General features: G+C 35.5%; 74 protein-coding genes and 5 tRNA genes (1 of these 79 running past the window's edge). 30 read left to right on the forward strand and 49 right to left on the reverse strand.

Annotation, left to right across the window (positions count from 1 at the left end):
- The 18 genes from V4538_10005 to V4538_10090 form a co-directional block, all read right to left on the reverse strand.
- Nucleotides 1–1,090 (reverse strand): DNA-directed RNA polymerase subunit beta' (locus tag V4538_10005; GenBank protein ID MES2381366.1); only part of this gene is annotated, 1,090 nt, incomplete at its 3' end.
- Between the two features lie 95 nt (nt 1,091–1,185).
- Nucleotides 1,186–5,004: a DNA-directed RNA polymerase subunit beta gene (gene rpoB, locus V4538_10010; GenBank protein ID MES2381367.1), complete on the reverse strand. Its 3,819-nt coding sequence runs from the start codon at nt 5,002–5,004 to the stop codon at nt 1,186–1,188.
- 208 nt (nt 5,005–5,212) lie between these two features.
- A complete protein-coding gene (rplL, locus tag V4538_10015) occupies nt 5,213–5,587 on the reverse strand; it encodes a 50S ribosomal protein L7/L12 (protein MES2381368.1) in 375 nt (124 codons plus the stop codon).
- Between the two features lie 51 nt (nt 5,588–5,638).
- Nucleotides 5,639–6,163, reverse strand: a complete 525-nt coding sequence (gene rplJ, locus V4538_10020; GenBank protein ID MES2381369.1) for a 50S ribosomal protein L10 — start codon at nt 6,161–6,163, stop codon at nt 5,639–5,641.
- A gap of 18 nt (nt 6,164–6,181) precedes the next feature.
- A complete protein-coding gene (gene rplA / locus V4538_10025) occupies nt 6,182–6,880 on the reverse strand; it encodes a 50S ribosomal protein L1 (protein MES2381370.1) in 699 nt (232 codons plus the stop codon).
- Nucleotides 6,881–6,898: 18 nt separating this feature from the next.
- On the reverse strand, nt 6,899–7,342 hold the full coding sequence (gene rplK / locus V4538_10030) for a 50S ribosomal protein L11 (protein MES2381371.1): 444 nt from the start codon (nt 7,340–7,342) through the stop codon (nt 6,899–6,901).
- 93 nt (nt 7,343–7,435) lie between these two features.
- On the reverse strand, nt 7,436–7,984 hold the full coding sequence (nusG, locus tag V4538_10035) for a transcription termination/antitermination protein NusG (protein ID MES2381372.1): 549 nt from the start codon (nt 7,982–7,984) through the stop codon (nt 7,436–7,438).
- Nucleotides 7,985–8,001: 17 nt separating this feature from the next.
- Complete coding sequence (gene secE, locus V4538_10040; protein ID MES2381373.1) at nt 8,002–8,196, reverse strand: preprotein translocase subunit SecE; 195 nt, start codon at nt 8,194–8,196, stop codon at nt 8,002–8,004.
- Between the two features lie 48 nt (nt 8,197–8,244).
- Nucleotides 8,245–8,315 (reverse strand) — tRNA-Trp (locus V4538_10045).
- Nucleotides 8,316–8,383: 68 nt separating this feature from the next.
- Entirely contained in the window at nt 8,384–9,571 is a 1,188-nt protein-coding gene (tuf, locus tag V4538_10050; protein ID MES2381374.1) for an elongation factor Tu, read from the reverse strand.
- Nucleotides 9,572–9,642: 71 nt separating this feature from the next.
- Nucleotides 9,643–9,714 (reverse strand) — tRNA-Thr (locus V4538_10055).
- A gap of 160 nt (nt 9,715–9,874) precedes the next feature.
- A tRNA-Gly gene (locus V4538_10060) sits at nt 9,875–9,947 on the reverse strand.
- A 12-nt stretch (nt 9,948–9,959) separates the two neighbouring features.
- A tRNA-Tyr gene (locus V4538_10065) sits at nt 9,960–10,040 on the reverse strand.
- Nucleotides 10,041–10,063: 23 nt separating this feature from the next.
- Nucleotides 10,064–10,136 (reverse strand) — tRNA-Thr (locus tag V4538_10070).
- Nucleotides 10,137–10,476: 340 nt separating this feature from the next.
- Nucleotides 10,477–10,779, reverse strand: a complete 303-nt coding sequence (gene raiA / locus V4538_10075; GenBank protein ID MES2381375.1) for a ribosome-associated translation inhibitor RaiA — start codon at nt 10,777–10,779, stop codon at nt 10,477–10,479.
- A 46-nt stretch (nt 10,780–10,825) separates the two neighbouring features.
- Nucleotides 10,826–11,785: a tyrosine-type recombinase/integrase gene (locus V4538_10080; GenBank protein MES2381376.1), complete on the reverse strand. Its 960-nt coding sequence runs from the start codon at nt 11,783–11,785 to the stop codon at nt 10,826–10,828.
- A gap of 100 nt (nt 11,786–11,885) precedes the next feature.
- On the reverse strand, nt 11,886–13,517 hold the full coding sequence (locus tag V4538_10085) for a tetratricopeptide repeat protein (protein MES2381377.1): 1,632 nt from the start codon (nt 13,515–13,517) through the stop codon (nt 11,886–11,888).
- Between the two features lie 150 nt (nt 13,518–13,667).
- Nucleotides 13,668–14,666 (reverse strand): amidohydrolase family protein, encoded by a 999-nt coding sequence (locus V4538_10090; protein ID MES2381378.1) that lies wholly within the window; start codon nt 14,664–14,666, stop codon nt 13,668–13,670.
- 157 nt (nt 14,667–14,823) lie between these two features.
- Between V4538_10090 and V4538_10095 the strand changes: the two genes are divergently transcribed.
- From V4538_10095 to V4538_10105, 3 genes are all read left to right on the forward strand, one after another.
- Nucleotides 14,824–15,675 (forward strand): T9SS type A sorting domain-containing protein, encoded by an 852-nt coding sequence (locus V4538_10095; GenBank protein ID MES2381379.1) that lies wholly within the window; start codon nt 14,824–14,826, stop codon nt 15,673–15,675.
- Between the two features lie 166 nt (nt 15,676–15,841).
- Complete coding sequence (gene hutU / locus V4538_10100) at nt 15,842–17,527, forward strand: urocanate hydratase (protein MES2381380.1); 1,686 nt, start codon at nt 15,842–15,844, stop codon at nt 17,525–17,527.
- 67 nt (nt 17,528–17,594) lie between these two features.
- Entirely contained in the window at nt 17,595–18,122 is a 528-nt protein-coding gene (locus V4538_10105; GenBank protein MES2381381.1) for an outer membrane beta-barrel protein, read from the forward strand.
- Between the two features lie 78 nt (nt 18,123–18,200).
- Here the strand turns inward: V4538_10105 and V4538_10110 are convergent, their stop codons facing one another.
- The 5 genes from V4538_10110 to V4538_10130 form a co-directional block, all read right to left on the reverse strand.
- Complete coding sequence (locus tag V4538_10110) at nt 18,201–19,073, reverse strand: T9SS type A sorting domain-containing protein (protein ID MES2381382.1); 873 nt, start codon at nt 19,071–19,073, stop codon at nt 18,201–18,203.
- 159 nt (nt 19,074–19,232) lie between these two features.
- The gene (locus V4538_10115; protein MES2381383.1) at nt 19,233–37,778 is read right to left on the reverse strand and encodes a right-handed parallel beta-helix repeat-containing protein; all 18,546 of its coding nucleotides are present in this window, start codon (nt 37,776–37,778) and stop codon (nt 19,233–19,235) included.
- Between the two features lie 440 nt (nt 37,779–38,218).
- Nucleotides 38,219–38,653 (reverse strand): PaaI family thioesterase, encoded by a 435-nt coding sequence (locus tag V4538_10120; protein ID MES2381384.1) that lies wholly within the window; start codon nt 38,651–38,653, stop codon nt 38,219–38,221.
- A 6-nt stretch (nt 38,654–38,659) separates the two neighbouring features.
- Complete coding sequence (locus V4538_10125; GenBank protein ID MES2381385.1) at nt 38,660–39,535, reverse strand: phosphatase; 876 nt, start codon at nt 39,533–39,535, stop codon at nt 38,660–38,662.
- A gap of 38 nt (nt 39,536–39,573) precedes the next feature.
- A complete protein-coding gene (locus V4538_10130) occupies nt 39,574–40,356 on the reverse strand; it encodes an enoyl-CoA hydratase-related protein (protein MES2381386.1) in 783 nt (260 codons plus the stop codon).
- 246 nt (nt 40,357–40,602) lie between these two features.
- On the opposite strand from V4538_10130, the gene V4538_10135 reads away from it, so the two are divergent.
- Nucleotides 40,603–41,847 carry an OmpA family protein gene (locus V4538_10135; protein MES2381387.1) on the forward strand — a complete coding sequence of 415 codons (1,245 nt, stop codon included), beginning with the start codon at nt 40,603–40,605 and terminating at the stop codon, nt 41,845–41,847.
- A 9-nt stretch (nt 41,848–41,856) separates the two neighbouring features.
- Here V4538_10135 and rlmD read toward each other — a convergent pair whose 3' ends face one another.
- From rlmD to V4538_10150, 3 genes are all read right to left on the reverse strand, one after another.
- The gene (gene rlmD, locus V4538_10140; GenBank protein ID MES2381388.1) at nt 41,857–43,266 is read right to left on the reverse strand and encodes a 23S rRNA (uracil(1939)-C(5))-methyltransferase RlmD; all 1,410 of its coding nucleotides are present in this window, start codon (nt 43,264–43,266) and stop codon (nt 41,857–41,859) included.
- A gap of 140 nt (nt 43,267–43,406) precedes the next feature.
- Complete coding sequence (locus V4538_10145; GenBank protein ID MES2381389.1) at nt 43,407–44,378, reverse strand: electron transfer flavoprotein subunit alpha/FixB family protein; 972 nt, start codon at nt 44,376–44,378, stop codon at nt 43,407–43,409.
- 110 nt (nt 44,379–44,488) lie between these two features.
- Complete coding sequence (locus tag V4538_10150; protein MES2381390.1) at nt 44,489–45,226, reverse strand: electron transfer flavoprotein subunit beta/FixA family protein; 738 nt, start codon at nt 45,224–45,226, stop codon at nt 44,489–44,491.
- Nucleotides 45,227–45,288: 62 nt separating this feature from the next.
- Between V4538_10150 and V4538_10155 the strand changes: the two genes are divergently transcribed.
- Both V4538_10155 and V4538_10160 read left to right on the forward strand, forming a co-directional pair.
- A complete protein-coding gene (locus V4538_10155; GenBank protein MES2381391.1) occupies nt 45,289–45,606 on the forward strand; it encodes a hypothetical protein in 318 nt (105 codons plus the stop codon).
- Nucleotides 45,607–45,608: 2 nt separating this feature from the next.
- Nucleotides 45,609–46,208, forward strand: a complete 600-nt coding sequence (locus V4538_10160; GenBank protein ID MES2381392.1) for a ribonuclease HII — start codon at nt 45,609–45,611, stop codon at nt 46,206–46,208.
- A 6-nt stretch (nt 46,209–46,214) separates the two neighbouring features.
- Here V4538_10160 and V4538_10165 read toward each other — a convergent pair whose 3' ends face one another.
- Nucleotides 46,215–46,613, reverse strand: coding sequence for a response regulator (locus V4538_10165; GenBank protein ID MES2381393.1), 399 nt, complete (start codon nt 46,611–46,613; stop codon nt 46,215–46,217).
- Nucleotides 46,600–47,688 carry a PAS domain-containing sensor histidine kinase gene (locus tag V4538_10170; protein ID MES2381394.1) on the reverse strand — a complete coding sequence of 363 codons (1,089 nt, stop codon included), beginning with the start codon at nt 47,686–47,688 and terminating at the stop codon, nt 46,600–46,602. The genes V4538_10165 and V4538_10170 overlap by 14 nt, the downstream gene beginning before the upstream one ends.
- Nucleotides 47,689–48,208: 520 nt before the next feature.
- Here V4538_10170 and V4538_10175 point away from each other — a divergent pair.
- From V4538_10175 to V4538_10185, 3 genes are read left to right on the forward strand one after another with little or no spacing between them, the layout of a single operon-like run.
- Entirely contained in the window at nt 48,209–49,894 is a 1,686-nt protein-coding gene (locus V4538_10175) for a DUF6029 family protein (protein MES2381395.1), read from the forward strand.
- A 10-nt stretch (nt 49,895–49,904) separates the two neighbouring features.
- Nucleotides 49,905–50,840, forward strand: a complete 936-nt coding sequence (locus V4538_10180) for an Omp28-related outer membrane protein (protein ID MES2381396.1) — start codon at nt 49,905–49,907, stop codon at nt 50,838–50,840.
- A gap of 20 nt (nt 50,841–50,860) precedes the next feature.
- A complete protein-coding gene (locus tag V4538_10185; protein ID MES2381397.1) occupies nt 50,861–51,454 on the forward strand; it encodes a DUF1684 domain-containing protein in 594 nt (197 codons plus the stop codon).
- A gap of 2 nt (nt 51,455–51,456) precedes the next feature.
- Here V4538_10185 and V4538_10190 read toward each other — a convergent pair whose 3' ends face one another.
- The 8 genes from V4538_10190 to V4538_10225 all read right to left on the reverse strand — a co-directional run bounded on the left by V4538_10190 (nt 51,457) and on the right by V4538_10225 (nt 57,507).
- On the reverse strand, nt 51,457–52,038 hold the full coding sequence (locus V4538_10190; protein MES2381398.1) for an NAD(P)H-dependent oxidoreductase: 582 nt from the start codon (nt 52,036–52,038) through the stop codon (nt 51,457–51,459).
- A gap of 12 nt (nt 52,039–52,050) precedes the next feature.
- Nucleotides 52,051–52,950 (reverse strand): methylmalonyl Co-A mutase-associated GTPase MeaB, encoded by a 900-nt coding sequence (meaB, locus tag V4538_10195; protein MES2381399.1) that lies wholly within the window; start codon nt 52,948–52,950, stop codon nt 52,051–52,053.
- Nucleotides 52,951–52,961: 11 nt separating this feature from the next.
- Nucleotides 52,962–53,669: a UMP kinase gene (pyrH, locus tag V4538_10200; protein MES2381400.1), complete on the reverse strand. Its 708-nt coding sequence runs from the start codon at nt 53,667–53,669 to the stop codon at nt 52,962–52,964.
- 88 nt (nt 53,670–53,757) lie between these two features.
- Nucleotides 53,758–54,588 carry a translation elongation factor Ts gene (gene tsf, locus V4538_10205; protein MES2381401.1) on the reverse strand — a complete coding sequence of 277 codons (831 nt, stop codon included), beginning with the start codon at nt 54,586–54,588 and terminating at the stop codon, nt 53,758–53,760.
- 134 nt (nt 54,589–54,722) lie between these two features.
- On the reverse strand, nt 54,723–55,478 hold the full coding sequence (rpsB, locus tag V4538_10210; protein MES2381402.1) for a 30S ribosomal protein S2: 756 nt from the start codon (nt 55,476–55,478) through the stop codon (nt 54,723–54,725).
- An 18-nt stretch (nt 55,479–55,496) separates the two neighbouring features.
- The gene (gene rpsI, locus V4538_10215; protein ID MES2381403.1) at nt 55,497–55,883 is read right to left on the reverse strand and encodes a 30S ribosomal protein S9; all 387 of its coding nucleotides are present in this window, start codon (nt 55,881–55,883) and stop codon (nt 55,497–55,499) included.
- Between the two features lie 2 nt (nt 55,884–55,885).
- Nucleotides 55,886–56,329, reverse strand: a complete 444-nt coding sequence (gene rplM, locus V4538_10220; protein MES2381404.1) for a 50S ribosomal protein L13 — start codon at nt 56,327–56,329, stop codon at nt 55,886–55,888.
- Nucleotides 56,330–56,532: 203 nt separating this feature from the next.
- Nucleotides 56,533–57,507: a hypothetical protein gene (locus tag V4538_10225; GenBank protein MES2381405.1), complete on the reverse strand. Its 975-nt coding sequence runs from the start codon at nt 57,505–57,507 to the stop codon at nt 56,533–56,535.
- Nucleotides 57,508–57,646: 139 nt separating this feature from the next.
- Between V4538_10225 and V4538_10230 the strand changes: the two genes are divergently transcribed.
- The 3 genes from V4538_10230 to V4538_10240 all read left to right on the forward strand — a co-directional run bounded on the left by V4538_10230 (nt 57,647) and on the right by V4538_10240 (nt 61,440).
- Nucleotides 57,647–58,297, forward strand: coding sequence for a response regulator transcription factor (locus V4538_10230; protein MES2381406.1), 651 nt, complete (start codon nt 57,647–57,649; stop codon nt 58,295–58,297).
- 106 nt (nt 58,298–58,403) lie between these two features.
- On the forward strand, nt 58,404–59,432 hold the full coding sequence (locus V4538_10235) for a hypothetical protein (GenBank protein ID MES2381407.1): 1,029 nt from the start codon (nt 58,404–58,406) through the stop codon (nt 59,430–59,432).
- Between the two features lie 61 nt (nt 59,433–59,493).
- A complete protein-coding gene (locus V4538_10240; protein MES2381408.1) occupies nt 59,494–61,440 on the forward strand; it encodes a sensor histidine kinase in 1,947 nt (648 codons plus the stop codon).
- Nucleotides 61,441–61,513: 73 nt separating this feature from the next.
- Here the strand turns inward: V4538_10240 and V4538_10245 are convergent, their stop codons facing one another.
- Nucleotides 61,514–63,652 (reverse strand): prolyl oligopeptidase family serine peptidase, encoded by a 2,139-nt coding sequence (locus tag V4538_10245; GenBank protein MES2381409.1) that lies wholly within the window; start codon nt 63,650–63,652, stop codon nt 61,514–61,516.
- 403 nt (nt 63,653–64,055) lie between these two features.
- On the opposite strand from V4538_10245, the gene V4538_10250 reads away from it, so the two are divergent.
- Together V4538_10250 and V4538_10255 are read left to right on the forward strand one after the other, a co-directional pair.
- Entirely contained in the window at nt 64,056–65,012 is a 957-nt protein-coding gene (locus V4538_10250; protein ID MES2381410.1) for a hypothetical protein, read from the forward strand.
- Nucleotides 65,013–65,610: 598 nt separating this feature from the next.
- On the forward strand, nt 65,611–76,272 hold the full coding sequence (locus tag V4538_10255; GenBank protein ID MES2381411.1) for a T9SS type A sorting domain-containing protein: 10,662 nt from the start codon (nt 65,611–65,613) through the stop codon (nt 76,270–76,272).
- 90 nt (nt 76,273–76,362) lie between these two features.
- On the opposite strand, the gene V4538_10260 is transcribed toward V4538_10255, so the two are convergent.
- Both V4538_10260 and V4538_10265 read right to left on the reverse strand, forming a co-directional pair.
- Nucleotides 76,363–76,875, reverse strand: coding sequence for a hypothetical protein (locus V4538_10260; protein ID MES2381412.1), 513 nt, complete (start codon nt 76,873–76,875; stop codon nt 76,363–76,365).
- A 344-nt stretch (nt 76,876–77,219) separates the two neighbouring features.
- The gene (locus V4538_10265; protein MES2381413.1) at nt 77,220–77,840 is read right to left on the reverse strand and encodes a histidine phosphatase family protein; all 621 of its coding nucleotides are present in this window, start codon (nt 77,838–77,840) and stop codon (nt 77,220–77,222) included.
- A gap of 75 nt (nt 77,841–77,915) precedes the next feature.
- Here V4538_10265 and V4538_10270 point away from each other — a divergent pair, with 75 nt between their 5' ends.
- From V4538_10270 to V4538_10290, 5 genes are all read left to right on the forward strand, one after another.
- Nucleotides 77,916–81,740, forward strand: a complete 3,825-nt coding sequence (locus V4538_10270) for a response regulator (protein MES2381414.1) — start codon at nt 77,916–77,918, stop codon at nt 81,738–81,740.
- A 76-nt stretch (nt 81,741–81,816) separates the two neighbouring features.
- Nucleotides 81,817–82,659: an ATP-binding protein gene (locus V4538_10275; GenBank protein MES2381415.1), complete on the forward strand. Its 843-nt coding sequence runs from the start codon at nt 81,817–81,819 to the stop codon at nt 82,657–82,659.
- A gap of 12 nt (nt 82,660–82,671) precedes the next feature.
- Entirely contained in the window at nt 82,672–83,157 is a 486-nt protein-coding gene (locus V4538_10280) for a Kazal-type serine protease inhibitor domain-containing protein (GenBank protein MES2381416.1), read from the forward strand.
- Nucleotides 83,158–83,241: 84 nt separating this feature from the next.
- Complete coding sequence (locus V4538_10285) at nt 83,242–84,663, forward strand: choice-of-anchor B family protein (GenBank protein MES2381417.1); 1,422 nt, start codon at nt 83,242–83,244, stop codon at nt 84,661–84,663.
- A 25-nt stretch (nt 84,664–84,688) separates the two neighbouring features.
- A complete protein-coding gene (locus V4538_10290; protein MES2381418.1) occupies nt 84,689–86,083 on the forward strand; it encodes a choice-of-anchor B family protein in 1,395 nt (464 codons plus the stop codon).
- Nucleotides 86,084–86,098: 15 nt separating this feature from the next.
- Here the strand turns inward: V4538_10290 and V4538_10295 are convergent, their stop codons facing one another.
- The gene (locus V4538_10295; protein ID MES2381419.1) at nt 86,099–87,334 is read right to left on the reverse strand and encodes a DEAD/DEAH box helicase; all 1,236 of its coding nucleotides are present in this window, start codon (nt 87,332–87,334) and stop codon (nt 86,099–86,101) included.
- Between the two features lie 131 nt (nt 87,335–87,465).
- Here V4538_10295 and V4538_10300 point away from each other — a divergent pair, with 131 nt between their 5' ends.
- The 4 genes from V4538_10300 to V4538_10315 all read left to right on the forward strand — a co-directional run bounded on the left by V4538_10300 (nt 87,466) and on the right by V4538_10315 (nt 97,204).
- A complete protein-coding gene (locus tag V4538_10300; GenBank protein MES2381420.1) occupies nt 87,466–88,527 on the forward strand; it encodes a hypothetical protein in 1,062 nt (353 codons plus the stop codon).
- Between the two features lie 184 nt (nt 88,528–88,711).
- Nucleotides 88,712–90,601 (forward strand): putative porin, encoded by a 1,890-nt coding sequence (locus tag V4538_10305; protein MES2381421.1) that lies wholly within the window; start codon nt 88,712–88,714, stop codon nt 90,599–90,601.
- A 91-nt stretch (nt 90,602–90,692) separates the two neighbouring features.
- The gene (locus tag V4538_10310; GenBank protein MES2381422.1) at nt 90,693–92,714 is read left to right on the forward strand and encodes a carboxy terminal-processing peptidase; all 2,022 of its coding nucleotides are present in this window, start codon (nt 90,693–90,695) and stop codon (nt 92,712–92,714) included.
- Between the two features lie 206 nt (nt 92,715–92,920).
- The gene (locus V4538_10315) at nt 92,921–97,204 is read left to right on the forward strand and encodes a BNR-repeat neuraminidase N-terminal domain-containing protein (GenBank protein MES2381423.1); all 4,284 of its coding nucleotides are present in this window, start codon (nt 92,921–92,923) and stop codon (nt 97,202–97,204) included.
- A 297-nt stretch (nt 97,205–97,501) separates the two neighbouring features.
- Here the strand turns inward: V4538_10315 and V4538_10320 are convergent, their stop codons facing one another.
- The 4 genes from V4538_10320 to V4538_10335 form a co-directional block, all read right to left on the reverse strand.
- Entirely contained in the window at nt 97,502–98,800 is a 1,299-nt protein-coding gene (locus V4538_10320; protein ID MES2381424.1) for a T9SS type A sorting domain-containing protein, read from the reverse strand.
- A gap of 130 nt (nt 98,801–98,930) precedes the next feature.
- Complete coding sequence (ispG, locus tag V4538_10325) at nt 98,931–100,856, reverse strand: (E)-4-hydroxy-3-methylbut-2-enyl-diphosphate synthase (GenBank protein MES2381425.1); 1,926 nt, start codon at nt 100,854–100,856, stop codon at nt 98,931–98,933.
- Between the two features lie 29 nt (nt 100,857–100,885).
- Nucleotides 100,886–101,671, reverse strand: coding sequence for a diaminopimelate epimerase (gene dapF / locus V4538_10330; GenBank protein MES2381426.1), 786 nt, complete (start codon nt 101,669–101,671; stop codon nt 100,886–100,888).
- Nucleotides 101,661–102,596, reverse strand: coding sequence for a hypothetical protein (locus tag V4538_10335; GenBank protein MES2381427.1), 936 nt, complete (start codon nt 102,594–102,596; stop codon nt 101,661–101,663). The genes dapF and V4538_10335 overlap by 11 nt, the downstream gene beginning before the upstream one ends.
- 195 nt (nt 102,597–102,791) lie before the next feature.
- On the opposite strand from V4538_10335, the gene V4538_10340 reads away from it, so the two are divergent.
- Both V4538_10340 and V4538_10345 read left to right on the forward strand, forming a co-directional pair.
- Nucleotides 102,792–104,252 carry a Do family serine endopeptidase gene (locus V4538_10340; protein MES2381428.1) on the forward strand — a complete coding sequence of 487 codons (1,461 nt, stop codon included), beginning with the start codon at nt 102,792–102,794 and terminating at the stop codon, nt 104,250–104,252.
- 93 nt (nt 104,253–104,345) lie between these two features.
- Entirely contained in the window at nt 104,346–105,293 is a 948-nt protein-coding gene (locus tag V4538_10345) for a Smr/MutS family protein (protein MES2381429.1), read from the forward strand.
- A 3-nt stretch (nt 105,294–105,296) separates the two neighbouring features.
- Here V4538_10345 and V4538_10350 read toward each other — a convergent pair whose 3' ends face one another.
- The 3 genes from V4538_10350 to V4538_10360 are packed head-to-tail and all read right to left on the reverse strand — an operon-like array spanning nt 105,297 to nt 109,098.
- A complete protein-coding gene (locus V4538_10350; protein ID MES2381430.1) occupies nt 105,297–107,831 on the reverse strand; it encodes a DUF5686 family protein in 2,535 nt (844 codons plus the stop codon).
- Between the two features lie 40 nt (nt 107,832–107,871).
- Complete coding sequence (locus V4538_10355) at nt 107,872–108,732, reverse strand: peptidylprolyl isomerase (protein MES2381431.1); 861 nt, start codon at nt 108,730–108,732, stop codon at nt 107,872–107,874.
- Nucleotides 108,733–108,738: 6 nt separating this feature from the next.
- The gene (locus V4538_10360; protein MES2381432.1) at nt 108,739–109,098 is read right to left on the reverse strand and encodes a hypothetical protein; all 360 of its coding nucleotides are present in this window, start codon (nt 109,096–109,098) and stop codon (nt 108,739–108,741) included.
- A 194-nt stretch (nt 109,099–109,292) separates the two neighbouring features.
- Between V4538_10360 and yihA the strand changes: the two genes are divergently transcribed.
- Both yihA and V4538_10370 read left to right on the forward strand, forming a co-directional pair.
- A complete protein-coding gene (gene yihA / locus V4538_10365) occupies nt 109,293–109,892 on the forward strand; it encodes a ribosome biogenesis GTP-binding protein YihA/YsxC (protein ID MES2381433.1) in 600 nt (199 codons plus the stop codon).
- A gap of 13 nt (nt 109,893–109,905) precedes the next feature.
- On the forward strand, nt 109,906–110,667 hold the full coding sequence (locus V4538_10370) for a shikimate dehydrogenase (GenBank protein MES2381434.1): 762 nt from the start codon (nt 109,906–109,908) through the stop codon (nt 110,665–110,667).
- A 20-nt stretch (nt 110,668–110,687) separates the two neighbouring features.
- On the opposite strand, the gene V4538_10375 is transcribed toward V4538_10370, so the two are convergent.
- Both V4538_10375 and V4538_10380 read right to left on the reverse strand, forming a co-directional pair.
- On the reverse strand, nt 110,688–111,044 hold the full coding sequence (locus tag V4538_10375; protein ID MES2381435.1) for a group III truncated hemoglobin: 357 nt from the start codon (nt 111,042–111,044) through the stop codon (nt 110,688–110,690).
- A gap of 61 nt (nt 111,045–111,105) precedes the next feature.
- The gene (locus tag V4538_10380; GenBank protein MES2381436.1) at nt 111,106–112,248 is read right to left on the reverse strand and encodes a DUF6588 family protein; all 1,143 of its coding nucleotides are present in this window, start codon (nt 112,246–112,248) and stop codon (nt 111,106–111,108) included.
- A gap of 143 nt (nt 112,249–112,391) precedes the next feature.
- Here V4538_10380 and map point away from each other — a divergent pair, with 143 nt between their 5' ends.
- The 3 genes in view from map to V4538_10395 are tightly spaced (at most 51 nt apart) and all read left to right on the forward strand, a layout consistent with a single transcriptional unit that may run on beyond the window.
- Nucleotides 112,392–113,183: a type I methionyl aminopeptidase gene (gene map, locus V4538_10385; protein ID MES2381437.1), complete on the forward strand. Its 792-nt coding sequence runs from the start codon at nt 112,392–112,394 to the stop codon at nt 113,181–113,183.
- An 18-nt stretch (nt 113,184–113,201) separates the two neighbouring features.
- A complete protein-coding gene (gene speB, locus V4538_10390; GenBank protein MES2381438.1) occupies nt 113,202–114,092 on the forward strand; it encodes an agmatinase in 891 nt (296 codons plus the stop codon).
- Nucleotides 114,093–114,143: 51 nt separating this feature from the next.
- Nucleotides 114,144–115,343, forward strand: partial view of a prolipoprotein diacylglyceryl transferase family protein gene (locus V4538_10395; GenBank protein ID MES2381439.1) — the 5' portion only. It continues 90 nt past the right edge of the window; 1,200 of the gene's 1,290 nt are visible here — the first part of the coding sequence; its start codon is at nt 114,144–114,146; its stop codon lies off the right edge, out of view.

The raw sequence follows: 115,343 nt of genomic DNA on the forward strand, positions 1-115,343 counted from the left end.
AATAATCCACACGTTTACCTAATAAGTTTTGACGGAAACGACCTTGTTTACCTTTTAGCATATCGCTTAAAGATTTTAAAGGACGGTTACCTTCTGTTTTAACAGCACTTACTCTTCTTGTATTATCAAATAATGAATCTACCGCTTCTTGTAACATACGTTTTTCATTACGTAAAATCACTTCAGGAGCTTTTATTTCCATTAATCGTTTCAAACGGTTGTTACGGATAATAACACGTCTGTATAAATCATTTAAATCAGAAGTTGCAAATCTTCCACCTTCCAATGGAACTAAAGGACGTAATTCTGGTGGAATAACTGGTAATATTTTTACCACCATCCACTCAGGGCGATTTTCACCGTTTTCTTGAGCAGAACGGAATCCTTCAATAACTTTTAAGCGTTTCAAAGCTTCTGCTTTACGTTGTTGACTAGTTTCGTTGCTAGCTTTATTACGTAAACCAAAACTCAATGAATCTAAATCAACTCTGCTTAATAAGAACCAAAGTGCATCACCACCCATTTTAGCGATGAATTTGTTTGGATCGTTATCGTCTAAATATTGATTATCTTTTGGTAACGAATCAAGAATATCTAAATACTCTTCTTCCGTTAACAAATCGTTCATTTGAACACCATCGTTTGATTTAAGACCCGGTTGGCAAACTACGTAACGCTCGTAATAAACAACCATGTCTAATTTTTTAGTAGGCATACCCAATACATAACCTATTTTATTAGGTAATGAACGGAAATACCAAATATGTGCAACAGGAACCACTAAATTAATGTGTCCCATGCGCTCACGTCTAACTTTCTTTTCAGTTACTTCTACCCCACAACGGTCACAAACAATACCTTTGTAACGGATACGTTTGTATTTACCACAATGGCATTCGTAATCTTTTATTGGCCCGAAAATACGTTCACAAAACAAACCACCCATTTCTGGTTTAAACGAGCGATAGTTTATGGTTTCAGGCTTTGTTACTTCACCATGCGATCTTTGTAAAATTGATTCAGGCGAGGCCAAACCAATTCTGATTTTGGTGAAATTGCTTTTTAATTTTTGATCTTTTTTGAAAGACATATATTTTGATTGATACGCGTTTATTTATTGAAAACTAGTTATTAAATATTGATTGGTTGTAAGAAATAAATCTTACAACCAATTTTAATAACTTCTTATTCTAAGGTTACATCTAAGCACAATCCTCTTAACTCGTGCAACAATACATTGAACGATTCAGGAATACCTGGTTGTGGTAAGTTATCACCTTTTACAATTGCCTCGTAAGCTTTAGCTCTACCAATTATATCATCCGATTTAATGGTTAAGATTTCTTGTAAGATATTTGATGCACCATAAGCCTCCAAAGCCCATACCTCCATCTCACCAAAACGCTGACCTCCAAATTGAGCTTTACCACCCAATGGTTGTTGTGTAATTAATGAGTATGGTCCGATAGAACGAGCATGCATCTTATCATCCACCATGTGACCTAATTTAATCATATAAATTACACCCACTGTAGTTGGCTGATCAAAACGCTCACCTGTTAAACCATCGTACAAATATGTTTTACCCCAATCAGGAATACCTGCTTTGCGGGTATATTCTAATACATCATCATCATTAGCTCCATCAAAAATTGGTGTAGCAAATTTTAAACCTAATTCAATACCTGCCCATCCTAAAACAGTTTCGTAAATCTGTCCTAAGTTCATACGAGAAGGTACACCTAAAGGATTTAAAACAATATCAACCGGTCTTCCATCTTCTTGGAAAGGTAAATCCTCGTCACGTACAATACGCGCAACGATACCTTTATTTCCATGGCGACCCGCCATTTTATCACCTACTTTTAATTTACGTTTTTGAGCAATGTAAACTTTAGCTAATTTTAAAATACCATTCGGTAATTCATCACCAACACTAATAGCATACTCTTTACGTCTGTATTCAGCTAACTCTTGGTTTACTCTGTTTTTGTAGTTAGATAAAATTTGTTTGATTAAATCATTTTTATCTGAATCAGTACTCCAGTTGTTTGCGTTTACATTGGTAAAATCAACTTCACCTAAGTTTTTCATAGTGAATTTAGTTCCTTTAGGAATCATTTCTTCACCATAAACATTCATTACACCTTGGCTTGTTTTACCTGATAATATGCTGAATAATTTTTCAACTAATACTGACTTAATACCTGCAGCATTTTTCTCATGCTCTTCAGTTAATTTAGCAATTTTAGTTTTATCGTCAGCCTTGTTGTTTTTATCTTTTTTAGCGCGTGCAAATAATTTTTTCTCTATTACCACACCTGCAGTTGAAGGAGATGCTTTTAAAGATGCATCTTTTACATCACCAGCTTTATCACCAAAAATAGCACGTAATAATTTCTCTTCTGGCGAAGGTTCAGTTTCTCCTTTTGGAGTAATTTTACCTATTAAAATATCACCATCAAATACTTCACATCCAACTCTTATTAAACCATTCTCATCCAAGTTACGTGTTGCATCTTCGCTTACGTTTGGAATATCATTGGTTAATTCTTCTTCACCACGTTTAGTATCACGAACTTCTAATTCATATTCAGTAACATGAATTGAAGTGAAAATATCTTCTTTTACAACTCTTTCGCTAATTACAATCGCATCCTCAAAGTTGTTTCCTTGCCAAGGCATGAAAGCTACTTTTAAGTTTCTACCAATTGCAAGCTCGCCACCTTGAGTAGCATAACCTTCACATAATACAGTGCCTTTAGTAACTTTTTGACCTTTTTTAACAATTGGTTTTAAGTTGATACAAGTATTTTGATTGGTACGTAAGAATTTAGTTAATTTATAAATTTTAGTATCTGTTCCGAAGCTAACCAATTTATCAGTTTCAGTTTGTTCGTAACGAATACGTACTTCATTACCGTCAACATACTCCACAACACCGTTACCTTCAGCTACTATTAAATTACGACTATCACGTGCAATTTTTCCTTCTAATCCTGTTCCAACAACCGGAGCTTCAGGACGTAATAAAGGAACTGCCTGACGTTGCATGTTCGATCCCATCAACGCACGATTCGCATCATTATGTTCCAAGAAAGGAATCATACTTGCAGCAATCGATACAATTTGATTAGGAGCAATATCCATAAATTGCAGTTTCTCTGGCTCCACCATTGGGAAATCACCTTCGTAACGTGCTTTTACTTTTAAATCTTGAAACTCACCTGATACTTCATTGTATTTAGCATCAGACTGAGCAATAACCATTCCTTCTTCATCCTCAGCACTTAAGTAAGTTACCGGTTGACCAACCGATACTTTACCGTTTTCAACTTTTAAGTAAGGAGTTTCAATAAAGCCCATGCTATTAATTTTTGCATGAACACATAGAGATGAAATCAATCCGATATTTGGTCCCTCAGGAGTTTCAATAGTACACAAACGACCGTAGTGAGTGTAATGTACGTCACGAACCTCGAAACCAGCTCTTTCACGAGAAAGACCACCTGGCCCTAGGGCAGACATTCTTCTTTTGTGCGTAATCTCAGCCAATGGATTGGTTTGATCCATGAATTGAGATAACTGATTGGTACCGAAAAATGAATTAATTACTGAAGATAATGTTTTAGCATTAATCAAATCTTGTGGCGTAAAAACTTCGTTATCGCGAATGTTCATACGCTCACGGATTGTTCTGCTCATACGAGCTAAACCAACACCAAATTGAGAATATAATTGCTCACCTACTGTTCTTACACGTCTGTTACTTAAATGGTCAATATCATCCACATCTGCACGTGAATTCGATAACTCAATTAAGTATTTTATAATTGAAACGATATCATCTTTTGATAATACACGATTATCCAATGACTCGTTTTTGTTTAATTTACGGTTGATACGGTAACGACCTACTTCACCTAAATCATAACGTTTGTCAGAGAAGAATAATTTTTCAATTACCCCACGTGCTGTTTCTTCATCAGGTGGATCTGCGTTACGTAACTGGCGATAGATATGCTCATGAGCTTCTTTAGCACTATTTGAAGTATCTTTTTGTAAAGTATTTAAAATAGTAGCAAACTCATTGTGGTTTGATTCATTTTTGTGAAGAATAATGGTTTTAACATCTGCTTCTAATATTAAATCAACGTGGCTATCTTCAATAGTCGTATCGCGCTCAATGATTACTTCATTACGCTCAATTGAAACTACTTCACCGGTATCTTCATCCACAAAATCCTCTACCCATGTTCTTAAAACACGTGCAGCTAATTTGCGGCCTAATACTTTTTTCAAACCTGCTTTGCTTACTTTAATTTCTTCAGCTAAGTCAAACAAGTTTAATATATCTTTATCAGATTCGAATCCAATAGCACGTAATAACGTAGTTACCGGAAACTTTTTCTTTCTATCAATGTAAGCATACATTACGTTGTTTACATCTGTTGCAAATTCAATCCAACTTCCTTTAAAAGGAATTACCCTTGCAGAGTAAAGTTTTGTTCCATTGGTGTGGTACGATTGACCAAAAAACACACCTGGCGAACGGTGTAATTGAGAAACAATTACGCGCTCCGCTCCATTGATACAGAAAGTACCGCTTGGAGTCATATATGGAATTGTTCCTAAGTAAACATCTTGAACAATGGTTTGGAAATCCTCATGTTCAGGATCGTTACAGCTCAGTTTTAATTTAGCCTTTAAAGGAACACTATAAGTTAAACCACGCTCAATACACTCTTCAATTGAGTAACGAGGGGGATCAACAAAATAATCTAAAAATTCTAACGTAAATATGTTTCTGGTATCGCTAATAGGAAAATTTTCCTGAAACACTTTGAAAAGCCCTTCGTTAGCTCTACTTTCCGAAGTAGTATCTAACTGAAAAAACTCTCTAAAAGATTCTAATTGAACATCCAAAAAATCTGGATAATCAATGACTGGTTTTACCGATGCGAAGGAGATTCTTCCCTCTGGTGTTATAGTTCTGTTAGTCAATGTAATAATTTTTTTTAAATTGAAAATACCTCAATTTACTAGTAATTCATTTTAATTAAGAATGGTTGAATAAAACCAAAAAACTCATAAACAATTATTTATTGCTAAATTCCTGTTTAGTAGAAAAACATTTTAGTGCTTTTTTTAAATGCAGAATTGACCCGCGGCAATTTGCCGGGGTCAAGCCTGCTTATTTTGCTAAAAGCAATTATTTTACTTCAACTTCAGCACCTGCTTCTTCAAGCTTAGCTTTTAAGCTTTCAGCTTCAGTTTTGTCAACACCTTCTTTGATAGGTTTTGGAGCACCATCAACTAATTCTTTAGCTTCTTTCAAACCTAAACCTGTTAAGTCTTTTACAACTTTAACTACGTTTAATTTTGCTGCACCAGCACTTTTCAATATTACGTTGAAAGATGTTTGTTCAGCAGCAGCTTCACCAGCTGCAGCAGGAGCAGCAGCAACAGCAACAGCTGCAGCAGCAGGCTCTATGCCGTACTCATCTTTTAAAATTTTTGCTAATTCGTTAACGTCTTTTACTGAAAGGTTAACTAATTGTTCTGCGAACGCTTTTAAATCTGCCATGATTGTATTGTTTTTTTTTGTTTTTAATTAATAAATGTGATTTTATCTGAATTATTCAGGACGCTCAGATAACGTTTTTACTAAGCCTGCAATTTTACCTCCACCTGAAGCTTGTAATGCACTAATAACATTTTGAGCTGGGCTTTGTAATAAACCGATAATTTCACCGATAAGCTCATTTTTCGTTTTAAGAGCCATTAATGCATCTAATTGATCATCTCCGATAAAAATATCGACATCAATACATGCACCTTTTAAGCGAGGTATTTGTGTTTTTTTACGAAATGCTTTGATAACCTTAGCAGGTTCCTTCATTTCGTGGCTAAACATAAGCGCAGTATTTCCTACTAATGTTTCTGATAACTGACCAAAATCTCTGCCACTACGTTCCATTGCTTTTTCAACCAAAGTATTTTTAGCCACTTGCATGGTAATACCTGCTTTGAATAACTCTCTACGTAATTGGCTAGTTTGTTGAGCATTTAAACTGGCCACATCAGTTACATAAATATTCTTGTACTCGTTTAATAAACCAGCCAAGCTATCTATCACTTCGTTTTTTTCGTGTTTTGTCATAACTGTTGCTTAAAATTATTAAATGCCCGGAACCGATTTTGTATCTACAGAAATGCCCGGACTCATTGTACTACTTATACTAATGCCTTTAAGGTAAGTTCCTTTAGCAGCAGAAGGTTTAAGTTTGTTTATTGTTTGGATAAGCTCCACTGCATTTTCAAATAATTTTTGAGGCTCCATAGAAACTTTTCCGATTGATGTATGGATTGCTCCTTCTTTATCAACTTTAAAGTCAATTTTACCTGCTTTTACTTCTTTTACAGTTTTACCAATTTCCATTGTAACGGTTCCTGATTTAGGATTTGGCATTAAGTTACGAGGGCCTAATATTTTACCCAATTTACCTAATTTAGCCATTACCGCAGGCATTGTTACAATGATATCAATGTCAACCCATCCTTGCTCAATCTTTTGGATAAATTCATCCAAACCTACGTGGTCTGCACCTGCTTCACGAGCTTCAGCTTCCTTATCAGGAGTAACTAAAGCTAAAACGCGAACGTCTTTGCCGGTACCATGTGGTAAACTAACCACACCACGAACCATTTGATTGGCTTTTTTAGGGTCAACTCCCAATCGTACATCAATATCTACCGATGAATCAAATTTAGTGTAAGAAATTTCTTTCACTAATTTAGATGCGTCAGACAAAGTGTAGTTTTTGCTTGCCTCAATTTTCTTGAGTACTTCTTTTCTTTTTTTGCTGATCCTTGCCATTGTTTTACAATCTAAAAATTAATTTTGAAATGGACTATCACCCGTAACAGTAATACCCATAGAGCGAGCTGAACCTGCTACCATTTTCATGGCTGATTCTACTTTAAAGCAGTTCATATCTTGCATTTTATCAGCCGCAATTGCTCTCACCTGATCCCAAGTTACTGTTCCAACTTTTTTACGGTTAGATTCAGCAGAACCAGCTTTGATTTTTGCAGCTTCCAGCAGTTGAGAGGCTACTGGTGGTGTTTTAATAATAAAGTCGAAAGACTTATCACTATATACCGAAATTACTACCGGTAAAATTTTACCAGCTTTATCCTGAGTTCTAGCATTAAATTGCTTACAAAACTCCATGATATTTATACCTTTTGAACCTAAAGCCGGTCCAATTGGTGGTGCAGGGTTAGCGGCTCCGCCTTTTACCTGCAATTTTACAAATCCTGTTAATTCTTTTGCCATTTTATTTATTTATTAATAGCCGTTTTTGGCGTTCTATATTTAATCAGTGGAAAGCAGCATTAAATATAAATAACCAATTGTTGGCTTTCAATTCTATTTTTCTTTTTCTACCTGAACAAAGTTTAACTCTAAAGGAGTTCTTCTTCCAAATATTTTTACCATTACTTTTAGCTTTTTCTTTTCTTCACTCACCTCTTCTATCAACCCATCAAATCCGCTAAAAGGACCATCTATAACTTTTACTGTTTCGCCAACAATAAAAGGCTCTGACATTACTTCTCCTTGTTCACCAATAGCATCAACGTTACCTAAAATACGGGCAACTTCTGATTGACGCAAAGGAACCGGAGTTGATTTGCCACCTAAAAATCCAACTACTCCGTTTACAGAATTAATAATGTGGCCAACTTCGCCCACTATTTCCGCCTGTATTAAAATATAACCTGGTAAATACGCTTTTTCTTTAGCTATTTTTTTACCATTTTTTACGGTGTATACTTTTTCCGTAGGAATTAAAATTTGGGGTACAAAAGCGCTTAAGCCAGCTCTTTCAAGCTCAACTTCTATTTGTGCCTTTACCTTTTTTTCTTGTCCGGTAATTGCTCTGGCTACATACCACTTAAATTGTTGTTCCTGTGTCATTATAATACTCAAATTTTTTACTTAAATATTTGGTAAAAAAATCCTAATCCACCATTGCTTATTAAATCCATTATAAAAATAACGAAGGCAATTAATAAGGTAGCTATCATTACTATAATAGTGCTTTCTTGTAATTCACCCCAAGTAGGCCAAGTTACTTTATTTAGCAATTCATCGTATGATAATTTAACGTACTCTTTAATTTTATTCATATCAACTTTGAGAGGTAAGCTTAATTGCTTTTTACTCTTATATTTTAGCAGGAGTGGAGAGATTCGAACTCCCATCAACGGTTTTGGAGACCGCTATTCTACCCTTGAACTACACTCCTAAATTAGACACTAAATGTTGGCTAAGCGAACTTAACCAACATTCGGTATCTAATGGTATTTGTTTAAATTATTTTATAATTTCAGTAACCTGACCAGCACCTACTGTACGACCACCTTCACGAATAGCAAAACGTAAGTTTTTTTCCATTGCGATTGGGTTGATTAATTTTACAGTAATAGTTACGTTATCACCAGGCATAACCATTTCCATTCCTTCAGGTAATACTACTTCACCTGTAACGTCTGTTGTACGGAAGTAGAATTGAGGACGGTATTTGTTAAAGAATGGAGTGTGACGTCCACCTTCGTCTTTTGATAAAACGTAGATTTCTGCTTTGAATTCAACGTGAGGCATTACTGAACCTGGTTTGCAAATAACCATACCTCTACGGATTGATTCTTTGTCAACACCACGTAATAATAAACCTACGTTATCACCAGCTTCACCTCTGTCTAATATTTTACGGAACATTTCAACACCTGTAACTGTAGAAGTTAATTTCTCAGCACCTAAACCAATAATTTCTACTGGATCATTTGAGTTGATAACACCACGCTCGATACGACCTGTAGCAACTGTACCACGACCAGTAATTGAGAATACGTCTTCAACCGGCATTAAGAAAGGTAACTCAGTTAAACGTGGAGGAACCGGGATATAAGAATCTACAGCATCCATTAATTCCATGATTTTAGCAACCCATTTAGCATCTCCGTTTAATCCACCTAAAGCAGATCCTTGGATAACTGGAATTTCATCACCAGGGAATTCATATTTGTTTAATAATTCACGGATTTCCATTTCAACGATTTCTAATAACTCAGAATCGTCAACCATATCAACCTTGTTCATGAATACAACAATACGAGGTACACCTACCTGACGAGCTAAAAGGATATGCTCGCGAGTTTGAGGCATAGGACCATCTGTAGATGCAACCACTAGGATAGCACCATCCATTTGTGCAGCACCCGTAACCATGTTTTTAACATAATCCGCGTGACCTGGACAATCTACGTGAGCGTAGTGACGGTTAGCTGTAGCATACTCAACGTGTGCTGTGTTAATTGTAATACCTCTTTCTTTTTCTTCTGGAGCTGAGTCGATAGAGTCAAAAGAACGAGCTTCTGATAAACCTGCATCCGATAATACTTTAGTAATCGCTGCAGTTAAAGTTGTTTTACCGTGATCTACGTGACCAATTGTACCAATGTTAACATGTGGTTTACTGCGGTCAAATTTTTCTTTAGCCATGATGTTTTATTTTTTTATTTTATTGTTTTTTAAATGCACCAAAAGCCCCCTAGGGAGCTATTATTTTTTTGAGCTGTTGAAGAGAATTGAACTCTCGACCTCTTCCTTACCAAGGAAGTGCTCTACCCCTGAGCTACAACAGCTTGTTTTTTTTATATTATGTTGTAGTTCTTTATAAATTTAACACTTCGTTAAATTGAACTTCTAAACGCTTTATTTACAAAATCAAACAAACACTTGCAAATGCTTGCTTAATTCAAATTGTTTTATTCTTCGATACACTCTATAAAACAATTTTACTAGAGCGAGAGACGAGGCTCGAACCCGCGACCTACAGCTTGGAAGGCTGTCGCTCTACCAACTGAGCTACTCTCGCTTATTATGTTTGTGGGGAGAGAAGGATTCGAACCTTCGTAGATTTCTCAACGGATTTACAGTCCGTCCCATTTGGCCGCTCTGGTATCTCCCCTATTATTACTTACGTAATAAATGAGCCACTTGCCGGAATCGAACCAGCGACCTACTGATTACAAATCAGTTGCTCTACCAGCTGAGCTAAAGTGGCTTTTACTTGTGTTTTGTTTATTAATTAAGAGCAGGTAAGTTAATAATTAACTTGATTGGCATCGTTTCTTTCGAAATAATACAAATCAATTAGATAGTAAAAATATAAGTGGTAGTTATATTTTCCGTGATTTAACACTAGTTTACTAATAAAAGAACTGCCCTTTCTTTGATTTTGGGACTGCAAATGTAGGAGTTTAAAGCAATTTTCAAATACCTTTTCAAAAAAAATTTAAAGTTTTTTCATAAATATAGTATTCCGGAGCGATTATCTATTTATAAAAATAAAAAAGCCAGCTACTTATGTGGCTGACTTTTCTACAATTTATTTTTCTGTTTTTTTAAATTTTTGCTTGAAGCTTTTCTTTGTACTTCCTCACCTGAGCATTTACTTTGTCTAACACTAAATCGGTAGCGGCTTCAAATGTACTGCTGTGTTCTTTTGCAAAAACTTCATAGCCACCTGCATTTAACTTTACTTCTACCGTTTTATTTTCTCCCTGGGCGTCTTTTTCAAGCCTTAAATATACCATTGCTTTATCTATGCCTTCATAAAATGTTTGTGTTTTCTCTACTTTCTTGGTAATAAAATCAAGCAGTTTCTTATCTGCGTCAAAATGAATAGATTGAATGTCGACTTTCATACTTTTAATTTATTTTTAGGTTGAATAATTTAATTTAACTAATTGATTAATTTCTAGGGTGTTTATCTTTATATACTTCTTTGAGTCTTTCTATACTGTTGTGGGTATAAACTTGTGTGGCAGCTAAACTTGCATGGCCTAATAGTTCTTTTATTGCATTCAAATCAGCTCCTTTGTTTAACAAATGGGTTGCATAGGTGTGCCTTAACACGTGTGGGCTTCTTTTAGTAATGGAGGTTACCTGACTTAAATAAAGCTTTACGGTATTGTAAATGAACTTGGGATACAGTTTTTCGCCTGTATTGGTTACAAGCAGATAATCGTTTTGAGTAAAGCCTTCCATTACTTTAGCCGTGTTATATTCTACTATTTGTGTAATTAAGTCGTTAGTAATAGGAATAATGCGTTCTTTATTACGTTTTCCCAAAACTTTTATTTGGCGTTTATACTGATCTATATTGCTATTTACAAGATTTTGTAACTCTGATAACCTAATACCCGTTGTATAAAACAAATTCATCATTAGTTTATCTCTTTGCCCTTTAAAATCTTTAGTAAACAACTCTTTAGATTTACTGGTTAATGAATCTTTTTCATTTAATAAGCTATCCATTCCGTGTTGCTCAACAAACTCCGGTAATCTTTTTTCAATTTTTGGCGCTTGCACCTTACTGATTGGATTGTAGCTTATGAGTTGTTCCTTCTGTAAGAATTTATAAAATGATCTTAGCGTAGATAGTTTTCGTACAACGGACCTGTTTTTTAGTTCTTCGTTCATCATGTGTACCAACCAGCTTCTGATATGCTGGTGGTTGATGGCTTCTACATTATTTATCTGATAAGTAATTTGAAGAAATGTTTCGAACTGCAATAAGTCGGTTTGGTAACTTGTGAGGGTGTGGATTGATTGCTTTTTCTCAAACTCAACATATTGTAAAAACTGTTGTATGGCTGCCCCCAAAATCATATTAACGAATGTAGCATAATTGATATGAATATCAAACAAATTATGTTATTTATTTTTGACGGTAATTTATTGTTTTAAACTAAAAGAGCTTCGAGGTTAAAACCCCGAAGCTCTTTGTAATTAGGAATTGATTGGTATGTTACTTCAATTGTTTTAAAACTTCAATTGCATTTTTATTATTAGGGTCATATTCTAATGCTTTTCTGTACATAGCTTTACATTCATTTTTCATGTCTTTTTGCAAGAAATAAAAACCTAAATAATCATAAGCGGAAGCAATACTTTTTGATAATGCTACTTTTTGTTTGTTGAAGTTAGCTGTATCGGCTAATGTTAATTCAATGTACTTTTCGTATAGTGTTTTAGCAATAGTTGTTTTTAACAGGGTATCGATAGCAGCATTTGCATTGGCTCTTTGTAAATATGCATCAGCATAGTCTGGTTTTGCTTCGTTTACTTTTGCAAAAGCTGAATCTGCCTTAACAAACATTTTAGCATTGTAATAATATTTACCTATTGTATAATTATCTAACAGGGTAACTTTTTTAGCTAAGCCTGTATATGTTTCATAAGCTGTTACTGCCTCGGTATATTTACGTTGTTTAAAATAAATTTTAGCCAGTTCTTGGTATAACTCTATTTTGTTAGGGTCCATAGTAACGGCTTTGTTTATATTCACTATTCCTATACTATCTTTTCCGGGTATTTTTGATTGTAATTTACCTAAGTATTCGTAATCGGTAGCACTTACTTTTTCGGGTGCAATATTAGCTAACAATGTTTCTAATGCACTTAATCCTTTTTTAAATGTTTCCTGATCGTTTTTTAAATTACCTGCTTCGTAGCTTGAGTAGGCTAATAATCGGTTCAAATAAATATTATTTGATTTATCACTTTTAATGGCTTCTTGCACGTAAATTAAGGCTTCTGCATATTCTTTTGATTTGTATAAAATTTGTGCATAACGTAATTGATTGGCTGAACTTACTTCTGAGTTTAACAAATAGTTTTTATACGACTCTTTTGCTTTATCGAATTTACGTAACAATGAATAATACTCTGCTTGGTTTTTAAAGGCTGTAGCATAGTTAGGGTCTTTAGCAAAAGCTGTATCTAAAGCTTCTTTGGCTACCGCTAAATTTCTTACTCTTATCCATATTAGAGCAATTTTTGCAAATGCTTTAGGGTTGTTTGGATTTAATACGGTGGCTCTATTATAAAAAGTGGCTGCTTTACTTCCATCTTGCATTTCTAAAAACACATCACCGGCAGTGGTTAATACATCATAATCGGTTTTAGTCACTTTATAGGCTTCTTCCATTAAAGCGGAAGCTTGTGCTAACATTTTATTTTCACCTGTTATCATAGCACTTGCTACGGCAATCATTCCTTTTGCATTTACATAATCTCCCTGTTTGTTTCTACAAAGTGCTAATGCTTTGTCGAATTGTGCCTGAGCTTCCATTACTTTATTATCTTCTAATAACAACTCTCCAACACCAGCATATAAACCGGGGTAATTAGGTGCATTTTGTAAGCCTTTTTTATAACTAATTAAAGCTGAATCGGGCTTATATAAATTATTGTATGATTGGCCTAATAAATAATAATTTTCGCCATTGGCCGGTTCTTTTTCTGTTAATGCTAAAAATATGTTTCGTGCATGTTCATATTTTTCAAAATCAATTGCTTTTAAACCCTCACTTAATGATTGTGCTTGGATTGAAAATGCTACTAACAATAGCTGTGCAAATAATACTAATCTTTTCATGTATCTGTTTTTATTGTTTTGATAGATTGGCTCTTTTGAAGCTAAATCTTAAATCTATTTATTTTGTTTTCAAATTAAATGCCAAATGCCTCAATTAACTAAATTTTGTTATTATGTAACCTTAATTTAACATTTGTATTGAACTTAATGTTATAAACCCAACCACTCTTTGGCCGTTTTATTTAGTACTTGTTCTTTTTGTGCAGGTGTTAAATCTTTCATTTGTTCAATAAATTTCCCATGTTCTAAATCACCCAAAGGGAAAGGAAAATCGCTGCCTAAGGCAATTTTATTGGCACCAAATAATTGAACTAAAAATTTAAAGGTATCATCATCGTGTACTAAGCTATCTATATAAAATTTATCTAAATACGTTCTGGGGTCACTTATTTTATGTACGTTACACAAATCAGGTCGGGCATGGTAAGCATGACTTATTCGCCCTAATGTTTGAGGAAAGCATCCTCCCCCATGTGCAAATAAAACTCTTAATTTAGGATACTTATCGAATATACCACCAAATATAAAACTACAAATAGCTAATGATGTTTCGGCAGGCATACCAACTAACCAAGGTAAAAAGTATTTTGGCATTCGGTCTTGTCCCATCATATCCCAAGGATGAACGAATATGGCCATTCCTTCTCTTTCTGCTGCTTCGTAAAACGGATAATAGTATTCATCATCTAAATTACGGTGTTCTATATGAGTTCCTATTTCTACTCCTTTTAAACCTAGTTCGTTTTTACAACGTATTAATTCTTGCACCGCTAATTCAATATCTTGCATAGGTAAAGTAGCTAAACCTAATAATCTATCGGGGTACTTTTGTTGAATTTCGGATAGGTAATTATTATAGTATTGTGCCCACTCTAAAGTATGCTTAGGCTCTGCCCAATAATAAAACAATACAGGTATGGGCGAAAGTGCCATTATTTGCACTTCATGTTGATCCATGTGTTCAATTATTTTTTCCGGGTTCCAACATAATTCGTCAATGGTTCTGAAAAAAGTACCATCGGCTTTCATCATATGGGCTTTGCCTTCTTCAAAATGATCTAAGTAAATAAATTCATCGCCATATCCATATTTAGTTTTTAAATTGGGCATAAACTGTGGCAAAATATGGGCGTGAACGTCTATTTTCATGATTAATATGGCAATAAATAATCCCGCAATAATATCAATTTATAATTAAAGTTTTAATAACAAACTGGAACCGCTCATAATATTTTTGTAAAATTAACGTGGTAACTTTTCTTATTATTTTTAAATAAACTATTATCGCAAACACTTAAAAATATATATGAAAAAAATAATTACAATTATTGCGGGTATTGCAATCACTTTATCGGCTAACGCACAGGTTATTCCAAATGGCGATTTTGAAAATTGGACTCAAACTGGTTCAGGCTTTTCTTTAAACAATTGGCAAATATTTACTGCAGGTGTTACTAGGATTGCTTCTCCAATTAGTGGGTCGTACATGTTGCAAATAGGAACTGCTGGTTTACCAACTCAATTAGGAACTGCTTTTGCTTCAACAAACCGTCCTACTTCAATTCGTTTTGTTTCTGGTTTTGCTAAACAATTGTCAACTGATTTTGCTGTTATTTTAGTTACTATGACTAAATGGAACTCAACTACAAGTACCAGAGATACTATTTTAAGTAATCCTATTATAATTAACGTAAATACTGCAACTGGTAGTTCTGTTGCTCTTGCTGACCAATCTATTAACTTAACTTACCGTACTAATACAACTGACAATCCTGATAGTGCAAGAATAACTATTATAAATGCTTTACCTTCTTCGGGTTCATCGGTTGGACAAAACACTACTTTAATTATTGATAATATCCGTTTCAGCGAGTGGGGAACTTCTGTTCAACCTGTACCTGTTGGAACTATTGATATTGGAAGTGTTAAGGTATTCCCTAATCCTGCTAAATCAATTGTTAACTTTACAACTGAAAATGTATTGGCCAGAACAATTGCTATTTATGACATTACAGGACGTTTAATTGAAAACATAAACTTACAAAACAAGGAAGCTAAATTAAATGTAGAAGACTATAGCAATGGTATTTACATTTACAGCATTTGCAACGAAAACGGCCAAGCTGTTTCTTCTGGTAAATTCAGTGTAAGCAAGTAATATCTTATTTAAAACCTATTCATTAAAACTGCTTTACGTAAATGTAAAGCAGTTTTTTTATGCCCTAAAATGGGTAAAATATAAAAATCATGTGGTGATGTATTTTTTTGATAGGTGAAATCAATACTTTTGAAAACTACTTGAACTATAAAATTACTCAGTATAAATGACTAAACATACAGATTTACATGCAGCAACCGGCAATACATTAAGTTGTAAAGGTTGGGTACAGGAGGCTGCATTGCGCATGCTTCATAATAATTTGGATCCAGATGTAGCTGAAAGGCCTGACGATTTGGTGGTATATGGCGGAATAGGCAAAGCGGCCCGTAATTGGGAAAGTTTTGATTTAATAGTTAAGGCTTTACAGGATTTGGAAGAGGATGAAACGCTTTTAATTCAAAGTGGTAAACCTGTTGGTATTTTACCTACGCATAAGGATGCTCCGCGTGTTTTAATTTCAAATTCTATGTTGGTTCCTAAGTGGGCTAACTGGGAAACTTTTCATGAGCTGGATAAAAAAGGACTGATGATGTACGGCCAAATGACTGCGGGAAGTTGGATTTATATCGGCTCGCAAGGTATAGTGCAGGGAACTTATGAAACTTTTGCTGAAGCTGCCCGCCAACACTTTAACGGTACTTTAAAAGGAACGTTAACGGTAACTGCCGGTTTAGGTGGTATGGGTGGTGCTCAACCACTTTCGGTTACTATGTGCGATGGTGTTTGCCTAGCTGCTGAAATGGTGGAATGGCGAATTAAAAAACGTATTGAAACACGTTACCTGGATGTAATGAGCCGTGATATTGACCAGGCTATTGATATGGCTTTAAAGGCCAAAGCGGAAGGTAAGCGTTTATCAATTGGCGTGCTTTGTAATGTTATTGATTTATTGGAACGTTTAATTGAACGTAATATAACACCTGATTTATTAACGGATCAAACTTCAGCTCACGACCCTTTAAACGGATATTATCCAGAAGGCATAGCTGAAGAGGTGGCTGACCATATGCGTAAAACGGAGCCTGAAAAGTATACTGAAAAATCGTTGGATACCATGGCTCACCATGTAAAATTGATGTTGGAACTGCAAAAGCGTGGTGCTATTACTTTTGATTATGGTAATAACTTGCGTGGACAAGCAAAAGACCAACGTGGTGTGCAAAACGCATTTGATTTCCCGGGTTTTGTACCTGCTTATATTCGCCCTTTATTTTGCGAAGGTAAAGGTCCTTTCCGTTGGGTAGCTTTAAGTGGCGACCCTAATGATATTTATGTAACGGATCAGGTAATGAAGGATTTGTTTCCTGAAAATGAATCGTTACACCGTTGGTTGGATATGGCCCAAGAGCGTATTGCTTTTCAAGGATTGCCTGCACGTATTTGCTGGATAGGCCAGGGCGATAGGGAAAAAGCAGCTTTGGCTTTTAATGAACTGGTAAAAACAGGTAAAGTAAAAGGCCCTATTGTAATTGGTCGTGACCACTTGGATACGGGTTCTGTAGCTAGTCCAAACCGTGAAACGGAAGCGATGAAGGATGGCAGTGATGCGGTAGCTGATTGGCCTATACTGAATTCATTGATTAATACGGCTGGTGGTGCCAGCTGGGTTTCTATTCACCATGGTGGTGGCGTTGGTATGGGTTATAGTATTCATGCAGGAATGGTTATAGTAGCTGATGGTACTGAAGATGCTGCACGCAGGTTAAAACGTGTATTGCATAACGACCCCGCTATGGGTGTTATTCGTCATGCTGATGCGGGTTATGATATAGCTATTGATACGGCCAGAAAACACCGTTTGGATATTAAGGAAAGATTGAAGGACAAAGTGGATAAACCTGGTTATTAATAAATGTCAAAAAACTTGACAAAAAATAATAATTTAATACTTTCGTATTTCTTATGAAAAAAAATATATGAAAAAAATTATTACAACAGTAGCTTTGACCGTAGCATTAATGTTTGGAGCTAAAGCACAACAAGGAGAAATTTTAGGAGGTGTTAATTTAGGCTACTTGTTACCAATGGGTAAATTTGGTGATGCCGTAGATGGTGGTTTAGGTTATGGTATTTCGGGTAAATACTTCTTAACTGACAACTTATCTGCAGGTATTAATGCCAATTATTTTTCACTAGCCTTGAAATCGGCCTCTTCTTATTCGGTTAGTTCAACTCAATTCCATTTAAGTGGAGACTACTTTTTCATGACTGATGAAGTTAGACCCTATGCAGGAATTGATTTTGGTATGACTCAATATACATTTGATTTTTTTGGTGGTGAGGTTAAAGAAAATTACTTGAGTTATGGTCTTGGAGCAGGTTTAATGTACTTCTTTAACGATAATTTCGCTGGAAATGGTATGGTTAGATTTAATTCAATTAATGCAGAAGAAGCATCTAACTATCTTTCTATAGGTTTAGGAGTTACTTATAAACTTCATTAATCAGTAGAAATACTCTTATCTTTTTAACAAAAAATCCCGTTCAAAATTGAACGGGATTTTTTTATGGATTTTATTGTATTAATGTACAATCTGAATTTTCTGTTTGTGTAATATTGTTCCTTCCTGGTTTTTAAATGATACAATGTATAAACCTTCTTTCCATTCTGCTGTACTGATGGTATTGTTAGCTATGACTTGTATAGCTACTTCTTTCCCTGTCATATCAGTTACAGTTACTTGTTTTATTGCTGTGTTGCCTGTAACTACTATACTATTATTGGCAGGATTTGGATATACGGTGTATGTTTCTTCTTTTACTTCGGGTACCGCATTGGCATTAGCGGTGTATTTGTAATCAAACTCAAAATATACATTATCATTACCTCCGCTTGGCGGACCTGCAGGTATTTGTACTTTGGTACACTTTAACATAACGTATAGATTGCTTTGTCTTATTCTGCCAATATATACTTCGTCTGTTTTCACCTCGGCAATGGCTAAGGTAGCTCTAGTTGAATTATATTTACTGCTTATATCGGTATTGGCAGTGGCTGCATTGTATATGGTTAATCCATTATCTAGTTTATGCCATTTTGTAGTGCTATTGCCTTTAATGGAACCGCCCCATATGGTACTTATACCTGAAGTAAAACCTAAATAAAAAGAAGCACCACTGGTTCCAAATGGGCCATTGTGTTCTACCATGTCTATATTATTTTCTTCAGCATTGGCATAAGCGCCAAATGTATTTTGATCGAAGCTCCAATAGTATTGGTTACTTACAAAATTGTATCCTGATTTTGAACCATTGGCACCATTTCCAAAGGGTGTACCTGTCATGTCTGAACTATGGTGTTCGTAAAAACGTAATCCTTTTACTTCTTTAACGGTTTGTGATTGAATACTGGTAGTGTAAATAAGGCAAGCTAATACTGTAATTTTTTTTATCATATATGTGTTGTTAAAATTTATGTACTGATATTGCTTTCACCTGTGTGGTTGCATAAATCAATGTCATATTTAGTATAAGCTACACTATCAGCATTCTAAAAGAAAAGCCCGCTTTCATTCATTGAAAGCGGGCTTTTACTTTGTTATGGTTTAATTAACTTATTCTGCTTTTACTACTTTTCTAGCGGTTAGTTTATTACCATGTAATACATGTATTAAATAAACGCCTGATTTCATATCGCTTAAATCAATTACCTGACCATCTATTCTATCGGCTTTGCCTAGAACTATTTGTGTTATTTGTTTACCTGACATATCGTAAACTGAAACAACTGTTTCATCGCTATTGGTAAACTTCGCTGTTAATTGTACTGAACTTGAAGTTGGATTTGGAGCCAACTGAACGAAGTCATTAGCAACAACATCTTTGATACCTAAACTTGTTACAGCAAACACATCGGATGTATTTTGACAACCGAGGCTATCAACTGTTACTATATAGTTTCCTGTTTGTTTTGCTTTGTGCTTGTTATTGGTAGCACCAGGAATTTCTATATTGTTTACATACCATTGGAATGTGCTTGTTGTAGCAGCAGTCATTAAGCTATCGCCTACTCTGGTAATTATTGGTTTAGCCGGAAGGCGTTTAATCAATAATGCTGCAGTGGCGGTATCTTTTGGTTTGGTTGTACAATTAGCGGTGCTGGTCAATATACATTTAATTTCATCACCGTAATTTACCGGTGTGGTATATTTAATGCTATCTGACCCAACTACTGTTCCATTTTTCAACCAAATGTGAGATGGTGTTGTTCCTCCATTGGCATCGGTTGCTGTAAATACAATTGTTGTACCACTACAAACGTTATTAGCTGATTGTGTTACTGTAACTGCCGGTGTTACTGTTGGCAAAATAAATACTCTGATTTTATTTGAAGTAACAACAGTTGGTGCAGCACAAGCTGCTGATGATGTCATTTGAACGCTTATTGAATCGTTATCGGTTAATGATGTTGAAGTGAATACTCCATTATTGGTACCTATATCTAATCCATTGCGTTTCCATTGGTATTGAGGAGTTGTTCCACCATTAACAGGAGTTGCTGTAAACTCCATTAACGCACCAACACAAGCAGTATTAACACTTACTGTAATGTTTACTGTTGGTATTACGTTTGGCGATACAGTCATAACCACTTTATTTGATACTACTGTAGCCGGTGAAGCACAAGCTGCTGACGAAATCATTTGTACACTAATTGAATCGTTATTGGCAATTAATGATGTAGTAAGTACTGCATTATTGGTACCTACATTCAATCCATTACGTTTCCATTGGTATTGTACGCCTGTTCCTCCGTTGGTAGGAGTTGCTGTAAATGTAACTGGCGAGTTAACACAAACTGAAGTAGCGCTTGCAGTAATACTTACTGTTGGTGTTACTGTTGGTGTTACTGTCATACGTATTTTGTTTGATACTACTACTGCAGGTGAAGCACAAGCTGCTGACGAAGTCATTTGTACACTGATTGAATCGTTATCAGTAAGTGATGATGTAACAAATGAAGCATTGTCAGTACCCACATCTACTCCATTACGTTTCCATTGGTACTGTACACCTGTTCCACCATTTAATGAACTGGCAGTAAATGTAACTGACGCACCTGAACAAATTGAACTATTGCTTGCTGCAATACTTACAACCGGAACAACGGTAGTTGTTACATTCATAACTGTTTTATTTGATACTATGTTGTTAGCACTTAAACAACCTGCGTTGCTTGTAAGTACTACATAAATGGTATCGTTATTAGCCAATGTAGTGCTTGCAAATGCTACTGAATCTGTACCAACGGTCACGCCATTTTTCTTCCATACATAATGTGGTGTGGTACCTCCATTGGTTATACTTGTATTAAACACAACGTTGGTTCCACTACAAATAGTGGTTTGGCTGGCAGTAACTGCTACTGTAGCAGTAAGAATCGGATTGATAATTAGCTTAACGCTTGCTGATGTATCTAACTGTCTGCTGATACATGTTGCATTTGAAGTTAATATAACTGTTATGCTGTCACCATCTGCAAAGGTACTTGATGTGTACTTAGCACTATCTGTACCGGCAGCTACTCCATTTTTATACCATTGGTAATGTGGTGTAGCTCCTCCGTTTACAGGAGTTGCAGTAAATTGTATTGAGGTACCTGCACAAACATTGTTTACACTAGCCGCTATAGTTACATCTGGTGCTACTATAGGGTTTACTGTAATTACTTTTTTGTTTGATACGATTGATGTTGGTACTGCACATGTTGCATTTGAAGTGTACTCTACATAAACGGTATCGTTGTTTGTAAGTGCTGATGTAATAACGCTATCTACATTGGTAGCTATTGTTACTCCATTTTTCTTCCACAACAAGTTTGGCGTTGTTCCTCCGTTGGTAGTAGCTACGTTAAACTGAATAGCATCGCCTGCACAGATGGTTGTAGTTGCTGAAGTAACTACTGCTGTTGGCACTACTGATGGTATAACGGTAACTCCTATTTTGTTAGAGGTAGCTGTAGTTGGTGATGGACAAACTGCGTTACTTGTAATTACTACATAAACTGAATCGTTATCTGACAAATTAGAAACAATTAATTTATCGCTATTGGTACCAATGTTTATACCTGCATTTTTCTTCCATTGGAAACTTGGTGCGGTACCTGCATTCACCGGAATTGCTGTAAAGGTATCAACTGTGCTTGCACAGAATGTTGTAGCAAAAGCGGTGATGCTTACTGATGGTGTAATAAGCGGATTAACTGTCATCTTAATTGAGTTTGATGTATCCTTACTAGGAATAGCACAACCTAAACTTGATGTTAACACTACTGTGAATGAATCGTTATGGCTGATAGTTGCAGGTGTAAATACATTGGTATCGGTACCTACATTTACGCCATTTTGTTTCCACTGATAGCTTGGTGTTAATCCACCATTTACCGGTGTAGCTGTGAATGAAACTAAGTTACCTGCGCATATTGTTGTAGCAGTTGTAGCAATGTTTACATCCGGTACTATTGATATACCAACATTCATTTTAACATGGTTTGAAACCACGTTGACTACTGTTGCACACAATGCAGATGAACTTAAAATACAAATAACTGAATCGCCATGTGCCAGTGTAGTGCTGGTAAATGTATTGCTATTGCTTCCTACGGTAAGTCCATTGATACGCCATTGGTATGTTGGTGTTAAACCTCCGTTGGTAGCAGTTGCAGTGAAGGTAACTGACATGCCTGAACAAATACTCGAATTGGTAGCAACCATACTTATTGTTGGTGTTACCGAACCTGTTACATTGATAGTTGAATTGGCAGTATCGTTGTTGGCATTGATATCGGTAGTTGAATTTGGCGATGCTGAGAATGCACTAATAGCAAATGTACCACCAGTAGTAAAGTTATAATTACCCAATACTATCTGTGCACTGGTATTACCTGATGTTAATGTGCCTGTCCAAGAATATGTTGGTTGACTAACACCATTAATGGTCCAATAAATAACAGCATTGTTTACGGTTTGATTACCATAGTTTTTCAATTTTACCACTATGTTTTTAGTTGTACCACAGAAATTGGTTGTTGGTGAATCAACACTTAACACACCAATATCCATAGATGAGAAGTATTCATCAGCTCCAATATCTGGAGGTGAAAGACGTGTTTCTCCATCTATATCTGTAGTAACTGCTGGTATAGCTATTCCTTTACTTGTGCTGTTAGTTAAATGTAAATCTTTTGTAGACGTAAACGGAATGCTTACGTTGTATGAGTTAGCATTGTAACCTCCTCCTCCTACATAGGTACCAGTAGTGTAAGTTGTTCCATTCAGGTTAATTAAGTTAGCAGCAGCTCCGTTATAGAAGTTATTGTAATTAAATGTTGCAATGGTTGCTGTTCCTCCTAAATAGAATGGAATACCTGTTCCTGTTGTAGCGGTGTAGTTAAAGATATTATTTCTGATATCTAAAGTCAAGTTAGTGTAATAGTACAAACTAGCTGCAGCGTATTGTGCATTGTTAGTTGCAAAATCTAAGTTCACTGTGTTATTGAAGATATTCCAGAAATCGCTGTACTGCCAGTATAAACCTGATGCAGCTGTGCTTCTGAATCCGCCTCCGATCATATTGTTTACAAAACGGCTACGATTAGCTGATGATGTGCCACTGGCAAAATATAAATATGCTCCATACTGACCAGCTCCTGATATTCTGTTGTTACTAATATCGTGGAAGTTGATGCCTGTATTGTAGCAATTGTTCAAACTTAAACCTGATGAACCAGTTGTTCCGTTTATTCTTACATTAACTGTATTATTCAAAAATTTAAATCCTTCTGCATAGTAAGCATATACGGCTGTGTAATATGAACTGTCTATGCTATTCAGTCTGAATTTATTATTTTGTGAATAAGGAGTTGAAGTACGACCGTAATAGTAAACTGAATAGTAACCTGAATAAATTCTGTTACTGTCAATTTCTATATTACTAATACTAGTTCCATTTTGTGTTAAGTTGGTTAAATCACTGCTACCATTAATCAATAACGGAATAAAGTATTGCGAAGTTCCATTGGCTCCTGTTCCGTTTATTCTGATATTACAGTTTTTAATTTTAACAACATTACTTGCTCCTAATAAATGAACAGCTACACCATAAGTTGTACCTGCAGTTTGGATGGTCATATTGTAGAAGTTAATGTATGGAGAAGAGTTTAATCTAAGTGTATGTGCATTGGTAGTTGTAGTTGCGTTATAGGTTAATACAACTCCAGTTCTAGATTGTCCTATAAAGGTTACGGTAGTACTATCGTTTACACCATTGATAGCGTTGATATTTACCTGCTCATTATAGGTACCATCAGCAACTGTAAATGTAACCGGTGCAACTATTCCTCCACACTGTAATGCACTTGCAGCTGCAGTAAATGAAGTAAAGTTACTTGCACCACTACCAGCAGCATCAATAGTATAGCTACCTGCCATAGCCGGACAAAGCGGTCCTACTGTTAATGTATCGTCTAAGTTGTTTCCATCGGTTGTTCCATTTGGCAACGAAGTGTACGCTTTAACTGTATAAGCTGTTCCTATTGCAATGTTAAAGGTTGTAGTAAATGTTACCAATGTAGTATCGCAAGGGTTTAACGTACCTGACCAACTTTGTGTTACCGGTATATCACCGTTTACGCTGTAGTTAATATCGGCACTTGTTACAATGGTATTTCCTAAATTAGAAATAATAACTGAAACGGTTTGTGCTCCTGCTGTAATTGGAGATAATGGTGATAACATAGCGGCAACACCAATATTGTTGTTAACACCTCCTGTTACTTCATCGGCTCCCATATCTGGCGGATTGTTTCTTACGTTACCGTCTATATCTGTCGTAACGGTAGCTATTGCAATACCATTGTTACAACCATTGCCTACATGTAAATCTCTTTTCGAGGTAAACAATGGATCTCTGTTAATAGAGTTGGCATTATAACCACCACCACCTACAAATGTTGCAGGGCTGTAATTTGAACCAATAGTAATTAGGGTTGAAGGACTACCTGCTTTGTAGTAATTATTATAGTTTACTGTTGCTACGTTTGTTGCAGTAGGCACATTTAAAGCAATGGCTTGCGAAGCAGCGTCAGTAATGCTAAATATATTATTACGAACATTGATAGCTGATGAATTGGTTATGTTTAACAATCCGGTAGCTGCTGATATGGCTGTATCTGAATTTATTGAGTTATGATCAATATTCAAATAATTACCATAGTCTAAATAAATACCATTGTGTGAAGATGTATTTCTAAATCCACCACCTATCATATTATTGTTTATACGTGAAGGATTACTAAACGAACCGTATACAAAGTAGTTATAAATTCCATACTGGCCCATATCATATATTTTATTGCCGGTAACTTCATGTAACATACTACCTGAAGTAAGACAGAAATACAAGTAGATACCAGTAGATGTATTTGGACCTAATGGCCACATGTTAATGATATTGTTTTGTACTTTAACTTCTGTATTGTTATAAATATAGATACCATAATTGGTCGGATTGTTTAAAGTATTACCTCTAAATCTATTAGCGGTACCATTGTTATTATAATCCCAGATTGAAGCATAACTTCCATTGATTACGCTACTGTCTATTTCAATACTATCAACCAAGGTGTTTGATGTAGATGAATTTAATGCACCTGAAACAACCACATTGATATAATTAGCTGAATTTGATGTAGCACCCACTCCAGTAACTTCTATAATAGAATTTTTAATTTTTATATTGTTACTGTTTCCATAAATATGGACTGGCCAAGCATATGTTGCATTTGTATTGCGAACGGTCAAGTTTCTAAACTGTATAAATGAAGTATTATCAAATCTTACAGTATGACGTGAGTTGGCAGTAGTAGTACCGTTTACTAATATCCTGGTTGCAGCATTTCCTATACCACCATCAAATACAACGGTGTTGGTAACAGAAGCTCCCGGAATGGTTGGTATAACTATTTGCTCGTTATAAGTAGCTGCAGCCACATCAAATGTAACCGGACCGCTTATTCCACCACATAATAAAGCTGTTATAGCATTACCAAATGAAGTATAGTTAGTTGCACCACTTCCTGTAGGATTAATAGTATAAGCACCAGCCATTCCCACACAAATTGGAGGTATTACTAAAGTGTCGTTTACGTTATATACATCAGGATTACCATTTGGTGTTTCTGTGTATACTTTAATACCGTATGTGCTTCCGCCAACAAAATTAAATTGGTTTGCGCCTGTAAATGTAACGGTATCAAAACCACAAGGTAAAATAGTATCTGGGAAAGTTACACTAACTGGAGCACCATTATTAATTGAATATTTAACGGTTCCACCTATTACGGTATTTGAGCCATAATTTTTAACTATTACTATAATGTCTGATAAACCTGAAACAATAGGTATACTAGGTTGTAACATAGCTTTTACACCTATATCATCAACACCTGAAGGTAATTCATCAGCTCCTATATCGGCAAAACTAGCACGTACGTGACCGTCAATATCCATTGTTACACCAAGACTATCTCCGTTGTAGCAACCATCTACTATATGTAAGTTTCTGGCTCCTAAAAATAACGGATTTCTAGAAATAGAGCTGTTATTATAAGATCCGCTTGTAAAGTTGGTTAAGTTGTAGTTACCTGCTAAATACAATAATGTATTGGTACCTGTTAAACCTGCTTTATAGTAGTTGTTGTAGTTAATTGAACCTGCTCCTGCAACGTAAGTGGTACTTGGTATATACATTGGTAAACCTGTTCCGCTTGTTGCAGTGTATGCTAATACATTATTCTTAATAGCATTGTTACTACCTGAATTTATGAATAAGGCTGCATACTGTGCATTGTTAGTTGAAGCATCTAAGCTTACTGAGTTTTGGAAAATATCCCAAGTATTTCCTGATAAGAATATACCGTAACTGTTAGATGAAGTAAAGCCTCCGCCTACCATGTTGTTCCAAATACGTGAACGGCTGCTTGATGAGCTTGAGTTATTAATATAAATACCAGACTGTGTAGCATCGGTAATTTTGTTACCATTAATTTCATGGAAATTAGTAGTGGTGGCAATACAGTTATTAATGTATAAACCGTTACCGTTTTGCGAAGCATTTACACCAGTTCTGTTAACTACAGTATTATTGTTTAAAACAAATCCATCCTGGCTATATAAATACACGCCATAGTAGTATGCTCCGTTAACGTTGTTACCTCTTACCAATGTTCCAGTGCTTTGTGTAGTACTGTTACCATATAACATAATACCGTAATATCCATTGTTAATGGTATTAGAATCTATTACGACATTCTGCAATAATAATTGTGTTGTTTCGTTTGTTGCAGAACCGCTTCCAACTATACCAATAAATGTGTTATTAGTACTACTTGCAGCATTAACGCCTGCAATATCAACAATACAATTTTTAACGCTATTGTTATGTGCTGCACCGAAGTAATGAACACCCCAACCGTATGATGCACCTGTTGTTTGAATAGTTAAGTTTCTGAAGTTAACATACTGACAAGCGTTGAATCTTACTGTGTGACGCAAGTTGTTAATAGATGCGCCATAAGTTAAAATACGTGTTGCAGCATTGTTTGTTCCTCCATCAAACGTAATGGTATTAATAGCGCTTGTACCTGTTATATTGGTAATATCCAATTGCTCGGTATAAGTACCTGCTGCTACGTTAAAGGTAACAGGGCCCGTAATACCTGCACAAACCATACTGCTTAATGCTGCACCAAATGATGTAAAGTTACTAGCACCACTTCCTGTTGCATTAATAGTATACACACCATTTAAAGGACCACATAAGCTTGGGTTAATGGTATCGTTTCCTTTAAAGTTATCGCTTACTCCGTTTGGTAACGATGTATAAACAATAGCATTGGTAACTCCACCAAAATTAAATTGTTGTGCTCCTGTAAACGTAACTGTTTGTGTGCTACAAGGCAACAATGTTATACCTGTTAAGGCTTGTGTTACCGGACCTAAGCCGTTAATATTATAAGTTACATTTAACGAAGTAATAGTATTTGTACCAAAGTTTTTAACCACTACTGTTATGTTTTGTAAACCTGGAGTAATTGGTTGTGTTGGTGCCGTTAAAGCTACTACACCTGCATCGTTAGTTAATGCTTCGTCCGCTCCAATATCTGGTGGTGTATTTCTTGTATCACCATCAATATCAGTAGGAACACCAGCTATAGCAACACCTTTCATACAACCACCAGTTCTTAAGTTAAATTTACTTGCAAACTGTGGATTTACATTTAATGAATTGGCATTCATACTACCTCCACCTACAAAGGTTGATGTAGTATAGGTTGCAGAATTATAATACAACAAATTGTTTGTTGCTGCATTGAAATAGTTATTGTAGTTTAATGCAACAGCACTGTTACTTAAATAGAAAGGTAAACCTGTTCCTGTAGCTGCACTATAAACAAAATGATTATTTCTGATATCAAGTGTTGAGTAATTGGCACTGAACGCTGACAGGGTATTAGATGTTGTTGCAAAATCTAAATTAACACTGTTGTTCCAAACATCCCAATAGTCGCCATAGTATAAATATAAACCGGTAGAACTTGGCGATCTGAATCCGCCACCAATCATATTATTTACAATTTTACCTCTTGAACCTGTTACGTTATTACTAAAGTAAATATACATTCCATACTGGCCTGCATTGATTACTTTATTATTAGATATTTCATGGAAGTTACTACCTGTACTGTTACTTACGTATAAATAAACACCTGTTGAGTTAACTGATCCGTTTACACGAATATTAATGGTGTTGTTTTTAACTTTAACCCCATCTTGGTAGTAAGCATAGAATCCATAGTAATAAGAGCTATCTATTTTATTAAATCTATAGTTGTTATTAGATGAAAGCGGAGTATTTGAAGCACCAAACACTAGTATTCCGTAGTAACCGTAACTAATTTTATTACTGTCTATTTCTAATCCGGTAATATAGTTTCCGTTAGTTGTAGGTGATTGTACGTTGTTAAATCCATTTACCAATATACCTATATAAGCACTTCCTGTACTTGTTTGTCCGGCACTACCAAAAGTAATAATACAATTTTTTACTTTACTTGAGTTACTTCCGCCAAACACATGAACCGGATTACCAAATGTAGCACCATTTGATATAATGGTTAAGTTTAATATGCTTACAAATGGTGAGCTGTTTAACTGAATAGTATGAGCTGATGTATTAACAGTTGGTGTAAATGTTACTGTTCTTGTTGCTGCACTACCTCCGTCAAACACAACTGTGTTAACAGCGCTTGCTCCCGCTATGCTATTAATAGTAACTTGTTCGTTGTAAGTACCCGGAGCAATATTAAATACTACCGGTCCTACTACGCCACCACATGAAATAGCATTGGCTGCTGCACTGATTGAAGTAAAGTTACTTGCACCACTTCCACTTGGGTTAATGGTATAAACACCACTAAATGCAGTACAGAAAGTTGATGTAGTAGTATCGTTTACTCTATTAGCATCAGTAACACTATTAGGTTGCTCTGAATATGCTTTTAAAACATATGAAGTACCAAAAGCAAAAGTAAACTGGTTGCTTCCTGTAAATACTATCGATGTAGTATCGCATGGAGCTAATGAACCTGTCCAGTTAATTGTTTTTAATGAGCCTCCGTTTACTGTATATTTTATGTTAGCTGATGTAATGGTGTTAGCACCAAAATTATTCAGTCTTACACGTACATCTTGTGTACCGGCAGTAAATGGTAATTGAGGAGCCATTATAAATGATACACCTATGTCATTGTTAATTGAACCAATATATTCATCGGCTCCTATATCTGGAGGAGTACTTCTAAAGTGTCCGTCAATATCAGTTGTTACACTGGCTAATGCCGTTCCGTTTATACAACCTGAGCCAATATGTAAATCGGTAGTTGAGGTAAATCCAGGATTTTGATTACGTGACCCTGCATTGTATCCACCTCCGCCTATAAAGTTACTCGATGTATAAGTTGTTGTTCCAACTGTTACTAAGTTACTGCTTGCATTGTTAACGTAATTGTTAAAATCAAGTGTAGTTAATACAGAACCGGCTGAAGCATTGAAAGCCATTCCAGCTCCTGAAGCAGCCGAATATACAAGCATGTTATTTCTTATATCGTGTGTACCACCTGCTTGTACATACATAGCTGATGAAGTAGCTGTAGTAGTAGGGTAATCAAGATTTACTGAGTTATTGAAAATATCCCAATAGTTTAAGTTACTGCAATACAAACCAACAGCAGAAGCATTTCTAAATGTACCACCAATCATATTATTAGCACATAAAGAACGGTAAGCTGAACTTGATGAATAGGTATAATATAAATACATACCATATTGTCCTGCATTGCTAATTTTATTGTTTGTTACTGTAAATGCATTGGTTCCTTGTCCAAAGTTAAAGTATAAATATACTCCTTGTGAATTAGCCGAACCATTGATACGCATATTTACAGTATTGTTATGGAAAGTTAATCCGTTGTTGTAATAAGTGTAAATACCATAATAATAAGCACTATCAATAGTATTTTTTCTCATTAACGTATTGGTTAAATAAGGGCTACCTGTATTACTGCTTAATACTATACCATAGTATCCGTTTACTAAACGATTACTGTCTATTTCAAGTCCACTTGCTTGCGAACCTGAAGCTGTTATGTTATTACCATCAGCATTGTTGTTTACAACAATTGGTGCATAAGAACCCGAAGCTGAAGTAGCAGCAGCACCTGTAATCTGAACAATACAGTTTTTAATTTTAATATTGCTGGCAGCACCCATTATATGGACACCACTACCGTAGCTTGTACCATTATTCTGAATATTTAAATTTCTGAAAATAATGTTCGAAGCACCATTTATCCTGATAGTATGATACTCTGTATTTACTGTAGGAGCAAAAGTAATTATCCTGTTTGCAGCACTATCACCATCAAAAGTAATGGTGTTTGTTAAGCTTGAACCGGCAATAGCAGGTAATGTTATTTGCTCAGTATAAGTACCGGCAGCTACTGTAAATTTAACAGGACCACTAATTCCACCACACGTTAAAGCATTGGCAGCAGTAGTAAACGAAGTAAAATTGTTTACACCTGATCCGGTTGCATTGATAGTATAATTTCCGTTTAAGAAAACACAACTTGGTCCTAAAATTATGGTATCGTTTGATGTTTTAGGATCTGCAGTTAAGTTTGGATTAGAAGTATAAGCTGTAATTTGATAAGCTGTACCCATAGCAAAGTTATACTGATTAGCTCCGGTAAATGAAACACTCACAGTATCGCATGGAGCCAATGTACCGCTCCAAGCAATTGTTTTAGCTAAACTTCCATTTACACTATAACTTACGTTGGCTGATGTAATAGCATTTGAGCCAAAGTTTTTAAGCACAACGCGTATATCTTGTAAACCAACGGTAAAAGGAGCAATGCTTACTAATCCTACATCGTTATTAGCACCAGCAAACTCATCAGCACCAACGTTTGGAATACCGGCACGTGTTTGTCCGTCTATATCATCAACCAAACCTAAGTTAGTACCTTTTGTACAACCTTCTAAAACGTGTAAATCAGTTGCTGAAACCCAGTTAGGATTTTTGTTAAACGAAGCAGTATTAAAACCTCCTCCATTTAAATAATTGTTGGCATTATAGTAAGTACCGGCTAAGTAAACCAGGTTATTACTAGCAGCATTAGCTCTGTAATAGTTATTATTATCTAACCTGAAAATACCACTTGGCAATGCACCAACATATACCGGCAAACCAATATTTGTTGGACCACCAGTAGTGGCAAAAATATTGTTTCTTACATCAATACTTGCACCACTGTATAAGTATAATGCTGCATATTGTTCGCTACCGGTTTGTAAAAAGTCTACATTCACCGAGTTATTAAATACATCAACATTATTACTGTATTGTAAGCTAATTCCATAGCTTCCGTTTACTTTAAAACCACCCGCAAGCATATTGTTTGCTATACTATGGCGAGCATTGCTACTTCCAAAGTAATAAGCATAAATACCATAATTACCTGCGTTTGTTATTTTATTTGCATTTACCGTATGGAAATTAGTACCTGTTGTGTAGCAGAAATATAAATACAATCCGTATGAACTAACACCAGTTACACTACGCATGTTAATGTTGTTATTGCTTATATTCATTCCATCCTGGTAATAAAAATAACCACCGGTGTTATAAGCATTCACAATATTGTTTCTTCTGAATTTATTATTGAAAGCATAAGGAGTACCGGTAACACTATAAGCATAAATACCATAGTATCCATTATTAATGGTATTACTGTCAAACTCTAAATTGTTTACCTGCGAACCGGTGGTTAACGAAGTAATTGAAGTTGAGTTATTGATAATTACAGGAACATAATTAGCAGAAGTACTGGTAGCTCCAGTTCCTGTAATTTCCATCACACAATTTTTAAATTTACTAAAATTACTGTTACCTAATACATGTACCGCAGCAGCATAAGTTGCACCGCCTGCACGTATAGTTAAGTTTCTGAAAATAATATTAGAAGCAACGTTTAATCTTACCGTCCAGAAATTAGTTGTTGTATTAGCAGCAGTATCTATAATTCTTGTTGCTGCATTTCCTGCACCACCATCAAACGTAATAGTATTGATATTGCTATTACCTGTAACATTGGTAATATTAACCTGCTCGTTATAAGTAGCAGCAGATACTACAAAAGTAACTGCGCCAGATACACCGGCTGTGTTTAATGCATTAACTGCAGCTCTGAAACTGGTAAAGTTAGTTCCACCGCTACCACCACTTGGGTTAATAGTATAAATTCCTTTTAACGAAGTAATTTTAGGCCCAACATTAACAGTATCGTTTATTAAATTGTCATCGTTACTGCTATTTGGTTGGTGTATATATACTTTAAATGTAGTTAATACGGCAGGTAATATATTAGCTCTTTTCGATCCGTCCAATACAATTTGCATCACATCATTAGTAGCTAAACTTAATCCGCTAAATAATGAATCTTGCATATTTGCACCGTTCACGGTGTGGCGAAGGTTAAAGCTGTTAATAGTAGTAGCTCCAAAGTTTTTAACCGTTAATACCACATTTTGTAAACCGGCTGACAAGAAAGTATCAGGTGACATTACAGAAACAATTCCTAAGTCGGTAGTAGCACTTGAAGCTTTTTCATAAGCACCGATAGTAGGTGGGTTATTACGTTGTACGTTTAAAATATCAGTAGGCACTGCTGCCAGTAAAATACCATTAAGAGCAACTGTTGGTAATAGGTCTCTGGTAGCTGTATAAAGAGGATTGATACGAGAAGAATTTAATCCTCCAGAAGTAGCTGTGTTATAGGCTAAAGTATCATAGTTAGTTCCATTTACCTGAATATGTTGTAAACCCAATACTGTTTTATGATAGTTGTTGTAATTAAGTGCACTAAATGTTACACCAGAAACAGCACGGAAAGGATACATGTTAATACTAGCCGATGGATGCGTAATAGCAAAATTGTTATTTCTACAATCGTTAACAGTACTACCTGTAAAATAAATAGCCGATGCGGTACCTGTAGCAGCATTGTCAATATTTACAGAGTTATTCCAAATATTCCAGTAATTTGATGAAGTAAAATACATACCGTAAGGAGTTGCATTTCTGAATCCTCCACCAAAACTATTGTTAATCATTTGCGAACGCGAAGCTGCAATACCCGAGCTACCTGTAACATAAATACCATACAAAGCAGCATCGGTAATTTTGTTTCTGTTTATTTCAGCCGTTGAAGTTGCATTACTGCTAATAGTAGCCAAATAAATACCTTGACTGGTTGTAGAAGCCGCAACTGTACGCATCTCAACCAAGTTGTTGTTAATTTTAGGAGCTATAATATTGCTCACATAAATACCATTTAAGTTAGCACTATCAGCAATATTGTATCTATAAGCAATACCTGTATTGGTTCCATTACCCATTAAATAAGTAGAAGTATGTCCACCTACAATACGGTTACTGTCTATTTCAATATTGCTTGATGCACTTGTTCCACTCGTAGCATTAGGAGCAGAAGCAAAATTGTTCAATACAATACCTACATAATTATCACTTGTTCCAGTTAAACCATTTCCACCCACAAAATCAATTACACAATTTTTAACTTTAATAGTATTACATGTTCCAAAAATATGTAATGGCCAGGCAGTTGTTGTTCCACTTCCTCTTATGGTTAAGTTATTTAAAGTAACAAACTGCGTGTTGTTTAAACGTAAAGTATAAGGTAAAGCAGTTGTTGTTGCTGCAAAGTTAACAATACATGTTGGAGCATTACCCGCACCACCATCAAAAGTAATAGTATTAACCGCACTTGCACCATTTACAGTCGTTAAATCTAACTGTCCTGTATAAGTTCCCGGCATTACATTAAACACTACTGGCCCGCTTATTCCACCACAAGTTAATGCAGTAACAGCCGATGTAAATGAAGTAAATGTAGTAGCACTTGGAGTACCTGCAGCATCAATTGTAAAATTACCTGATAAGCCTGTACATACATTGCTTATTCTCGCAGTATCGTTTATTGGCACTAAATCAGTAGAGCTATTAGGTAAAGAAGTATATGCAGTAATAGTATATACTATGCCTGGTAAAAAAGTTACCCTTTGGTCGCTTGAACTAGCTCCACTGGTAGCATTAAATTCTACCGTTTGTGTATCGCAGGCATTCAATGATCCCGTCCAATAAATAGTTTGTACAGCACCACCATTAACCTGGTAATTTACCTCTGCCGAAGTAATGGTTGAAGTTCCATTATTTCTAAGCACTACACGTACATTTTGTGTACCAATAGCTATAGGCAATGTTGGACCAGTAATAGCCGACACTGATAAATCAAGTGGAGAAGCTGTTATGTTTTCATCACATCCAATATCAGGAGGATTGTTTCTTATGTCTCCTTCAAAATCAGTAGTAACTCCGCTTATAGCCACACCATTGTTACAAATCAATGACGTTCTTAAATTTTTATTGGTAGTATAAGTAGGATCAATACTAACCGAATTAACATTATATCCTAAAGCACCTTTGTAGTTAGCCAATGAATAATTGATACCATTTAAAAACACAAAACGTGAAGTAGGGTTACCTACTTTGTAATAGTTATTGTAATTTAAACTGGTAAAACCACTACTTGTTGCATCAGCATATAAAATATATGTATTGGCACTGGCATTGTTCGATACAAAATTGTTGTTACGTACATCAAAATTGCTGCAACTATTCATGAATTTAACAACCGAGCTTTGCGCTCCGCTGGTTGCATTATCCACTACTAAGCTATTAAACCATAAGTTTACATATTGGCAATTTTGATTAAAATACATAGCAGCAGGGTCAGTACTTCTAAAAGTTCCACCAATCATGTTATTGATAATACGGGCAGGATTTGTTGAACCTCCCTGCATATAATAAAACTGTACCCCATATTGACCTGCATCAGTAATAACATTGTTCATTAACTCATACTGGTAACTGTTGTTCAACGTAAAATTAGAGTAAATTCCGTTTGAAGCAGCATTACCTGTAACACGCATGTTAATGGTATTATTATTACATTTATAACCATACAAATAATACATATATATACCATAGTAATTGGCATTGGTAATCGTATTATAACGCATGTTTAAATTATATGAACCTTGGCTATAAACATAAATACCATTGTTACCACCGGTTATCTGGTTACTATCCAAGTCAATATTATTAGGTGTTGAATTGGTACTTATACTGGCCGAACCTCCGTTTACTACTATACCTGTAAAAGCATCAGTAGTTGCGTTCACACCACCACCCGTTGCAAAATCAATAATACAATTACGCACTTGCGTATTAGATGCATTACCTAATAGATGAACAGGCCATGCAAAACTTGCACCTGAACCACGGATGGTTAAATTTTTTATTCTTACCCATTGTGTATTATCAACACGAATGGTATAACTGGCTGCTTGTGTAGCAGCAGCAAAATTTATTATCCTAGTGGCCGCATTACCCACACCACCATCAAACGTAATGGTATTGGTTGCCGAAACACCTTGCACATTTGATAAAGCCATTTGCTCCACATAAGGAGTTGAACCCAATACTGTAAATACTACAGGGCCATTAATACCTCCATTATTTAAAGCTAAAGCGGCTGCACTAAATGATACAAAATTGGTAGTACTTGCCGGGCTTGATTGATCAATAGTGTAGTTACCAGACAAAGCAGGAAACACAACCGGTATAATTGTAGTATCATTTACATTATTAGCATCGGTGGTGCTGTTAGGATAATCACTATATGCTTTTATGCTATACTGTGTATTTGGCATAAAGTTATATTGATTAGCTCCTGAAAAAGTAACCGTAGTAGTTGCACATGAAGCTAAACTACCTGACCATGTAGTAAAAATAGGGCCGGCACTATTAACATCATAATAAGCATTAGCTGATGTAACCACATTGCTACCATAGTTACGTAACAATAACGATACATTTTGTGTACCAGCAGTAAAAGGTAAAACAGGTGCTGTTATTCTTTCAATACCAATATCATCAGTTAGCGGGGTTACTTCGTAAGCTCCAATATCAGGTGGATTGGTACGTGGTATACCATTAATAGATGTAGTAACCGCTGTAATTTGTACACCATTATTACAAGGTGTAATAGGTTTCAAATTTTTAGCGCTCGTAAACATTGGATTGGCAGCAAACGAATTAGCATTATAAGAGCTATTGTTTACAAAATTGGCCATTGTTAAAATAGTACCTCCACTGTAAAGGAAAGGATCATTATTACTTGCACCCTGTTTAAAATATATATTATTATTTAATGAAGCAGTATTTGCTACCGCATAATTATATCCATTAGGCATGTACATAACGTAAGCAGAACTGCCTGCTGCAGTTATGGCAAAAATATTATTTCTAATATCCAATAAAGTAGCTCCTGTTGTACAGCAGCTACCCAAATAAATAGGTGTTGCCGATGTTCCGGTTGCAACCACATCTATATTCACACTATTGTGAAACACATCCCATGAGTAGGTTGAATTAAAATAAATACCTACTGGATTAGTCAATGTTCTGAAACCTCCGCCAATAGCATTATTAAATAATTGACTGCGAAGAGCAGCTTGTCCGTTAGAAGAATTTATATAAATGCCGGTTAAACCACAGTTAATAATTTTATTATTGCTTATTTCATGAAAATTTCCGCTTGAAGCATTGCTGGTAGTAAAGTATATTCCATAAGAAGATACATTACCTGTTGTTTTCATATTAAAGTTATTATTTACAACTTTAGCCTGAACAGATCCATAAAGATATAATCCATAATAATCAGTACTATCAAAACTGTTTCCTCTAAAATAAATACCCGTGTTAGAAGAAGCACCATAAAAATAATTAGCATAACCACCAATAAAGCGATTACTGTCAACTTCTAAATTAACCAATGAGGTAGTACCAGTTGTAGGACTGGTTGTACTATTATTAACAACCAATGCACAAAAATTATTGTTGGTATGAAGTGTAAGCGATGATGTAAATTCAATAATACAGTTTTTAACTTTTACGTTACTTGAAACATTAAATATATGTAAAGGCCAACCAACAGTAGTTCCTGCCGCCCTAATAGTTATGTTTCGTAAATTAATGTACTGTGCATTGTTAATTTTAATTGTAAATGCAGTAGCTAAAGCAGTTGGTGCTGCTTGTACAACACAGTTGGCAGCGTTTCCAACTCCACCATCAAAAGTAATAGTGTTGGTTGCACTTGCACCTGTTATGGCCGTAATGTCTAATTGGCCAACAAAAGTTCCGGCAGCTACGTTAAAAAGTACTGCGCCTGTTACCCCCGCTCCGTTTGGAGTCCCCCCGTCACTTCTTGTTCCTAACTTTAAATCACTTACAGCCGAAACAAAGTCCCGGTAATTGGTTGGACTTGCGGCCAACGAAGAGTCAATAGTGTACGTGCCATTTAAGGCCGCCATTGCTTTTGACGAACTGAGCATTAAGAATAATGCGGTAATAAATAGAAAGAGAAAATTTTTTGATTGTAGAAGTGTTTTGACCATAATTAATAATAAATAGTTTAAATTTTTTTTGATAGGTTAAAAAGACTAACTTACATCAATGTTTAAAATTTATTTTGATAAATCAAAACTTTTAACATGTAAAACTTTATTAATCTAATTTTAATGTTCGATAAAACAACAATAAAAAAGGAGCCCTAATCAATGTTTAGACCTCCTTTCATAAAGCATATGCTGGCAGTATAAAAATCTAAAAAATTACCCACATATTAAAAATTTTACTCATTTTATTAAAATAAGCATAAAATTTTCTACTAAAACCCAAAATAGCCAAAAACAAAACGGGCTGTTTTTTTACTAAAAATTTCATCAAAAAACGTTGTTATAACAACTACAAAAAAAAAAGTATAAAAAACAGGTTAAAACACTTTTTTACCACTGCTTACTACATTGGAGGTGGCCTTTACCAGCAGCTTATTACGCTTATATATAAATGCTTCAATATGAATAACAGCAATTCCTTTGCGTACTACCCTGGCCTCTACAGTAATAGTATCGCCTGCTAAGGCAAACGATAAATAATCAAGGTTTAAATTAACTGTTGAGTAAAATATTTCGCTGCCTAAACTGTAAATGGTTACACCCATTACATCATCTATTAAAGTAGCAGCCATTCCACCATGAAATGTTTTAGCAGGATTAAGCCATGTTTCTTCTACCACAAAGGCAAACTTCAAGTGTCCTTCTTCAGCAAATAGTAAAGTACCGTTAATCCATTTGCTTACCGCACCCATTCCTTTGTCGCTGGTACTGCTGCCAATACATTCCTGTAAAAATGCTAAATGTTTATTCATGAAGTGCTAATAATATTTTTCGTATAACTCATTGAGCATACCATCTTTTAAACCGGCATTAGGTGCATGTATAGTTTCAATATTACACCAGTTTAAAATGCGTAAATAAATATCGGCCGATATATCAATAATATCAGCCCTGTCAGGATTTAACTTTAATTGATCCATGCGTTCCTCAATGCTCATTTTACTTACCTTTCTATGAAAATCCTTTAACTGCTTACGGGTAAAATACTCAGGGTCGGCAGGGTTTAACATATTGGATATTTTATTAATAGTACCACTGGTTACTACTGCCTCTAAATTAGGAATTTCGGCTGTTTTATGTTTTACCCAATGCTCAATAGTTTGCCATGTTTTTTCTTTTACAGCGCCATCAACCATACGTACCGTACCAATATCAAAACTCACGGAATTAACCGGTTTACCTTTCACTATTACAGTCATTTCAGTACTGCCCCCTCCTACATCAATAGTTAAATAATTTTGCTCCGGTTTAAAATAAGTTTTTATAGAGTTCAGTATTATTTCACTCTCTCTTACACCAGAAATAATATTTATTTTTAAGTTATACTTATCATAAACTTTATCTACTATTTTTTGTCCATTTTTAGCTTCGCGCATGGCACTGGTAGCACAGGCCATGTAGTAATCCACACCAAAAGCATCCATGACCAGTTTAAAGGCCGCCATAGATTTCATGAAAATTTTGCGTTTCTCTTTGCTTATCTTTTTATGTTTAAACGCATCATCACCTAACCGTATAGGTACACGTATAAACTCTAGTTTTTTATAAACATCAAGGTCGTTTGTATTTTCATTTACGCGTACTATTTGCAAGCGCACCGCATTTGAACCAATATCAATAGCACCAAATTTCATAGCAATAATTGTATTAAATGAGTGAGTTTAAATAATATCTATTCACCGGTAAAGTTAGGTTTACGCTTTTCAATAAAAGCCTTCACCCCTTCTTTATTGTCTTTGCTGCGGCCCGCTATTTCCTGGCAATAAGCCTCATATTCAAGCATAGTATCTAAATCACTGTTAAACGATTTGTTCAACATTTTTTTCATTAACCCTATAGCTTTAGTAGGTGCTGCTGCATAATAATCCGTTATCTTTTTTACTTCAACATCCAGTTCTTCTAACTTACAAATACGGTTAACCATACCCCAATCAAAAGCTTGTTGTGCAGTTACTTTAGTACCCATGGTACTTAATTCAAATGCCCTGGCCGAACCAACTAAACGTGGTAAGAAATACGATGAGCCTGAATCCAATACCAAACCTACATTGATAAATACTTCAATTAAAGTAGCATTTTCACTGGCTACAATCATATCGCAAGCCAAAGCCAATGAGCAACCTGCTCCGGCAGCTACACCATTTAGCCTGCAAATTACCGGGATAGGTAAATTGCGAATGGCTTTAATCATTGGATTATAACGTTTATCTATACTCTCGCGTAAGCTACGGTTTTCAGCACCCGCTATTGATTTTAAATCTTGGCCGCTACAAAAAGCTTTGCCTGCTCCTGTAATTACTAATACCCTAATTGTTTTATCTTTAGCACATTTTTTCAATGCATCAATTACATCAAAACTTTGTTGTTCATTAAAAGCATTAAACACATCAGGTCTGTTTAATGTTAACGTAGCCACACCCTCGTTTTGCTCAAATAAAATTGTTTCGTAACTCATGGTTCAATTCTAAATAAAATATGGCTGAATACAAGGAATAATTTATTTTTTAGCCGTAATTTTTGTTTAACTTCACATTAATTTAATCAGTGATTTAGGCACTTTTCACCAATAGGAATAAAACACACTCAATAGCAAAACATTATAATAATTTGGTAAAATAATTAAAATTGCATTTCGTTATCCATTATAAAAATTACCAAACAAAATTAACCGGTGTATAAATCGCTTTTACATATCATTGTTATGCTCTTATTTTTTATAAGCAGTAAAAGTCAGAATTTAATACCAAACCCCGGTTTTGAAAACCGCCTTAAAGATGGCACACCAAGCCACTGGACACAACCCAAAGAAGATTTTTACCACTACGAGTTACAACGTATTGATACCAACGGAACAGTAATACCCAACTATGTACATGGGCTTTGCACCATTATGCCTTTGCCCAGTGAGTACCTTTGCGTTAAGTTGAAAAAGCCCGTAGAAGCAGGCAAAACATACCACATGCGTGTAAAAACATATGTAAAAAACGAATCGTGGAATAAAATAGAACAACTACGTTATTTTGAGTGTGCTGTTTTACCTTATTACGAACAAGTAAGTCCAGTAAGAATACGCATTAAAGCAGAGCCTTTAGCCAGTTTTACTATTGATACCAATCCGGAGCGTTTACGTCCTTTTTGGCAATACCATTACCTTACTTTTACTGCTAAAACTTCCGGTGATTATTTTTATTTAGGGCGTTTTCATAACGAGTTTTCTTATAGCTTATATGATAGTTTAGTAAATATAAAAACGCGTTTAATTAAAGAACGCGATTCATTAATAGCCTATGTTAAAGATACTTTTGCTCACCGTAAACTGGAACTCCCTGAGCCAACGGAAAACAGGCGGGAATTAAAAAAACAAAAACGTTTGATGTTTAATTTTATTGCTACTAACCGAAAAGAACAACAGCAAATTATTACCCAAATACACAAAGATTTAAATGCCGTTTTCGACACCATCAATCAAACCTATCTCGATCCCTATTATTTTCATGTCCGTTTGTATTACGATGATTTGTGTTTAGCCGAAGTACGTAATGATAGTAGCTGTGACTGTAAGGATACCATGTATAATTACAAGCCTGTATTTGAAGTAGGTAAAACGTATGCTTTACGCAATATCAATTTTGAATTAGATAAATCAATACTCCTGAAACAATCGTACACCGAGTTGAATAATCTATTGAATATTATGCGTGAGTATCCCAAAATGATTATAAAAATAATGGGCCATACTGACAACCAAAACTCCGATCACTACAATATAAAACTATCCAATAATCGTGCTAAAGCTTGTGTGAATTACTTAATACAAAAAGGCATTAAACCCAACAGGCTACAATGGCAAGGTTATGGCGAGCGTTTACCCATAGCTACCAACGATACAGAAACAGGTAAAGCCGCTAACCGAAGAGTAGAATTTAAAGTATTAAAAGTAGAGTAAAAGCTGATGTTATTTCAGTTCCAACAAAGTAACACATTCCACATGGTGCGTATGCGGAAACATATCAACCGCCTGTACTTTTTTCACTTCATACACATCCTGCATCATAGCAATATCGCGAGCCTGACTGGCCGGATTACAACTCACATAAACAATACGTGCCGCCTTTACAGCCAGTAACTGTGTGATTACATCAGGGTGCATACCAGCACGTGGCGGATCGGTTATAATTACATTCGGCTGGCCATGTTTGGCAATTAACTCATCGGTTAAAATATCCTTCATATCGCCTGCATAAAAATGCGTATTAGTAATATTGTTTATAGCAGCATTTTCTTTGGCATCAACAATAGCTTGTTCTACATACTCTATACCGATTACCGATTTAGCTTGTCGGGCTACAAAGTTTGCTATAGAACCAACTCCGGTATATAAATCGTACACTATTTCATTGCCTTGTAAGTTGGCCATTTTACGGGCTTCATTATACAAGTTAAATGTTTGTTCTGTATTGGTTTGAAAAAACGATTTAGGTTGCACATTGAATTTTAAATCTTCCAGCTGCTCTACCATGCAAGGTTTACCTGCATATAGCTTTACTTCTAAATCATGAATGGTATCGTTCATTTTACCATTAACCACATATAGCAAAGAAGTAATTTGAGGAAAAGTATTTTTCAAAAATTCCATCAATAAATTAATCTTCTCTTCCTCGTATTGCTTAAAAATAACAATCAACATCCATTCACCCAAACTAGTATTACGCAAAATCATATTGCGCATAAAACCTTCTTGGCTGCGGGCATTGAAAAAATCAAATTCGTTGGTTACACAAAATGCTTTGATACTGTTTCTTATTTCATTGTGCAAATCGTCCATTAAATAACATTTTTGTACATCTAAAATCTTATCGAATTTACCCGGCATATGAAAGCCCAAACCTTTGTGTTCAGCTACACTTAAATCATCTTTATTATCCAGTGTTTCCAACCACTTTTTATCAGTAAAACTAAACTCTAATTTATTTCTATAATACTGTGTTTTATCAGAGCCTATAATTTTTTCAGGAGTAGGAAAAGGAAACTTACCTATACGTTCAAAAGCATCAATAACCTGTTGCTGCTTGTACTTAAGCTGCGTGTCGTAGCCCATGTGCTGCCACTTACAACCACCACATATACCAAAGTGTGAGCAAAATGGCTCAATACGTTCAGGCGAAGGGGTATTTATTTTTTCAATACGGGCAAATGAATGCGTTTTCTTTTTTTGATGTACGTATAAATCTACCACATCACCGGGCACGGCAAAATCAACAAATATAACTTGCCCCTCATGCCTCGCTATAGCCTTGCCTTCGCTGCCTGCACTTACTATTTCAATGTTTTCTAAAACGTATGGTTTAAATTTTCTTTTACCCAATGTATTTATTCTTTAAGCTGCCACAAATTTGTGGTATTATTATTTAACTATAATAAAAAAGTTCAACCGTAATTGGTTGAACTTTTTTATTTATATTTTAATTTATATCTATGGTCCATAGACCAAAAGCTATTAAACTATTAGCTATTCTTAAAAGCTTTAGCTGCTTCAATAATTTTAGGCATAATTTCAAAAGCATCGCCTACTATACCGTAGTCAGCCGCTTTAAAGAAAGGAGCTTCAGGATCTTTGTTAATAGCTACAATTACTTTACTTGAGCTAACTCCGGCTAAATGCTGAATAGCACCTGAAATACCAATAGCAAAATATAAATTAGGCTTAATGGTAATACCTGTTTGACCAACGTGTTCGCTATGTGGTCTCCAGTGCATATCGCTCACCGGTTTGCTACAAGCAGTAGCTGCGCCTAAAGCAGTAGCTAAATCTTCTACTAAATGCCAGTTTTCAGGACCTTTTAAACCACGGCCACCACTTACTACTATTTCAGCTTCAGTTAAAGGTATTTTACCGGTAACCCTGTTTATTTCTACTGATTGTGTTGTAAAATCAGTATCAGCTAAACCTGATTCAGCATTGATAATATTAACTGCTTGTTTGTTTTCAATAGTATTAAAAGTATTAGGTGTAATAGCCAATACTTTTACATCAGTTGTTAAGTTTACATCAGCAAAAGCTTTTCCTGAAAACACACCTCTGCGTACTACAAAACCATTGCTTGTATTAGGCATTGAAATAACCCCACTGGCTATGCCTGCTTTTAAGCGGGCAGCTACACGTGGCGCAACTGATTTACCTGAATAGGTATTTGAAATAACTACTATACCTGAGTTTTCACTTGTTGCTGTATTGCAAATTACTTTTGCATACGTTTCAGCGTTAAAACCGTTTAATTTATCGTGTTTAATACTTACTATTTTGCTTGCACCAAAATTGGCTAATTCCGCTAATTTATCATCAGCTACATTACCCGGCACCACAGCAGTAACATTTCCACTATGTGCTTGTGCTATTTGGCTGGCATAACTTACTGCTTCAAAAGCCGATTTTTTAAAGCTACCATCAATTTGTTCTGCAAATACTAATATATTCATACTTTTATGCTGCTAGCTTCTGGCCACTAGCAATTTTTTATAATTGTTAAACTTAATCTTTCTTTTTCAACTTTAGTTGCCAGTAGCCAGGGGCTAGCTGCCAACTTTTATTAAATAATCTTCGCTTCGTTATGTAAAATGCCAATAATTGAACCGGCATCTTCTACTGATATTAACTTTACTGAACCTTTTGGAGCAGGTAATTCGAAACCAACAGTTGCACTGGTAGCGGCTACACCTGCAGGCTCAACTACTTTTAATGGTTTGGTACGGGCGGCCATAATACCACGCATATTAGGGATACGAGGCTCTGTTAGTTCTTTTTGAGCACTTACTACCAAGGGTAAATTAGCGCTTACTTTTTCTTTTCCACCATCAATATCGCGCTCCATAGTAGCTTTTCCACCTTCAACTTCAATACTTGTAATAACATTTACCGAAGGTAAACCAAGCATTTCAGCCAATAAGCCACAAACCTGACCACCATTGTAATCAATACTTTCGCGGCCTGTAAATATCAAATCAAAATTTTCGGCTTTAGCGTAAGCCGCAATTTGCTCGGCCACAAAATAAGCATCGGTTGGTGCTGCGTTAATTCTAACAGCATCGTTAGCACCAATAGCCAGAGCTTTACGAATACTTGCTTCCGTATCGGCTAAACCTACAGTAACAGTTGTTACAGTTCCACCTTGTTTTTCAGTTATTTCTAAAGCACGTGTTAATGAAAGTTCATCATAAGGATTTATAATAAACTGAACTCCTCCTGTATTAAATTGGGTATTATTTTCAGTAAACGTTACTTTTGTTGTGGTGTCAGGCACATTGCTTACACAAACCAATATCTTCATATAATGATAATTTTGTTGTTTAAAAAGAGCAGCAAAAATATCTAAAAAATGTTTTTAGCCTAATGCAAAATAACAGATTATTAAAACTGCAGGAAATGCTGGCAGAAATGCCTGATGATATTTTTTTAAATTACGCTTTGGCTATGGAGTATAAAGGCCTGAACGAAGCTCAAAAAGCCATTCATCAATTGGAAAAGGTATTGCTGCTTGACGAAAATCATGTAGCTTCGCTATACCAAATGGGCGTTTTAATGAGCGAAAACAATGAAAACGAAAAGGCTATATTATTTTTAGAAAAAGGATTAAACTTGGCTAAACAAAATAAAGACTTGAAAACAGCCAATGAATTTAAAGCTTTGTTAGATGAAATAATGTATTAAAAATGGCCCTAACCAAATTTTACCAAACTGACGTTTTAGAAGCAGGCTGCGATGAAGCGGGCCGTGGTTGCTTAGCAGGACCTGTATATGCAGCGGCTGTAATTTTAGATAAAAACAAACGCATTAAATACCTTGACGACTCAAAAAAACTAACCCATGTACAACGCGAAGAAATACGTTTTGAAATTGAAGAAAAAGCGCTAGCCTGGGCTGTAGCAAGCTTTACTATTGAGCAAATAGACGAAGTAAATATTTTAAAAGCTTCATTTTTAAGCATGCACAAAGCCATTGATATTTTAACAGTAAAACCTGAACATTTAATTATTGATGGCAACCGCTTTATTCCTTACCAAAACATAAAACATACTTGTATTGTAAAAGGGGATGCAAAGTTTCAAAGCATAGCCGCTGCATCTATTTTAGCTAAAACACACCGCGATGAATTAATGCTCAAATACCACCATGAATTTCCGCATTATGCATGGAACGAAAACAAAGGCTACCCTACTATAAAACACCGTACAGCTATTGAAAAACATGGCATTACGCCATACCATAGAAAAACATTCAGGTTGCTAAAAGAACAATTAGAGTTGTTTTAAATCTATCTATAAACTCTTAATTACTTCCAACAGTTTATCTTTGGTAATAGGTTTAACTATATAGTCAGAAACAGCGGTAATTGATTTTGCGCGTGCCACATCTGCAGGTGATATGGATGAAGAACAAATATAAATGAGAATTTTTTTTCCTACAAAAGGGTTTAGCATGGTGTACTCTTCTAAAAACTGCCAACCATCCATTATAGGCATACTTAAGTCTAGCAAAATAACTTCAGGAAGAGCCTCTACATTACCTTTATTTTCTTTTAAAAAATTAATCGCATCTAAACCATTGCCAAAAACTTTTATAAGATCAACTAAGTTCGTTTGTTCAATAATTTTTTTGGTTAAAAAAACAAAAACTTCATCATCGTCTATCAGGGTAAGTCTTTTAATTGGTTTCATAATTATGTGTTTTAAATTCAACAAAAAATGTGGTGCCTTTTTCCACTTCACTTTCCACCCATATTTCTCCACCCATTGCTTCCACCTGGGTTTTAATCATAAACAAACCAAACCCTTTGGCATCAGGGTGCCTGTGAAAAGTTTTACGTATTTTAAATACATGGTTTTTGTGCATGGCTAAATCTATTCCTAAACCATTATCGGCAACGGTTAACAAAACAGCATGGCTTCTTTTTTCGGTTTTTACATGAATAATTGGTTTACGCTCACTTGCTTTATATTTTAAAGCATTGCTAATTAAATTGGTCAATATACTATCAATATATTTTTGAGGGAAATTTATAACAGGAGCCTCCTCAAAGTTAGCCGTTATGGTGGCATCATAATCTTTTATTTGTGTTTCAAATCCAATCAATGTATGTTTCAAACAACTGGCTAAATCAATTTGAGTTTGTTCTATTGCTGTATCCTGTTTTACTTGTATTGATTCAACCAATTCATTAAACACTTCCAGTAAATGGTTGATTACGGGTTTTATTTTAGCCTGACCTTCTGCCCTATCCTCTTCGGTTTTACATTGTTCAATAAAATCAATAAGCATGGAGATATTGATTAATGGCGCCCTTAAATTATGAGAAACAATATTGCAAAAATCAACCAATTGGGTATTTTTAAATTCCAGGGCATTGGAGTATTTTAATAATTTTTCTTCTCCTTGTTTACGCAGGGTTATATCAGAGCGAATAGCCACATATTGGTAAGGCTTACCTTCTTGGTTTAAAAAAGGAACAATAGTAGTATCAACCCAATATACACTGCCATCCTTTGCTTTGTTTTTTAACTCGCCTCTCCAAATTTTACCATTGGCTATGGTTACCCATAAGTCTCGTATCATTTCTTTTGGATGGTAGCCTGAATTGATAATACGGTGGTCTTGGCCTAATAACTCTTCACGGCTATATTTAGAAATTTTACAAAAATTATCGTTGGCATGTATAATAATACCCTTAGGGTCAGTTATGGCCACAATAGCCGATTCATCCAATGCATATTTATAGTCGGCAAGTTCTTTCATAATGCTTTTAATAATACCTTACTTATCTCAAATAAAACAAAATGAGTACCCCCTCATTTTGCTCATATTCCATTTTATTTTGAAATTTTAGTTCCCAAAAATCAAGTTTAGTGATTATAAGCTATAAAATCAAGCTTTTATAACATTGATTCATTTAAAGAAAATACATCATCAGTACATAAAAAAACATTTAAGAACCTAACAATGACAACACAATAGAATAAAAACACATCAATTCCACCTATAGCTACGCACGAAAAAAGGTAGTTATACTAAAAAAAAGAGTAGTTTCACAGGAAAAGTACTCTTTTGTATCATAATTCATTGTTTGTCCCCCATAGGAGATTAAAACATTTTTTGTTTGTTTAACTTTTGGTCCACAAGACCTCTCTAATAGCATGCTTTCCAGTTTATCTGTAAGATTTCATTGTCTGCGTACTTCCGAAAAGCAATAGCCTAATAAAATTCAGTATATCAATTTCTTTTATTTTTTGTCCGATTATAATAAATTGCCCAACTTATGAATAAATATTTACTTACTACAATCAGTTTACTATTTTGTATAAGCCTATCATTTGCACAGGAAACGGATGACAAAAAAGACAAGGGTGAATTTTCCGGTAATTTCCAAAACACCAACCAATTCTATGTTCGCGATAGTACCATTGGTGCCACCACAACCCAATACCAACGGCAGCTTTCGAGTAGCGATGCATGGTTATTTTTAAGTTATAAATACAAAGGTTTTAAGTTTAATGTACGTTACGATGTATTCAACAACTCACCTTTGTTTGACCCGCAACAAGCCTTTACCCAAAGTGGTATTGGAATGTGGAATATCAGCAAGGACATTGATAAGTTTAACGTGACGGTTGGTTATTTTTACGACCAGTTTGGAACAGGAATGGTATTCAGAGCCTTTGAGGACAGAAACTTAGGACTTGACTTTGCCATTAATGGCGCACGCGTTATATGGACACCCAGTACCAATACTACTATTAAAGCCTTTACTGGTTTACAAAAATTCAGGTTTGATATAAGGCCTGAAGTAATAAAAGGAATAAATGCCGAACACCGCATAGAGTTTACCGAGAATTTTAATATAGAACCGGGTGCCAGTATTGTAAACAGAACCATTGACCCTAATACTATGAACAGCATTACAGGTGCTATTAACAGCTATAAACTGGAAGATCGGTTTGTACCTACTTACAATGTGTTTTTAGGCAACGTTTACACTACTTTAAACTACAAAGACTTCAGTTGGTACGTGGAGTACTGTCAAAAGAGCAAAGAAGCTTTTAACAACCAGAAAACAGGCTTAATGGAATTGCGCGATGGAAGAGTGTATTATACCAGCATGTCTTACTCAACCAAAGGTTTGGGTATTAACGCGCAATACAAACGCATCGAATCTTTCTCATTCAGAACCTCGCCATTGGAAAATTTGAATTTAGGTATGATAGCTTACCTGCCTAGCTTAACTCGTCAAAACACCTATAGACTATTGGCCCGCTACAATGCAGTGGTGCAGGAGTTAGGCGAAAATGCATTAGGCTTAGAGTTTACTATAAAACCACAAGCTGAATTCTTTAAAAAGCACCAAACCACTATAAACATTAACACCAGTATAGTAACAGGTAAGGATGCTTTTAGCTTAAGCCGTATCAATCCATTCGATACTCAAACCGACACAGCCCGTTATTTCAGGGAACATTATATTGATATCTCGCACAAGTTTAATAAAAAATTCAAAGCCATGTTAGGCTTTCAATACATTAACTACAACCAACAATTATTTGAGTTAAAAGACAACAGTTACGACTACGTTACAGCTAAAACTTATTTTGGCGAAATGACTTATAAACTAACACCTACCAAATCAGTAAGAGTAGAAGCACAATACTTGCAAACAAAACAAGACTTGGGTAGTTTTATTAATGGTACTGTTGAGTTAAATATTGCTCCGCATTACTCATTTAGTATAGGCGACATGGTGAATGTAGACAGGGTACAGCGTAATACACAAGCCAGTAGTACTGACCTGGTACATTACTGGAATGTATTCAGCAGTTATACTTATAAAACAACCCGTTTAACTGCCGGTTATATTAAACAGGTAGAAGGTGTAAACTGTACAGGTGGTGTGTGCCGCGTAGAGCCGGCATTTAGTGGAGTTAGAGTAACATTACAAACCAATTTTTAAAAAAACGATTATGAAAAAACTAAGCTTATTTATCCATGCCATAATCATTGTATTACTTGCTTCTTCGTGCGAAGAGAGCGGGCCATATATTAATTTTACGCCTGAAAGATCGGTATCAGATACAACTTATGTGACTACTACAATTCCGGCAGCGCAACCAACCAATGTGTTAATTGAAGACTTTACAGGCGTTAAATGCCCTAATTGTCCAAAGGCGCAACAAACGGCCAAAACCCTTGCTGACAATAACCTGAACAGAGTTTATGTGATGGCTATTCATCCAAAAGGATACTTAAATTCATTAACACGCCCTTTTCAACAACCTGGTGATGACCACACCAGTCATTATGATTTCAGAACGGACGAAGGTGGGCAAATTTTTGACTTTTTAGGTGTTTCACAATCTTTACCTAAAGGTGCTATTAACCGTACACAGTTTGGCAGTGAAACAGCTATTTTAGTAGATGAAGGAAAATGGAGTAATTATACCAATACCAAATTGCTCAATACATCAACTGTAAACATAGATACATTCGGAACAAAAGGTGTTTATTTTAGCAGTGCCAATACCATACGCTTCAATGTTAAATTAACTTATACTGATAATGTAACCGATTCGCAATACATAAGCATTGCCATTATTGAAGATGGTTTATTGGATTACCAGGAAAAATCGAACACATCAACTGGCCTTACTGATATCATAGAAAACTATGAGCACAACCATATTTTAAGAAGAATGGTTACGGCTTCGACAGGGGAGAAATTAAATGCACCATGTGTAAAAGGCAGAGTATTTGAAAAAGCATACGAGTACGAGCTTAAAGCAACTGATACATGGAACAGAAATAATATTTCAGCCATAGTATTTGTACATAACGGGTCAAGTAGTAATACCGCTACCAGCAAAAATATTTTACAGGTAAAAGAATACAAAATAAACTAAGGTTTTTGGCTCCATACAAAATGAAATTGCAACGCATAATAGTTTGTTTTACCACCCTGTTTTTAATAGCCTGTAATGGCATTGACCAACAGTATATTGACAGTATTGCTGCCCACAGAACAAGCTTAAACCATACTTTTTTTAATGCACAAACTACACCACTTGATACTGCTAAACTTAAAACATTTACCGGGCTTCATTTTTTTGAAATAAACCAGGATTATAAAGTAAAGGCAACATTGACCAAATATGCTGATATGCCTAGTTTTGAATTGCCTCATTCGCATAATGCAACGAAGCCTTATAAACAATATGGGGAACTTACCTTTACCTTAAAAGGAACTGATTACAAACTAACGGTATTGGAAGCGGTGAATAAAAAAGAAGCATATAAAAACTACTTGCTGGTTTGCTTTACTGATTTAACAACAGGAAAAGAAACTTATGGAGCAGGAAGATATATTGATATAGAAATACCTAAATCAAATTTAATTGATATTGACTTTAACTTAGCCTACTTCCCTTATTGTGCTTATAACAGCAGCTACACATGCCCTATTCCACCTAAAGAAAACTTTATAAATTATAAAATAGAAGCCGGAGAAAAATTGTAGTATCAGCTTATAGGAATCCAGCGTTTAGCTGTATTTAAACTATAAGTTAAAAAGTCTGATAAGCCTTTGTTGTACATTTCGTTGTCGTTGATATTTCCATTTTCGTCCAACACTTCTTTGGTAAAATGCGATTCGAAAATTTTAGGTGATACCACTGAATAACTGTTGGTAAAACTTACCAGCTTACCCAATACCTGTATTAAAGTAAGGCAAGGCATTTTACCTCCTTTACCTGTAGAAACACCTACGAATGAAAACACTTTATTGTCGAACAAATGCCTGAACTCAAGTGTACCCAGCACATTGTACATGTTTAATAATTCAGGCGTAGTAGTCCAGTTGTATTCAGGAGAAATAGTAATTATTAATTGCGATTCGGCCCAACTATTAATCAACTGCGATTGAAAAGCAGTTAAATTATTGGCATCAATTTTTGCCTGATTGCTGAGAGGTAAATCGTATACAGTAAAATCAATAATGGTTGAAGTATAACCAAGTGCATCTAATTTGTTTTTTAAAGCCCTGGCAGCCCTTATGGTATTGTTATTTGTTCTTGCTGAACCGCTGAGTATAGCTACTTTCATTTAAATAATATTTCAAATATATTTCTTAACATATCTATATATATTAAAGTTTTGCATTTGACTTATTTCTTTCAGCTCCTCAAAAATAACATCAAAACGAATATCTTTAACTCTTTGGTTTTTAATAAGCATAATGGCTTTTTCGGCTAATAATAATTGTTTTTTCTTTGACTGAATATTGGCTGCCTGGTATTTCAGTATCGCTTCATTCAGTAAATCTAAACCTTCATATTTGCTGGCTACTGTTTTTATAACGGGTGTTTCCCAGTTTTCAGTAGCATTGTTATGAGCCAATGCGCACAGGTTTTTATAGAATATATCAGCCCCACTCCTATCCGCTTTATTCAATACATATACATCAGCTATTTCCATTACACCACTCTTAATGGTTTGAATATCGTCACCGGCTTCGGGTACCAATACCAAAACGGTAGTGTCAGCTAAACTCGCTATTTCCACTTCGCTTTGCCCAACGCCAACCGTTTCTATAATGATGTAATCAAATTGTGCTGCTTTCAATAAATCAGCTACCTCAAATATTTTAGGAGCAAGACCACCCAAGCTTCCGCGGCTGGCCATGCTTCTTATGAAAATATTGGGATTGAGAAAATGCTCACTCATACGCAACCTGTCGCCCATGAGTGAGCCTTTATTAAATGGGGAACTTGGGTCGATAGCAATAATGGCTACCTTTTTATTTTGTTCCGTTAAATACTTAGCAAAAGCATTAATTAGAGTGCTTTTACCTGCACCGGGTGGGCCTGTAATACCTATTAATGGAATTGTTTTTGAAAATGTTAATTCTTCTAATAAACTCTCGTATCCAGTACTATCGTTTTCAACCAAAGAAATAGCACGGGCTAAAGCCTTTTTACTCCCTTGTTGTAAATCATGTAGTAATTGACTAAACATGGTAAACTTATCTAGCTAACTAAAGTTCCAATGTTTTCACCTTGGCAAATTTTAACAAAATTGCCTTCTTTGTTCATATCAAAAACAACAATGGCTAGTTTATTTTCCTGGCATAAAGTAATAGCTGTTAAATCCATTACGTTTAAACCTTTTTCATATACCTCCTGATACGAAATTTTATCGTAACGTGTAGCCGTAGGATCCTTTTCCGGGTCAGCAGTATAAATACCATCTACACGGGTACCTTTTAATACCAATTGCGCTTCAATTTCTACTGCACGCAATGAAGCCGCTGTATCCGTTGTAAAATACGGATTACCTGTACCAGCTCCAAATATAACTACGCGGCCTTTTTCCATGTGGCGCATAGCACGTCTGCGAATAAAAGGCTCGCAAATTTGCTCCATTTTTATAGCTGATAACAAACGTGTCTTTATACCATATTTTTCAAAAGCACCTTGCAAAGCCATGGCATTTATAACCGTAGCTAACATACCCATATAATCACCTTGTGCCCTGTCAACAATTCCTCCTGAAACACCTTGCACACCTCTAAAAATATTACCACCACCTATTACAACTGCCACTTCTATTCCTGCATCAACAGCTACTTTCACTTCGCGTGCATATTGTTCTAAAATTTTGGGGTCAATACCATATTGTTGGCTTCCCATTAAGGCTTCGCCACTTAATTTTAAGAGTACTCGTTTGTAAATCATATATATTCTATTGTATAAGGGGTATTATAAATTATTGGCAATATAAGGCAAAAAAAAAGTCCCTTTAAAGGGACTTTTAAATATTTTATTAACCAAGTGCTACGCGCTTAAAAGCAGTAACAGTTAATCCTTTTTCTACTCCATCAAGCATTTGAATAATGGTTTTTGAACCATCTTTTACAAACTCCTGATTTAATAAAGTATTCTCTTTGTAGAATTTACCCAATTTACCTTGAGCAATTTTTTCTAACATAGCTTCCGGTTTACCTTCTGCTAATGCTTGGTCTTTACCAATTTGAATTTCGCGTTCAATAGTAGCAGCATCAACATCACCTTTATCTAATGCAACAGGGTTCATTGCTGCAATTTGCATTGCTACGTCTTTACCAGCTACAAAATTAGCTTCGCTAGCTGGATTGTTTAATGAAACCAATACACCTAATCTGTTAGCAGCGTGAATATAAGGAACTATGTTTTCACCTTCCATGATTACGTAATTGATAACATCAATTTTTTCACCAATTTTACCTACTTGCTCAATTAATTTTTCTGATAATGGTAAACCATCTAACTCTAATGCTTTTAAAGCATCAGCATTAGGAGCTTTGTTAGCTAAAGCTAAATCAGCAATCTTATTTGCGAAAGCAACGAAATCTTCGTTTTTAGCAACGAAATCAGTTTCGCAGGTTAATTGAATAATAACACCTAGTTTTTTATCAGCGCTGGTTTTGGCTATAACAGCACCTTCTTTAGCTTCTCTGTCAGCGCGAGCTGCTGAAACTTTTGCTCCTTTTTTACGCAAAAAATCAACCGCTGCTTCAAAATCGCCATTGGTTTCAGTTAATGCTTTTTTGCAATCCATCATACCTGCACCAGTCATTTGGCGCAATTTATTTACATCTGCTGCTGTAATTGACATAATTATATTTTTGTTTTTATTAGTTTTTTTGAAATGGTTGTTAGGTTTTAACAACACTGAATTTTTATAAAAAAGAGAACTTGAAACTGAATTCAAATTCTCTTTTCAATTTATTAATACTTAAGCAAATTTAATTATGCTTCAGGCGTATTTTCTACAACTGCTACTACTTCTTCTTTGTCGGTTTCAACTTCTTTATCGCGTTTGCGTTCAGCCATACCTTCAACAATAGCATCAGTTAAATATTTAGTGATTAAAGCAATTGATTTTGCTGCATCATCATTTGCAGGGATTGGGTAGTCAATATTGTTTGGATCAGTATTGGTATCAACCATTGCAAAAGTTGGAATATTTAAGCGCATAGCTTCTGCTACTGCTAAATGTTCTCTTTTTGCATCAACAATAATTAATGCAGCAGGAGTACGGTTCATTTCAGCAATACCACCAACTAATCTACGTAGTTTGTCTTTTTCTCTATCAAGCATTAAACGCTCTTTTTTATTGATATTAGTGTATGTTCCGTCCATACCCATTTTCTCAATAGTTTGCATTTTTTTGATTGATTTACGAACAGTTTGGAAATTAGTTAGCATACCACCTAACCAACGCTCAGTAACATAAGGCATGTTAACACGTTTAGCTTCTGCTTCAATAATTTCTTTAGCCTGTTTTTTAGTAGCCACAAACATTACTTTGCGACCTGAGCGAATAATATTTTTTAAAGCTGAAGCAGCTTCATCTAATTTTACCGCTGTTTTATTTAAGTCAATTAAGTGGATACCGTTCTTTTCCATGAAAATGTACGGTGCCATCTTAGGACTCCACTTACGGGTAAGGTGACCAAAATGTACACCTGCCTCCAATAATTCTTCTTGAGTAATTCTTGCCATTTTTTGTGTACCTTTTGATTAACGTTTAACAAATTGGAAACGCTTGCGAGCTTTTTTCTGACCTGGTTTTTTACGTTCAACCATACGAGGGTCACGAGTAGTTAAGCCAACTGCTTTCATAGCTGGTTTTAACTCTGCGTTAAACTTCACAAGTGCTCTTGTAATTCCTAAACTAACTGCTTCGGACTGGCCTGATGTTCCACCACCATCTACACGAACCATTACATCGAACTGACCTAAAGTATTTGTTACTTCAAAAGGTTTCAATGCTGCATTTTGCAAGGCTATTGTAGGAAAGTAGGTTTTGAATTCTTTACCGTTTACCGTGATATTGCCCGTCCCTGTAGTTAGGTACACGCGAGCAACAGCAGTTTTTCTTCTTCCTAGTGCGTTATTCACTTCCATTATTAAAATTTGAGTTCTTTTGGTTGTTGAGCAGCATGCGGATGTTCTGCACCTTGGTATACATATAAGTTACGGAATAATTCCGCACCCAATCTGTTTTTAGGTAACATACCTTTTATTGCATGTTCTACTACGTAAGTTGGTCTGCGAACAAGTAATTGTTTTGCAGTTTCTGTTCTTAATCCTCCAGGAAATCCTGAATAGAATTTATATTCTTTATCGTTTAACTTGTTACCGGTAAAACGAACTTTTTCAGCGTTGACAATAATAATATTATCACCACAATCAACATTTGGGGTAAAATTGGTTTTGTTTTTACCGCGTAGCATGTTAGCTATTTTGGTAGAAAAACGACCTACAGTTTGTCCCTCAGCATCAAATACATACCACTCTTTGTTAACAGTAGCTTTATTTGCTGATATTGTTTTGTAACTCAATGAATCCACAGTATATTCTTTTTTTTAGGGGTGGCAAAAGTATAGCATTCTGTTTTAATTAACAAACACTTGTACATTTTTTTGTAAAAAATATATAAAAATGTTCATTTAACTATTAAGCAGCTAATAATCAATTGCAACCGTGGTTTTTTAAATAAGGGTGCAATGATACTTTTTTTCGGGTAAAATAAAATGTTAAATCTTTTTTTAGGTTAAAATTTATCTAAAAGCGACCATTTTGTTCCAAAACCTATTCCAATACCCAAATTAACAAAAAAGGTTTCGCTTCTATTTCCCGGTTGTTGCCCAATTTCCATTTTTGTGGTAAAAGCTACTTTTCTACCTAAGGCAGCCTGCCAACCAAAACGCCATCCTAAATAACTGGGTTTGTTTTCGCTAATGTTCAAATCGGCATCTTTCAAATAAGCTTGGTTACTGTTAGGTTTAATATCGTAACTTACCAAAGGGCAAAATAGTACATCGGCATAAAAATCGCTTAATACGGAGCGGCCTTTTTTACCCCACGACTCTGCATCTATTATAATATTACATATTGATTTGTAACTTAAACCACCATAAATACCAAATGTGTTTACGGTATAATTTACGGTTTCAAAATTATTAGGGTCGGTTAACACCACTACCTGCCCATTTATTTTAGCACGCATATCATCATCGTTGGCAGCACGTGAATTATTAGCTCCATTATCGGTTCTGCAATTATTATAAAAATATTGTAACCCTCCTCTTACAGCAAAAATACGTCTAAAATTAGCCGGAACGCTTATAAAAGTAGTATGCGTAAAACCTCCTGATGAAAAAGATGATAATACCACACGGGCATTTTTCCTTGCTAATTTATTCACTAAATTAAACTGTCCGCCCAATCTGATTTGAAAATTCTTTGTTAAATCCTTTGGCGAAAAAATACCTATTCCGGCATCGTTATACGCTTTTCTATAATCAACATCGGCTTGGAAACGTTTTCCTAAAAATGCATTGGCATAAATATTATAACCAAGACTCATATTGGCCATATATGCATTGATGTCAAAAACATTGGCAGCGATAAATATATTCTTTGTATCGGGATCGTCTTCCAACACTTTATAACTTACATTTTGTGCATTTAGTTGACCCAACTGCGTAATAAATAAAATAGCAACAATGAATAGATTTGTTTTCATATAGTAGTTTTTAATTTGTGTAGGACAAAAGTAAAAGCCGCATTAATTCTGGTAAATACCGCTATGCGGGTAATTTTGTATCCGTGTTATTGGGTATACTCAATGTAAAACTTATGTTTGTTGCATTAAGGCTACTTTTATGAGTATTGAAAGAAAAAAAGTTTTTATCGTTGATGACCATCAAATAATGATTGACGGTATCAAATCATTACTTAAAATTAAAAACCAGTTTGATGTAGTGGGCAGTACTATGAACCCGCTTGAAGCGCTTGAATTAATTGAAAAAACAAATCCTCATATTGTAATTACCGACATTAATATGGAAGCGCTTTCAGGCATCGAACTGAGTAAAAAAATAAAGAAACAGTTTCCTGCTATAAAAATACTCGCACTGACCATGTTTAGCGACAAGACAACGATTAACGAAATGATTGATGCGGGTGTGGAAGGCTATATTTTAAAAAATACGGGTACTGATGAGCTGCAACTGGCTTTACAAAAAATTGCCGATGGCCATTTGTTTTTTAGCAACGAAGTAACGCAGGAATTGATTAATACGATTAAAAACAAATCCAATATAAGCAGTACGGAAGAAGAGGCTAAATTAACACCACGCGAAATAGAAATTACCAAACTTATTGCTGATGAATATACCAATGAAAAAATAGGTGAAAAGTTATTTATAAGCGAACGTACTGTGGAGACTCATCGCAAAAATATTTTCCGTAAAACAAATACCAAAAGCGTGGCAGGCTTAATAAAATATGCCATTAACAATAAAATAGTTTAGTTTTTATGCGCTATCCGTGCTAACACTGAGTAGTAAATTACCCTTGCAAGGGTATTGAGCTTACGTTGTTAATCGGGCAGTTTTGTTCATCAATAAAATTATTATTATGAACACAACATCAAAACTAAGTAAAGTAATTGCTGCACTATTAATTACAAGTATATTGGTAAGCTCATGCAGTCCTCCAAAACTTTCATCTTACGCTACTGAAACCAATTTAAGTGGTAAAGCTAAATTTGATTTTAACCAATCGAAAATAAGGGCTAACGGTAAAGGCTTTTCTATTGACATGAAAGCCCTTGGTAAAATGCCAAAAAGAATTGCCTTGGTTAGCTTTTATGTAGACGATCCGGGTATTACTGTAGTGTCAGGCTCAAACTACACAGGTAAAACTTATAACACCACCAATACAGGCTCTACCAATGCGCAGTTTTATGCTAACTACTTTTTAAATGCAAGCATTCAAAACATAAAAGAGGGATTTGGTAAATATGGTATGGAGGTATTGTTACCCAATGAGTTTTTAACCAGCCAGGAAAAAAAAGATGCTTACAATAACTTTGTAGTAAAGCATACTACCATAAACAAAATAGGCCAAAGCTTAAGCAAGTTTGCTAAAAACATGGGTAACCTTTCAACCAGCATTGAAACAGATGAAACTGCTGACGGGTATAAACTGGTAAAAATAAACAACAGGGAAACGAGTGATGCAAAAAAAGTAACCGTTCAAGGTAATAACTTAAGTGGTTGTTTTGATGGACAAATGATAGAGTCAGTTGGTTACGAACTGGCACAAGCGCTTGATGTAGATGCAGTATTGATTATTTATAACAGCCAGCTAGCTAATGAAAGATGGGGCAAAAGCAGGTTTTACTTATGTGCTTTAAACATGCATTTATTTGGCCCCAATCCTACTCCATTAAAAGAAGGTAAAAGAGATGGAAATGGTTACAGCAAAGGATTATTTTACTGTGGTGTGCGCATGCCTTTCAAAAAAGGATTACTTATTAACCCTAAACTGAAAGATGAGAAAGAAAAAGAAACTAACGATAATTTAAATATTACAGCTTACCAGAATATGGTAAATGGATGTGTTAAAAAAATGGGCGATTACTTAAAAAAGGAGCTTAACTAATTTATTAGGACAAAGTAATTCTTATTGTTTTCACTTCATTTAATTCATCATACTTATTGTTATGTTAAAAAAACTAACACTGTTACTTTTTATTTTAATTGCAAAGCTCTCCAACAGTATGGCTCAGGTTGATAGTATTGAACAAATACTATCAACTACCAAGATTGATACGGTTAAATTAAAAGCTTACAGTGATTTAAACTGGCTACTATTAAGGAGCAATAGTGCCAAAGCCAAACAATATGCTTTTGATGAATTATTACTGGCACAAAAAATAAACAATAGAAAGTATATAGCACAGGGATATAACGATATTGGTATTTCATTAATTGCTGAAAGTAATTTTAAAGAAAGCTTAAAGTATCACGCCCTGGCATTAGCCATTCGCTTATCGTTAGGCGACCAAAAAGACATTGCTTCTTCGTACAGCAAAATTGGCTATTGTTATTCGGAAATGGACCAATATAAAAATGCTTTGGCTGTTCAGTTAAAAGCGTTATTTATTTATAAGCAGCTAAAGGAAAATCAAAACATCACCTATACTTTAAACAATATTTGCTATTTATATAGCGGCTTAAAAAATTATGATAAGGTGGTTGAGTTTGCATCCCAAGCTTATAAACTGGCAGTAGCTGAAAACGATTCTTTCAGTATTGCCAATGCCCTGCATAATTTAAGCACATCGTACGAAAAAAAGAATGACTTTAACGAGGCCATTAACAATGAAAAAAAGGCATTACAAATATTTTCTTTGCTTAACGATAGTATTCAGGTGGGTGCTACGCTAAACAACCTGGGTTATTATTATAGGCAACTATACCGCGATGAAATAGCACTTGATTATTATTTAAAAGCCCTGAAAATTGCAGAGCTGACACATGATAAAAACAGCATTGGCCTTTACCATAATAATGTGGGTAATGTTTATTTAACCAATAAGGATTATACCCATGCTTTATACCATTTAAAACTGGCTGAAAAAATTTGTACGGAGCAGGATATGAAAAGTACTTTACTGCTGGTATATAAATCGTTTGGCGATGTATATGCTTTAACGGGTAAAGGCTCACTGGCTGTAGAAAACTACAATAAATACACCACTATAAAAGATTCTATTTTTAGTTTGGACATGGCGGAGCAGTTTAGCACCCTGCAAACCAAGTATGAAATAAAGGAAAAGGAAGCCACTAATTTATTGCTGCAAAAAGAAAATGAACTAACACAAGCGGAACTTTCTAAAAGCAATATTATTAAATGGTCTTTAGCTGTTACCTTGCTTTTATGTGTTCCGTTGGTTTATTTGTTTTACAATAGCTTTAAACTAAAACAGCAACGTTTACTCGATAGCCAATTACACAAGCAACAGGAGGAAAATGCAAAAGCCATTATAGACGCGGAAGAGAATGAAAGAACACGCATAGCCCGTGATTTGCACGATGGTATTGGCCAACAATTAAGTGCTGCTAAATTAAACTTATCGGGTCTTAAAAGTGTACTGGAACCAACGGCCAATTTTAATAAGGATATGTTGGACAATGCCATTGAACTGGTTGACGAATCTATTCAGGAAATACGCACGGTAAGCCATAATATGATGCTGGATTCATTGGTTAAAATTGGGCTGATAACGGCTGTTAAAAACTTTATAAACAAACTAAACAATACGGATAAAATAAAAATAAACATTGAAACCTTTGGCATTCATCAACGGCTGGACAATGTAGTTGAAACGGTTGTTTTCAGGATATTGCAGGAACTGATGAATAATATTATTAAACATGCTAGTGCAACGGAAGTAAGTATCCAGATAATTAAACACGATAATGAACTGAGCCTATTAATTGACGACAATGGAAATGGATTTGACACCACCAAAATGGGTTCGTTTGAGGGTATTGGACTCAAGAATATTTTAACCCGTGTAAACTATATTAACGGAAAGGTTTTTTTCGATTCGTTTGTAGGCAGAGGGACTACAGTCACTGTTGAAATTCCTTTAAATACGTAGTCAGGAATAAACATAAAAACGTCCGCTTAACTATTGCTAAGCGGACGTTTTTATAATACAACAATGTTCTTTTCTATTTCTTTACTTCACTTACACCTAAATTCCACAATACAAAACTCCACATATCAGCAGCATCTTCTATCAGCTTGGTGGTAGGCTTGCCTGCACCATGTCCTGCTTTGCTATCTATACGAATCAATATGGGGTTTAGGGTATCGGCTTTGGCTTGTAACTCGGCTGCAAATTTAAATGAGTGTGCAGGTACTACCCTGTCATCGTGGTCTGCTGTCATTATCATAGTAGCCGGGTATTTTACTCCTGGTTTAACATTGTGTAATGGCGAGTATTTTATCAACCATTGAAAGTCGTCTTTTTTATCGCTGCTACCATACTCTACTGCCCAGCCCCAACCAATGGTAAACTTGTGGTAACGTAACATATCCAATACACCTACTTGCGGAATAGCTACTTTAAATAATTCAGGGCGTTGGGTCATACAAGCACCAACCAATAATCCACCATTTGAGCCACCATTAATAGCTAACTTGTCGCTGCTGGTATATTTTTCTTTTATTAAAAATTCGGCTGCACTAATAAAATCGTCAAATACATTTTGTTTTTTGCCTAACATACCTGCTTTGTGCCAGTCTTCGCCATACTCTCCACCGCCACGTAAGCTGGCAATAACATACACGCCACCTTGCTCTAAAAACATAATACGGCTTACACTGAACGATGGTGTTAATGATATATTGAATCCTCCGTAACCATATAACATAGTTGGGTTTGTACCGTCTAGTTTCAAGCCTTTTTTGTGCATAATAAACATAGGTACTTTGGCTCCATCTTTACTGGTATAAAATACTTGTTTGGTTTCAAAATCGTTGGCATTAAACTTCACTTCTGTTTTGCGGAACAATTCTGATTTGCCTGTTTTTAAATCGTACTTATATATTTCGCCCGGGTTGGTAAATGAAGTAAAAGTATAAAAGGTTTCGGTATCATCTTTTTTACCACCAATGCCACTGGCTGTACCTATACCTGGTAAAGCAATTTCTTCTTTGCCTGTTCCATCCGCATTAAAGCGGTATATGCGGGTGCTTGCATCTTTTAAGTAGGTAGCAAATAATTTACCTCCCCAAAGGCTTGCGCCTTCTAATAAATCAGTACTTTCTGCAATAACAGTTTTCCAGTTTTTCTCATCTGCATTAGCAGGGTCAATTTCTATTAATTGGTATTTAGCAGCGCCTTTATCGGTAGTGGCTAAAATTTTATCGCCTATATTATCAACTACAGCATAGTTATTTTCAAAACCTTTGAAAAGGGTTTTAAATGCTTTTTCATTTTTGCTTAAATCTTTCACCAATATTTCGTTACCGCTTGTTCCTTCGCTTATGTATATAAACATAAAACGTTCGTCTTCGGTAATACCTGCATTGAAATAACGCAACGGATGTTTTTTGTCTTCATATACCAACTCATCGGTACTTTGTGCCGTACCCATTTTGTGGTAATATATTTTCATATGCTCATTGGCATTGCTGAATGCTTTTCCTTTCACTGGTTCATCGTAGCGACTATAGAAAAAGCCATTGCCTTTCCAAGTGGCTCCGCTAAACTTAACCCACTCTATTTTATCAGTTAGCTTTTGTTTGCTGGCCACATCCATTACAAATATTTCGTTCCAGTCGCTACCACTTTGTGCCACACCAACGGCACATAGCTTATGGTCTTTGCTAAAAGTAAAACTAGCTAATGAAGCTGTTCCGTCTTCGCTTAGCTTATTCGGGTCTAAAAATACTTCCGGCTCACCTGTTAAACCTTTTTGTCGGTATAAAATACTTTGGTTTTGTAAACCTTCGTTCTTAAAAAAGTAATACCAATCGCCTTCTTTAAACGGGCTTGAGTATTTGGGGTAATCCCAAATTTCTGTCAATCGGTTTTTTATTTGGGTACGGTAAGGAATTTGTCCTAAGTAATTTTGGGTTACTTTGTTCTCTTCCTTTACCCAATCTATTACATCAGCAGCGGTGTCGTTTTCTAACCAACGGTAAGGGTCGGCTATAGCGGTTCCGTGGTAATTATCGGTTTGACTATCTGTTTTGGCTTGAGGATAAGGCAACATGGTTAATTTTTTTTGTTCGTGCTTGGGTGCTTGGTTACAAGCAAAAGTGGCCACAAACGTAAAGGGTAAAATGTATTTTTTTAGCATACGTTAATAAATTATAAAAACAACATTAGGGTATTTTTACATGCCGTTTTTTATTTTTTGATAAATGGATTGGGGGGGTATGAATGGTTGATAAGGTTGAATTGTTATATTGTTCTTTACCTCCGTGCTATTGCTTCTACTAACAACAGGTTCTAGTCCCATAGCTTCCAATAACTATCGGGAAGGACTTGGCCCAAACTAATGTGTTGTTTACATTTATTCAGTAAAAAAAGAGTGTTTTCCTATTTAAAAAAGAGTGTTTCCCCCTGCTAAAAAAGGGTATTTCTACTCTTGTATTTGCCAAACATATCATGGAGTATTGTATTGACAATTGCAACAAATGCAGTGTACCTACTCAAATAAACAAACCTTTCCTTTTAAACACTAATTATTCATTTCTAATATGGCAACCATACAATTTGATTTACCCGTTTTAAATCCATTCAATCATGGCCCTTTAAGTATAGGGCACTATACCGTACCTGTTTCCTTAGAACTAACTGCAGGCGAAAATTCATTTACCAGCGCTCCCATCGAAATTGGTAACTTTTTTCATTATAAGGTATTTGCCCACTTATCCATTCCTTATAGCTACGATCCGGCAACGCAGTATATTACCATTCCAGGACCTGATGATTTCAGCAACAAACAAATAGCCATTCATACCAGCCTTAATGGGCATCCTGACATATTCAGTCATTATATTCTGAACAGTTCCGCAGCCCCCTCTGCACCCTCCAATGTATGGAACGATTATACCGACAATACGCCTATAGTAACGCAAGTTATTCAAACAGCTATCAGGCAAACAATCCATACACTTGTTGAGCAACTTTTGGAGGCAGGTATACAAGGGGTTATTCAAACCGGCCGTGCTCCTGTTGTAACCCCAGATAATTACCAGGATTTTAAAGCCATGTTTAAACCTGAAAAAGCGGATGTAACAGAACCTTCACTGGATGACATTATTGAAGTACAATCAACTGTTGGCTCCACCTACGGAGGAACCATTACATGGGCTATAGACTATGCATTTGCGAATGTTATAGGCTCTACCTACGACCCGAGGCCGAATGGCTATAACTCATGGATCCAGCTTTGGTGTATAACCTGCAATAACGAATATTACCCAACGTCCTGTACTTCTTTAGACTATTCAAATGGTGTTCCACCTTTCGATTGCAATATAACAGATTTTGTTGGCGGCCATGTTATTCCGGGAACAACAGCTGAGAAACCTGTTGTTGGCAGCACCGTTTATATTTACCCTATTTGTAAGCGGCACAATGGTAAAGATGCTATCTATATGTCTATTCGTTCTTATCAAGTAGGTGTTGTGCTTAATAATTACTTTCAATAATATTTTATTATTCGCTTAATAGGAGGCATCCTTGGCTAATTCCAACTCAAACGTTTACCCGTTATAATTCAACGTAAAGTAAAGGGTATGATGTATTTTCTTTATCATACGCTAATAAATTATAAAAATAACATTAGGGTATTTTTTTGCTTGAAAAGGCTATTTTTATAATTGGTTTTATACAAAAAAGACTGTCCAAATCCTCACCAATGGGTGAATATCATTGACTATTATTTTCTGCCCAAAGTATATACTCGGTTACACTTTTAATTTCGTTTTCCAGTATTACATTTTTTGAAAGACTTATTCAACGTAATCGTTCTATTTGTTTCGTGTTTAAGACCTCTCCAATACCGTAATCACCATCTTCGTTTTTATCATTTCTATAATGATATCTAATTTTAATTGGCCGTTTTCGTTCTGGATACACCATTTGTTAAAAATAGTTGGGCATTTAAAATTGATTTTGAATATATCTTATCGATTTAATCTTTTTAAAATACTTATTTACAGCACTTTAAATACATTAAAACATCTTCATTAGTAATTTAACATTCAAAAAACTATTTCTGTAAAACTGATTTTAATTATACACCTTATGGAAAGAACAACTACTAAAATTATTATTAAAAATTTTTGTACCTCTTTTAAATTCAAAGAGTTAATAATTGGCCACCAACCAATGACTCTTATAAAGAGTGTAAACTCCTCCTTTCAGCGTAGACAGAAAACAAATGTGTTGCTCCTTATTTTATTTTTCTTAATACAAATAATAAGTAATGCCCAAACTGCTGTAACTATACCACCCCTTTATAATTTAAATGCGGGTGGTGCGGATAATGCTTTTCCATTAAATAGTGCTACTTCCAATCAAGTACAATGGGTGTTTGCGCCCGGAGCTTTCAATACAAATGGAACAACTGGTACTCCTGCCGGATCAGGATCCATTACAAAAATTTATTTTTTACTTGGAGGCACCACCAATAATGCAACCGTTTACAGTAATTTCACCTTGAAATTAGCACAAAATGTGGGAACAATAACGGCATGGCCTTCCATTGCTTTTAACCCAGGTATGACCACTGTTTTTAGTGCTCCCTCTTTTACAATAACGGGTGCCGCTGCTGGAGCCTGGATTATGGTTCCCCTTACCACCCCATTCAGATACGATCCAACCTTATCATTGGTATTTGAAATGAGCGTTACTGCGGGAACTGGCAACCAAACACGACAAACAACTATAACGGGTAATTCGCGGGTATTTGGCCCTTCAGGTGGTGCCGCCACCGGTTCAGCTACTGGAATGCTAAACTTTGGAATTGAGGTAGTAAACCTAGCACCCAATGATGCTGGAGTTATAGGATTTGATGAACCCACGGCTCCAACTGTGGGATTTAATACAATTATTGCTCGGGTAAAAAACTTTGGAAACAATGTAATTAATACGGTAGATGTAAACTGGTCAGTTGATGGGGTATTGCAAACACCTGTTACTTATAATACCGCACCAATAGACACTGTAAATGGCACTGGCAGTACCACTGCCGCAGTAACCTTGGGTACTTCTCCATTTACAGCCAATACACTGCACCGCTTTAAAGCTTGGACCAGTATGCCTAATAGTGTTGCAGATACGGTACTTTCAAATGATACTAATGCAAGAATATTTAGAACCCCGGCTTTATCAGGCTCCTTTACAGTTGGTACTACTGGTGATTTTGTAAGCATTACAGAGGCCATTTCTGTGCTGAATGATATTGGAGTAAACGGTCCTACCACTTTTCAATTAATAGATACGCTTTACAATGTTGCCAAAGGCGAAGTGTTCCCATTAACTTTTTCTAATGTTACAGGTAATTCAGCTGTTAATACCATTACCTTTAAACCCGCTTTTGGCAATAATGCGGTTATAGTAAGCAATACTGGTAACATCATTAATTTTTCTGGCAGTAGAAACATTATTTTAGATGGTAGAGATTCCTCTAACAACAACAATAGAAACCTAAGTATAATAAACACGTCTTTAACAGGCACTTTAGTTGCCCTGCAAAATGATGCTATTAGCAATACCATAAGAAACATCAATTTACGCAGTGCAAACACTTCTACAACAGCAGGTAGTATAAATATTTTAGCTTCAACTGGTTTTATAGGAAATGATAGCAATAGAATTGTAAACAACTATTTTGGCCGTTCTACCGCTGGTAATTATGCAATTGGTATTCTTTCGCAAGGCACATCAGCCATTGTACAAAATAACACCAATACCATTAGTGGCAATGAGTTCAATAGCTTTTCGTTTAATGGTATTCTGGTAAATGGAACCAATACAGGAAATGGTTCTTTTTGGAATATAAGCAATAATAGTTTTTATGATACTGCCACCACTACCGTGCAAACAACCACCTGGAATGCCATTAACTTTATTCCAGGTACAACCAGTGGCTCTGTAAGCAATACTATAAACAATAATTTTATTGGCGGTTCCGCTGCCAATACCGGAGGCTTGGCATTTAACAATAACTCCGCCATAACCCGTGTAGCATTGCAGGTAACCACCACTTTAGGTGGGGCAAACACAATTTATGGCAATGTTATCCGCAATTGGTATTTGCCCAATACTATCAATACCTTGTCATTTACAGGCATACAATTATCTGGCGGAGTAGCCAATATTGATAGCAATACTGTTGATTCTTTCCTATCTTTTAACAACGCTGCTTTAATTGGTATCAATGCAACACCAACTGCCAATTACAGCATAACCCGAAACCAAATTAAAACATTATCAGTGTATAATGTTTTAACTACTGCTGCTATTAGAGGAATTACCCTGAGTGGTGGGCAAGTTGTAAATGTAAGTAATAATACTATTAAAGGCTTTAGAACAAATGCTAATAATACAGGTACCACTACTGCTGCTTCTATTGTTGGCATAGGCTCTTCGGCTTCAAGTAATACGGTTACAATAGCCAATAACAATATAGGCACACCAAGCGAACCTTTGAGAAACAACCACAACAGCGTAAGTAGCTGCCTTTTAGTAGGCATTGTGGCTACCGCTGGTACCAATACAATAGAAAACAATACCATTGATGGCATACATTTAGATAGTTTGGCTACCACCTCAGTGGGAACTACAAGTAGTGCTGCAATCAATGGTATTTTAAATTCATCAAGCTTACCCGGCCAAATTATTAGAAACAATATAGTAAAACATTTATACCAACGCTCGGCACAAGCAGCACAAACTACCCAAATAAATGGAATTTGTTATGTAAGTAGCGGTTTTACTACTATTACCAATAATACAGTTTATGGTTTATTTACCCGTTCAACCAATACAAATACAAGCACTTCTTGTGCTTTAAATGGTATTAATTTTGGCTCATCAGGTCAGGCTTTAATTACCAATAACTATATTGATTCTTTGGCCATTTCTCCGGTAACCCCAACTACTACTCAAGTGAATGGTATAATTGTTTCTGGAACAAGTGGTAACAGGGTTGCGAACAATACCATTAAAACCTTATACAATGCATTTACAACAACTAACCCGGGTATAATTGGTATTCAATATGTTGCTAGTGCATTAAATAACGAATGTGAAGGCAATACTATTTCCGGATTAGTAAATACACATACCAGTACTACTGGTGCCGTGCAAGGTATCCGTTACCTTTCATCTACTACACTATTGGGGAATAACTCTTTCTGTAATAATAATTTTGTGCATAGTTTTAGCAGCAGAAGTACAACGGCTACGGTATTAACAGGTATTGAAGTAGTGGCAAATAGTTTTGCCAGTTTTAGTAATAACCTAATCCGTTTAGGTATTGACACTACTGGCAATCCATTTACAGGACCATTTACCATCAATGGTATTAACAATACGGTATCAACTGCTACTTTTACCAATAGATTTTACCACAATACTGTATATATAGGAGGTACACCACTAACAGGCACCTCTGCTACAGCAGCTTTCCGTTCTAGTTTTGGCTCATTAGCTGCCCAAGATATAAGGAATAATATTTTTGTAAATTTGGTACAAAATACGGGAGGAACCGGAAGTAACTATGCAATTAATATTGGAAGTGCACCAGTTACTGTACAAAGTATTATTAATTACAACATATTATGGGCTGGAACTGGTTTAACAAATAACTTTATTGGTGGAGGCCCAGGCAATGCTACAAGCATGTTAGGTACTGCCGGTTGGAGACGATTAGCGGGCATTGACTTAAACAGCGTGCAAGCTAACCCTGGTTTAATTGCACCAAATGTAGCATCAGGAAGCATAAATTTACGTCCTGCCACCAATAATGTAGGTGAAGGTGTGGGTGATAACGCTTTAACATTAGCCATCAATACTGATTTTGGAAACAATAATAGAATAACAAATACACCTGTAGATATTGGTGCATGGTCATCGGCCACCAATACACTAAGTGCAGATTCTATTGCTCCTCTAATTAGTTATACTTCTCTTACCAATACTCCAAGTATAGTAAACAGAACTTTTACGGCCACTATAGTAGAAGTGGGCTCTGGTATAGAAGCAGGCACTTTTAGCCCTAAGGTGTATTTTAACAAAAACAATGGTACCTTTTTCTCTACCAGTGGAGCATTAGCCAGCGGAAATTATAGAAACGGAAACTGGACATTTACCATTGATTACTCATTATTAGGTGGTGTAATACCAACTGACGTAATTCGTTACTATGTAATTGCACAAGATAGTACGGGCAATTATGCTTCGCTTCCGGCTTATGCGGTAGCTGCTAATACCAACACTGTAACCAATGCTCCAGCTACGCCAAACCAATATATTATATCCAACCCTATACCACTTACGGTAACGGTAGGCGCTACCGGAAATTATACTTCATTAACCGGTGCATCAGGTTTATTTAATGCCATTAACAACAGTTTATTGCAAGGCAACACTACCGTACTATTACAAGGAGGAACTACCATAACCGAATTGGGTTCTGTTGGCTTAAACCAATGGCTTGAAATTAATGCAGGGGTAATAGGTAATTTTGGTTATACGCTTACCATTCGCCCATTAAACAATACGCAAGTATTAATGACAGGAGCTGTAACCACTGCTGATGGAATGATAAGACTAAACGGGGCAGATAGAGTTCGTTTTGTAGGTTTCTCTACCACCGGAACCCCAACTGACACTAATCTTTTAATTAGAAATACCGCTACTTCCCAACCCGTATTAACCATGCTGAATGATGCATCGGACAACACTATTACCAATGTAATTTTTGAAACCAACAATACCAGTACAGGAGTAATCAATGGTGGGGCAGTAAGAATAAGCTCAACTTCCCTCATTACCGGAAACGATAATATTGAAATTAGAAATTGTCATTTTAGAAGATTTGCCAGCGGCTTAATCCCTACTATATTGTTTGCCGCGTCTGGCACTACCGGTGTAAATAGAGAAAATGAAAACCTGCTCATTGAAAATAGTTATTTTTATGGCTTTAACACCAGTGCCATTTCTATTGGTTCTGGTACAGGAAATAATTATAGAATAAAGAATAATGTATTCTTTCAGGATACAGCAAGTATTCATACTACTTCGCCATTGGTTATTAACTTTATACCTGGTAATCTTTCAAACAATGATACCATAAGTGGTAACTTAATAGCTGGTAATAATTTTGGTGGAACTGGCGAATGGTTTGGCCCCGCTGCTACTAGTTTTACCTTTATAGGAATAAATGTTACAGCAGGCGCTATTACAGGTACCTTTATTGATAACAACCGTATAGCCAATATAAACTTTACCAATACCGCAACAAATAACTTTACCGGCATTATAGTAAACAATGGCGGTGGAGTAGCTACTATTACTAATAATTATATAGGCGATACTTTACTTACGGACAATATAAAACATGCTGGCAACGGAAGTACGCTTGCCATTAGTTGTCAAACAGGTTCTAATAGTATTATAAACAATAATATAATTGCCAACATAACCAATACAAGCAATATAGCCGCTAATACCACGGTAGTAGTAAATGGCATACGTGCTTGGAATCAAACTGCAATACTCCAAATTAATAATAACCGCATTATTAATTTAAGGGACTCTTCGCTCAATGTAGGTAGCAATACAGCAGCCCCTGTAATGGGTATAAATATAAGCAGCGGTACTACCAGTATTCAGGTAAATAATAATTTTATTAGTGGATTGACCAATTTATCAAGAACGGTATCTACATCATCTCAGGTATTGGGTATTTTTAATGCAACAGGTTTACCAAGCATTACCAACAATGTGGTTGAAAACTTAAACGCATTCTCTACCAATACCGGTACCACTACTACTGCTACTTTAATTGGTATATGGAGTTCGTCTTCTAGTCCCGGACAAACTATATCGAACAATACGGTAAGGTATTTAACTTATAACAATCCGGCCCCTACAAACGCACAGGTAATAGGCATTATGCAATCGTCAGGAAGTGGGCATACTATTAACAATAACTTGGTACATAATATCCTGTCAAATAGTGTATCAACCGGTACTACCGTTTCGTCCGCTATTATAGGCATTATGCACAATGGCTCCGGTAGTGCATTAAACATAAATGGCAATACGGTGCATACTTTAGAAGGGCAAGGATTGAGTGGCACTGTCAATTTAGTAGGTATTTTATACCAAGGAACAACTACGGTAGTTACTAATTTTGTTACCCGCAACTATATACATAGTTTCAAACTGGCTACTACAAGTGTTGGCAGAATGATTGGTATTCAACAAAACTCTGGCTCATTTACCCGATACGCCAATAATATGGTACGCTTGGGAATAGACTCAAGTGGTGCTTTATATACTGGTCCTTATGAAGTATATGGTTTCTTGAATGATGTAACAGGTAATTTTGAATATTTCCACAACAGTGTATACTTAGGTGGTGCACCTGCTACTGGTGCTAGCGTTACTGCTGCCATTAGGTTAAGTGGCACACTAACCGGAACACAATTGTATGACATAAGAAATAATATTTTGGTGAATAATATTGCCAATAATGGTGGTTCAGGTAAAAACTTTGCTATTAGATTAGCTGCATTACCAGTAAATCCTAGCAATTTGATGAGTAACTTTAACTTACTACTTGCCAATGGCACTGGTAGGCATATAGCCGGAACTAACACAATAGACTATACTACGCTTACGGGTATTGCCGGTTGGTTAAGAGGTAGTGGATACGACTTACAAAGTGGTACTACCAACGACTCTTTATTCCTGAACTCTACAGGACCCGCTTTTGATGTAAACCTACGCTTAGAAGCCAATAACCCTGCAGAAGGTGCGGGCGACCCTAGTTTAGCTGCTATTGTTACCACTGATTTTGATGGCAACTTACGTGCTACGCTAACTCCTTTTGATATTGGAGCCAACGCTGGTGCATTTACACTGTCAGCCGATGTATTTCCGCCTAGCATTAGTTATACCCCTGCTACCAACCAAGGTGATTTAACAGGACCTTTAACCATTAGCAATGTAAATATTAAAGATAACGTAGGCGTTCCATTAATAAATGGTGTTAGTATGCCTAGAATATACTTTAAAAAAGGAGTTGCTGGTACGTATGCCAGCACAATGGCTATTGCATATACAGGTAATGAAAGAAATGCTAATTTTACCTTTGAAATACAATATGGTATTTTGGGTGGTGTAAATACAGCAGATACTATATTTTATTATATAATAGCGGAAGATAGCTTAGGAGGAAACATTTGCTCTCAAAAACCCTATGCCATTGCCAGCAATGTAAACACGGTTACTAACGAGCCACTTAATCCTGACTTTTACATTTTTTTACCTGTAATTCCTGCTAATAGTTTATTTGAAGTGGGTGCCGGACAAACCTACACTACTTTAACAGGTACAGGAGGCTTATTTGAAATGCTGAATGGCAATACCATTGGTGGTTCTATTACGGCAGTTATTAAAACAAATACTACTGAACCCGGTACTTTTGCTTTGAATCAAATAGGAGAAGATGGTGCAGGAGCTGGAACTTACACCTTAACCATAAGACCAGATTCAACGGCTACCACTGCCAGAATTATAAGTGGAAACATAGGTACAGGTATATTAAAACTGAATGGTGCAGACAGGGTAAAAATAACAGGTGTGCCACACCAAAGTAGCAATACAGCTCTTAATTACCTTACCCTGCGCAACAGTAATAGCTCAGGCCCGGTAGTGCTTTTTGTAAATGGTGCTACCCAATGCAGACTGAATAACTTAACTATTGAAACGGCAAACAACTTGGGTGTTGCATTAAATGCTGGCGGAGTTTCATTTGCCGGTACTACCAATAGTTTTGGCAACAGCATGGATAGTATTACCAATTGTACCATTAGAAACGATCAGTCGCAAACTTTTCCTAATGGTATTCCGGCTATTTTAATAGGTAGTTTCCATAGTGGATTGGTGTTAAATAGCAATAATGTAATAAGCAATTGTAATTTACTCAATGCCTCTTCTGTTTACGTAAATGTAGATGCTGGTTCGGGTAATGCCTGGAATGTATCGGGCAATAGTTGCTATATTAACTTACCGGTAATTACAGCCAATCCTTTACCTATTAGGTTCAATGGAGGCATCCTTTCCGAAGGGCATACCATAAACAATAATATAATTGGTGGTACGGCCGCAAACGGAGGTGGTGCAGCTTGGACAAGTAATGTACAAGCCGCCTGGAATCAAATACAACTGAATGTAGGTAATAACATAGCCAGTACGGTAAATGGAAACAAAATTGTAAATATAAATTTTGCTCAATCGGCCTCAGGTACTCAATGGAATGGTATAATAGTAAGTGCAGGCAGAACCAATATTATCAATAATATGATTGGAGACTCTACCAACCTTACCTCAATTCAACTCTCCCCTCCAACCAACCACAATGCCATTGCTATTACCAGCACTGTTAATGTACCCACTACTATTAGTGGAAACAGAATAGTTGGATTCTTTTTAAACAGCCCTGGTAATACCGTAGCTTTTAATGGTATTACTGTAGCAGGTGGTATTACTACCATTACTAACAATATAATTGGAGCAGCAACTATTGCCAATAGTATAGTGTGCAATGGTAGTAGTACCGTACGTGGTATTAATATTACCACACCGGTAAATATTGACCCGGGAATTATTATTAGCAACAATACCATAGCCAATATGAGTGCTAGCGGTACCCAAAATACAGTAAGTATTGGAGGTATTTTACAAGCAGGCTCTACAGTAAGTGTTATAACTGGCAATAGGGTGTATAATTTAAGCGCTTTATCAAGCAATACTTCTTTAAGTAGTGCACCTGCCGCTTTTGGTATTTCATTAGCTGCCGCTACCAATCTTGGACCAGCAATAGCTAACAATACAGTATATAATATAGCTGCAAATAACAATTCTGCTGTGCTTACCCACGCCATGGGTATTATTATTCAAAGTGCCAATGGTGCACGCGTAAATAATAATAGGGTGTATGATATTAGGAATTTAAGTACTGCTACATCTATTAACCCGATGGCAACTGCTAGTGGAATTATTGTATTTGGTATTACTAATGCTATTGATATTTTAAACAACCAAATAACTTTGGGCAATGCACAAACCAATAATATCCAATACAATGGTATTTGGCAAAACACATCTGGTGGTTTCAATATTAATTGTTACTATAATAGTGTATTAATTACTGGTAATAATGCAGCTGGAAACCTAAATTCTTACGCATTCCACAGGGGGGCTAATAGTGTTTCTGAGATTACTTCGGGTATCACACTCATTAACAATGCGCTCTTGAATAATCGTACCGGAGGTACTGCTAAAAACTATGCCATTGCCAATGAAATTTCAGGTATACCTACAGGAAGTGGTTGGTTAAATGTAAACTACAATATGCTGGCTTCTGCTGCTGCCAATACTATTGGTTTGTGGGGAGCTACTGATATGAATATGAGCAGTTGGAGACTTAACAGCTTAAGAGATGCCAACTCATGGGCAGATTTAAGTGCAAGTGTTAATCCAAGTGCGCTATATGCCGATGTAGCCACCGGAAACTTAAACGTAGTAACTACTGCATCACAAAACTGGTATTTAAATGGTAAAGGAATTGCAGGTAGCATTTCTGCAAACATTAACACTGACTACGCTGGTAATACACGTGGTACAACACCGGGCATAGGAACAGATATAGGAGCTACAGAATTCTCTTCGTCTGCTACTCCACCAGCAGTAACTGTAAGTGGAGCACCGGCACTCAACGGAAGCAGTACCATTAGTTTTGCCAATAGAAACTTGGCTACCATTAGTTGGGGCAATACAGGCACAGTGCCTACAAGTATTACCGGAGCATATTATAGTGGCACTAACCCTCCTGCTACCCTTCCGGGTACCCGTTTCCTAAACGCTTACCTAGCACTCAGTGCAACAGGTGGCAGTGCCTATAGCTATACTTCTACCATTAATTACGACCCTGCTTTATTAGGTACCGTAGTTTCTGAAAGTGTATTAAGAGGTGCTACTTATAATGGCTCTTTCTGGTCAGGATACCCAAGTTCTACAGTAAATACTACAGCTAAAACCATAAGCATACCCACTATAACCAATAGTGTGGGTGTATTTACGGGTACCGATGCCAATGCATCTTTGCCTGTTCAGTTAATTCAGTTTACAGCCAACCCTGTTGCTAAAGATGTATGGCTAAACTGGGTAACGGCAAGTGAACTTAACAACAAAGGTTTTGTCGTAGAGCGTTCCGTAAATGGTAAAGACTTTGAATATGTAAACTTTGTAAAAGGAAAAGGCAACAGTGCCAATACCCATAAATATAACCTTAGCGACCCATTGGCTTTGGAAAAAGCAAATACCTTATACTACCGCTTAAAACAAGTGGACTTTGATGGAGCCTATACTTATTCCAATATTGTAAAAGTTAGTATATTCCATACAGAACCTTTTGCAATAAAAGTTTTTCCTAATCCATTTACAGAGAACTTCCAATTAGAATTGGTAACACCGGAAAATGGCATAGCCGAAGTAAGCATTAGCGATATTACGGGTAAAGAGGTATACAAAACTACTTTAAACCCATTGGCAGGTAAAAACATATTTGCTATGGACAATATAAGTGCATTGCATGGTGGCATTTACTTTATTAAAGTAAGCCAGGGCAATAACCAAAGCATAACCAAAATAGTTCAACTTAAATAAGCTATTGCTATAATTATAAAACAGAAAGAGCAGCTCTCGGGCTGCTCTTTCTGTTTCAATGAATATCGTGTTTTTTACTTACAGCTGAAATTACCTTGTAAAATAAAATTCCTTTTCAAAAGTATTAACCAACACTTGTTTTGCAACAGAAGCTCCTAAAACTAAAATTGGGCAAGCAATAAACAAAGCAAAGAATGCTGTTAGGAAAGAATCATGTTCATCACTTGAGGTAATAATAGCCCATAATAAAATTAATAACCCACCAATAAAAAAAGCAAGAAATAATAAACAGAAAAATGAATTGGGTTTAACATTTATTATTATTTTAGACCTATTGTTATAATCAAATATTTGTACTTCCATTTCTGCAGCCATTCCTCCAAAATTCTGTGTAAATGTCTCCCACTTATGTGTAAGATGAAAAGTATAATCATCATTAATATTTCCATTAATATTTGGCGAATTAAGAAATTGGTTAGACTTTACTAAAGCCGACTTTAATTCTTCATATATTTCTTTTGTTGGCTTATCGCTATATAAAATTATTGTACTTTCAGACAAAGCTTCGCGCACAAATTTTATTGGCTGTTTTTTTGTTTCCAAAACTAGTTTAACATACTTATTTATAATTGCTTTTACCAAAACCGACTTTAATATTTATAAAATATCAAACATATCCAATTTATACGAATAAAACAGTTAAGGAGTATATGATTACTATGTCAGGAAGAAATAAAAACATTTTTATTAGTCGCCTACAGCGTCAGCGAGAAAAAAAATAAGTTTTTTTTGTTGCTGACAACGTAGGCAAGGAATTATGCATTTTTTATTGGACACTTACAGCGTAGGGGAGAAAAAAAATAAAGTTTATTGGACACTTACAGCGTCAGCGGGAAATAAAAACAATTTTTTTTGTTGCTGACAGCGTAAGCAGGGAAAAAATAGTTTTATCCTATCAAATGGGAAACATCGTTGGCTAACTCCAAACTAAAGTTTTGTCCATCGTAATGCAGTATATACAAACAGGTATTTCTGTGCTCAAAATTATCCATGTTTTTAAGCGGTTCGTTCAGCAGCAAACACAGCAAACTTTTCATAGCCCGGCCATGCATGCAAATAAGTACCGTTTCTTCTGCCTCGTTACCCATAATTACCTGCAGTGCTTCTTTTTGGCGTGCTTGCAGTTGGTTGGGTGTTTCGCCATTGGCCACAGCCAAATCGTAATTACCGCTGTTCCATGCATTAATGGCTTCTGTATAAAATTCACGTTCTTTAAAGTCCTGCGCCTTGCCTTCAAAATCGCCCCAGCTTATTTCGTTTAAGCCTTCCAGTGGCTCAAAAGGAATGCCCTTATCAATAAAAGCCTGAATGGTTTGCTGCGTGCGTTTTAGGGCTGATGTATAAATTTTATGGAAAGGAATATGTTGGTGTTTTTCAAAAAAAAGCTGGCCTTGTTGTAAACCTGTTTCATTTAAATCAGTATCCACTCCTTTGCCTTGCACAATTAATAGTTTATTAAACTCAGTTTCACCATGTCGTACTATGTATATTCTTTTTTTGATTGTCATAACTTAGCTCAAATTAATAAATACTTTTTAATTTATTGACTACTTTCGCAGTTTATTACTCACATATCTTACTCAATGCTAATAAAATCAGTTAAAAGCTTATTTATTGGTTTAGTAGTCGTATTCAGTTCATACGCCACTCTTGCTCAAAAAATAGTTAATTTAGATTTAAAATGGGTAGTTTTTGACAAAAATGAAAACTTGCCAACCTGCTCATATATTAATTTTCACCAAACCAAGGATAGCACTTGTTGGGTAGCCAATAATTATGGTGTGGCCTGGTACAATAATTACAACTGGCAGCAACTGAATATTTTTAAAACAGATGTTCAAAATATAAAAAATATACGTTTTAAGTTTGAGGAGGATAATACGGGTCGCTTATTTTTTAATTATTACGATACTATTTATGCCCTGCAAAAAAAGCATTACAAAAAAGTGCTTTTTCAAATAGACCAAAAACCTTTAAGAATACTTGACTTTGCTATTGATAAGCATAACAACTTTTTATTGCTTACGATAGATGATAGCCGAAAACATATTTCGCTTTATAAAACCATTGGTAAAAAAGCATACAAAATATGGGAAAGCTTTGAAGAGGATATTGCAGGCAAAAGCACTTTACATAAAACCCACTATGGCCATGTGTTTTTTAAAGTTAAAAATGAAATATATGCCATTAACGGGTTTAAACTGAACAATATTGGATTGGGTTTAAAAAAGGAAATGGTAAACGTATCGTTACTGGAGGAGGACAGCAGTGGCCGTTTTTACCTGCAATTAAGAGAGGGTTATAACTTTACGTACCATTATTATTTCCACTGGGACGGTAAGCAATACAAAATACAAAACTATACACTTCCCTTTGAAAAGAATGTAGTTAGTAATGATGTTGATATAAATGGAAACGAATTGTTCCTGACTAAGGATAATAATTTTTACTTAAAAAGAAACAATACCTGGTTTGAAGTAAGCATTCCCTCACACCTTAAAAACTGTAACTTTGCTAAGTTTGATTTGGAGGGCGATATATGGATAGGCAATAACAATAAAATGATACGTTATACTACCAACAATAACCTGTTTACCAATGTTAGGTTAGGTGCTAATTTTAATGACAATATTGTTAATAGTATTTGTGTAGATAAACAGGGGTATGTTTGGATAGCTGAAGCTACTAAAATTGTCAAACTAAACCCGGATTACAGCATTGCGCAGGAATTTAATATAAACCCTGCTATTACTTTTACCTGTGTTAATATTGATGATCAAAACAATATATGGGTAGGCTCAGGTCAAACAAACAACTCTACTTACAGGTATAATGGCAAAAAGTGGGAACTTATGACCAGCCAAAATGGTTTTATAGATGCACCCATTCATAAAATTTTAAAAAACAAGGATGGTTCACTTTTATTTTTATGCTTAAACAACAATGGCTCCAAAGAAAAAGGCTCGGGCTTATACCAGTTAAAAAACAATTTACTTTGGGTAAAACAGTACGACAATGTACCCAAAGATGTGCGCATATACAGCTATTTGGAAACCAAAGACGGAACCATTTGGATAGGTGCTTTAAAAGGGCTTTATAAAATACAAAACAAACAAGTTACCTATATCAATAAAGTAGACTCCAACGATATAGTGCGGGTAATGGATTTAGTAGAGGATAAAAAAGGAATTGTATACTTTAATACAAACTCCATTGGTTTATGCAAAATATTACCCAACAACAAAGTAGAGAAACTCAATACCCCAATTATATTTGATTTCAGCCAAATTACTTCGGACTTACTGGTTGATCAAGATAATATTTTATGGATAACGAGTCCTTCAAGCCTATGGGCTTTTAAAAACGATTTGTTTTTTGAATACAAAACAGAAACCGGATTGCCCTACCCTACCTGCTGGCCTGTTGTTGCCAACAACAACGATATTATAGTGGGTACTTTAGGCGCAGGTATCAGTATTATTCATAAAAATAATTTCATTCAAAAGGAACCGCTGGTTACTATTTCCATTATTCAGGAAAACGAAAACAAGCCTGTACTGCTTTGGAATTACTTTGCTTACAGAAAACCTTTTAACGATGAAGAACTTTTATTCAGCTACCAGATAGACAACGGTAGGTGGAGCCATTTTACCAATAAACGCACCATTGATTTAGGCCAAATAAAACCAGGCAAACACTTAATGCATTATAAAATAAAAAATGAGTTTAGTGATTTGATAACTGATGTTTATAGCAATGAACAAATTATTTTTATAGCTCCTCCTTTTTACCTCAATACTTGGTTTATTATTCCCATTGGTATATTAACCATTGCACTTTTGGTTATTGTCTTTATTTATTTTAAGGAGCGCAACCAAAACTACCATGTAATTTTAGCCAACGAAAAAAAGCTGAGCTCATTAATTAACTCCATGCCTTTTAAAACCATTGTATTGAATAAAGACGGACATTGTATTCATAGCTTTGTAAACGATAAAAACAGCCTTTTTACCTTTACAAAAAACAATGACTTTATTGAGGAATTTGATGATGTCAACAAATCACTCATGCTGCAAAGCATAGCCAATTGTTTAAGCACAAAAAGCAAAGAAATTTTTACTTACCACGAAACACAAAAAGATAACTTTTTCGAAATTACTTTTTCGCCTTACGATGACTTATCGGACAACCAATTGGTAACAGCCGTTATTATTGATATTACTGATAAAATTAAAATCATAGCTGAATTAGAGCAAGCCAAAATAGTGGCAGAAAGCGCTGATAAAGCCAAAATGATTTTCCTATCAAACATGAGTCATGAAATAAGAACACCCATGAATGCCATTATGGGGATAGCTGATATTATGCTGGATGAGCGTATGGATGACAACCAGAAAGACAACTTAATTATTATTAAACGCTCTGCCGAAAATCTGGTTATTATTATAAACGATATATTAGATATAAGTAAAATTGAAGCGGGAAGAATTGAGTTTGAAAAAATAGAATTCAGCTTGCCTGATTTATTAGAACAAGTTTGTAAAACACTGCAATTAAAGGCAGAAAAAAAAGGCATTGCATTGTCGTATTTACTGGATGCACAGGCTCCCCCTGTTATTATTGGCGACCCTACCCGTATGAGCCAAATATTAATTAATTTGGTAGGCAATGCCATTAAGTTTACCCATAAAGGTTTTGTAAAATTGCACGTAAATGCCATGCATAAAAATGAGCAAACGGTAAACCTAAGGTTTAGTATAATTGACTCTGGAGTTGGTATAGCCAAAGATAAACTGGAAACCATATTTGAAAGTTTTTCGCAAGAAAACATAAAAGTAACCCGCAAATACGGTGGCACCGGCTTAGGCTTAACCATAAGCAAAAGACTATGCGAACTGCAAGGAGGCAACATATCAGTTACCAGTGAGGTAGACCATGGCTCAATCTTTACGGTGCAAATTCCATTTGAATTTTCAGACCGTATTGAAATAAATAATAAACCAAAAAACAACTTAAAGGATTTAAAGGGTTTAAAAATACTGGTAGTAGAGGATAACCAAATCAACCAAATTTTAGCCAAACAACTATTAACCAAATGGCAAATAGAGGTAGACATGGCTGACAACGGATTGATTGCTTTGGAAAAACTAAAGCTTAAAAACTATGACTTAATACTCATGGATTTACAAATGCCCGAAATGGATGGTTACGAAACCACCATTGCCATTAGAAGTGGGCAAATAAATGGCATAGATAAAAACATTCCGATTATTGCGCTGACTGCCGATGCCTTTGCCGAAACAAAAAAGCAAGCCCTTTTAACAGGCATGAACGATTTTGTAACCAAACCTTTTAAGCAAGATGAACTGTTTCTAAAAATATCGAAACACGCTTTCAACCTGATCTAGCTAACAATTAAATATTGCACTCTTTTATAAAATAAATATATATTTGGGCAGTCTACAAAACACCTGAACAAAATTTATGGACCTAGTTTCTATACATCCTCTTTTAAAAAATCAAATCGAAACCGTTTTTGGTAAGAGTTTTCCATTAACTACTGACATGGGAAATTTTATCAATATAGTAAACCAAACTTATGTTGATTTAGAAGATGGTAAAGTGAATGAGATTTTACAAAAATATGCCCAGGATTTAGAGAAGAAAAACATAGAACTAAACCAGTTTGCTTATGTAGTTTCTCACGATTTAAAATCGCCATTACGGGGAATACACAATTTAACTTCGTGGATTGAAGAAGATTTGGAAGAAGTGGGTATGAACGAAGGCACGCAGAAAAACTTACAGTTATTGCGTAAAAGAGTATTGCGTATGGAGTCGTTAATTAATGGCATTTTACAATACAGCAGAGCCGGCAGAGTAAAAAATGAAAGCGAATTGGTTAATACCTATGAGTTGCTAAAAGAAATAACAGAAGGCATTGCAGAGAAAAAGATTGAATTGAATATAAGCAATGACATGCCTGCTTTTTTAACAGAACGCATTACGCTTGAACAAGTGTTTAGCAATTACGTAAGCAATGCAGCCAAATACAACGACAAGGACTTTATAAAACTGGATGTATCGTGTAAAGATACAGGTTCGTTTTATGAGTTTTGTGTAGCCGATAACGGACCGGGTATTGAACCCGAATTTTTCGAGAAAATTTTTCAAATGTTTATCACACTTCAACCTCGCGACCAATCAGAAAGTACCGGAGTAGGTTTAGCTATTGTAAAAAAAATAGTAGAAGAAAAAGGTGGTAAAGTGTGGTTAGAATCAAAAGTGGGCGAAGGCAGTAAATTTTACTTTACCTGGCCTAAATAATTTATACAGCTATTGCAAAAACAGGTACTCATTATATTATTACTAGTAACAATAAGCATTACCAACTATGCTCAACCTTGCATTGATAGTTTAAGGAGAAGCCCCTACTTTCCTTGTCCTGACCCTACGTTTAAACCAGTGTGTGGTTGCGATGGCATAACCTACCGCAATGTTTGTAATGCCGAGTACCAGAATGGTGTAAACTACTACCGCGATGGAAGTTGCTCGGGATTGGAGTTTGATATATACCCCAACTTTACACCCGATAATTTAAACTTTGCTTTTGTGCAGCCTCAAAATACAACTGCTTCTGCTAACCTGGCTATTGTTGATGCCTTTGGCGCCATGCTGTATTACAAAACAATATACCCGGAAAGTTTAACAGGCAGGGTTGATTTACTCATAACCGAAACACAAATGTTCAGGCCGGGTGTTTATATTATGTTTTTATACAATGGCAAAGGCGATTACCGCTTTAAGAAATTTGTAAAATATTAGTCGTATTCATTCCGTGTGTTTCATTAGCCACATAAATTATTAAATTTACCTTTTTATTTTTTACGCTTAACCGGCAACATATTGATGAAAAAACTACTTACGCTATTTATTTTATGCAGTACGTTTAACTTTTTGTTGGCACAAAATGCTTACAGAATGCAGTTACTCAGTACCTGGAATAATCCTAATTTAAATAAAGTTGACTCCATTAATATCTGGAACGATTTAATTGGCTACCACGATAGCACAACAGGCAAAGAATATATTATAGCAGGCAGCACAGATAGTATTTATTTTTTCGATATTACTATACCTACCCAATTAAAACTGGTTGATGTGGAATACGGTGGAGTTGCCAATGTAGTTAATCGCGATTACGAAATATACCAGCACTACGTTTACTGTGTAAGCGACCAAAACAGGGGATCGCTACAAGTTTTTGATTTAAAATATTTACCAGACTCAGCCCATAAAGTGTATGACGATAGTACTTTAGCCATTAACACCCATAGCATTTTTATTGAAGCCAAAAGCAAGCGTTTGTATATGTGTGCCAATAAATATCCCAACTGGAATAATGGCAATGGAAAGGAATCAGCCATGGATATTATTTCGCTCGAAAACCCGGAACAACCACAGTTTTTAGCCAAACTATTTGTACCTGTCAGAGCCAGTGGCGAAGCTGCTTTCAGATGGGTGCATGAGTCGCATGTAAGAAACGATACCGCTTATTTATCGTGCGGATACAGTGGTTTGTTTATTTACGATTTACGCGATCTAAATAACCAGCAAATAATTGGCAGCATAGTAAACTATCCTAAAAATGGCTATAACCACAGCTCTTGGTTAAGCAACAATGGCAAGTACCTGATGTTTACCGATGAGGTGCCAGCAGGTTTAGACATAAAAATATTTGACATCAGTATAATTCAGGCACCTCGCTTAGAAAGCATGTTTATTTCAAACATTGGCGCTACGCCACACAATGCTTATTGGGTTGGTAGTTTTGCTTACGTTTCGCATTACAGCGATGGGGTATATGTATGGAACATAGCTGATACAAAACAACCCCGGTTGGTAGCCTATTACGATACCTATTTACAAAACAAAACAGGCGAGTATGCACTACCCTACTCCGGCTGTTGGGGAGTTTGGCCCTACCTGCCAAGTGGCAATATTATAGCCAGCGACCGAACCAATGGCATATTTGTTTTAAAGCCAGATAGTGGCTTATTAAGTGTTTCCAATATAAGCTATGCAACCCATGCCAATATTTATCCAAACCCAAGTAATACCGAAATAAATATTGCTATTGAAACCAATTATAAAGACGATTTTGAAATTAAAATTTTCAATATAGAAGGTCAATTAATTGAAACCTTAGATGATCATTTTAAAAGCAATTTTTTATATACTAAAAACATAAGCCATTTAGCAAACGGTTTATACATTATTCAAATAAGTGGAAGCAATAGTTGTATCAGGCAAAAACTATTGAAACAATAAACTTATTCAACAGCATTTACCTTTCATGAAAAAAATATTCCTGCTTTCATTTTTATTGTATTGTATACAAACCATTTCGGCACAGCAAGCTATGAACATGCGCTTGTTAAGCCATTGGAACGACAAGTCATTGGTGCCTATTGATGGCGATCAGCTATGGAGCGATATTGGTGGTTATTACGATTCCATTAAACAAAAAGAATATGCTGTTATGTTGGGTAACGACAGTTTGTATTTTTTTGATATGACAAACCCTACCCAGTTAAAGTTAGTAGCTAAACTAGATGGGTACTCCACCAAATCAATAAACCGCGATGTAGAGTTTTACTCCCATTACGCTTACTTTTCAGCCCAACGCTCTGGCTCCTTAGGTGGCTTACAAATTGTAGACTTACAATACCTGCCCGATTCAATACATGAAATATACCGCAGCGATTCATTAACCGTACAGGCACACACTATATACATTGAAGCCAAAAGTAAACGCTTGTATATATGCGAAAACTCAACCAAAATGGGCTTTTCGGCTATGGATATTCTATCGCTTGAAAACCCAGAAAGGCCGGTAAAACTAGCCAGCTTACAAGTACCCATTAACGGACAAGGGCAACAGCTTTTTAGTAAGGTGCATGAAATGTATTGTAATAACGATACAGCTTACCTCTCATGTTACGAAGCAGGTTTATTCATTATAGATTTACACGATGTAAACAACCAGCAACTCATAGGTACAATTGCTAATTACCCGCAACGCGGCACTAACCACAGCAGTTGGCTTAACAGCACAGGTAAAACCATTATGTTTACCGATGAAAATTTAGGCTCTCCTATTAAGCTGTTTGACATTACCGATATAAGCAACCCCAAACAAATGGTTTATTTCAATTCGCATACCAATGCTTTACCGCACAATGCTTATTGGAAAGACAACATGGCTGTGGTATCGAGCTACGAAGATGGTGTATACGTATATGACTTACGCGATGAAAACAATCCGAAAATACATGCTTATTACGATACTTATCTTTTAAACCCTGAAGGTTCATTTAGTGGTTTTCATGGCTGTTGGGGCGTTTGGCCATTTTTACCAAGTGGCAATATTATAGCCAGCGATATAAGCGAAGGTTTGTTTGTACTTAAAATTAATTATGGTGTAGGTGTGGTAAATAATGAAATAAAAACAGCTGAAAAAATTACGCTTTATCCTAACCCTGCCAAAAACAATATCACTATTAATTTGCCCGAAAACAGCAGTACTTACCATGTACAAATAAGCAATAGCATTGGGCAAACGATTAAACAGGTTGATGTAAATGATAGCAACAAGCAAATAGATGTAAGCAGTTTACCAAGTGGTGTATATTTAGTAAACATACATACTGAAAATACCAATCAACAAATTAAGTTTGTAAGAGAATAGCAAAGCCCGTTTCCTTTACTTCTTCTTTTTTTTCTTTACTTCCTTTTTCGCTTCAAACTGCGCTGCTTGCTTTAATAAGTCTTTCCAGTTTTTGCTTCCATCCTCTGAAAAATCAATGGTTTGTTCGTAAGCCAGTTTATCAATTTCCAATATATTAATCGGTTGACCTAAATAGGTTTCAATGTTTTTCAATACTTCCTTTTCTTCCGTACTACAAAACGAAACCGCTTTACCCGATTTAACACCCCTACCCGTTCTACCTACCCTGTGTACATAGTTTTCAGGAACATCAGGCAAATCGTAATTAATTACATAATCTACATTCTCAATATCAATACCCCTTGCACTTACATCAGTAGCAATAAGCATTTTTACTTTGCCTGTTTTAAAATCTTCCATCACCGCAAGTCTGTCCACTTGTTCTTTGCCTCCGTGCATGGTTAAGCTTTCAATGCCTACCCTTTCCATGGCACTGAATAAACGTTCTGCACGCACTTTGGTTCTTACAAACACCAACATTTTACTATTGGGTGCTTCTTTAACAATACGCTCTAAAAAAAATCGCTTATCGTCCATTTCCACAAAAGCCAATGAATGTGTAACGTTTTTCGACACGGGGTTTTTAGGCGATATTTGAATACGTATAGGATTAGTCACTACCGAATAAGCCAGCTCCTTTATTTTCTTGTTAATGGTAGCCGAAAAAAACATGGTTTGGTGCGTGCGTGGTATTTTCCGGTTAATGTCTTCAATGTCTTTTATAAAACCTTTATCCAACATTTTATCAGCCTCGTCCAACACCAGCATTTGCACACGGCTTAAATCTACATAACCCTGGTTTTGTAAATCGAACATACGGCCGGGAGTGGCTATAACAATATGTGCGCCCACCGTTAAATCAAATATCTGGTTATCGTGGTCAATGCCACCCATTAAGCAAACCACTTTTACCTGTGTGTATTTGGCTATGCTTTTAAAAACCTCCGTTATTTGAATGGCCAACTCCCTGGTAGGAACCAATATTAAACATTTAGTAAAAGCACCTGTATGAATATTTTTTTGTAATAAATGAATAATAGGAATAGCAAAAGCCGCTGTTTTACCCGTTCCTGTTTGGGCTATAGCCAATACATCCTCCCCTTTTAAAATGGGGCCTATGGCCTTAAACTGAATATCAGTTGGTCTTTTAAAACCCATTTCAGCTATACTCTTTTTTACCTCTTCAGCTATATTGTACTCTTCAAATCTCATTTATAAAACACCTTTAAAAGCGCCCCGCAAAAGTGCATTTTTATTTTTAATAGTTGAATATTTAAAAAAGTGCATTAAAGGTTGATTGTGTATTGGGGCAGATATTTATTTTTGGTTGAAATAAAAATCCTATGAAAGAACCTCCTAAAATCACCTATTTGCTGGGTGCTGGTGCCAGTTATAATGCTTTACCTATTGTTAATGAATTAGCCTCTGTAGCAGATGAAATAATTAAGCATCTTATTCATTATAAAACATCATATCCTAACAATATCAAAAATTATTCAGATTTTTCTAAAACTATTTCTTTAATTAAAGAAGTAGCAAAGCATCACTCCATTGACACACTGGCTAGGAAAATATGGATTAAAAATAAAGGTTCAGCAGATAACGATGAATACATACGAATAATCAATTTAATAACGGCTATTCTATACTTTAAACAAATCGAAAAAAATATTTTAGGATATGATAATATATCTATAAAAAGAAAATCACCGATTGAATTAGTTATCGATCCGAGGTATGAAGCTTTTTTTGCTGCTATTCTAAAAGATGACTGTTCTATACCTCATAATTTCAGTTTTATTTCATGGAATTATGATTTTCAAATAGAAAAAGCTTTACATTTTTACAGTGATAAAAGAATAAGCGAAACCGCAGAAGAATATAAGATTATCTACGATAAATCTAGACCACCAAATAAAACGACCCAAATAATCAAGATAAATGGCACAAGTCTATTCGAATCCAACAATAATGTATTCGATAGCACTATTTGTAATCATGAGATCTATAGTATTTTAATTGATGCTTTATCTGACAATATGGAAAGACTTAAAAACACCTCTTCATTAATCAAATTTGCGTGGGAAAATGAGCCTGAAATAAAGAACCATCACGCAATAGCCAGTGAAAAAATTAAGGATAGTGATTTTGTTGTAGTAATAGGTTATTCTTTTCCCATATTTAACAGAGCGGTAGATATTGAATTGTTTAAGTATTTTGAAAAAGGTAAAATAATAATACAAGCTCCCGAAAGTGATGTACATCAATATATACAACAATTAGAAAGTATAAAATCTAACTTAAGTGAGAAAGCTATCCCAATTACGAATTTGAATCAATTTTATATCCCTAATGAGTATTGGACTGAACCAAAAACAAAAGGGAATAGGGCGAAAGTTTTTTAAATAAAAAGTAAATAAAAAAATCATTTAAATAAGTAAGTAATATTTATTTTGTTGGCAGAAAAACAATTATCTAACTATCCACACAAATTCGTCAATTATTTATGGAATAAAAAAAGTTAATTCGCAGCACAAAATTTGGTACGTTTTTTATAGTCAATGCTATAAAAAAGTCCCGTATTCCCTAATGACCAAAATAGTTAAAACCTATATAAGCCTGCTACTATTATTTGCCTGTAACCAACTACAGGCGCAAGTTGACACCAATGTTTTTGTTAGTAAAATACGCACTTTTACCATTAACGAAAAGCAAATAGACAGGCACCAGGATTGGAAAGCACTAGATACGAGCATTACTAAAAACGAAATTTTTCATCCCATGTATGCCAAATATGGCATTTTTCAAGATCAGGGCGTAATAGGTTCTGCTGCGCAATCACTGTTTTTTAATTACGACAGGAAACTGGATTTCCGTTTTGCACAAAACCCTTGGGAGGCTTATTTTTTAAAACCTGAGGATCGCGTTTTTTACAACTCTAAATCGCCCATTACAGATATAACTTATACGCAAGGCCGCAATCAAATGATTTATTTGAAAGCTAAATTAGCCATTAACATTACACCCCGCTGGAGCATTGGAGCCGATTATTTCAGATTAACCTCATTGGGTAACTATGTTCGTCAAACCAATGGCTCCTACCATACACAAGTGTTTTCTTATTACCAGTCGGCCAGTGGAAAATACGCAGTACATGGCAGCTTAACATGGAACTTAGGGTACAATCAGGAAAATGGCGGTTTAAAAAGCGACTCCGCTTTCCAAGCCTTAAGTGGTGACAACAAAACAGGCGACCCGAAATTAACCGGTAGCGAAAATGGGTTTAGAAACCGTAGCTTTTATTTAAAGCAATATTTCTATTACGGTAAAACAAACCAAATCATACAAAAAGACGATACCATTAACCAGTTTATCAGCTACGGGCATTTTAGCCATACCCTTAAAGCCAATGAAGAAATATATTACCTGCGTGTAAATGGCGACTCAGATTTAAGCGTTTACCCCAACCGCTATTTCAGTACTACTGCCAATACTTTCGATTCTATTGCATCGCAAACCATCAGTAATAGACTGGCTTATACTTTATACAATACCGATAGAAAAAACGAAATGAGGTATGTGGAGTTGGCAGCTACCCATCAGTTTATTAATAACTCGCTGGTTAACGTGAATAAAGATTATAACAATGTTATTTTAGAGGGAACGCTTGAACGCGAAATATATACCAATTACGGCTTGTGGTTTAAAGCACATGGAGCTTATGCGCCCTTGGGTTATAACCAAAACGATTTAAAACTGAGTGGCGATATTGGTTACAAAACCCCTTGGGCATCTATTTATGGCGGTTTGTTTAACCATTTATATACCCCCGATTTTACTTTTAAATACTACAGCACCAACCAGTTTATCTGGAACAACGAAACCTTTAATAAAATAAACATAAGCAACTGGCATGTGGGTTTACAAACACGCCTTTTCAGAAATAACTTTAGGTTTACTTACAACCAAAACATACTGGCCAACTGGGTTTATTTTGATACTGATGCCACACCCACCCAATCAAACAAAGTAACCTTGGTACAAACCTTTGAGTTGCAAAAAACATTTCAAATCTGGAAGTTCTTTTTTGACAACAAGCTAATCTACCAAAAATCGAGCGAAGACTTTATCCGTTTACCTGAGTTTGGCGCCATTTTACGTTACTATGTACAACAAGCTTTGTTTAAAAAAGCCATGAATTTACAAGTAGGTTTCGATGTGTTTTACAATTCGGCTTTTTATGCGCAGGCATACAACCCTGCTACCAGAGGATTTTATTTACAAAACACCCGCGAAATAGGTAACTATCCCTTAATTAATGTTTTTGCCTGTGGCGAAATAAGACATGCTGTATTATTTGCCGTTTACGAACACCTGAATCAGGATTGGTTTAAAAGTACCGGTTATTATGCAAGTCCAAGTAATCCATTAGCCCTTTCATCGTTCAGAATCGGGGTACGTTGGAGAATGTATAATTAAGCATTCAAATAGCGTTTTACCAGTCATCCCCTAATTTATCATTTTAAAATAATAAGTTGCATTTATATGCCAAGCATGTTTAATTGCATGCATGATTAAGAAAATCGCGTTTGCCTTTATACTTTTAGTATTTATTACTGCCAATTCTTTTGCCAACGATTCAACCAAAATAGTTCTAAAAACACAAGCGCCCGAAGCTTACCACGGCATGTTGTTTCAGTTGGTTGGTCAGGTTATATCAAACGGACATTACCGCAAGGTTAAAATTGACGATTCTTTATCGAAAGAGTTATTAACTAATTATTGCAAACACTTAGATCCACTACACTTGTATTTTTTACAAAGCGATATTGATGGATTTAAACCCTTCGAAAACCAATTGGATGATGACCTGTTGAAAGGCGATGCACAAGCCGGTTTCGCTATTTATAACAAATACCAAACTCGTTTAGAAGAGCGTATTAACTACACCTTTGATATACTAAACACCGAGTTAGACTTTACCAGCAAAGATTCATTTCAATACAAACGCGAAGATGCCGGTTTTGCAAAAAGTGTTGGCGAATTAGATAAACTATGGCGCAATAAAATTCAGTTTGAAGTACTAGCTATGAAAACAGATGGTAAAGATTATAAAACCTGCGTTGACATAGTAAGAAAACGTTATAAAAACTTATACAAACAATTAAGCAAAACAAAAAGTACCGATGTATTTAGTTTTTATGCCAATGCATTAACCGAAATAGCCGACCCACATACCAACTATATGGCTCCCCGTCAGGCCGATGATTTTAATACCTCCATGAGTTTAAGTTTAGAAGGTATTGGTGCTACTTTACAAACCGACAATGAATACACTAAAATAGCCGCCTTAGTAAAAGGTGGCCCTGCGGAAAAAAGTAAAAAGTTAGCCAACAACGATAAAATTGTAGCCGTAGGACAAGGTAAAAATGGCGAAATGGTAAGTGTATTAGATTGGCGAATAGATGATGTAGTGGGATTAATAAGAGGTAAAAAAGGAACCACTGTGCGTTTAGAAATTTTACCAAATGATGCAACTAACACTAAAACCAAAATAGTAGAAATAGTACGCGATAAAATTGTGTTGGAAGACCAAGCATCGAAAAGCAGCATTAAACAAGTTACACGTAATGGAAAAACTTATAAAATTGGCGTAATAGACATACCCACATTTTACCTTGACTTTGCCAGGGCACAAGCAGGTGAAAAAGATTATAAAAGCACCACTCGCGATGTAAGACGTATTATCAATGAATTGAAAGATGCCAAAGTAGATGGTATTGTTATTGACTTACGTAACAATGGTGGAGGCTCGTTACAGGAAGCTATTGAGTTAACAGGATTATTTATAAAAAACGGCCCGGTTGTACAGGTAAAAGATGCTTACGGAGTGGTTAAACCCGAACGTGATAACAATGAAGAAATACTTTGGAGTGGACCATTGCAAGTTATAGTAAACAGGTTTAGTGCCAGTGCCAGCGAAATATTTGCTGCTGCTATGCAGGACTATGGAAGAGCATTAATAGTTGGCGAACAGACCTATGGCAAAGGCACCGTTCAAAACATTATAGACCTGAACCAATTCCTGCAAATGGATAACAAAAAAATGGGACAGGTAAAAATTACTTTAGCCAAATTTTACAGAATAAGCGGTGGCAGCACACAACACAAAGGCGTTGTTCCTGATATAGAATTCCCTAGTGCTTTTGCCGGAGCTGAGTATGGCGAAGATGCCAGCCCGTATGCATTGCCTTACGACATGATAGAAGCACAGCCTTATGAGTACAATGGCAGCATACAAAACGAACTGGATAAAATAAAACTGGCACATGCTGACAGAATGAAACACAATGCCGAATACAATTATTTACTGGATGATATTAAAGAAATAAACAAAGCCCAGAATAAACAATATGTTACCATTAACGAAGAGCAATACAAAGCTGAGCTAAAGGAAACAGAAACAAAAAACAAAGAGCGTAAAGCAGCCCGCGAAAAAGCAAAAAGCGAAAAAGGTAAAAATGCAGAGAACGCTGATTTAATTTTAGACGAATCGAAAGAGCTAATGGCTGATATGTTGCAAGGCAAATAGCCGCATGATAAAGATTATAAAACAGGCTCCTTGTCTCAAAACAAGGGGCCTGTTTTTTTAAACATAAACCTTTCTTGTTCATACATTAAAATAAGGCCTTCAAAATTGAATTAGCAGGGTTGAATACAAAACACCATAAGCTGCTTAACTGAAATATTATGATTTAAAATAAAGCAATCTATATTTGCCTACTTTTTATAATCATTATGAAAAAAATTGCATGCTCATTTGCCTTTCTGGCAATAAGTTTTTTAGCCTTAGCACAAACAAATTATAACATTAACTATACCAACAGTGGTGGTAATCCGGGCGTTATCAATACCGATAACGATGATGTAGTTGCAGGCTGGACACAAATTATAGCACCATCTATTAATATCAATCAATGGTCTTTACCCGTACCAATTCCTTTTGCATTTAATTTTTACGGGTATCCTGTTACCGAATTTAAAGCCAGTGTAAACGGCTTACTTACATTCAATACAGCCACAACAACATTACCAAACTACAATGACAACCTGCCTTCAGTAGATGTACCGGATTCAACCGTGGCTTGTTATTGGGATGCATTTACCGCTGCTCCTCCTACCAACTCTAACGATGTAGTAGTTTGGAAAGTTTGGGGAACCGCTCCTAACAGGCAACTATGGATTAAATGGGTATCGATGGAAATTGGCGCACCTGCCATTGGTGATATAACCTTTGCTTGCGTATTGGAAGAAGGCAGTGATAAAATATATTTGGTTGAAGGAACCTTTAACCCACTATCGCCTATTTCAACACCAACAACATCGGTTACAACAGGCATACAATTAAACAATAGTACCGCTAAACAATTTGACACCAAATACAGATTGCGTAATGTAAATACCAGCTCATTAACTGATAACAACTTTATAGAGTTTAGCCCCTACACTATTGCTAATATGTCGGTAAACAGTGTTAGTTGCGCACAACCTGTTACTGATAAAATTGCAAAAAACACAAACAACAATGCTATCCTTAACATTAACGTGAATACAGGCGGAGAGTTAAATCCATTAACTTTAACACAACTGGCTTTTAATACAAGCGGTACTACCAATACCGGTGATCTAAGTAATGCCCAAGTATTTTATACCGGTGCCGATAGTAACTTTAACACTTCACAAACAATAGGTACATTAGTAAGCAATCCCAACGGAACTTTTACCATCAATGGTTCGCAAGTATTAACTGTTGGCGATAATTACTTTTGGTTGTCATACGGTGTTAACAATACCGCCACTGCTTCCAATGTTATTGATGCAGAGTGCATGCAAGTAGTGGTAAACAGCAATATTGTTACAACAACAAATTCAGCACCCGTAGGCAGCAGAACAATCGGTAATGGATTATCTGGAAATATTACAGTGGGTACCGGTGCTGATTACAACTTACTAAGTGAGGCTTTTCAGGCCATAAACACCGAGGGTTTAAATGGTAATTTAAATATAAGTATTGTTACAAACATAGTAGATACTGGCTCAGCCATATTGAATGTTAAAAACAATAATTACAGTATTGCCATTCTATCACCTGACAATATTCTAAAAACAATAGAAGCCACCAAAGCAAATTATTATATTGATCTAGTTGGTACACAAAAATTAGTTATCGATGGTAAAGACCCCGTTAGCGGAACAGGTAAGTTTTTACGTTTTATCAATAAATCAGCATCAGGCTCCACATTTAAATTCAGCAACGGAGCCAATTTTGATACGATAAGAAACTGCATTATTGAAGGCGCTTTAACACTACAAACCATGGGTGTAATTCATATAGCCGGTACTAACAATAGCATGAGCAATGCAAACATTAGCATTGAAAATAACGATATCAGAAACAGAAGCGATTCAATGGGTATTCCCACTATTTTAATTTATTCGCAAGGCAGTGTAAACGCACCTAACCACACTATCCATATTGATAACAACAACCTGTTTAACTTTAATCGTTCAGGTGTATATGTTTCGCCAACAGGCAACGGAGGTAACTGGACTATTAGCAACAATAGCTTTTACTACAATACATCAGCACAGCTATTAACAACCGATTTAGTTTGTATTATGATGATACCGGGTGTACTATCCAATAACAACCATATCAATAACAACTATTTTGGTGGCAATGCACCACTTTGTGGAGGTTTTGCCTGGACCGAAAACAATGCACGTAGCTTTGTAGCCATGAACATTAACAGTGGAGTAGACATTGGTACCTCTGTACAAGGTAACACCATACAAAACTTAAATATTATATCATCAGGTACCAATTTAGCTTTTATTGGTATCAGGGTAGAATCTGGACGTGTAGAGGCAGGAAACATAACAGGTAATATAGTTGGCCACCCAAGTATAGCCGGAAGTATTACTACTAATATTCCGCTTAATTATTGTATATACGGAACATTGCAAGGTGTTGGAGAACTTATTATTTCAAACAATACAGTAGCTAATATTACTGCTTCCAATACAACAAGTGGTTCAAGCTTAAGAGGTATTGCCATACAAGGCGGTGCAGTATCACCTTATATTTATAACAACAATATTTATAATTTGCATACCAATTCAGCTACTAGCGGCCCAACCACTGGCTCTTTACATGGCATAGGATTACTTTCAGGCACCAATATAGGCACTGTATATATTGGCAAAAACAAGGTGAGTAATTTAAATAACAATTCAGTGGGTGCAGTTATTCCAACAGGTATTGTTATTGATCATTTATCGCAAAACGGAATTATTGAAAACAACACCATAAACAATATAGTTTGTGGCAGTACCAATACAGGAGCAGCCATACACGGTATTTATTTAACAGGACCTAAAAACTGGATTGTACGTAACAATACCATAGCGCTTTCAAATGGTATCAATACCAACCCAATTACAATCAGAGGAATTTCCGATTTTGCATCGGGTAATACCATAAGCTATTTCAACAATACCATTTATGTGGGTGGAACTGCTTCTTCAGGTGCATTGAATTCATTTGCCTTTGAAAGAAGAAATGCCAATAGCATTCCAGTATTACGAAACAATATTTTATACAATGACCGTACAGGTGGAACAGGTGTACATTCGGCTATAGCCAATGTAGTAGCTGCACCAAGCAGTAACTGGACAGCAAACACCTCTTCTTATAATTTATTGGTAGCAGCCAGCCCATCAAGTATTGGAGCCTGGAGCAGCGCTTTTACACCTCAGTCATTATCGCAATGGATTAGTTCATCAGGCAGCGATGTAAACAGTTGGGCAGATACAACGGCTAACGTTCCCGCCAATACATTTTTTAAAGATTTAGCCAATGGCGATTTAACCATTGATTCATCAACCGCTTTATGCTGGTATGCAAAAGGAAAAGGAATTGCCATAGCAAGCAACAATAATGATATTCAAGGCCAATCGCGCAGTACAACCATTGCTGCCGGAGCAGTTGATATAGGAGCTGATGAATTTTCAACAGTAACCTTACCTCCTTTTGCCATTGAATCAGCAACACCTACCAATAGCAGTACAACTGATTATTCTTTTGCAGGACGTACTGTTGCCAGTTTTACTTGGGGAGCAGCCGGCACTGTTCCTTCTATTGTAAATATCAGGTATTATAGCGGAGTAGCAGCCCCTAACTTAATTCCGGCTACTGCCCATTACAATGCTCATTACCGTATTGGCCAAATAGCAGGAAGTGGATATGACTATACTGTAAAGCTCTTATTTGATTCAGCTGTTTATGGAAATACCAGCAGTTCAAATACTGCAAGACTAGCCTATTATCAATCGCCTAATTGGAACTTACTAAATAGCAGTATAGCAACAATCAGCACCAATATGTTATCAAGCAATATCACTTTAACCGACAATACACTACCTGCTTATTTTACAGGTACTGACAACATCAATGCACTACCTGTTAAACTGGTTCAGTTTACAGCTAAACCTGACAACAACGATGTTTTACTAAACTGGCAAAGTGCAATGGAATTAAATGCTAACCAATACCAAATAGAAGTAAGTACCAATGGAATTAACTTTAATACTATTGGTTCTGTAAAAGCAAGCGGTAATACCAACAGTACCAATAATTACTCATTTACACACCAACAAGCATTTGCAGCCGTACAAGAAAACACTTTATACTATCGTTTAAAAATAATAGATAATGATACTCGCTTTACCTATTCAAAAACAGCTATTGTTCGTAAGGAAAATAAACAAAATACACTTATCAATATTTATCCTAATCCTGTTAGTGAATCGACTGCTATTACTATTGTAACCAACACAGAGCAATTAGTAACCGTATCCATTTTTGACTTAAAAGGCAATCAACTAATCAACAAAACCTTGCCAGTTCAAAATGGTGAAAACAGCATCCATATGGATGAAATGAATGCTTTAGGCAAAGGCATTTATTTTGTACATGTAAATACAGCCATAGAAAAAGTGGTAGTTAAATTAGTGAAATAAGCTTCTTTAAAAATAATCAAAACAAAAGCCCAAGAATAAATTAACTCTTGGGCTTTTTATTTTATAAGCCAATAGTTAAAGTAAGCAACATTTAGCAAGAACCTAGATGCTAAATATTCTATTTTATCAGCAACAACCATTTACACAAAATACTCTTTTTCCATGGCTTAAAAGACTAATAGTAAATGCCTTTACGGTACTCTATCAACAAGTAAACTAATCAACTAACTAACGGCCATAAACAAAAAAGCCGTTGCACTAAGTGCAACGGCTTTTTTTATTGAATTAAATTACTAATTATTTAATAACTAATTTTTGAGCTTGGCTTACACCATCAACAGTCATTGAATAGAAATAAACACCAGCGTTTAAGTTGCTTACGTCAACTTTAACTTCGTTGCTACCAGCAGCAAATTTATCGTTTGCTACATTGATAACTTCCTGACCTAATAAGTTAAGGATGCTGATTTTTACATTTTTGCTTGATTTTAAGTTAAATGCAATAGTAACATCGTTGCTAGTAGGGTTAGGGAAAGCTTGGCCTAATGAGAATGAATTAGCTACTTCTTTAACTGCAATGTTTGAAGATGATAATTTAGCACCAGCATCTAAGTATTGATCGTTAGTGAAACCGATACCTGGGTACCATCCTGTCCAACCGTTTTTCATAGCATAAGAAAAATCTTGAGGAACGAATAATGAGCTGTTAAAGAATGTGCTTGTGATTGGAGTAGTGCCTTCGTTTGCACCCATACGGTAGCAGAAATAGTTAACCCATTTTGTGTTTGCAGGAACAACTGTTGAATCTCTTCTGTCTTCAAAAACATAAGTATCATCGTAAGTTGTACCATTTTTAAATTGTACTGCATAAGCAATTAAGTTATCAGCATTTGAACCACCATTAGCACTTACTGTCATACCTGCAGGAGCTGCTAAACCTAACTCGGCTGAGCGCCATCCTGTAGATGTAGGAGCACCTGTAGCTAAATCAGCACCTAATAAAACGGTATCAATGTCGAAGTAGTTGTTAGGACGTCTTTTTGCGAAATCGTAACCGATATAACCAAATCTAGAAGTTGCACCTTGAATAGATTGATTTCTTGATATTTGGTTACCTTTAAAGTAGTAAACAAATAAAGTATCAACAACCGGAACCGGGTTTCCTAATCCATCATTGATAGAGTCAACTCTTCTGATATATGAGTATCTGAACGAAATTGAATCAACTGTGTAATTAGTGAATTTTGACATTTTGATAGTTGGATCAGCACCTAAGTCAATTGCATTGTCTTTAGGGTCAATGATTTGAGCCATAGCTTGGAAAGTTCTTCCTTGGCTTGCAACACCTTGATCATCAATAAATTTAGCTAATGAATCATTCATCATAAAACCAATATAGGTTTTGAAATCAGCAGTTCCTAAAATATCTAAAGGGTTGTACCACTCTGATCTAGCATCTTTTGAAAGTGTTTTAGATTTGTGAGCGTTTGCTTTGTTTACATCCAAAACACCCTTGTTTTTAATGTTCATATCCTGTTGCGAAAATGAAACTAAGGCCATTCCTAGGCCAATCGTTGAAAGTATTAACTTTTTCATAATATATATAGTTTTTGTTTTGTTAATATTAAGGGCAGCAAAATAGCTATTATTTGCCATTTTCAAAATAACAGACCATTTTTTAACTAAATAGGTTGCTTATTTTTTGTCATTAAATCGTCATTTGAAATTAGAGTGCAACCTCTACCCAATCGCCATTTTCCTTGATTAATTCAATTAATTCATTCACAGCATTGTCGCTTGCAATGTTTCTTTTTACCACTTCTTTGCCCTTATAAAGGGTTATTTTATCAACTCCGCTGCCTACATAACCGTAGTCTGCATCGGCCATTTCGCCAGGGCCGTTTACTATACAGCCCATAATGGCAATCTTTACGCCTTTTAAATGATCAGTTCTTTTCCTAATCATTGCAGTGGTTTCCTGCAAATCGAAAAGAGTTCTGCCACAACTTGGGCAACTAATATATTCTGTTTTTGAAATGCGGGTTCTTGCAGCTTGTAATATGCCAAAAGCTATTTGGTTTATTCTTTCTGCTTTTATTGCCGGTGCTGTAACCATTAACCCATCACCAAAACCATCTATTAACAAAGCCCCGAAATCGGTTGAGCAATGTAACATAAATTGTTCTTCATCTATTTCCGTGTGGTATTCGTGAGCTATTATAACTGCATTTTTTACGTTCCGGTTATTCAAGCTAAAAAATACAGAACGCATAATCGTCATCGGGTTTAAAGCGCCTGACTCCAATATAAACACTACTTTTTGTATTTGGTTTGCCCGTGCAATAATGCTTTCGGTTATCTCTTCGTCTTTTAAATAAACAAAGTTTAAGGTGTTTGAATGTGCTACGGTATGTTTACCTGCAAAAACATCATGGTAAGTAAACAAAGGAAAAGCATTGCTTTTATCGCTTATTATATTCCATACGTTGGCATTATAAATGGCTTTCAAGCCCATTGGCAACATAAACGAACATTTATTATCGCCTAAATAAACAAAATCGGCTCCCATATCATTCATGTGCCACTTGTCTAAATGCGCATCATAAATATGCCCGATAGTTGTTAAATCAGTTGCTTGTAAATTATTGTTTAAACTAAAATTAGCAATTACCCTCGGAACCTGATGTGCGCCTATATTATAAACCTCATCCGTTTCTCTTCTTTTATAATCAAATGCACTCCAGTTATTTTTTTCCGCATCGTTTAAATCAATTTGCGCATACTCGTTTTGTTTTATATTGGTATAGCGTTCAATTAATTTTTTAGCTACAGGTACTTCAAATTCCGGATCTTCAGTTAACGAAACCCTGATGGTATCGCCAATACCATCTTCTAATAAAGCACCTATACCTAAAGCTGACTTAATACGACCATCATCACCATCGCCTGCTTCGGTTACACCTAAATGCAAGGGATAATGCATATTGTTAGCATCCATTGTTTTTACCAATAAACGATAAGCCTGCACCATTACCTGCGGGTTACTTGATTTCATGGAAAGGGTAATATTATGAAACTGCTCCTCTTCTGCTATGCGTAAAAACTCCATGGCACTTTCAACCATTCCATGGGCAGTATCGCCATAACGACTCATAATTCTATCGCTTAACGAGCCATGATTGGTACCAATACGCAAAGCTGTTCCGTACTCTTTGCAAATTTTTATTAATGGTACAAATTTTTCTCTGATACGGTCTATCTCTTCCTGGTATTCGGCATCGGTATACTCTATAATATCAAATTTTTTCTTATCGGCATAGTTACCGGGATTAACACGTACTTTTTCTACTATGCGTGCGGCTAGTTCTGCCGCATTGGGTGTAAAATGTATATCAGCAACAAGTGGAACCTGAACACCTTTGGCTTGTAACACTTTTTTTATCTCGGCTAAATTTTGAGCCTCTTTTATACTCGGTGCTGTTAAACGAACCAACTGGCAACCCGTATCAACCATTCTTATAATTTGCTCAACTGACTTTTGGGTATCCATGGTATCGGTAGTGGTCATACTTTGTGGTACGATTGGAAAATCGCTGCCAATGTATAAATCACCAATTTTTACGGTACTCGTTTTTCTGCGTTGATAAGTCATTTTATTTTATTGAATGGTATATGATAAAATTATGGAATCATTATTTCTCCATCGTATACAAATGTAGCAGGACCATTTAAATGCACATTTGTAAATACGTTATTACTGAACAAATAATTTACAGAAAGGTTTCCTCCTTTGGTTTCTATTTGAATAGTTGGTTCATTATTGCCTGATTGTTTGTGAAAAGCTATGGCAGCAGCTGTTACACCTGTACCACAGCTAAAAGTTTCATCTTCAACCCCGCGTTCGTAGGTTCTTACCTTTAAAATATTGTTATGTACTGAAACAAAATTTACATTAATTCCCTTGTCAGCAAACTCTTCATTGTATCTTATTTTTTTTGCTTCAGTAACCAAGTCAATGCTATCTACATCTACATCAAAAAATTGTACATAATGAGGCGAGCCTGTATTTAAAACAAATACATTGTTTGTTCTCTCCTGCACTTCTGCTACATCCATCATTTGTAAGTTAACCCAATTGTTTTTAAACGATACAGTATGTTCACCATCTACCGCATAAAAGGTTGCTATATCACCTACTATTTTTAAGTCTTTGGCAAACTGGGCAATACACCTTCCTCCATTTCCACACATAGAACTTTCCCTGCCATCGCTATTAAAATATTGCATATAGAAATCGGCACCTGCATGGTTTTGTAATAAAATCATGCCGTCAGCTCCTACTCCAAATCGCCTGTCGCAAAGGCTTTCTATTAGTTTTTGATTGGTAGCATCAAAGGTTTTGTTTCTATCATCAACCATGATAAAATCGTTTCCTGTGCCCTGGTATTTATAAAATTTAATTTTCAAAACGATGCAATTGATTATCGGCCTGTAAAGCTGTTTCGCCCCAATCGGAATGCAAAACATACAGGTTATTTTGTTTTAAAATAAAAGCTTTAAATGGTTTATCTATTCCATAAATAACTAGTTTTTTTCCATTGAAATAGTAGCCTTTAAAACCAACTATTGAATACCAAAACTCCACAAATAACGGTTTAGTATTTAACTCATTTTTATTTAATGACTGTAAGGTTAACCGGGTAATGGTACTATCAGCTAATGTACTATCTGTGCTCTGTAAAATAAGGCGAAACTTATCTTTGAATTTTTCCAGCTCAAACACGTACATTAAACTATCTATTAATAAGTAATCTTTAGCCACCATTATATTACCATTGTTGCCGGCTATTTCACTAAACTGCTCTTCAATAACAGCTTCAATTTTACTTGAATCAATCATGTCATTTTCTGCCGTATCGGCTAAGCTGTCATCCGGTATAAATGTTTCATTACTGCCCGAAACGGTAGTTATCTGACTATTTGTTTTTTCTTTATTTTTATCTTTTGGAATAAAGAAATTAAAAGGATATACAATGGCTCCTTTTATTCTGTCAACCAATACTTGTTTGTAAGTTTGTGTGGCTTGTTGCTCTTCGTAGTATTTTCTGTTTGCATAAAAATCGGCTAACAATACGATACCTAAAATAGACAATGAAACTAAAATCCATGAATAAGACTTTTGTGGTTTATCGGGTATTATTTCTTCGTTATAATACTCTTCTAATTCTTGTTTAACTATTTCATCGTGGTTAAATGCGTACGTATCGAAATGAGATTTAAAATCAGCATCTTCCCGCAACTTATTCTCAAATGCCCTTTTCTCATCACCCAACATTTCGTTGCGTAAATACTTTTCAAAGTAATAAGTATGTTTGTCGTGTGGCACTTGCATGGAACCGCAAATTTCAACTAAGTTTTGATTGCTGCAAGTTTTTTTTATTTACCGCTTATCACCAAATTACCAATTTTATAAAATTTTAAGAAAAACGGCAGAACAAATTTCTTTTTGTTCACGTTGAGTTATAAAATTGGAATAACATTTGACATTAGACAGAGGTTAGTAAACAATTAATTTAAACTAAAAAGAATGAAAAAATACGTATTAATTTTTGCGGTTGCATGCCTGGGAGGCTTGGCCGCAGTTGGCTTAAGCAAATTATTTAATAACAAAGAAAATGCATCTGAGTTTTCACAGAACCATTTAGCACGCTATGCAAGTTTGACAGATGGCGGCCAGCGACCTGATTTTGTGGCAGTGGCAGAATTAGTTACTCCTACTGTAGTTCATATTTTAACCGTGGTTGATAAACCCGTAGCCAATAACGAAATGCAGGAAGTGAATCCTTTTGATTTTTTTGGCGGGCGTGGATTTAATATGCCACAGCCGGGACCAAGAGCCGGAAGTGGAAGCGGTGTTATTATTTCGCAGGATGGACTGATAGTAACCAATAACCATGTTATTGACGGGGCTACAAAAATTAAAGTAATATTAAATGATAAACGCGAATACGATGCAGAGTTAATAGGCAAAGACAATAATACTGATTTAGCGGTATTGCGTATTTCTGAATCGAATTTACCATTTGCTTTAATTGGCAATAGCGATGAAGTAAAAGTGGGCCAGTGGGTATTAGCCGTTGGTAACCCTTTTAATTTAACATCGACCGTTACAGCGGGTATTGTAAGTGCCAAAGGCAGAAACTTAAATATTAACCGTGGCAATGGACAGCAGTATCCTATTGAATCATTTATTCAAACTGATGCAGCTGTAAACCCGGGTAATAGCGGTGGTGCTTTGGTAAGTCAGGATGGAAAGCTAATTGGTATTAATACAGCTATTGCCAGCGAAACAGGCCAATACGCAGGTTATGCATTTGCTATTCCGAGCAACTTAATGCAAAAAGTAATTAACGACTTAATGAAATACGGAACTGTTCAAAGAGGTGTTTTAGGTGTTGAAATTACTGATATAAACGGAGAGTTGGCTGACAAATTAGGCTTGAAACAGGTAAAAGGTGTTTACGTTAGAAATGTAAAAGAAAACAGCGCTGCTGAAGAAGCCGGTTTAAAATCGGATGACGTAATTACTTTTATTGACGGTATCCAAGCTAATACAACACCTGAATTGCAGGAAATTATTGGCAAAAAAAATCCGGGCGATATTGTTAAGGTAACAGTAATAAGAGACGGCAAGGAAAAAATATTTGATGTAAAGCTAAAAGGGCTTGACGGAAAAACTACTTTAGCTATGGCCGAAAAAACAGAAACGAACAAAGCACTTGATACTGACTTTGAAACTTTAACCCGTGATGAGAGACTGAAACTTAAAATCAGCAACGGGTTAAGGGTAAAAAGCATTGGTACTAAAAGTATTTTAAAATCTGCAGGCATTCCCCAAGGTTTTGTAATAACCAGCGTTGACAAAAAACCTATTGCAACGGTAAGCGATATAAAAACTGCTTTTGAAGGTAAAAAAGGTGCAGTGTTGGTGGAGGGCGTTAAAACGGATGGAACACAAGATTATTTTGCAGTAAAAATTAGCAAATAGAAAAAATAGAAAGTATAAATTAAAAAGCCGATTGTATAACCAACAATCGGCTTTTTAATTTAACATTGCGACCTAATTAAATGCATATAAGTAATGTTAAAACTTGGCGATAGAGTAAAATTTGTGAATGAAAATATGGAAGGCATAGTTACCAGCTTTAAGCAAAAAAACTTAGTTGGGGTAACTATAGAAGACGATTTTGAAATTCCGGTTTTAATGAGTGAAATAATAAAAATTGATTTTAACGACCAAAAGCCCGCAGGTAAAGAAACTACTGAGGATAAACTAAAACCAAAAGTTAATACCAACCCAATTGGTATTTTTTTAGCATATAACAGGTTGGGCGAAAATGATGTAGAAAGTATATTACACAACAATGAACCTGATACTTTATTGTATGCCATTTACCAGCAGGAAAAAGGAATTTATAATTTATATAAAACGGGCAAACTAGAGAAAGAAGAAGAAGTTTCTTTAATGAAACTCAACTTGGAAAACTACGATAAATGGAACCCTTTATTGTTTCAGTTTATTTTAGCTGATGGTGTTACCATGAAACCGAGTAAGCCTTTGCATATTGAATTTAAAACGCATCCAAAGGAGTTTCATCAATCGCTTAAATTCTGTTTCTTTTTGCAAAAGCAAGCTTACATGTTTAAACTGAATGAGGAGCTTAGTAAAATAAATTTAAATGCACTTAAGCAAAAGGATTTTTCAGAAAAAACAGTTGTTGAAAAAATAGACTTAAGCAAAAAACCGGAGCCTGTTATTGATTTGCATTTTGACGAATTATTGGCAAAAGGCTATACTACTCAAACCAACGATATTATTGGCGTTCAAATGGATGTTTTTATTAAAACACTGGAAGCTGCTTATATACACCAAATGAAAAGTATTGTGTATGTACATGGCATAGGCAACCAATACCTAAAAAATAAAATTCAAACGTTTTTAGTTAAAAACAAACGTTTGGCTAAACATTTTGAAGACGCTGACCCAATAAAGTTTGGTGGTGGTGCTACTTATATTGAAATTGGATAAATACTAAAACTGGAAGCGTACGCCTAAGTTAATACCCCAGGTGCGCACTTTTGCTGCATCAGGTTTTTGCTCTAGGTATGTTAAACGGTGTACCATGTTAATGGAAAATATGCGGAATATATTCTCAAAACCATACCCTACTTCTACATAAGGAATATTGTCTTTAAAGGCATTTACTTTTAATAGTTCTTTGCCACTTGTATTGCGTTCGGGCAATAAATCTATATTCTGTTTACTTAAATTTCCGTAAGCTGCTTTTACAAAAGCAAAACTACGCCACTTCCAGTTTTTAACTACCGGAATTCTATTTAATATCAATCCTTCAAAATGTTGTATATAGGTAAAGTGTGCATACTCATCGCTGATAAACTCATAAAAATTCATCAAACTATAATTGAAGTCTGAATATAAAAACACTTCATTACCTCTGGCTACATCTAATAAAGGATAAGGTAATGTTCCCCATACTTTACCTGTTGTTAGCCAATAGTCGGCAGTACCTAACACGCCTGTATTGGCATGGTGTGTTATATTTAACTGCAATCTATTGTACTCAAAATTACTGTTTAATATACCTTTAAAACCATGTGTGTAGGTTAAAGTAAATACGGGTATGGCTGATCTTTTTAAGCGCAATCTGTCGTTACCTCTTACTATCAATATCTCTTTGTAAGCCCAGCGTAGTTCTGCTGATAATTGAGCATTTGTGTAGTTATTACTGATGCTATCGCTATGCTCACCTGTTTTATAAGCAAATACAAAATTACCTAAAGGCTCAAAGGTATTGTACAAAGCTCCAAGCCTGTAACTCCAGTCGCGGCTGTAGTGCTTAAATAAACCTAACTTAAACTCTTGTGTTCTGTTCAGTCTAATACCATCAGCAAAAATACTAATGGCCTGAAAAACGTTTGATGAATTATTGCCCGGTCCAAAATCGTTGGTAATACCTATTACATCATAATCATCTCTATAACTAATACTCCAAATATTCCAATCTCTCCTATTGCTTATATAATCGGCACTTAAACCGTACTTAAATTTTTCATCTTTAAAACCATATGCTATATGCGATTTTAAAACCCATTTCCGACTAAATAAATGATTGGTTTTAAATCCAAAACGAACCCTGCTTCCCTCTACATTGTTATAACCATACAAGAATACATAAGGCCCCCAATCTATTCCTCCTATGCGTTTATAACCTTCCACTACAATTCTTACTACATCAATATATGTTTGAATAGCGGGTAGGTTTTTAATGGAATCAACCATTATAAACATGCGTTTTTCTATACCGGTAAATGCTTCGGGTCGTTTACTTATCCAAAAATTACTATCACGTTCCAGTTCGCTTTCTTCGGCTCTTTCTATTAACCTGTCGTAAAACTCAATGGGCTTAGGTTTATTTACTTCTATGTTTGAAAATGAGTTATAAAATTTAGCAATAATACCACTGGTGTTTTTGGTCATTTCCGCCACATCTATTATCATCCTGTTTTTATAAGGAATAAACGGACCTGCTGCCGTTTGCACCATTTCCTGCTGTAACTTTAACCTGTCAATAAAATTTAAATTGGCATACTTTGATATTTCAACATCTATTCGTGTTAAAGCCCAGGTACTATCCTGAATCCACATGTGGCCTAAAAAACCAAGGTCTTGTTCCTGCTTTAAGTTTATTTTTATTTTATAGTTTTTCCTACCATTTTCTATGGTTGAATCAAGCAAAGTATATACATAATAGTTATGGCAAACATTGCTTAATGGCGAAATAAAATCTTTACTTAATATGCGAACATAATTCTCGTTAAAGTTAAACTGTTGCAAGCTTGTTCCCATTAAATCGGTAATAAAACTTTTATCGCCAACACCTATACCTGTAGTACTGCTAGCCACCATTACTTCTTTGTTTTTTGAAGGTACTTTGTTATAGTAATACTGGCTAAATGTTTCATTGATAAATAAGGGTAATATGTATTTACCTTCTTCGTTTTTCATTTGAAAAGCAGTATCGAATAAACCTTTGATGGGTTTAAATATTTTATTGCTTTTCATCTGTTCACTTATATTATTAAGCGAAATATCTACTTTATTATAACTATCATATTGGTAGGCAACCAGATTATCTTGGTTATTGATGCTCTTTAACTTTCGGGCATTGTTTATAATACGCAAAGCGGGGTTAACACCAACGCGTACGGTCACTGCACGCAACTCGGCAGCGGCTTCTGCCATTTCAATCTGAATGGTTTGTGTTTGCCCGTAATTAATTTTTTGGTAGTGTGTTTTATAACCAATATAGGAGACTTTAATGGAATCAACTTTTGTATTGATTTTCATTTTAAAGTTGCCTTCAAAATCGCTGGTTGTTCCTATTCTTGAACCTTTAAACGTAATGGTAACAAATGGTAATGGTTCTCTGTTTCTTTTATCAATTACTTTACCTTGTACAACAGTTGCCAACTCTTCGTTGGTTTGAGCCTGTACATAAATATTTATAGCAAAAAATAAAAAAACGAGTAATTGTTTCTTAAACATCTTTTAAGGTCGGAGTAGGTAGTAAATAGTTTAGTATTGCTTAGCGTTTAATTAAAGATATTTTCATTCTAATATCGCTAAACGGACGATTGGTTTGTGGGTTGGTATATACTATTGCTATCCTGTCTAACACATCAAAACCTGAAATCATCTGACCAAAAACGGTATAATCCATATCTAAAAATGGAGTACCTCCTACTGTTGTATAAGCTATTAAATGGTCGTTGGTATATATAAACTCTTGCTTTTTATAAATGGTATTTATTTTGGGCTCTAATTTCATTATTTCTGATTGTAAAGCATCGCGTCCCTGTGTTTGCTGAATTAAAGTTAACTGGTTGCGTAGGTTGGTATCGTTTTCTAACAAGTATGTCAAAGCCATTTGTTTACGTGCCAAATTTTTCTGGTTCATGACCTGCTCCAACTCCGCTTTAGTTGTTTTTTTTCCTTGCACAATATAAAACTGGCTACCGCTTGATTCTTTATTGGGGTTCACATTATCGCCTAAACGTGCTGCCGCTAATGCGCCTTTTTGGTGTATAATATTAGGATGAATTTCAGCAGGTATGTTATAACCGGGTCCACCATTACCTAACATTTGTAATGAATCAGCATGACGCGATTCAGGGTCGCCTCCCTGTATCATAAAATCTCTTATAATTCTATGAAACAGCAAGCTGTCGTAATATTTTTCACGAATTAGTTTTTTGAAGTTATCTCTGTGTTTAGGTGTTTCATCGTATAAAGTAAATACCATATTACCGTAAGAGGTGGTAATTAATACATACTCTTTTAAAGCTATTTTTTTAGGCTTTAATTTACTTTTTTTACTGGCTGCTTTTTGTGCAAAAACACCTACACTTAATAAAATAGCGAAAGCTATTAATATACTTTTCTTCATTCTTTTTTAGTCTGTTATTAAATCATTTTCTTCAAAATAACGCACTACTAATCGTCTTAAATAATTTTCCTGCGATAATAAATCTTTATACTCGGGCTGTTTTACTAATTTATAATGTGGCCATCCCTCTTTATCAATTCCTTCTAATTCAAAATAACCTTCGTAACTAAGCAGTTTACAAGTGGCTATATGGAATAAATCCATTTTTTCCTGTTTTGAAAACTCTCTGTTATCACCCAACTCTCTTATCCCTATTAAAAACAAAATCCCATTCATATCTGGTTTTTTGCCAAACTGCTTTTTTAATGCAAATATTATTTTGTACCACTGCAACTTATCTTTCTCGTCTAATATCTCTTGTGCCATAAGTCGCAAATATGCTCATTTTTTCAAAAACGACTGTGTAATTTTTTTAATTAACTGCACAATTATTTAAGTGGTTTTATGTTATAGCAAGTATTGTTCCGAAAAATTTGTTTCTGTTTTCAAACTGTCCTCTTTGACAATTAATTTAAACAAAACCCCTATTTTAAAGAAATTTAATTGCATTTTTGCCCCGCATGGAAATAAAATCGGCTGAGTTTAAAATTGCAGCATCTAATTTAAGTGGTTGTCCTAAAGGTGGATTGCCTGAGTTTGCTTTTATTGGCAGAAGTAATGTAGGTAAGTCTTCATTAATCAATATGTTGGTGGAGAAAAAGGATATGGCTCGTACTTCCGGAACACCAGGAAAAACGGTTAGCATTAATTTTTTCCTGATTAATGCTAAGTGGCATTTGGTTGATTTACCGGGTTATGGATATGCTAAAAGAAGCAAAACGCTTAGGTCGCAATGGGAGAATGTTTTAATCGACTATTTAAAAGGCCGTGAAAACTTACAGTGTGTTTTGGTTTTAATTGACAGTCGGGTACCACCACAAACCAGTGATATTTCTTTTATTAATATGTTGGGCGAAATGGGAGTGCCTTTTGTGCTTGTGTTTACTAAACTGGATAAATTAAAGCCTTTGGAGGCAGCGGAAAATATTGCTAAATTCAAGGAAACATTGTTATTGGACTGGGCAGCATTGCCTGAATGTTTTGAAACTTCATCATTAACAAAACTGGGAAGAAAAGAATTATTGAAATTTATCAGCAATGTTATAAACCCTAAAGACTAGGAATTAGGCATTTATGAATACGGAAGTTTCATTTGGATTAATTGGAGGGCATTTAAAGAACACGTTCTCTAAAGATTATTTCAATCATAAATTTGCTCAGTATAAACAGCCTTTTTACTACGAAAACTTCCAACTTGATAGTATTGAAGCATTTAACACACTCCTAAAAAATAATGAAAACTTAAGAGGCTTAAATGTAACCATACCTTTTAAAGAAAGCATTATTCCCTACTTACATAAGCTGGATGATAGCGCTGCTGCCGTTGGAGCTGTTAATTGTATAAAAATAATAAAGACAAATAATCAAAATCAGTTAGTTGGCTACAATACGGATGTTTTTGGCTTTCAGCAATCGTTACAAAATTTTATTCCTTTAAATGAACCCCTCAAAGCATTAATAATTGGTACGGGAGGTGCTGCAAAGGCAGTAGCTTATGTTTGTAATCTTTTAAAAATAGATTTTTTGCTGGTTACTCATAATAGGGAGAAAGTAAATACCAACACTATTCATATCAACCAACTCAATGAAGCATTGGTACATGAATATAAATTGATTATCAATTGTACGCCATTGGGTATGTTTCCACTGGTAGACGATTACCCAAAAATTCCTTATCAGGTTATTTCAAGTGAACATTACTGCTTCGATTTAATTTATTTACCAGAACAAACCCTGTTTCTGCAAAAGGCTTCAGCGCAGGGGGCAGCTATAAAAAATGGGCTTGAAATGTTACAGGAACAAGCCAATAAAGCCTATGAAATTTTTATGGCTTAAGCATCTTTTAGGTAGGTTATTTATGCTCCTTCTTTTTCTGTCAGTTTCCAGCTAAATAGCAAGGCTAATTCTTTGGCTTTATTTTTTGCTTTTTCGGCCACCTCGCCTTGGTAATGTTCATCTATTACGGTACAAAATATTTCAACCCAAATATCAAAATGTACTTTTTTAATTTGCCTATTGGCATGTGCATCGTAAATATTTCCTTTAAAGCCCGGTTTATCAAGCAAAATAAAATACCAGAAAGCTCTGATTCTAGGCACATGGTATTCCCAATTTGTTTCTTTAAAAAAAGGGCCTAATATTTCATGCACGCTTACTTTTGCGTAAAATTTTTCAATTAAAATATCTATTTGTGCTTCGGTATTTAAATCCATAAGGTGTAAAAAAAGCTGCTTGAAAAAATTCAAGCAGCTTTTAAAATTTTTGCAATGGTAATTATAATTTAGGAATTGGCATTAACTGTTGAATATTAACAGCTAAGTTAAAATTAAACGTACTAAACTGATCTTTGCTATATGATAAGTTATACTCCATTCCTAATGCTACAGGGCCAAATTTGGTTCTGAAACCAAATGCACTTCTTAAAGCATTTAAGGTACTTGATAATTTTACAGGATCTGTAACATTTTCGGTATAGTTTTCAACAGTAGCTCCATTCTGACGAACGGAATGAACCGGATAAATACCTAACATAGCCATTTCTGAATTAGCACTGTTAAATACAACACTTGCGTAAGGTGTAAAAAACAATAATTTTTTAGAAATGATAGCGCCTACTTGCCAACCGCTGGTGGTAATTCTTATTTTTTGTGAGTTTTTGTATTCACTTTCGCTCAATGAGCCTGACGAACCATCTGATTGCATGTAATTATCGCCAAACTTATATTCCAATACATTGTTGGTATAGGTAAATATTCCTGATATGTCAATTGGTAATTTATCAACTCCCCAAATCCATTGGGTAAGGCTGTGTTTAACACCAAAACCATAACCTGACGAAGAAAAATCGCCTGCCTGAATAGGTAAAAACCTAATCATTATTTCTGTTTCTTTTACTATACCAACACTTAACTGAACAAAAGGAGAAGCACCTAAAGAAATAGGGGTATTTAATCCTTCAATACCTTTGATGGTGTCAATATCAATAGTTTGTCCGGGGAAAAGCGGGTGGTTTGTTTTTACTATTAAATCAACACTTTTTCCGTTACCTACTATGGTTGGAATTTTGGTGTCGTAAATACCATTGGCAGGCTCTATAACTAAACCTTTATTGTAATCTCTATTGGCTGCAACGGAAGCCAGTGTAAAACTTTCAGCATCGCTGTTAGTAATAGAAAAACCTACTCCTGTTCTAATATCAAAACCAAGAGGGCCTAAAGGTTTTGCGGTGCTATACCAAGCGTCATTAACGCCACTTGCCAAACCTTTTGTTAATGGGTTAAAATACCCGGTTAGTAATTTTGCAGCTTCTTCTTTACCCGAGCGAAGCAAACGTGCTGCATCGCTTTGAGCATGAGAATAATTAGCATAAGTGAATAGCGCGGTTAAACTAAGTGCTTTTAGTATTGTTTTTTTCATACGTATTTAAACTTTTAGCAAACATAAGCGCTAATAATTGTTCTTACAACACAATTAAAAAATAGGCTATACTATATATACAAAAACATAACATTGTTTGCTGTTTTAAAAATGCCTTAATTTGCTGCTCATTTTTGAAAATTGTGTCAAAGAATATAATAATAAAAACACCGGAACAAATTGAAGGGATACACCAAAGTTCCATACTTGCCGGTAAAACATTAAAAGAGGTAGCACCCTTTGTAAAAGCCGGGGTTACCACCAAATATTTAAATGATATATGCAACCAGTTCATGCGTGACCACAAGGCTATACCTGCTACGCTGGGCTATAAGGGTTATCCGGCTGAAACCTGCATTTCTGTAAATGATGTAATCTGTCATGGTATACCGGGGCCTTATGTGTTGCGTGATGGCGATATTTTAAATATTGACGTAACCGCTATTTTAAATGGTTATTATGGCGATACATCAACTATGTATACAGTTGGCGAAGTGAGTGAGTATGCACAAAAGCTAATTGATGCGACTAAAGAGTGTTTGGCTATAGGTATCAGGCAATGTGTGGTTGGCAACAGGGTTGGCTTTATTGGTACAGCTATTGAAAAATATGCTACTTCATTAGGCTATTCGGTTGTATATGAATTTTGCGGACATGGGGTTGGACTTAAATTTCATGAAGAACCCGAGGTGGCGCATAACCGACCTGAAAACTTAGGCCCTATTATGGAACCTGGCATGACGTTTACTATTGAGCCAATGATTAATGCGGGTAAAGCCCGTGCTAAAGTGGACAGAAAAGATAAATGGACTGCACGTACTATTGATGGAAAACTATCAGCTCAATTTGAACATACTATTTGTATTACCAAAACGGAGCCTTTTGTAATGACTGATGTTAGCAATGAATGGCCTGTTCCTAGTTCAATTTTTTAAAAAACTATTATTATTTAGATGAAATATTATAATCATAAAAAAAACTTTTTAGCTATTACCGAGGATGAGTTTTATAGCTATAAAAATTCAAAGTTTGTTATTCAGTCTGCTCCGTACGAATATACTTCGAGTTATTTAAGCGGTTCTGACAAAGGACCTGAAGCTATTTTAAATGCAAGTCATTTTGTAGAGTTATATGATGAAGAGTTAAACCAGGAAAGTTATAAGTTAGGCGGCATTTGCACTTTACATCCTATGGATTTTAAACGTAAAGTGGATGCAAAAGCGGTTAAGCTAATTGAAACGGAAACGGCTAAATTACTAGATGACAATAAATTTCCGATTACTTTAGGTGCGGAGCATACTATTAGTTTAGGTTGTATAAAAGCCATTAAAGAAAAAACACCTGATGTACACGTATTGCAAATTGATGCACACAGTGATTTAAGGGCTTCGTATAACGACAACCCTTATTCGCATGCCAGTGTAATGTACAGAGTGCAAGAGCTTGGTGTACCTTTAACACAAATAGGTATCAGGGCACAATGTATTGAAGAGGCTCAGTTAATTCAATCATCAAAACACATACATACTTTTTACGCTCACCAAATTCGCAATAATGCTAATTGGGCTGCTGAAGCGTTAAAAACTTTAGGCGATAATGTGTATATAAGTATTGATGCAGATGGATTTGACCCTAGTATAGTGCCTGCAGTTGGTACTGCTGAACCAAACGGTATGCTATGGAACGAAACCATTCAGTTTTTAAAGCAAGTAATTGCTACTAAAAATATAGTTGGTTTTGATGTGGTTGAAATAGCTCCTGTAAAAGGAAATATTTTAACAGAATACACCATGGCTAAATTGGTTTATAAATTAATAGGCTATTTAACGCTTAAAACTAAATAGCTTTCTATACTTTTTCAACGCCACTATTATATAAAATTATAACCGCAAAAAATGTACGCTTCATTAAGTGATTTATTAAAAGGTATTTTTGGAATTGATATTCCTTTACCGGTTCAAACATTTGGCTTATTGCTAGGGCTATCATTTGCAGGGGCTTTTATAACTGCCGTTAGCGAACTTAAAAGAAAAGAAGCTTTAGGCTGGATGCCTTCATCAACCATTAAAGTATGGATTAATAAAAAAGCCACTTCGAGCGAAACTTTTTTTGCAGTTATTTCATGGGCTTTAATTGGCTATAAGTTATTGGAAGCTTTTTTGCATTACGACTTATTGGTAGCTAATCCGCAAACTTTTATTCTTTCGACTAACGGAAGTATTTTTGGTTTAATTTTAGGTGCTGCTTATGGCTATTACACCATATATGATAGCAATAAAAAAATAGGCGATAAACAAGCCAGCCAAATTGATAAAGTGATGTGGCCACATAACCACATGTGGAATATATTATTTATAGCTGCTATTACGGGTATTCTTGGCGCTAAGGTATTTCATAACTTAGAAAACATTGATGAGTTAATGGCTGATCCTCTGGATGCTTTGATTTCGTTTAGTGGGTTGACTTTTTATGGTGGTTTAATAGTAGCAGCAGCCAGTATTACTTACTATTCTGTCAGAAATAATATTGATATTAAATACTTATCGGATGCCATTGCTCCGGGCTTAATGTTGGCCTACGGAATTGGTAGAGTAGGTTGCCATTTAAGTGGCGATGGTGATTGGGGTGTAATTAACTCTGCTTACGCACTAAACGATGCAGGAGAAATGATTAAAGCGGTACCGGGCTATTTCCAATCAAACGTATTACCTATGTACCAGGATTATTATGCGCATGAGTTTAATGGCCTGGCTAATGTAGAAGCTATTTACTTTGAAGGCTTTAGTTTTTTACCTGATTGGTTCTGGGCTTTTAATTACCACAACAATGTAATTAAAGCGGGTGTTGAAATGCCTAATTGTGCAGGAACGCATTGTTATATGTTGCCAAATCCTGTTTTCCCTACTGCACTATATGAAGCCATTGTATGTATTGGTCTATTCTTTTTTCTTTGGAGCATAAGAAAACGTTTTGTAAAACCGGGTACTTTTATTAGTTTTTACATGATAATAAACGGCTTTGAAAGATTCTTTATAGAGAAAATAAGAGTAAACACTACTTATGACTTATTTGGATTTCACCCAACACAAGCTGAA

It is taken from the genome of Bacteroidota bacterium, from assembly GCA_040388375.1.
Lineage (GTDB): Bacteria > Bacteroidota > Bacteroidia > UKL13-3 > UKL13-3 > JAAFJM01.

What these genes read in the sequence shown, in the direction of transcription:
- V4538_10105 (MES2381381.1), top strand. Translation starts at nt 17,595, where the DNA reads ATGAAAAAAATTATTACAACAGTAGCTTTGACCGTAGCATTAATGTTT.
- V4538_10310 (MES2381422.1), top strand. Translation starts at nt 90,693, where the DNA reads ATGATTAAGAAAATCGCGTTTGCCTTTATACTTTTAGTATTTATTACT.
- V4538_10135 (MES2381387.1), top strand. Translation starts at nt 40,603, where the DNA reads ATGCTCTTATTTTTTATAAGCAGTAAAAGTCAGAATTTAATACCAAAC.
- V4538_10190 (MES2381398.1), bottom strand. Translation starts at nt 52,038, where the DNA reads ATGAAAGTAGCTATACTCAGCGGTTCAGCAAGAACAAATAACAATACC.
- V4538_10275 (MES2381415.1), top strand. Translation starts at nt 81,817, where the DNA reads ATGGACCTAGTTTCTATACATCCTCTTTTAAAAAATCAAATCGAAACC.
- nusG (MES2381372.1), bottom strand. Translation starts at nt 7,984, where the DNA reads ATGACACAGGAACAACAATTTAAGTGGTATGTAGCCAGAGCAATTACC.
- V4538_10240 (MES2381408.1), top strand. Translation starts at nt 59,494, where the DNA reads ATGTTAAAAAAACTAACACTGTTACTTTTTATTTTAATTGCAAAGCTC.
- V4538_10315 (MES2381423.1), top strand. Translation starts at nt 92,921, where the DNA reads ATGAAAAAAATTGCATGCTCATTTGCCTTTCTGGCAATAAGTTTTTTA.
- V4538_10295 (MES2381419.1), bottom strand. Translation starts at nt 87,334, where the DNA reads ATGAGATTTGAAGAGTACAATATAGCTGAAGAGGTAAAAAAGAGTATA.
- V4538_10125 (MES2381385.1), bottom strand. Translation starts at nt 39,535, where the DNA reads ATGAAATTTGGTGCTATTGATATTGGTTCAAATGCGGTGCGCTTGCAA.
- ispG (MES2381425.1), bottom strand. Translation starts at nt 100,856, where the DNA reads ATGACTTATCAACGCAGAAAAACGAGTACCGTAAAAATTGGTGATTTA.
- tuf (MES2381374.1), bottom strand. Translation starts at nt 9,571, where the DNA reads ATGGCTAAAGAAAAATTTGACCGCAGTAAACCACATGTTAACATTGGT.
- V4538_10375 (MES2381435.1), bottom strand. Translation starts at nt 111,044, where the DNA reads ATGGATTTAAATACCGAAGCACAAATAGATATTTTAATTGAAAAATTT.
- rplK (MES2381371.1), bottom strand. Translation starts at nt 7,342, where the DNA reads ATGGCAAAAGAATTAACAGGATTTGTAAAATTGCAGGTAAAAGGCGGA.
- raiA (MES2381375.1), bottom strand. Translation starts at nt 10,779, where the DNA reads ATGAAAGTCGACATTCAATCTATTCATTTTGACGCAGATAAGAAACTG.
- V4538_10090 (MES2381378.1), bottom strand. Translation starts at nt 14,666, where the DNA reads ATGAAAATAGACGTTCACGCCCATATTTTGCCACAGTTTATGCCCAAT.
- V4538_10120 (MES2381384.1), bottom strand. Translation starts at nt 38,653, where the DNA reads ATGAATAAACATTTAGCATTTTTACAGGAATGTATTGGCAGCAGTACC.
- V4538_10380 (MES2381436.1), bottom strand. Translation starts at nt 112,248, where the DNA reads ATGAAAAAAACAATACTAAAAGCACTTAGTTTAACCGCGCTATTCACT.
- secE (MES2381373.1), bottom strand. Translation starts at nt 8,196, where the DNA reads ATGAATAAAATTAAAGAGTACGTTAAATTATCATACGATGAATTGCTA.
- pyrH (MES2381400.1), bottom strand. Translation starts at nt 53,669, where the DNA reads ATGATTTACAAACGAGTACTCTTAAAATTAAGTGGCGAAGCCTTAATG.
- V4538_10235 (MES2381407.1), top strand. Translation starts at nt 58,404, where the DNA reads ATGAACACAACATCAAAACTAAGTAAAGTAATTGCTGCACTATTAATT.
- V4538_10250 (MES2381410.1), top strand. Translation starts at nt 64,056, where the DNA reads ATGGCAACCATACAATTTGATTTACCCGTTTTAAATCCATTCAATCAT.
- V4538_10300 (MES2381420.1), top strand. Translation starts at nt 87,466, where the DNA reads ATGAAAGAACCTCCTAAAATCACCTATTTGCTGGGTGCTGGTGCCAGT.
- speB (MES2381438.1), top strand. Translation starts at nt 113,202, where the DNA reads ATGAAATATTATAATCATAAAAAAAACTTTTTAGCTATTACCGAGGAT.
- V4538_10255 (MES2381411.1), top strand. Translation starts at nt 65,611, where the DNA reads ATGGAAAGAACAACTACTAAAATTATTATTAAAAATTTTTGTACCTCT.
- yihA (MES2381433.1), top strand. Translation starts at nt 109,293, where the DNA reads ATGGAAATAAAATCGGCTGAGTTTAAAATTGCAGCATCTAATTTAAGT.
- V4538_10360 (MES2381432.1), bottom strand. Translation starts at nt 109,098, where the DNA reads ATGGCACAAGAGATATTAGACGAGAAAGATAAGTTGCAGTGGTACAAA.
- V4538_10320 (MES2381424.1), bottom strand. Translation starts at nt 98,800, where the DNA reads ATGAAAAAGTTAATACTTTCAACGATTGGCCTAGGAATGGCCTTAGTT.
- V4538_10245 (MES2381409.1), bottom strand. Translation starts at nt 63,652, where the DNA reads ATGCTAAAAAAATACATTTTACCCTTTACGTTTGTGGCCACTTTTGCT.
- rplL (MES2381368.1), bottom strand. Translation starts at nt 5,587, where the DNA reads ATGGCAGATTTAAAAGCGTTCGCAGAACAATTAGTTAACCTTTCAGTA.
- meaB (MES2381399.1), bottom strand. Translation starts at nt 52,950, where the DNA reads ATGTTTAGTCAATTACTACATGATTTACAACAAGGGAGTAAAAAGGCT.
- hutU (MES2381380.1), top strand. Translation starts at nt 15,842, where the DNA reads ATGACTAAACATACAGATTTACATGCAGCAACCGGCAATACATTAAGT.
- rpsI (MES2381403.1), bottom strand. Translation starts at nt 55,883, where the DNA reads ATGGAAGTGAATAACGCACTAGGAAGAAGAAAAACTGCTGTTGCTCGC.
- V4538_10155 (MES2381391.1), top strand. Translation starts at nt 45,289, where the DNA reads ATGCAAAATAACAGATTATTAAAACTGCAGGAAATGCTGGCAGAAATG.
- V4538_10095 (MES2381379.1), top strand. Translation starts at nt 14,824, where the DNA reads ATGAAAAAAATAATTACAATTATTGCGGGTATTGCAATCACTTTATCG.
- V4538_10340 (MES2381428.1), top strand. Translation starts at nt 102,792, where the DNA reads ATGAAAAAATACGTATTAATTTTTGCGGTTGCATGCCTGGGAGGCTTG.
- V4538_10355 (MES2381431.1), bottom strand. Translation starts at nt 108,732, where the DNA reads ATGAAGAAAAGTATATTAATAGCTTTCGCTATTTTATTAAGTGTAGGT.
- V4538_10305 (MES2381421.1), top strand. Translation starts at nt 88,712, where the DNA reads ATGACCAAAATAGTTAAAACCTATATAAGCCTGCTACTATTATTTGCC.
- V4538_10290 (MES2381418.1), top strand. Translation starts at nt 84,689, where the DNA reads ATGAAAAAAATATTCCTGCTTTCATTTTTATTGTATTGTATACAAACC.
- rpsB (MES2381402.1), bottom strand. Translation starts at nt 55,478, where the DNA reads ATGGCAAGAATTACTCAAGAAGAATTATTGGAGGCAGGTGTACATTTT.
- rplA (MES2381370.1), bottom strand. Translation starts at nt 6,880, where the DNA reads ATGGCAAGGATCAGCAAAAAAAGAAAAGAAGTACTCAAGAAAATTGAG.
- V4538_10270 (MES2381414.1), top strand. Translation starts at nt 77,916, where the DNA reads ATGCTAATAAAATCAGTTAAAAGCTTATTTATTGGTTTAGTAGTCGTA.
- V4538_10285 (MES2381417.1), top strand. Translation starts at nt 83,242, where the DNA reads ATGAAAAAACTACTTACGCTATTTATTTTATGCAGTACGTTTAACTTT.
- rplJ (MES2381369.1), bottom strand. Translation starts at nt 6,163, where the DNA reads ATGACAAAACACGAAAAAAACGAAGTGATAGATAGCTTGGCTGGTTTA.
- V4538_10130 (MES2381386.1), bottom strand. Translation starts at nt 40,356, where the DNA reads ATGAGTTACGAAACAATTTTATTTGAGCAAAACGAGGGTGTGGCTACG.
- V4538_10175 (MES2381395.1), top strand. Translation starts at nt 48,209, where the DNA reads ATGAATAAATATTTACTTACTACAATCAGTTTACTATTTTGTATAAGC.
- V4538_10345 (MES2381429.1), top strand. Translation starts at nt 104,346, where the DNA reads ATGTTAAAACTTGGCGATAGAGTAAAATTTGTGAATGAAAATATGGAA.
- V4538_10145 (MES2381389.1), bottom strand. Translation starts at nt 44,378, where the DNA reads ATGAATATATTAGTATTTGCAGAACAAATTGATGGTAGCTTTAAAAAA.
- V4538_10350 (MES2381430.1), bottom strand. Translation starts at nt 107,831, where the DNA reads ATGTTTAAGAAACAATTACTCGTTTTTTTATTTTTTGCTATAAATATT.
- V4538_10110 (MES2381382.1), bottom strand. Translation starts at nt 19,073, where the DNA reads ATGATAAAAAAAATTACAGTATTAGCTTGCCTTATTTACACTACCAGT.
- V4538_10165 (MES2381393.1), bottom strand. Translation starts at nt 46,613, where the DNA reads ATGAAACCAATTAAAAGACTTACCCTGATAGACGATGATGAAGTTTTT.
- V4538_10160 (MES2381392.1), top strand. Translation starts at nt 45,609, where the DNA reads ATGGCCCTAACCAAATTTTACCAAACTGACGTTTTAGAAGCAGGCTGC.
- V4538_10335 (MES2381427.1), bottom strand. Translation starts at nt 102,596, where the DNA reads ATGCAAGTGCCACACGACAAACATACTTATTACTTTGAAAAGTATTTA.
- V4538_10170 (MES2381394.1), bottom strand. Translation starts at nt 47,688, where the DNA reads ATGAAAGAACTTGCCGACTATAAATATGCATTGGATGAATCGGCTATT.
- V4538_10185 (MES2381397.1), top strand. Translation starts at nt 50,861, where the DNA reads ATGAAATTGCAACGCATAATAGTTTGTTTTACCACCCTGTTTTTAATA.
- V4538_10085 (MES2381377.1), bottom strand. Translation starts at nt 13,517, where the DNA reads ATGAAAAGATTAGTATTATTTGCACAGCTATTGTTAGTAGCATTTTCA.
- V4538_10225 (MES2381405.1), bottom strand. Translation starts at nt 57,507, where the DNA reads ATGAAAACAAATCTATTCATTGTTGCTATTTTATTTATTACGCAGTTG.
- V4538_10180 (MES2381396.1), top strand. Translation starts at nt 49,905, where the DNA reads ATGAAAAAACTAAGCTTATTTATCCATGCCATAATCATTGTATTACTT.
- V4538_10150 (MES2381390.1), bottom strand. Translation starts at nt 45,226, where the DNA reads ATGAAGATATTGGTTTGTGTAAGCAATGTGCCTGACACCACAACAAAA.
- tsf (MES2381401.1), bottom strand. Translation starts at nt 54,588, where the DNA reads ATGTCAATTACAGCAGCAGATGTAAATAAATTGCGCCAAATGACTGGT.
- V4538_10115 (MES2381383.1), bottom strand. Translation starts at nt 37,778, where the DNA reads ATGCTCAGTTCGTCAAAAGCAATGGCGGCCTTAAATGGCACGTACACT.
- V4538_10370 (MES2381434.1), top strand. Translation starts at nt 109,906, where the DNA reads ATGAATACGGAAGTTTCATTTGGATTAATTGGAGGGCATTTAAAGAAC.
- V4538_10265 (MES2381413.1), bottom strand. Translation starts at nt 77,840, where the DNA reads ATGACAATCAAAAAAAGAATATACATAGTACGACATGGTGAAACTGAG.
- V4538_10230 (MES2381406.1), top strand. Translation starts at nt 57,647, where the DNA reads ATGAGTATTGAAAGAAAAAAAGTTTTTATCGTTGATGACCATCAAATA.